Genomic DNA, 115,343 nt, shown 5'->3' with positions numbered 1-115,343 from the left:
TAAATAACTAATCAATGGGAAAATAAACGCAAATATAGGGTGGACTCTAGAAGACAGCGCTTTCAAGTCCCCCTCTACAAACGCGACAGCTGTTACAGCTAGTAGGGGTAATCCGACTCCCGTTACAAGGAATCCTATTGTAGCAATCCAAACATTCTCTCCTGCTTGTTGACCTAAAACTGGCGGGAAAATTAAATTTCCTGCTCCTAAAAATAATGCAAATAGCATTAAACCAATTGCTACCGTATCACCTGGCCTTAAACGTCCCTTCATGCTCTTCATTTGCATAGCACTTTTCCATTGTTTATCTCTATATTTTACAATATGCTATGCATCCTCCTCTCTGCTCAAGATGATAAAATATGCCCCTTACAAAGCAGTGTCTTTCTCCATAATTTCTCCATTCCCCTTATTTTTACTCTAATCATTAATATAATTGTTATTTTTGAATTTTGATTTTTTTGAATTTTTAAATCATTAGAGTGTTATTACGTGGAGTGTAGTTGTCAGACCTCTTTGTTTTTATCACACATATAGTAACATATTTAGTTGCAAAATAAAAACATATTTTCAAATTGATTTTTTTGAAAATCAAAATTATCTACATTTTTTATTCTCTTACACAAATATTGTTATAATCTCACCTATTATCCTATCGTTATTTTCAAATAATTTTATACACGTAACATAACAAAAGCCATCCAAGATAATTAGATGGCTTTTGTATGTTACTCTATCGTTTCAACTTCACGTGGATTTTTCATCTCTTCCACATACACAACTCTAAATCCGTGATCTTCTAAATCTTTCAATAATGTCTCTAATTCACCGTCGTTAAACTCTTCTCCTAATGTAAACATAATTCTACGAACTAATAAGGCATCATTATCAAAAGTCATCAAACTTTGAATACCAGTGTATTTCTTTAAAACTGTCGATAACTTTTGGATTGCGCCATTATAGTCTTGCGTTCCAATCATGACAGAGTATTTACTAGAGTGAACGCCCCATGCATCCTCTAATAACTCAAAAACTTTTTTATGCGTTAAAATTCCAAGGAAAACCCCTTTTTCGTCAACTACTGATAAATATGGCAATTTTTTTATTGTAAAAAATACTTTAAAGAAAGATGAATCTTCTCTCACAAATCCTTCTTTATCGTTTAATAAATGTATTACACTCTCATCAAGCGATCCTTTATATTCTAAAATATCTACTTTATATATATTCCCTAAAAATTTCTCTTTTTTTCATCTAAAACTGGTACACAACGATACCCCGTTTTATTTAAATGCTCTAACGCCTCCCCTATCGTAATCGAACTTGAGCACAGTAAAACTTCCCTTTTTGGCACGTAATTCCCTTTAATCCTCATAAAAAGCCTCCTTATATTAAAATACTTTCTGTGCCATAACTATATTATATTTTCAGAAAAAAATAAATAATTTATTTTATTTTTCTGAAAATTATTCATTTTCTTGTCATAATTTATTCATGAATCCTTCACTTGCACTTTCTTCCGCATCCAAAACCCTCTCTCTGAATTCTGAATCACTTCAACGTATCATTGTACGGACCTAATTGTTTTTTAGAAAAGTAATAATTTGTCTCCTTACTTTTCATTAACATATTTCCTTTTATAATTAAAAAATAGGTAGCTATTAGAAAGTAGATCACCCCAAATAACCAATCCAAATTTGTAGCCAGATTGTGTAAAAGAATATATCTCATATATACATAACCAATTGGAACATGTAGTAATACAACCGCACCTAATCCCGGATTATATATGGTTTTAGCTTTTATATTCGCAAAAATACCATGCCATATGAATTGAAAAAATCCCATTAAAATAGGTGCCAACCCAAGCCATATTATATTTTGAAAGAAAACCGGGAGTAAATAAAAAACATACGCAATCAAAATATTTATTACCATAGCAGATTGCGTATTTAATGGATAGCGATCTGCTATATCACTTTTAAATATAACTACATTAAACAGACCAGCAAAATAACCTGGCCAACGATACTCTTCAAATTGATGCACTAAAATGGCCACAAAACTTAACCATAACAGTACTTTTATTTCACTCATTTCTCCCAAATTCGCGACTAAACAAACAACGACAACAACAGCGACAACTAACCCTATATCACACCAATGCTTTCTAAAGAAACTAGCCACCTCTATCACCCACTATCTCAATTTTTATAAAAATAGCGTTCAAATAGGAAATCAATCTGTTTTTCTACAGATGGTACTTTTATATCTGCCCCTGATTCGAGAATTGGCATCATTAATGTGGGAAGAAAAATGGATCCAAATATTTGTACTGTCATCATCATTAAAATTTCCTGATCCGTTTCATTTGTTATTTCGCTCAAAATATTCTTCACTTTACTAAAACCTAGCCTCTTCAAAAAATCCCCATATTCGTATTGAGATGTAAATACCGTAGTTCCCATTGCAATAATCTTCCTAACTAACTCCGGATATTGCCGAATTACTAGTACATAATCCAATAAAAATATTTTTAATCTTTCTTTTGCTGGCACTGTAATATTATCTAAAATAGAAAAAGTGCCTTGAAAGCTAATTAATAAGACTCTAATCGTCTCACTAATCAACTTTTCTTTTGAACCAAAATGGTAATTTACAAGCGCAATATTTACATCTGACAATGCTGCAATTTTTCTTATCGTTACCCTTTCAAAACCTTCTTTTTTAATTAATTCCAATGTTGTATTTAAAATCTTTTCTTTCGTTGATACGTTTTCATTTCCCTCCAATTTATATCCCCCCTCTAGAATTCATTAGTTAAACAAAGATTTAAACACCGTTTAATTATATGGTATCACTTTCAAATTAAAAAAATCTATTTAATCCTTTCGACACTTCCCTACATTTCTCTTCATTCCATACAAAAAGTGTGAAAACGCAAAACTGTTCACGCTTTTTGTATTTGTACTGTTACATACCCGTTTCTGCTTTATATTCCACACATAAAATAGATTTCTAAAAAGAATTTAAAACTATCCATGTACCGATACGTAAAGAAAAATATATTGTAACTTGCTCCAAAAACGGCTAAAATAAGAATAAGAATTTTCTGAATATTCCAAGAGTAGGTGGTTATATGTCCTTATTACGCTCACATATATACAAATTAATAATTGGTGTTATTGTTATTTTTGCCATAAGTCCAATTCCAGCTCTTTTTATTACACACAATTACTCTTATCAAAATGGCTTTATTAGCATTTTTCAAAACTTCGCACAGCTTTCTTCTTTATCAATTCCAAAGGTTGATTGGATGCATGAATCTATCTTTTTCTCAGCAAACCAAATGGTACATACTTCTAATCATTCAACACCATTATTCCCTTACATATGGGAAATATATTTTATATCGATTGTTCGTTTTACTTTTACCCTTGCGATCGGATTTTTCATAAGTTTGGGTATCGGCCATTTATTTTTCAAATTACCTAACTCCTTTAAAAAGTTTACTACCCTATTGAATTGGATTCCTTACTCTTTTTGCACTGTAGTATTACAATGTTCAGTCTTATTACTACTTCTATACGTCGCACAATTTATAAGCCTTCCTTACTACTCATCTTTTATCATCATATGTAGTACTTCCATGATTATCGTTATGCAAGCAGTAAAAAAATGGCTTCCTTTCTTAAAAAACACAAATGAATATGAAATAAAACATGATTCTTTTCTTGTAGATACATTGTTTTTAGCGCTTACTTCGAATCATAAATCAATTTTAGGTTCCATTATTCTTTCATTCGTTTTTATGGAATGCGTTTTTCATGCAAATGGACTGTTGCAATTTATCGTTCAATTTGGCGGAAATTCACCCATAATTGTTACAATCGGCTTATTACTACTCTATATCCCATATAGCATACTTTCTTTTCTTCAAACACTATGGACCACAAACTACTCCAAGCAACAGTCATACACTTTAACAAGAAGTGTTCCAAAACCTTAATTTGAAATTACCCTCTATAATCTAAAAGTAGGGGGTTATTCCTTTTGTATAGCGGACAAAATAACAGCAAATTCAAAAACTATTACAGAAACATACCAATATTTACCCTTTTCCTTTGACTATTCTTTTCATTTGGATTTATTATAAAAGTATAACATAATTGCAGGAGGTGACATCTTTATTCCAAACCTTGGAATAGAGAACACACTTGGACATATTAAATATTTTTCTCATCTTTGTACTTATTCTTATTTCTGGCTTTTTCGTCGCATCAGAATTCGCTGTTGTAAAAGTACGTAAAAGTCGAATTGACCAACTTGCAAATGAAGGTAATAAACAAGCTTTAGCTGCAAGAAGTGTCCTATCTAATTTAGATGTTTATTTATCAGCTTGTCAACTCGGAATTACGATCACTTCTTTAGGGCTTGGTTGGCTTGGTGAACCGACTGTGGAGCATATACTACGACCGCTCTTTGAAAAAATTAATATTACTGGAACAATGGCTAACACTTTATCTTTTGTTATTGCTTTTAGTGTTATTACATTTTTCCACGTTGTATTAGGTGAGTTAGTTCCAAAGTCTTTCGCAATTCAAAAAGCAGAAGCAATCACACTCAAATTTGCAAGACCGCTTATTTTATTTGATAAAATTATGTATCCATTCATTTGGCTACTAAATAGTGCAGCTATATTTTTCACAAAACTACTCGGATTAGAACCTGCGAAAGAAAATGAACTTGCTCATTCTGAAGAGGAATTGCGACTCATTTTAGGTGAAAGTTTTAAAAGCGGTGAAATAAACCAAACCGAATATAAATATGTAAATAACATTTTTGAATTTGATGATCGAGTTGCGAAAGAAATTATGGTTCCTCGTACCGAAATGATTTGCTTATCTACTGAAAATACGTTAGAAGAAAATATGGATATCGTCGCTACTGAAAAATATACACGCTATCCAATCATTGAAAAAGATAAAGATGATATCATTGGGATGATCAATACGAAAGAAGTATTCCATGATCAAACGAAAGGTATTTATAAACCACTTGAATCTTATATACATCCTGTTCTAACTGTATTTGAAACAGTTCCAATTCGTAAAACGTTAGTCCACCTTCAAAAAAATCGCGTTCAGATGGCAATCGTTATGGATGAATATGGTGGCACTGCCGGACTTTTAACGATGGAAGATATTCTTGAAGAAATCATTGGAGAAATTCAAGATGAATTCGATGCGGATGAACCACCTATGATTGAAAAGCGTACACCTAAGCTTACTGTTGTAGATGGAAAGGTACTTATTTCTGAAGTAAATGATATGTTTGGCCTACATATTGATGATAGTGATTTAGATACAATCGGAGGGTGGATTCTCTCTCAAGCAGTTGATTTAAATATTGAAGCTGGCTATTCCATTGAATACGCTGGTTTTCAATTTAAAGTATTAGAACTTGATGGACATCAAGTCAAAAAAGTTGCTGTACATAAACTAGATATTAAAAAGGAGCTATAAAGTGACTGTTTTACTAACAATTTGTATCATTGCCTGTTTCATTGTTTCATTTCTCGCCTTTATTTATCCAATTATCCCTGGCATACTAGCTGTCTGGGCTGGATATTTGATTTACCATTTCGGTATAAATGGAGGAGAATTAACAACTTCTTTTTGGATTATTCAAGTCATTTTCACTCTTTTCATTTTCGTTGCTGATTTTATTGCAAATGGATATTTCTTAAAAAAATACGGTAGTTCTAAATGGGGCGAACGTGTCGGAATGATTTCTATCATTGTTGGATCGTTTTTCTTCCCACCATTCGGACTTATTATCATACCGTTCTTATCAGTATTTATAACAGAACTAGTGCATAAAAAAGCGCCAAAAGATGCCTTTCTAGTTGGAGTCGCTACTGTAGTTGGTTTTTTAAGCAGTACAGTAGCGAAAGCAATTCTCCAAATCATTATGATTATCATCTTCGTATGTTATATCATCTTTTAACCATCCCGAATTCGGGATGGTTTTTTAATATGCAATACCTACTCGCCTATTTTCATATATGTTTTTCTTACATAGATCCCATGCAAAGTGTGCCGTATCACCCACTGTAATTTTTGATCCACCTTCTGGCAATATATCTTTTTCAGTTCGATATACCTCTGTCGCCTCACCATCTATTAAATGTGTCGGACAAACAACTGTCCAACATAAATTATTACTATTACTTAGTACCTTATATGCAGCCAAATGATCTTCTGCTGCTGTTGTCGTTTTCCTTTTGGATTCCGTTGATTGGAAACGATATAAATTTGGATTTGCTCTTGCTTGTAAAATACCGGCTGTTCCTATTGTAATAATTTTATGAACCCCTGCTTCTTCCATTTGCTTTATAATTTGTGGCATACTCTTCGCTAATGTTCCATTTTGATCCGTTCCAAGTGCACTAATTACTATATTGCTTCCTTCTATCGCTTTCTTTATATCATTTTCATTCAATACATTACCTTCTATCACTCGTAACCTTTCATGATGTATTTCTATTCTATTTAAATCACGTGCTAATGCAGTCACTTCAGCTGAATCCTTTAATGCTAAATTTATTATGTTTGAACCTACTCGCCCTGTTGCTCCCAATATACATACTTTCATTTGTTTTCCCCCCTCTTTCATTCTCTTTCTATTTTTCAATAATCTCTGTTAATTTACAATCAAAAAGCTTCCTCACATATGAGAGGAAGCTTTATTATTACTTTATTTCTTTTCTTTAGAATCAGTAGACTTCTCGGTTCCACTTGTTTCTTTATCCTTTTTGTCCTCTTGTTGTGTTGTTGTGTCGTCTTCTTTCTTCTTGTCCTCACCTTTACTGCAACCTACCATTAATAAAGAACTTGCAAGTGTCATAGCAGTTAATGATTTAACCCATTTGTTCATTTGCGTTTCCTCCTTGTGATAGAATATGTACAACCTCATATTACTCTCTATTTTTAAAGGAGAGATTGAAAAACAGTAAATATACGGTAAATTTTTGTAAATTTTCTGATAACAAAACCTAATTTTAATTTATATATTTCATTTCCAATTGATACACAATAAAACTAGTTTTTTTCTCTCAATGGACGTAAAAAAACTAAGGCGCACACCATTCCGCCTTAGTTTCTCATGCAAACTTTTCATTTTCATATAGATCTGTAATCTTATATTCTTTCTTCATAACATATTGCCACACACTATAAGCATAACGGTTCATTTTCAGGAAACAATTTTCCAAAAATGAGCGAAACTCCGGATTAGCAACTTCCACTGCAACTTGAGCAAACTTTAAAGCTAATCGTTTCAAGTGCGCAATATAACAGGTTGCAATATGAATGTCCCCTGTATATTTACTAACTGTTTCCTTTTCCATTTCATGCAAATCAAACTCCGTTGTTTCACAGGTTATATGCTGCACATTCTCTCCTTCTTGAAAATTTACTTGTTCATTATATGCTTGTAACATATATGGTAAATGGTGCTGTAATAGATTTTTTAATTCTTCGTCTCTAACCTTTCCAGCATACTCTCCAACCTCATATATTAGCATATAACTATATCTCATTAATTCTTTCATACAGTCCATTAAAGCGCCTCCCTTCTCTTTTGTCCATATGCTCTATAAATATGATGCTAAAACATTCGCTATTCTTGCTAAAAACCAATCCCATCTACTAATTTTCTCAAAATCTTCTTCAGAAAATCGTTTTGATTTATGAAAGTCTACCTGTAATCGACTCCATACTTCATCAACAACTGTTTTATCATATATGATACAGTTAGACTCGCAATTTAAATAAAAACTTCTATTATCAAAATTCGCTGTCCCAATATCAACAATTTCTCCATCAATGATTGTTACTTTCCCATGAAAAAATCCATTTCGATATTGATAAATCTCCGCTCCAGCATGTAACATATCTTTCAAATATGGATAGGCAGCTTGTTTTAACATTATGGCATCACTTTTAAATGGCACGAGAATTTTTACGTTAACACCACGATTCAATGCAGCTTTTAACTCTTTCACCATTTCTTTACTTGGTACAAAATATGGTGTAGCGATAATTAAAGACTTTTTAGCCTTCTTTAAAAGTGCCCCATACTTTTTCCATAAGCCTTTTCCATTTGAAAATAAATATTGATATTTCACATTCCCTAATGTAGGTATACTTTCATGTATAGGCATTTTTTCTCCTGTATCTTCTTTCCAATCTTCGGCGAACTTTCTTTCCATATCCGATGCACCATCACCATGGATGCGCACGTGATAATCACGCCATGGCCCAAACTTCGGATCTTGTCCAAGGTACTCCTTTCCGATATTAAAGCCACCAACGTATGATACCTTTCCATCTATCGTAACAATACGTCTATGATTCCGTTGATGCAAAGAATAGAACACATTTTTCAGTTTCAGTTTTTTACTAAATGTAAACTTCACACCGTTTTCCTTTAATCGGCTAATTACCTTTTTCTTCAGCTTATATCCGCCTATCCGATCGACTGACAATTTCACTTCTACTCCGCTAGATGCTTTGTTCTCTAATAACTGTAAAAATTCTTGGCTTATTTCATCTTTTCCTACAATATAAAAATGGATATATATATACTTTTCTGCATCGTTTATATCCTCAAATAATTTTCTATATAACTCTTCACCGTTCGTATATAGTTGAAATTCACCTAATCGATCTTGTCCTAATTCATATTCACTAGCCATTTCCTTCCCCATTTCCACATCGATGTTCATCCAAATGAATACACCTATTAAACAAAGAAATATAGCGAAAAAGTGCCTCATGGATAAATTCCTTTCTCCACTTACTGTTATTTCTATATCTTCCCTTTTTTATTACATTATCATTCAAGAAAATATGTCATTACATGATATATGTCCATATCAAACAATAGCTCATTTGCATATTGTATGTTGTATCTTAAAATAAAAGGAGGAAATAACAATGGGCTTCGCACATGGTAATGGATTTGCGCTATTAGTCGTATTATTTATCCTCTTAATCATCGTCGGTGCTGCTTGCTTCTGCTAAGTAGCTACTGTCATATGATATGTGGATGAAAAAACTATAAAAGCGGACACCTATTTTTAGGTGTCCGCTTTTCATTTTAAAACCATTTCCGCCTGCTATAGTAACTTAAATGGCTAAATATTCATCTCAAAAGGTTAACAATGTGGCTACTTTCTTACTCTCCGCCTTACGTATATGACGCTGTTCTGCACGTAAGACAGCAATACGATGTAATTCTTTCTCTTCTTCTGTTTCAGGAATAACACGCGGTACAGGAATTGGATTATTTTCCTTACTAAGTGCAACAAAAGTAACGAATGACGTTGCTGCTATACGCTTCTCACCTGAAATTAAATCTTCAGCCACTACCTTCACAAATACTTCCATCGAAGTTCTTCCCGTCCAAATTACGAAAGATTCATAACTAACACAATCTGAAGAACGAACAGGATGTAAGAAATCGACCCAATCCATAGATGCTGTGACACATTCCTTTCTTGAATGTCTGGATGCTGAAATAGAAGCAACCATATCCATCTCCGCTAATATCTTTCCACCAAATAGCGTGTTATGATCATTTAAATCCGTTGGGAATACTCGGCTCGTTTTGAACACTCTTGACTCATTAGCAGTTTTTCCTTTTACTTCTGTCATTGTTATCACCCCTTTAATGATTTATCCCTAATATTTCAATACTCACTATACGAAATGAACTACACGTTTAATATTAACAACATTCAGAACTTTTAGTCCACAAAAAAGAACCGATTTTATCAATCGGCTCCTCTAAATACATATTGTTCTTTCGGCTGTTCAACTTTATTCCATTTTGTTACTTCTAATACAGGAATATTCGCATGAAACGGCTGATAAAACTCAGTAGTTATCTCTCCTTCTACTTGAATCCAGTCATCATTATTCCACTCTACACCTTCTGGTTTTTTCACTAACATACCATACACACCAGAATCTGCTACGCAATGTATAATACCGAAACGGAATAAGAAGTATTGTTCTTTTTTAGAAGAATCATCTCTAAAAACAAACCCTTTAAAAGATAATTTTTTCCCAGTAAACTCGCCAGGATAATTATAAATTGTTTCCATACCCTTTAGGAAGTCTTCGTCTTTCAAATTAATATTGTCTTTCGTAACAAACTCTTTCTTCCCTTTTTCCATTACACCGCGGTATCCTTCTTTCCCGTAATAAATGCTCGTATCAGGTCTTAGAAATTGTCTTGTCATAAATGGATCCTTACTTTCTGCTTGTGCAACAGGAAAATGAAATCCTTTTGCCTTAACAATATCTGAATCTAACGTTGCAATCGGGAAAAATAATCCTGAGATAATTGGAAAACAAAACAAGGAGTACGAAAATGCTTTTTTCCACCATGTATTCTCATCTTTTGAATGATCATGCCCGCAATGGCTATGGTCACAACTGCAATCATTTTTTTCTTTTTCCTTTTGGTGCTCTTTTTGGAAAACGACGATAATTTGTACAATCGTTAAGAAACCTAAAATAATTGCTGCTGTTGTTGATAAATAAGCATACTTCATATTGATATACTTCGTAATGTTACCAGAAATATGAAGCTGCGCAATTAATATTGTAAAACCTAATAATATATACGCTCGAAACATAACCTACCACCCCATCGCATAAATGAGTAGTGAGCTTGCATAAACAACGAGTGTAACTGTAACTGTAACGACAATTACAAATTTCGTTTTAAATGTCGCAAGCATCATAAACATATTTTTAATATCCACCATCGGTCCATAAACAAGGAACGCGACAAGTGATGCTGTTGAAAATGTACTTTGGAATGATGAAGCAATAAACGCATCCGCTTCTGAACAAAGTGATAATATATAAGCAAGTCCCATCATAACAGCTGGTGAAGAGAACGGCCCTTGTCCTATAGCAAGAAGTGTTGAAGTTTGTACGAACGTTTGAACTGCAGCTGCAATTAACGCACCTAATACTAAATATTTTCCCATCGAGAAAAATTCTTCAACAGCATGCGTACATACATCCCACATTTTTTTACGTAATGGACGCTTATGATTCACTTCTGGGAAGTGATCATCTCTTAATTGATGTTCTTTAAACATAAATGATAATATAATTCCAACGATAATTGCTACAATAATCGCTACAATAGAACGATACCATACCATGTGCATACTACTTCCAAAGGCAACGTATGTTGCAAATAAAACAACTGGATTAATAATTGGCCCAGTTAACATAAATGCAATCCCCGCATATGGCGGAACCCCTTTTCCGATTAATCGTCTTACAATCGGAACGATTCCACATTCACAACCTGGAAACAACATCCCTAAAAAAGTAGCTACTAAAACAGACAGAAATCGGTTTTTCGGCATCCATTTTGCTACCATATCTTCTGTCACGAACATTTGAATAAATCCTGAAATAAATACACCAATGAGCACGAAAGGAAGTGCTTCGATCAATATGGAGATAAAAATTGTATTCATTTGCAGGAATGCTTTCGGTAATTGAAACAATTCCATGATGTATTTCCTCCAACTTTTCATTAACAATATGTAATTTTAACCCCATTTCATTAATTGGACAAGGTTTATATGGAATACATACCCTTTATATACATTACATTGTACAAGTTATATTCTATTCAAAATTTGAGATTTCATAGCAAAAAAGCTGCTCTAGCGTAGTTATATAACTATGCTAGAGCAGCTTTTTATCGTTAAAAGTAACGTTTCTTCCAAAAAACAAAAGCTAACGTGAAAGATAGTGTTACACATATGATGAGTACAATTACAAAACCGTGGGCTTCCCCTTCAAACGGAACCTTTACGTTCATTCCAAAGAAACTAGAAACCATCGTCGGTAAAGATAAAATGATCGTAATTGACGTTAACAGTTTCATAACACTATTTAAATTATTTGATATAACGGAGCTAAAAGTATTCATCATTCCACTTAAAATGTGACTATATATTTCCGCCATTTCAATAGCCTGTTTATTTTCAATTAATACATCTTCTAATAAATCTTGATCGTCTTCATACATTTTTAAAAATGTACTATTACGCATTAACTTTTGAATTACAATTTTATTAGCCTTTAATGACGTTGTAAAGTATACTAAACTTTTCTCAAGGCCTAATAATGTGAAAATCTCTTTATTTTTCATTGACTGATTTAATTGATGCTCTAAATCAATTGTTTTTCGATTTATTTGCTTTAAGTATCTTAAATAATAAGTAGAAATCGTATATAAGAGCTGAAGTGCAAAGCGCGTCTTCTTAAACGTATAAAATTCTTTAATACGTTGATTAATAAAACGTTCAAAAATTGGATTCTCTTCTAAGCAGATTGTAACAAAACAATCTGGCATCACAATCATACCTATTGGAATCGTGTCATAAATCGAATTTCCTTCTTCGTCATGTCTAACTGTCGGAATATCCACGATAATTAAAGTATTATTGTCTTCCTTTTCAATACGAGAGCGTTCTTCATCATCCAAAGGGTCTTTAATGAAATCTAAGTCTACATTTAAAGTTTGTACTAGATATTGAATTTCTTCTTCTGTTGGATGAAGTACATTAATCCAGCACCCCTTTTGCATTTCCTCAATCTCTTGTAGTTTTCCGTTTCGGTCTGTTAAATATATATTTAACATACTATCACCCCGATTCTTTTTACATGTAGGAATCTACCTCTCTTAAATCACAGTTTTTAAACCGCCATTCTCAGCATATGAAACATACGTTTAAATTTCAATAGAAAAATTATTTTGAAAACGTTTTTATAAGAAAAATATTATAAACATAGAAAAAGACAGAGTGCTCTCTGCCTTAAAAGCTTATGTTGCCTTTATAACATATTTAGAAAGCATCCACAAGTTAAACCCGACTGAAATCGTATAGCCCGCGTATGTTGAAATGATAAAACTTACATAATCGAAATACGGAAGCAATACAATATTTAAAACTATCTTCACAATAATTCCAATCACTAGTCCTAGCACCGTCTTCTGCTGTTGATTGATTCCTTGTAGCATAGCAGCCGTTACTGTAAAAAGAGAAAATAATATGCAAGCAGGAGCATAATACTGTAAAATGATTCTCCCCATCTCTGGATCATTTCCAGCACCGAATAAAAGAGTATATACAGGCTTGGCTAACACCATCATTCCAATTGCCGCCGGTACCGTAATCGCTACTACTAATACATTTGTTCTCGTAAAATGTTTGTACAATAGCTTCGTATTTCCTGCTGTGTAAGCTTTCGTCATCTCTGGTACGAGAGACATACTAAAAGCTGTCGCAACGGATACCGGGATGAGCACAACCATTTGAACAAGACCAATTATCGCATTAATTTTTTCCGCTTCTCCTTGCATATACCCTATTTGTATAAGTAGTTTATTAATTGTAAATGTATCAATCGTCTGATACAACGGAATTGCTAAGCCCACCACAACAAAAGGAATAGAATATGTAAAGAGCTCCTTATACAATGAGAAAAAGGATTTTGTTGTTTGTGGTATACTTGCCATCTCTTTTTTCTTTAAATGCCTTCTCCTTCTTATGTAATATGCACTTAAAACAGTTAATCCACCTACAGCTCCCATAAATGCACCGAACGTTGAAATACCAACCGCTAATGAAACAGACGCTTTTAAAACATATAAAACGACAAAGCTTCCTATCAAAATGGTTAAGACGCGAAAAAATTGCTCCACAACTACGCTTAATGCAGAAGGTCCCATTGACTGAAATCCTTGAAAAAAACCCCTTAACAAGCTCATTACTGGTACAAGTATTAACGCAAAACTTACAATTTGAATATTATTTGTAACCGCTGCTACACTATTCCCCGTTTGATCATTCCCATCGATTACAAGTTTAGCTAAATGTGGAGCTAGCATATATAAAGCAATACACGAAATTACTCCCATTATAAACATAAACACAATTCCACTTTTCAATACTCTCTTAACCGTATGATAGTCATTCAGTTGATCATATTTTGATACCATCTTTGAAACAGCTAGCGGTAATCCCATTGTTGCTATGCTGAGCATGATGGTATAAGGACGATATGCATATGTGTATAGAACGTAACCACTCGTACCGACCATCGCTGTAAATGGTATAACATATATAAACCCTAACATTTTTGATATCATCGTTGCCATCGTTAAAAATATTGTTCCACGTATAAACGGTGACCCTTTCATCACATTCCTCCGCTACGCTTTATTATTATACATTATGGACAACTCTTTTTTTTTAGAACCGAAACAAGTCAACTACCCCCACTGAGATGAAGCGTTTCAGTGGGGGCTTGAGTTAGAACGCTAGGTCTTTTCGTCTATCGATAGACAGTTTGACGCTCTAGCATTCATGCCACCTTACGGTAACACCCCAAGTAAGTTTTTGATTAGTACTGGTAACGAACGATTATTTCCCACTTGCACCACCCTTTCGAAAAAGAGCAACTCTTCCTTGCAGAAGAAGCCACCACTCAGATGAATCCGGCGTGTGCTACAAGCCCCGACAAGTCGAGTACACATGGATGGTTGACACACCCACTAAGCTATGCGCGAAGCAACAGCCTTACGTTTTTGCACTTCTAATAGAATCGGTGTTTTCACTTTGAGATTGTCATCCCATTCTACAACTTTTGATTTTTGCAATGTATTCAATGCACCATTAATATCAGCGTGGATACATATTCCTGCTTTACTTTGGTACAGACCACGAGTGATTCGTTTTCCACTAAAGCGATAATACGTACTATCATCCTTAGACCAAACTGGAACCGGATCTTTATCAAGAAAACTAGCTTTTGAAGTATAGCTTTCTTCTTGTTTTAAAAATCGTATACCTTCTTTTACACATTTATTCTCAATTGCTGCCATCAGTTTATGAAATGGAATTTGAACAAACTTTTGATTATTCTTTTTTCCCATATCAGATTTTTGTTTCCAACCCGTGTTATACCCTACGACAATCGTATCTATATCGAATGCTTTCACTTTTTTGAACAACAAGCCTACCGTTTGTGAAATGTAACCATTGATTTGTCGTTCTCGTTTATGCCAAAGTGCAGCCATTTTATTCGTTACAACACGTTTTGAAAGTCCGTTTTCCACATTTTTCTGTTGGAGATTACGTATCATTTTGTTGAAGTACTGGTTAATGGATTTTAATTTTTTCCCATCAATTAAAAATGCATCACCTGTATTTGTTACGCAACTTAATAACCGATCTACACCTAAATCGCAACTCAAAGCGTTACTCGTAGTCGTGGATGGTTTCTTCATTTGAGAAACATGCATTTCATATGTGTAATGCACCTCAAAGAACCGACCTTTTGGCTTCGGTACAATCTCAATGTAGGAGATTTTTTTATTTCTTAAGTTTTTAGGCATACATATTTTAATGGAACCGAATTTTTTTCTGAATGCAACATTCATTGGGATTTTCCAATACCCGTTATCATCCACTTTTGGAACTTGATAGATTTCAATGATTCGTTTGTCAATTGAACGAGAATAATTTGGAAATTTAGGACGCCCTGTGAACTTCTCAGGATTTCCCCCCCACTGTTCCATTGCTTTAAAAAAGCTTTTTACCTCTGTAAATAAGGCTCTACGAATCGCTTGAACAGAGTTTGATTGCATGCCCCAGTAGTAGTTCCTATCGGTTTGCATGGCAGTATCCACTTCTTTTACAGTAGCCATTTTATTATGGTTCAAATAACTTTGTTTAATCGTGTACAATCCAACATTTCGTAATGCTTTTGAACTATGTGACATGCGTTGTAGTAAGCGAAATTCTTTTGCAGTAAGGCAAGCTCGTCCGATATTTTGTTTCTGCGTGAATCGTTGCATGGTTTCTCTTTTCTTTTGTTTCCGTAATACTTTCACTGCTTTCTTTCTAGCCATTGTTTTCACCACCTTTCTTAGAGAGTTCATTAAACTTATTAATTACTTTTGGTGCAAGTAACCAAATGATGATTATTATCCAATTTCGTTATCTTAAGAGATATTCCCTCCTTATCTAAGGGCAGATTGTATCGTAAGACAAAAAGAAACATAAGAGTTCAGACTACCTTCTGACGGCAATTCATCTCCCCCTGAATTGTTGGGTTTCACCCGTAACACAAATCAGATGGAGCCTTCTTGCCGAAACAAATAAAAAAAGCCAATGAAAAATCATTGACTTTAACGCGCTGCTTTTTTCTTTTTGAAATACTTTAAACCAAAGTATAGAGCAATAAAAAGAACAGCTCCTATAATTATGTAATGTGTGTAATCAGATGCATACTCTTTAATTTGTCGCCAATTCCCACCAAGTTTTTCACCTAAGTATATAAATAGAATTGACCATGGAATGATCGCTACAACCGTATAAAGTGTAAATAGTTTTAATGGCATCTTAGCTAGTCCTGCTGGAATAGAGATCGCATGACGTACTACTGGGATAAAGCGCGCAGAAAATATTACGCCTGCTCCATAACGCTTAAACCAACCTTCCGCTATGTCTAAATGATGTTTATTAATAAGTAGATATTTCCCGTATTTCTCTACAACCGGACGCCCTCCGTAGTATCCAAGCCAGTATAAAAAGATTTGTGCTAAAGTACCACCAATCGTTCCGGCGATAACTGCACCAACAAAACTAATTTTACCATTCGCTACTAAAAAGCCAGCATAGGAAAGTACAATTTCACTTGGGATTACTTCAATCATTAAAGCAAGAGCTACTCCAAAGTAACCTAAGCTTGCAAAAAATTGCAATAACTGATCTATTATGTTTGCTAACATGTTCTTTTTTATCTCCTTTTTTCTTCACATACCATCCCATTATTACATAAAGGCTGCAATCTGCCAATATCTTCATTTTAACAATATGTACAATTCAAACAGGATTAATCTATTAATTTCTCTTTCTGCGGGTCTTTCATGTAGGCAAACATCTCTTTAATTTGTTCTTCTGTATTTCTAGCAATTGATAAATTAGGCAATTCATTTTCACCAAAAAACTCCACCTCTTCTGTTTCAATGCTAGTTTTCTTTTCTCCACCAATAATCTCGCATCCAATGAAAATCTTATATACATGCGTCGCCGATGGAGATGGTTGATGTTTTTCTTTATCAAATATAGCTAGTAACTTAAAATGATCTACCTCATAACCTGTCTCTTCGACAACCTCTTTTGCTGCAACTTCGGTTGGCGTATAACCGACATCAGCCCATCCACCTGGCAATGCCCATTTCCCATCGCTTTTTTCTTTCACAAATAATAACTTTTCATTTTGAAAAACAACCGCTCTTATATCAACTTTAGGTGTTTGATAGCCTGTCTCACTTGCAAATAATTCCTCTACGACTTCCCAATCTGTTTTCGTGTAATGTGACATCATTGAAATAGAAATATCCCGTAATTGCTGGAAACGCTCAATATCATACACATCCTTAGAATACGTTAAACCTGCTTGAGCTATAGATTGTATTTGTTTTACCCAATCAATCCATTTAATCCTCATATATCCGCATCCCCATTCTCTATCAAATATATTACTTCATTTTTATTGATACATCTTTATTATACAAAAAAAGAGATTGATAACGTTTCAATCTCTTTCAAAATTAATCCAATTCATGTAAGTGGTCTTGTATATACTTTCTTCTTTTATTTATATATTCATAAATCATATCAGCCTCTTGATCAAATGTTTCTAGTTTTTCTTTCATATATGGATCTTGTAGTAAATATGGACGAATCAATTCACACAACCCTTCTACTTTTGGCCTCATAAACGAAATTGTAAATTGGTCTTCTAATATTTCTTCTAAAATACTTCGATACTGCTTTCTAAATACAGGTATGTCTAACAATCTTGCACTTAACGTGTTATACCCTTGAATGCGAATATATTCATGATTAAGCGGTCTCCCTTGTACATCTCGCCCCCAAGTCGCATCATAATCCCACGGTATAACTTCAAATAAATTTGTTTCATCGTTATGATATAGTGCATAGTTATGAACAAAACCATCAAAGTTTTGCGTAAAAATAACTCCTGCTAACCATCGTAAATATTTATCTACATGTAGAAACTTCCCAATCTCTTTTTCATAGACTTCCCTCGTCAAAGTATTCGCTTGAAATACAAATTCACTCAGTTGTTCTTCACTATTTTTATTCGAATATTTAAATTCATAACCCGCAAAGAGCTCTGTCTTAACATCTTTATCTCGTTCACTCATTAATGAAAAATTCGCATCATCATCTATCGCATAATAAATAGAACCACTCGGTAATCCTCTATTTTTCAAAAAGTTTTCGTCAACTGATTCTAACTGTAAATACACACCTTGAATTTGACCATTAATTTTTATGAATACATGTTGTGATTTTGGCGAAAGTACACCAATATCATGAAAGAAGTCTAGTGATAATTTATTTCGTATGAGAGACGGATCCATAAACTCAGAATTCAAATGAAACTCTTTCGCACCTTGAAATCTTTTTGGTTTATAAAACATAACATGATAAGATTTTTTCTCAAACTCACGAATATGAGCTCCTCGGTATACGATATCAATGTCATATTTCTTTTTTCCATAAGTTAATTTTGCTGGCACTGGACTATCTGACCAAATGTCTTTTTTCAATTCCACTAAGTACATTGGATGAACAAAAAAATCATATGAAGGCAGCATGTTTTCTCATCCCTTCTCAGTTCTCTTCCTTCAATGTATGCGCCTTGTCTTGTCCATACATCCGCTATCATCTATTTATAGAAAATTACACTCTTGTCTTGTTCAGAAAGACTTCATCTCTCATATCATGTTAAGGAAAAAGAATACCTTTTCAACTTAATACATGATAAGGAGGATTTCTATGAAACGTGATATTAGAAAAGCTGTTGAAGAAATCAAAAGTGCTGGGATGGAGGATTTCTTACACCAAGATCCAAGTACTTTTGAATGCGATGATGATAAATTCTCTCATCATAAATGTACTACAGAATGTAAATGTACTACAGGGCGTAAATGTCCAAGAACAAGATGTACTCGCGTGAAACATTGTACTTTCGTTACAAAATGTACGCATGTAAAAAAATGGACATTTGTTACAAAATGTACTCGTGTACGTGTTCAAAAATGGACGTTCGTTACGAAAGTGACGCGTAGAAAAGAATGCGTTTTAGTTACAAAACGCACTCGCAGAAAACATTGTACTTTCGTCACAAAATGCATACGCTTTGAAAAGAAATTTTTCTGGACAAAACGAAGTTTCTGTAAAAAATGCGAATTCTTCCCTAACAGACACGGTCACTCTTGCGATGATTCATGGGATCATGGTAAAGACTGTCACGATAGCGGACATAAATTCCCATCTTGCAAAAATAAGAAATTCGATCACTTCTGGTATAAAAAACGTAACTGCTAGTTTTTATACCACCCAAAAAAGGCCGTTTTGCGGCCTTTTTTACATTTATTGAAAGTGACTTATATCTGCAAATTGTTTCACTTTACCATTACCCTCTTCAAATTCTATTATGCTCAAACTGGCACTATGCATAAATGGATCATCCCACACATTTTCTATTTCAATTCCCGCAAAATGCCCTACAAGTAATTTTGCTGCTGCCGCATGAGAAACAATCAATATGTTTTCTCCTCTATGTTTTTCTAAAAGAAGCTGCATCCCCTCCATTACTCTTTTATGAACAGCCTCAAAATTTTCTCCTGATGTTGACTGAAAAAGATGTGGCTCATTCCAAAATAGATGTACTTCTTCTGGAAATAGCTTTTCTATATCCGCGATTGTTTGTCCTTCCCATATGCCCATGTTGATTTCATAGAAATGCTCATCCGCTATAATGGGTATATCGCGTTCTCCTTTTATTAACTCTGCCGTATGAAGTGTTCTTTCGCTCGGACTACTATAGATCGCATGAATTGGTAAATATTTCATTCGATTCCCTAATTGTTTCGCCTGAACTATACCATTTTCAGTTAAAGCAGAATTTTTCCGTCCTTGCATTCGCTTCGCTACATTCCACTCTGTTTCACCATGCCTTGTTACATATATAGTTGTTTTCATTTCTTACTCCCCCTCACCATTTCGGTCGTAATTCCCACGGTTCAGCTCTCCCTACAATCCACTCCGCTCGTTTACTTTCAATCCCTTTTATAACTCCATCAGCTATCTCTTCATGAGTAAGCCATCTTCCATATGTATCTTCTAAAATAAAACCTAAAATAATTCTATGATAACTACATCGCGTACTCCCTATTTTTTGTGCAGTCATACGTGATGCTTTACTACCTAAAATATGAAATAAACTATATGTTTTAGACGATAAATCTAGTTCTTTACAAATATTTGATAGTGCATGCTTTGCACTTGAGTGTACCCATGCAACAACTAATGTGATTGGGCCATTTTTCTCAACTGTACTTTTAATAGCTAGCTTTACATCTTCATCATTATGATAATCTAACGAAAGGCATGTAATATTTTCTGGTGTAGAACTCATCCGCTTAACATTTTCTAATTTCACTTCATCTCGCCCGATAATAGAAACATGAAACCCTTGCTCACAAAGCCACATAGAAACTCTCTTTAGCATTCCTGTTCCACCAATTACAAGTGCATGCAAATGCTATCCCTCCCTAATAAAATGTCATATGAGGTTTCTCATCTCTATAATAATTTAAACGATCTTGCAGTGTCCCTGAGTGAAACTCAAATTTATGACCGTCAGGATCAACAAAGTATATAGATTCGCAATCTCTGACATCACGTTCTCTTCCTTTTAAAATATGAACATCATTTTCTTCTAATCGCTGTATTAGATATTCAAAGTCTTCTTGTTCAACAGAAAATGCAATGTGCGTATAAGATTGATGAATCTCATTTCTCGGAATATGTGTCTCTTCATTAAGCGCTATCCATACTCCACATATGTTAAAATACGCCAATTTCCTCCCTTTAACTAATAATTCTCCTTCTAATACTTTTTCATAAAACATAATAGAGTTTTCTAAATTAGATACCGAAAAACAAATATGATTGATTCCCCTTAACAACTATAATTCCTCCTTATACAATAAAAGATGAGCGAACATTCGCTCATCTTTTATTGTACTATTTTTTTGTAATATATGCCCATTTATAACTAAAGTCCCCACCAAACGTATGATTAGCAATACCTTTTACAAATGGCTTCTCTAAATAAGCTGTACTTTGTTGGTACGTAGGAGAAATTGCTGCGTCTTGACCAATTAAGATTTTTTCAGCTTCCGCAAGTGCATTCCAGCGTGCTTTATCATCTTTTAATAGCTCTCCTTTTGATTTCGCTACTAAATCATCATACTTCGGATTAGAATAATCCATTTCATTAAATGAGCTTCCAGTAACAAACATATCAATATAAGTCATTGGATCCGGATAATCAGGGCTCCATGCAGATAATGAGAATTCATATTGGAATTTCTTTTCTAAATCTAGCTTCTGCTTGTATGGTTGCTGTTTCAAATTCACTTTAATACCAGGCAAGTTTTTCTCTAGTTCTTCTTTAATAAAGTCGCCTACTTTTTTACGGCTACCGTTATCATCGTTTAGTAATTCAACCGTAATTGTATCTTGACCAAGCTCTTTCTTCGCTTCTTCCCATAATTTTTTTGCTTTCTCTGCATTATCTTTACTATCACGGAAGTTTTTATTTACAGAGCGGAAGTCTTTTCCATCCGGACCTGTCGTGAATTTTTCAGGTACTAAGAAATATGCTGGCAATGAACCGTCATTTAAAATGACATCAGCAATTCCTTTTTTATCATATGCCAAATCAATTGCTTCACGTACTTTTTGGTTTTTAAATGTTGCATTTTTTTGGTTAAAACGCAAGAAATATATGCGTGGATCTAACTTCGTTTTAAATTCATCTGGTTTATTCTTTTTATATTTATCAACAAATTCAGAAGTTAAAATAACTCGATCTGCTTGATCACTATCATATAAATTTACTCCCGTGCTTGTTTCCTTCACAATACTTACATTAATTTCGTCTAACTTTACAGTATCTTTATCCCAATAATTAGGATTTTTCTTTAACTGATAATTTTGTTCATGTTTCCATTGACTCATTGTAAATGGTCCATTATATAATAATTTATCTGCTTCTAATCCATATTTATCTCCTTGCTCTTTCACATATTTTTCATTTAATGGGAAAAATGTAGGAAATGACGTAAGCTCAAGAAAATAAGGTGCTGGTTGCTCTAATTCTACTACCAACGTTTTATCATCCTTCGCTTTAACCCCCAATTGATCTGATGGTAATTCTCCTTTATTTACTTTCTGTGCATTTTTCACATCAAATAAGATGAATGCATATTCTGCCGCTATTGCTTTATCTAATGTACGTTGCCATGCATATACAAAATCTTGTGCTCGAACTGGATCACCATTTGACCATTTCGCATCACGTAATTCAAATGTATATGTCTTTTTATCTTCACTAATCTTCACATCTTTTGCCATGCCTGGTGTTGGTTTATTATCTTTATCTAGACGATATAAACCTTCCATTGCATTTACAAATACCCGGAAAGATACAGAATCCGTTGATTTAGATGTATCCATTGAAGGAATTTCAGCTGTTTCTAGCAAATTTAAAACTTGTTTATCTGCCATTCCCTTATTCGATTCTTTCTTCGTTGTCGAAGCCTTCTCACCATTCCCACATCCTGCAACCAATACACTCGTCGTTAACGCAAGTGCAGCAATTGTTGTTGTCTTTCTCTTCATTCTTCCTTCCCCCAATCTATATGTATAAGTTGAATCCTATATAATATATTTCATTATACAAAAGATTCTGATTATTTTAAATATTTATTTTAACAAACATAGAAAAAAGCGGTCAGAAATTTCTTTCCAGCCGCTTTTTTGAATAGCATTTACTTGTAATCCATCCTCTATATCAAATGGATTTTGGACCTTAAATATTTCTTCCATCATCTTCAAAAACTCTTCTTCATTTTTAGATTCACCATTAACCGTAAGTGAGTATGGTTCCACTTCACCCAATTTATAATCGACAACAAATTGAATCGCCACTTTTTGCCTTGGCGTTCCGGCGTTATATCCTTGGAATTCTACTAATTCTAACCCTTCCGTTCCACGATAATATATCCAACCTGAATTTTGAAAATAATTTTCGAAAGATTCACCTATTGAAAAGAAAGGATATTCATAAAGCGAGCTGGTACGAACCTTTTGAATAACGTCTCGGTCAGTCGGAAAAAAGAAATGACTAAAAAATATGCTAGCAACTGCTAAAATAGTAACAATTGTCGCTCCCATTTTGCTCGTTCCGCCGCTATCATGGATAAGATAGTTTTCAACTGATTTATCTTTTATTTCTCTTGCTTTTATTCGGTATATACGTCTTTCCGCAAATTGATAGTATAATCCATTTGCAAAAATCCCCATTCCAAACAGAATAAAAATGAGTAATAAAAACGTAAGCGGCACCATATTAATGATTGGCAACGCTACATTAAATCCCATATAATACGAAAATGCATCACACGCTACTAATAACAACATAAATAAAGCAGCTGGTACATAATACTTACGATATCCTAGCCAGCCTATATTGAAAATAGCAGCCCAACCATTCCAGCTCCACCTAGCAATCCGCTTATTCTCAAGCTCCCATTTCCTTTTGTAATACGGATATTGTCTCCCTACATATACTTCTAGTTCTTTATCTATTAACGAGCTACCTTCATCTTGTTCATTATCCAAGTTTCGCTGACAACTTGTACAATTTAACTGTTCCTCCTCGCAAGGTTGCCCACAATTTATACATTTCAAAACAATCCCTCTTCCCATCCATACGTCATTTCAAAATACCTTCGTGTTTTAATAACCACTCTTTCCTCCATAAACCACCAGCATATCCAACAAGCTTTCCACTCTTTCCTATTACACGGTGACATGGAACGATTATTGAAATTGGATTCCGACTATTTGCCCCTCCTATTGCCCGTACAGCTTTTGTATTTCCAACTTTCTCTGCAATATCTAAATATGAAGCACTTACGCCGTACGGAATAGTATAAAGTGCATCCCATACATTTTTTTGAAATGCGGTTCCCTCCGCAGACAGCGGGACCGTAAACTCTTTTCTTTTCCCTTTAAAATATTCATCTAACTCATTTATACATTGTTCTATCATTTCATTTTTATTCTCTTCTTGTCGTTCATCAACAAATATAACAGACGTAATTCCTTCTTGATTTGCTGTAATTTCTAGCAAACCTACTTCGCTTTCATAATAAGCCTGGTACATATGTCATCCTCCAATTCAGTTCATATTAGTCATTGTAACACGAATAAACAAAATTTTTCGTATAAGCGTTTTATTAGGGAAACAAAAAAGAAAATGTTAAAATATAAGAAAATTCAATCAAGGGGGCTATTTGATGAATTCCAAGCTTTTTTCACCTTATACAATTAAGAACGTTACACTAAAAAATCGTATCGTTATGTCGCCTATGTGTATGTATTCATCGGGGAATGAAGATGGCCGCGTTACGAATTTCCATCTCATTCATTATGGAACTCGCGCTGCTGGCCAAGTAGGTTTAGTTATGGTTGAAGCAACTGCGGTTTTAGCTGAAGGACGAATTTCTAACAAAGACTTAGGCATTTGGGATGACAACCTAATTGAAGGCTTACATAAAACGACTACTTTTATACATGATAACGGTGCAAAAGCTGCCATTCAACTCGCTCACGCCGGAAGAAAAGCTGAATTAGATACGAATGCTTTCGCTCCTTCTGCAATTCCTTTTAATGATACGATGAAAATACCCGTAGAAATGAATATACATCAAATCAAAGAGACTATATTAGCTTTTCAGAGGGCCGCGTTACGTTCAAAACAAGCCGGATTTGATGTTATTGAAATACACGGTGCTCACGGTTATCTTATTAATGAATTTCTTTCTCCGCTTTCCAATAAGCGGACTGATGAATATGGTGGTTCACCTGAAAACCGCTATCGTTTCTTACGCGAAATCATTGACTCGATAAATGAAGTTTGGAACGGACCGTTATTTGTCCGTATTTCAGCAAATGATTATCATCCTGACGGGTTAACAGTTCAAGATTATGTTCAGTATACAAAATGGATGAAAGAACAAGGAGTAGATTTAATTGATTGTAGCTCTGGGGCTGTTGTCCCTGCACGCATCGATGTTTATCCTGGGTATCAAGTACAATATGCTAAACATATTAAAGAGCATGCTAACATTGCAACTGGTGCAGTTGGATTGATTACGACTGGATCTCAAGCAGAGCAAATTTTAAATGATAACGAAGCAGATTTAATTTTCATCGGACGTGAGTTACTTCGCAACCCGTACTTCCCGAGAATAGCAGCCAATGAACTTGGCTTTGAATTGCAAGAACCTCACCAATATAAGCGAGCACCAGGAAAAATTCATACGAATAAATAAAACCGAGAAGTCATTCTTCTCGGTTTTATTTATTCTATCGTTGGAATTTCATTTGAATTATAAGTATGGATACCCGATTCTTCGCGCAGCGCGGTTATATACATCCCTTTCGCCACATCTTTAGCTGAAATTGGTTTATACTTTTTGAAAGCCCCTTTAAAGATAAAAGGAATAATACGAGATAACTTTTCAGCCATTCGTTCGCCGAAACGAAATTCTTGTCGATTTCCTACTAATAATGATGGTCTAAAAATGTGAATACCACCGATCACTAACTTTTGCAATTCTTCTTCCATTCTTCCTTTCACTTGTGAATAAAAGAAAAATGATTTAGGATTCGCTCCCATAGAAGACACAACAAGGAAATTTTGTACCCCTTGTTTTTCAGCTAAACAAGCAGCTCGTAACGTATATTCATAATCTACTTTTTTAAAATTTGCTTTTGTTTTTGCTTTTTTTATTGTTGTTCCTAAGCAACTAAAAACATCATCCACAGCAAAGAACTCTTTATATTCCTCTAATACCGAAAAATCAACTTGTTTCTGCTGTAACTTTTCATGTTGCCATTGCATTGGCTCTCTTACAAAAATAGTAACCGAATCATAGTAATCTGATTCAAGTAATAGACGCGTTATCTCTTGTCCAACTAAACCACTTGCACCAAGTATTAACGCTGTTCGCTTATTCATATATGCATATACCTCTTATTTTACTTTTCTCTCCTTCAGTAAAATACAACCTTCAGGAGTTTCCTGCTCTTATTTTACCACAAGTAAAACACTATGCGTACGCATAGTGTTTTACTCACTCTTTTTCTCATCTCTCTCTTGTAATTTCGTTATTGTTGTAGCGTCCCCTAAATTACTTATTAATCTTCTTAAAAAAATTAATACAAAAGATAATGGCAATACTACCGCTAATATTAATAAAATAGCTTCCATTAAGTAACCCAAGCGCTCATCCCCCTCTTTAACCTCCTTTTCAATATATGAAAACAGCGTTGTCACATATGCATGCATTTGCAAAAATAATACACTTATATTTGACAACTTTATAACAAAAACAAATCGGAATGATTATTATTTATTGCAACTTTATTAAAGATGTATTATACTAAGTTCGCAAACTAAAACGTAATTATTCCGTTTTGTATTAAAATGATATTTTTCTTCTATAATTGGGGAAAATATATCCGTAAAAAAGAAAAGAGGAGAACTTCATGCCTAAAAGATTGACTATATTTTCATTCTTACTTATTTTCACCTTAATTTTCGCTGGCTGCTCAAATAAAAAAGAAAGTAATGCCAAGAAAGATGGAAAGCTAACAGTTTATACAACGATTTTCCCACTTGCTGATTTTGCAAAGAAAATCGGTGGCGACTATGTAAATGTTGAAGCAATTTACCCACCTGGTGCAGATTCACATACATTTGAACCAAGTCAAAAACAAACAGTACAAGTTGCAAAAGCTAATTTATTCGTTTATAACGGCGCTGAATTAGAACCATTTGCTGAAAAAATGGAAAAAACATTACAAAAAGAAAATGTTAAAATTGTAAATGCATCTAAAGGTATTGAGCTTCGTGCTTCTACTGAAGAAGAGCATCATGATCATGGAGATGGCCATAAAGAAGATGAACATCATCACGATAAAGACCCGCATGTTTGGTTAGATCCTACTCTAGCAATGAAACAGGCGGAAAAAATTAAAAATGCACTTGTAGAATTACAACCTGAACATAAACAAGAATTCGAAAAAAACTTCGCAGCACTTCAAACTAAATTTACTGATTTAGACGATCAATTTAAGGCAGCTGTAGCGAACGCAAAAACGAAAGAAATTTTAGTTTCTCATGCTGCCTATGGTTACTGGGAACAACGATACGGCCTAAAACAAATTCCTATCGCTGGAATTTCAGCTTCTGATGAACCATCTCAAAAGCAGCTTGCTGACATTACAAAAACAGTAAAAGAACATAGTCTAAAATATATTTTATTCGAAACGTTCTCTACTCCAAAAGTAGCATCCGTAATTCAAAAAGAAACTGGTACAAAAGTTTTACGCTTAAATCACTTAGCTACTATTTCTGAAGATGATGCGAAAAATAATAAAGATTACTTCACTTTAATGGAAGAAAACGTAAACACATTGAAAGAAGCAATAAACTAATCCATTATATTTTCTAGGCAGCTGAATCTGGTATTCAGCTGCCTTTTTATGTATTTATCCTTGACTTGACCAAAATAACAAGTAAAATTATCCATATTAGCTTTAAAGCTATATTAATTTAGAAGGTGAGTTGGAATTATGAATCTTCACATTTGTGAAGTAACAGCAAAAAATTGGCGTTCAGTAGTTGCTTTAAACGTTACAAAAGATCAGCAACAATTTATTGAAAGTAACGCGTTTTCTTTAGCAGAATCATTATATGAAGGAAACGGAACGTCAGTAGGTTTATATGATGGAGAAACACTTGTAGGATACGCAATGTATGGATGGTATTCAGAAAAACATAAAAGCGTATGGCTCGATCGCTTTATGATTGACCAACAATATCAAGGAAAAGGATACGCAAAACGTTTCCTTCGCTTACTCATTCAATTCTTACAAGAAAAATTCGAATGTAAAATAATTTACTTAAGTTTACATCCAGACAACAAACTTGCAATGGGACTATATGAATCATTTGGTTTCCGCTTAAATGGTGATATTGATGATGAAGGTCCAGTTGTAGGTGTTGTAATGGAGTTACTAATAGACGAAAACATAAGCCTGTGAAAGCAGGCTTTTTATTATACATTTATCCCGCTATTTGCGGACAGTAAGACCCTCATCTCAAAATTCAGCGGAAGCAAAGAAGTTAGGCGGGGGGCCCTGTTGCCCGTAAAAGCCCGATTGGTGAGGGCTGATAATCAGTGGGGGATGAACAACCCCCCCCCCCACTGATTAAAGTTTCACTTTATCAATTTTTAGTTTCTTTTCCTTATTTAATTCTGTTTTGCAATCTAATAGAATGCTCATAAAAAATAAGCCTGCAATTTACGCAGACTTATTTCACACACTCCTGAAAATGTTCTTGGAACCACTCTTTATTAATATCTCTTCCGATAAAAACTACTTCACTTACTCGCTCTTCGCCCTCTTGCCACTCTCTATCGTACGAAGCGGCAAATAACGTATGTACACCTTGGAAAACGATACGTTTATCTACTCCGTCTATCGATAAAATTCCTTTGTAACGATATAAATATTCCCCTAGCTCTTGAACGACAGCTGACATCCACTCATTAAGCTTTTGTAAATCTAGCGGACGTTCTTCACGTAATACAAATGATTTCACACCTTCTAAGTGGTTATGTTCTTTATGAGGGTAAATTTGCAACGTATCTTTCGTTTTAAACGTTTGAATTTGTAATAAAGATGGTATATCTACCTCACAGTTAGTCGCCTCGATTAACTTTGCAGTCGGATTAATTCCTTGAATTTCATGCAAGAGATTTTCTTTCTCACTCTCTTCAATTAAGTCTAATTTATTTACTAAAACGACATCAGCAAACGCAATTTGCTCTTTTGCTTCTAATCCTTTTTCAAAATGTTTATGTATATGATAACTATCTACCACCGTTACAACACCATTAATTTGGTATGCAGATTGAATGACTGGATCTAAAAAGAATGTTTGAATAATCGGCCCTGGATTTGCAAGGCCAGTCGTTTCAATTACTAAACCATCAAAATCCATTTTCCCTTCTGCTTTTACGTCCAGTAACTGTTTTAAAGCAACAAGTAAATCTTCACGTACAGTACAACATAGACAACCGTTTGTCATTTCCATAATTTCTTCTTCCACATTCATAATCAACTGATTATCAATGCCAATTTGTCCTATTTCATTTACAATCACCGCTAATTTCTTACCGTGATTTTCTGATAAAATACGATTTAATAAAGTCGTTTTCCCTGATCCAAGAAAACCAGTTAATATTGTTACTGGAATCATTCCTTACATCTCCTTATAGCTATATGTTTCTACATTATAGCATATAGAGAAAATCATTTTTTTAGCAAAACATATTTATTGTATGTACGCCCTCCAAACTATATAATAATACGTAGTAAGAAAGCCTTTTCAAAATAATAATCATTCATCAAGGGGGTACTTATAATGGAACGAGTTCAAATGAATGAAACGCTAGAATTCTCTCGTATTATTCAAGGATTTTGGCGTTTAGCAGAATGGAATATGACGAAACAAGAATTACTTTCTTTCATTGAAGATTGTATGGATATGGGAATTACTACTTTTGATCACGCTGACATTTACGGCGGATATACGTGTGAAGGGTTGTTTGGAGAAGCTTTACAATTAAAGCCTTCCTTACGAGAAAACATGCAAATTATTACAAAGTGTGGAATCGCTCCCCCATCACCAAAATTTCCAGAGCGATATGTTGCTCACTACAATACTAGTGCAGAGCACATTATTCAAAGTGCAGAAGCATCACTAAAAAATTTACATACAGATTATATTGACGTATTACTTATTCATCGTCCCGACCCTTTTATGGATCCAAATGAAGTGGCAAAGGCATTTTCACAATTAAAACAAGACGGAAAAGTTCGTCACTTCGGTGTATCTAACTTCTTACCTTCACAATTTAATATGTTAAGTTCTTACTTAGATTTCCCGCTTATTACGAACCAAATTGAAGTTTCTGCATTGCAGCTTGAGCACTTTCAAAAAGGGACAATTGATTTATGCCAAGAAAAACGAATCAATCCAATGATTTGGTCACCTCTTGCTGGTCGGGAAATCTTTACTGGTCAATCAGAACGCGCCGTACGTGTACGTGAAACTGTGCAAAAAGTTGCTACTGAGCTCGGTGTTACTAGTATCGATACGGTTATGTATGCTTGGTTACTTGCGCATCCAGCTAACATGATACCAATCGTTGGATCTGGTAAATTAGATCGTGTAAAAACGGCCGCTCTTGCTACAAACGTTAACTTAGATCGTCAACAATGGTTTACAATTTTCGAAAGCTCTAATGGACATCCTGTACCATAATACACAAAAAGAAGAGCTGTTTCTTACAGCTCTTCTTTTTTATATGTATTTCTCGTCATTGCAAATACACACATATCCCTTAATCCATTTCCATCTACTGCAACACTCGCACTTTCTAAAATCCCCTCTAATTTAAAGCCCAATTTCTCAGGTATCGCTCTACTCTTTTTATTTAGAGAATCACAACGAATTTCTACACGGTTTGCTTTCAATTCAGAAAAAGCATAATCCGTTATACCTTTCGCAGCCTCTACCATATAGCCTTTTCCGCTAAACCTTGTATCAATCCAATATCCGATTTCAAATTGAGGTATATCCCAATTAATGCGATGTAATCCGGCAGAAGCAATAAATTCACCTGTTTCTTTCGAAAATACTAGTAATCTTAAATCCTCACGTTGCAAAAATTGAATATGCGATTTTCTAATACTCTCTTCTATTTCTTCCTCTGTTTGCTCTTTTTGTGCAAAAGCCATCCAAGGTTTTAGTTCTTGTATTGAAGCTTGAATTGCATCATATACAACTTTACCATCTCCTGGTTTCGACATTCGAATAAAAAGCCTGTCAGTATAAAATTCAGAAGGAAAATCGAATAATAACGGATTCACTGTAAACACTCCCTATAATTCTTTTATATATAATAATATCCATCTCAAGTTATATAGTAAAGAATTTTCTGAATTAAATACATTTTACTCATTCACTTCCATCGCTACACGAATTCCAGATTCAATCGTACCTTGAATCCATCCGTGATATAGCGTTGTATGATCTCCAGCGAAGAATATTCTCCCCTCTGGTTTGACAATCGCTGGTTGTAGCTCAGATTCTTGACCTGCTTGAAAAAGCGCAAATCCTCCAAGCGCATACGGATCCAATGTCCAGCTTTTTGATATTCCAGATATGAACTCATCATACACTTGACCATCTAATATTGTTGCTAAGTTGTGTAAGGCGTAATAAATACGATCGCCTTTTGATAAACCATCCCATAACAATGCATCGTAAGACCATGTATAGCTACCTAACATCATAGCAGGTCCTTTTTCTCCAATTCCATGACTTGGATAATAGGCATAACGAATTGGCAAATCTGTTATAATTCTGCCACCTAATTGCCCTTGTTCTTCCCAAAATCTGCTTTTAAATTGAATTCCTATTTTCGTCGCAGGCATGTAATGCAATTCACGAATTGCTTTCCATTTTTCATGAGATATAGAATCAAACGGATCTACTTCTACAAAACGCATTGTCGAAAACGGGATAGTAACAATAACTAAATCTCCTGTAATACTACTATATTCAAAAGTTTCCTCGTTCCGATAGAAAGCTGTCACACCATTATCGTGTTGATGTAACTTCATTAATTTTTGATTATATATAATATTTTCTTCTAATTGCGGTAAAAATGACTTTGGTAATCTATCATTCCCGCCCATAATTTCACAAAATCCGCTCTCCTCTTGCATAATGTATAGAAATCGTAAAGTCTCTACAAACGACCGTTCTAAAAAACCTTCTAAATCTAATAGAACACCGATCATCTCAATTGTTACTGGCGAAAAGTAAGTATTATACTGATAAGGGTGATACTTTAAAAATTGTCCTGTGGAATATCTCCCAAAATCCTTCACTACAACATCCCAATTTTCCTCTGGATTTCTTTTAATAAAATTTATTATCGGCTGTACTGCTAATAACAATAGTTCTTCAGACGTTTTTCCCACTTCGTTCATTTCCACAGGATACCTTAAAATACTCGGATCCTTTTCATATTGTTTCAACGTCGTTTTCCGTCCATTTACATAGATAATATCCGTCTCATTCCTATTAATAAAAGGGCTCACCTGTAGCCCAAATTTTCTTATATATGCCATCGTTAATCTATGCGTATACGGAATTCTCATTGCTCCAACATCTAAATATAATCCGGTATCTTCCATTCTAACTGTCTCTATACGGCCACCTACCCGGTTGTTTGCTTCAAAAATTTTCACATCATGTCCTGCAGCCTTTAATAAAGATGCTGAAACTAATCCAGCCATACCAGCTCCCACTACAATAATTTGTTTTGGATTTATCGTCTTCTTCAATCCTTTATCTATAACTTTTAACGCTTCATCCATTTCAGTGTTATACATTATATCTTTCTGCACAATTCCACCCCTTATTTCATCAAATGGACGTTAGTGGTTTAGTGCATTTTATTCATAGATCCCCATAAACATAACACCATTGCAATTTGAATATTCACTAAAAATACATAAGAGACAGATTTCATATTTCTTTATGCTTCGTATAATATAGCAACTGCAAAGAAGGAGTGGTTAAAAATGAAACATACTTATGACTACCATGCTACAAAAAAACATTTAGAATTAAAGAAACAAAACTTATGTAAAAAACTTAGCAATATGACACTATCTGAAAAAGAACGTGAACAGCTAAAACGTGAAATTGACAACTATGAATATATTTTAAATCTAGTCGAAATGAATCATTATGAACGCGGATTTTCTCGTTAAAAACGGAAATAAGATTATCCGCTTTTCATTTTGAGCATTTCGCTACGCATTTTTCATAAGTAAATATATAATAGGATGTACATTAAGATTGAGAGGTATATTCTATGATCAAGTTAAGTGTATTAGACCAATCACCTATTTCAGATGGTAGCACAGCAGCCCAAGCTTTTTCACATACAGTTACGCTTGCACAAGAAGTTGAAAAACTCGGATTCACACGTTTTTGGGTATCCGAACATCATAATTCCGTAAGCTTAGCTGGTTCAAGTCCAGAAATACTTATTTCTCATATTGCCACGAAAACGGACCATATTAGAGTAGGTTCAGGTGGTGTTATGTTACCGCATTATAGCCCATATAAAGTTGCTGAGAATTTCCGGGTTTTAGAAGCACTGTATCCAAATCGTATCGATCTCGGTGTTGGTAGAGCCCCTGGTGGTATGCCAATAGCAACTCGCGCACTTCAAGAAGGGAAAATGGTCTCACTTGATCAATATCCAGAACAAATTGCAGACGTTGCAATGTACATACATGATCAAGTACCAGAAAACCATCATTATGCAAACTTAAAAGCCACTCCAGTTATCCCAACATCTCCTGAAATGTGGATGCTCGGTTCTAGTGGAGAGAGCGCTAAAATTGCTGCAAACAACGGAGCTTCTTTCGCATTTGCACAATTTATTAATGGCTTTGGAGGCCCTGAAGTTATGAGGGCTTACCAAGAACAATATCAGCCTTCATTTTTAGGAGATAAACCAAAGTCAATCGTTGCTATTTTTGTTATTTGCGGAGAAACAAATGAAGAAGCAGAAAAAATTGCTTCTAGTTTAGATTTATCAATCTTATTATTAGAGCAAGGAAAACGAACTACTGGTACACCTTCTATTGAAACTGCTCAAAATTATTCATACAGCGCTTATGATTTATTCCGTATAAAAGAAAATCGTCAACGTATGATTGTTGGTGATCCGTCTTCTGTAAAAGAAAAAATAATAAACTTAAGCAAAGCATACAATACTGACGAATTTATGATTGTCACGATTACTCATCAATTCGAACATAAATTAAAGTCTTATCGCTTACTAGCAAATGCTTTTAATTTATAATTCTAAAAAGAGATGCATCACATATGATGCATCTCTTTTTCTTACTACTTATTGTTTTCATTTCCTATATATTCAATAGCTTCTTTTAATAGCTCATCAAAGTTAATAGGATAATTATGATCTAAGTCAGGCACAACTTTATACTTATGTTCTATATTCTTATCTCTTAATAGTTGTACAAATTGCTGCACGGATTCGAAACAATCTTCATCTTGATCCCCGCATACTATATATCCTTTTATCTGTTTATCCTGCAGCACACTCAACAACTCATCCCATTCTTCAATCTTGGGAAGCCAGGGTGCCATAAAAACAAAACCATCTACATCTATATCTTTTTGTAAAATCGTATATAAAGCTACTCTTGCCCCTGTAGAAAAACCACCAATTATTACATTTTCTACTGTATGATTTTCTATAAACTTATTGTAATGCTCTTTTAATTCCCCTTTCCCTCTCTCTAGATCATCCCAAACAAATCCATCTGAAAACTGAATTTGTGAAGACTGTGGTAAAGCTAACGTGTAATCTTGTGTCAAAACTGATTTCCAATATGGCTCTACTATTTGAATATTTTCTTGATCACCATGTAATGTAAGTAGTAGATTTCCCTCTTTCTTGCTGTATATATATTTCACGTCTGGTCTTTCCGTTTTATATGCTAATTCTTCTCTTTCTTTACATAATTGAACCATTGTATGAAATTCTTCAAATTTATGTAGTGATTTTAAATCATCGTCCGAAATTAAATACTCATTTCCATACCAGAATCCCTTTTCTATAATGGCCTCTCTCATTAAATGTAATGCTTCTTTTTCAAGTCCCGATGCACCTGCGAGCGCATACTTAAAATTATATATTTGCGCCTCATTCCCTATTACACCTGTAGCATTTTCCATTATATAATTGTACGCTTCAAAACTTCCTTTATTTGCATAACAACGTAGCGTTTCATTTAATAATTGAATGTAAGTCATACTATTTTTCATGTACCAATTCCCCCGAAACCTTTTATAATATTTTTTTGCGAATCTTTATACCACTTTGTATAACCCACGCTAACAATATCTTATTCTCAGAATGATGCTTAATAGTTACTCTTCCCTGTCCAATGCATTTAGTATAAATAAAAATAGACTGAAAAATCAATATTTTAACAAACAAAAAAAGACAACAATATATGTATTGTTGTTTTCATTACATCTACCCGCTCTTTTGTTTTTTTCTATCTGGTTTACTTGAAACTAAATAATGTTTTTCTGAAATATATAAGTCTCTTTTTAAGCTACGATTTAAGTAAGGTCCTAGTTTCATTCCGCATATGAGGCGATCTTCGCTACCTTCAACAATTGGGAACATTTCTTTTTCTGTTACGTATTGATCTACTGCTTTTTGTACGACATCAATTTCTTTCACTAGGTTTAAATTTTCTGCTGTATGTTCAAATACCTCAAGCGTTTCCTTCGTTATGAGAAAATCATTTGTTGGAAATGCAGGTAAATACGGTTTTAACAAATCATAATTCACTGTATAATCGTCATTTACTAATACTGTATAAACAATATTAGCATTCGTTTCTAAAAACTGAGCCATCGCTTGTTCTAATTCATCTTTCGTAATTTCCCGCTCTTCTTTTCCAGTTCTGAAAAAGCGAAACATCGCATCGCCTCCTTTTTACTATATTATAGCATAAAAGAAAACTGAAAAATCATAAAAAAACCCATTGAAATAATTTTTCAATGGGTTTCTATATATTTATCGTTATTTTAAGAATGCACTTAGCATCCATACATGTTGTTCTAATGTTGTATGAATTGCTAACAACATGTCAGCTGATGTTTCATCGCCAGCTTCGCCCGCAACTTCCATACCTTCTTTTAATTCTTGAATAAGTGCAGAATAATCATTCACTAATGTTTGCACCATTTCTTCTGCAGATTCTTTGCTTGTCCCTTCGCTGACACTAGATGTTGCGAGATATTCTTTCATTGTCGCTAATGGTTTACCTTCTAAAGCTAAAATACGTTCTGCTAACTCATCAATATACGTTCCAGCTTCATTATAAAACTCTTCAAATTTCTCATGTAATGTAAAGAAGTGTGGCCCTGTCACATACCAGTGATAATTATGTAGTTTCACATATAACACATTCCAGTTTGCTACCTGCTTGTTTAATACTTCAACAACATTTGTTTTCGTACTCATACAACCCACTCCTCTTATCATTTTGTAATGTTTATCTTTTAATAACCTAATTACATTTTACCATACATTTCCTTTCCTTTCGAACAATCGGCTTATATGTAACAAAGTTTTAACACCTTTAATACTTCCCTAATATCATTTAATTCATGTATTTTTTCAAACACTTCATACGTCTAATTGTCCAAGCTCATACATATGCATAATAGTACATCAAGCTCATCATAGTAGAAAGAGGGATAACATGGACAATCAACAATGGCAAGTAGCAAAGAAAGTAGCTGCTACTTATATCGGAACTGTCGTTGGAGCTGGATTTGCTACTGGACGAGAAATTGTTGAATTTTTCACAGTGAATGGATTATACGGGACAATTGGCATATGTGTAAGTGGATTTTTTTTTATTTGGCTCGGCACAAAGATGATGTTACTTTCATCGCAAATTGGGGCATTTTCAGCGCAAGAATTTAACAAATATTTATTTGGGGATGTATTTGGGAATGTTGTAAACACATTATTATTACTCGTTTTATTCGGCGTAACGAGCGTTATGTTATCAGGGGCTGGTGCAGTATTTGAAGAGCAACTTCGCTTACCAAGACAACTCGGTATTCTCATTACAGTTATCGCTTGTCTCATTATAAGTAGCCGCGGATTACAAGGTGTTTTTGAAGTAAATACACTTGTCGTACCTATTATGATGATTTTTATTATCGGACTTGCTATTACAACCTTTTTTCACGGTACACCTTCCATTAATAACACTATTCCTGCAGAGAGTTGGAATATGAAATGGATTACTAGCCCTATTACATATGTCGCCTTAAATCTTTCTCTCGCCCAAAGTGTTCTCGTCCCATTAGCCAGTGAAGTTAAGGATCGAAAAGCCATTTTTTGGGGTGGGATTTTAGGGGGTGCTGGACTTTCTTTAATTTTATTATGCAGCCATTTAGCAATCTTATCAGTCGATCAATTTTATCAATATAACATCCCAATGGCTGAAGTCATAAGAAGATTTAATGCAACTTTTCACTTCTTCTTCGTTCTCATTATTTTCGGTGAAGTTTTCACAACTTTAGTTGGTAATGTGTTCGGAATGACAAAACAGATGCAATCTATTACTGGGTGGAAAAATAACAATATTATTTTCTTTATTTTACTAATTAGTTATTGCTTTAGTTACATCGGTTACAGTGACTTACTTCACATTCTATATCCTATCATCGGATGGGTAAGTATTGTTATACTTCCAATCATTGCATTTAAACAACTTCAAAAAACATAAAAAAGCATCCATGTTATTGGATGCTTTTTTATGTTCATTCACAATCATCACATACTTCCCAGTACGGCCCCATTTCTAATGCTAAATACGGCTTTAATTGCAACCGAATCATTCGACTAGGCATGCGCTCTAAAACAAATTGAATACCCTCTTCCTCTTCGTCTAATTCAACTTTTGAAATCGCAATTCTTTGCATAGTCGTAATGGGAATTCCATCTTTATATAAAGTGATTTTCACCTCATCGTATTCATTAAAATACAATTCGACACTCATTTGATTTTTCAGAATTTCATCAACAATTTTATATGTATCATTTTGTTCTTGGATTATATATTTCCATCCGCCTCTATCTTCTTTCGGAGCTGTTTGAAATAATGTCTCCAAATCCTCGTATAGCATAAGATAACCCCTCTCTTACTAAAAACGATGAGTATTTTATATACCCTTTATCTCTATCACTATCCATAGCTATTGTACCATATATCACCGTTCTTACCGTATTCATTTGCTTCATACATACTTATAAAATAACTAATTCTATCTCCATTATTATGTATATTACCTCATTACTCCATACCCTCTTACAAGTTCAAATAACATCAGACTTTAATCAATGCAAATATTGTCTACAGTCTGCTTTTATTAGCTCACAGCATTCACACTTTTACATATAGTAAGACTAACACAAATAAAAAAGGAGAGTGACTTATACCACTCCCCTTAAAAGAACTTCCCTATAGCTGCTAAAACTAATACGATTATTAACATTGCGAATAATAATGAGACAATGAAACTAAAAATAGGTAACGCTTTCTTTTCATTCTTCTTAAATAGTAACTTTAAACTAAGAAAAATATTTACTGGTACAAGTATAAAATAAAAATATTTAACAATTTGCACCGAGCTATTCGAAAGTGTTTTTAATATAAACACTTCAATTAGAAAAACAATAAAAAATGAAATACTTAGCCAAAATGAAACGTAACTAAGCCAAGAATGTCTTTTTGTCCCCCAGTACACTCCCATAATACTCTCCTTTTATTTGTATTCTATAGGTTAACAATTATACACAAAGCTAACAAATACCTCTATTTTTCGACAAATATTATGCAAAATACCATTTTAAACGTCATAAGAGGACTCTACATCCCACATTTAAATTTACATAATAAAACAGACTACCCCAATACATACTGCTATTTTAGGGACAGCCTGTTCTCTGTTAAACTTTAAATCTATCAATTAGTCCTTGTAACTCTTCAGCCATTTGAGATAACGTGCCCGCTGCGGATCCAATTTCCTCCATCGAAGCTAGCTGTTCTTCAGCTGAAGCCGCAACATTTTGTGTGCTTGTTGCATTATTTTGTGCTGTCATTGCAATTTGTCCTACCGAAATAGATACTTCATTTGCCCCTTTTGACATTCCATTAGCCGTTTCAACCATCGTCTTAATTTGATTAGCTATTTCATTTGTAGATTGTAAAATTTCAGCAAAGTTTTGCTTCGTTTCATTTGCGATAACAAGTCCAGATTGAACTTCCTCATTTACATGATTCATAGATTTGACTGTCTTACCCATATCATCTTGTATTTCACATATTAATTTACTAATTTCACTAGAAGATACGCTAGACTGCTCTGCCAATTTACGCACTTCATCTGCAACAATCGCGAAACCTCTTCCATGCTCACCGGCTCTTGCAGCTTCAATCGCCGCATTTAGAGCTAGAAGGTTTGTTTGATCTGCAATATTTTGAATTACTTCTAAAATATCACCAATTTGTTTTGATTTATTATTTAGTAATTGTATAACTGCATCTGATTGTGACACAGATTCTGCAATAGACTGCATCTGGTTTACTGTTCTTCCTACTAGTTTCCCACCATCTTCTGCTTTTTCACGAGTATGTGCAGAAGCCGTATTAATAGATGATGAACTATTTGCTACATGCTGAATTCCTTCCGTTACATCAAACAGTAACATAGCGCCATTTTCTACGCTTGTTGTTTGCGTCGTTGCCCCACTTGATATTTCATCCATTGCGATTGTGATTTGCTCAGTCGCTTCACTTGCTTGCCTTACACTTGCAGTTAGCTCTTCTGATGCCGCTGCAACATGCCCAGCTGAATCGTTAATTCTTCCGATTAACGTCCGTAACGAATTCGTCATCTCATTAAAGCCTTTAGCAAGTTGGCCGATTTCATCATTAGAATGAATTTCAATTGTTTGCGTTAAATCCCCTTCACTTATTTCTTTAGAGGTAACAACTAATCTCTTTAAAGGCTTCGTAATTGAAAGTGTTACAAAATAAATAAGTGCTCCACCTATTACTAATGAGATAAGCATAACAATTAACATATTATAAAATACAGGTTGAGCAGCTTCAATTACTTCACTTGAGTACATAGTCCCACCAATTTTCCAACCTGTTTTTACATTTGTAGCAAATACCATATTCTTTTCACTACCGCCATAAGAATATGAAAAAGCACCGTGATTATCTTCATAAATTTTCTTTGCCCAAGAATCAGCCGCTTTTTCCCCTGACTTTTCTTGTGGATGAGCAATTATTTTTTTCTTTCCATCTAAAATGAAGGCATATCCTTTTTTACCAATATTAATTAACTTTGATGTTTTTAATAAATTATCTAAACTTAAATCTAGCGCAACAACCCCATTTTTATCTTCTGTTTGTTTTGCGATTGTTACGACAATATGTCCATTTCCTTTTGCCTTATATGGCTCAGTAACAACAATACCACCTTGTTTTGCAACTGCATCTTTATACCAAGAACGCTCTGTTGGATCATAGTCTGCTGCCATTTGTATATTTGGTTCTTGTACAAATTTTTTATCATTTCCGGCAACATATACTTGTTCAATATCTTTATTTAAATTTATATATTGAGATAACATTTTTCTTAATTCATCCTGATTATCTCCTTGATACATATTCCCCTGAATCACCCGTGCAAAATTATTCACATCATTAAATTTCGCATCAATCATTTGATTGATTAAATTATCCAGTATTTTTATATTATCGTTAGCACTACTCTTAATTTGTGATTCAAAATTCTTTTTGGCTGTTTGATAAGACATGCCTCCGATAATAGACACAGCCGCAATTAAAATTACAAAGAATGAAATTAATAGCTTTTTTGCTACTTTCATATCACGAAACAAATTTAATAGTTTACCCATTATGAACCTCCTAATTTTCAAATTTAAAAGTTAAATTGAGTTAATTATGAATATTTCCCAATCCCTAATTATTATTTTCATAACCTATTATGATGAATACTTTGTAAAGTTTAAACAATTAATTTCCCTTTGTCTATATATATAAATAATATTATTATAAAATTTACAAATAGAAAAAACCAAAGGGGCACCCTTTGGTTTTTACATTTTTTTATGTTGTTTAGAAAGCTTTTTCCACTTATCACGCTCTGCTCTGGCAAGGATTGCATCTTGTTTCCTCATAAAATACGCTAATTCTCTTTGTAATTTTTTATAGCTTTTCAAACGATCTATAGTAATAAGTCCGTTATCAATTGCACTATACACCGCGCATCCTGGTTCATTCTCATGCTTACAATCACGGAAACGGCATGTTGTCGCAAGTTCTTCAATATCAGAGAATGTTGTTTGAATCGCTTCGCTTCCTTCCCAAAGTTGCAATTCCCTCATGCCAGGCGTATCAATCACGAGAGCGCCACTAGGCAATTGGAATAACTCTCGATGCGTTGTCGTATGCCTCCCCCTACTATCCTCTTCACGTATATCTCCCGTTTTTGCTACATCAATTCCTATTAGCGCATTTAACAAAGTTGACTTTCCTACCCCTGATGACCCAACTAAAGCAATTGTTTTCCCTGAAGAAACAAATTGCTGCAACGATTCAATACCTGTATGCTCTAAACTATCAACAACGAAAATAGGAACACCAATTGCTATAGCTTCCGTTTCTACAATTTTCTGTTCCACATCATTACATATACTACTCTTTGTTAAAACAATAACTGGCATAGCGCCGCTTTCATACGCTAATAATAAATAACGCTCCATCCTTCTAACATTAAAATCATGATTAAGTGCGTTCACTAAAAATAGATAATCTACATTTGCTGCTATTACTTGTTCTTCCGTTCGAGTACCAGCCTCTTGTCTAGAAAAAGAGCTTCTTCTCGGAAAAATACGATGAATGATAGCTTTCTTTTCATTCTCTATTTTTTTTATATACACCCAATCACCAACTGCTGGATAATCGCCTTTCGTTACTGCTTCATGCCGAAACTTCCCAGACAGTTCTGCCATATATTCACCATCGTTACAAATAATGCGATATATATGCTTATGCTCAAGTAAAATACGACCTACTTCAAATTTCTCTACAGCTTGTTCCTCAAAAAAAGAATCCCAGCCATACGATTCTAAAATATTTTGATTCAAATTGATATCCTCCCTAGTTTAATCTAAGTGGAAGGATAGTGCGCTCACTTATATCGTTTCGCCCTTTCCATCCACCTTTGTATTTGGTTTATTATTCATATAAGTTATTTTCGCCATAATACATCACCCCGTTCTTATTTTAATTACTCTCATTATATGGAATTCTCCTATAAAAATCCACATTATTTAACATAATTTTCAAATAACTTGTTTTTAAGCATTCTAATTTGTCCTCGGTGACTAATTTCATCTTCTAGCACATGAAACCAAAGATAGTGCTGGTTATATGCTACATCGTTAGGCCACTTTCTTTCTGACATGAGCCACTCATCACCTTGTTCACTTAAATACTTCAGAGATTCTTCTCGAACACTTTGTAGAAGTTGTACATAATACTGTATTTCATGACCACGGATCGCTCTACCCCCTTCCCCTAAATACAGTGCATCTTCCCATATTTCTAATTCTTCTTTTGTAAAGTCACGATCTTGAAATGAAATAAGCTGATGAACTTTTTCAATAGCTGCTATATGTTTTAATAAGGCACCAATTGAATTTCCGCTACTCTGCATAATTAAATCTAATTGCTCAACTGATAAATTTCTTACTTCGCCTAATGTTACAGCTCTCGTATGCTCAAGCATGCTTACTAATTCCCCTATTTTTTTTGTATAACCATCTACACTTCTTATTCGATAATCTATATTCATATCACGCACCCCTTTCTGCATTCATATTATTGTAAAAATGATTCATATAATAGACTAAAATCTATCGAAATTTTCTGTTATAATTAAATTGAATACAAAATATACCCAAACAAACTTTCTCAATATGCTTATATGAAATATTAAAAGGAATCAATATAAAATAATCGAATCTTATTCACTAAAAGGAGTGGATTCGATGGAAATGTATCAATGGCTAACCGCTGTTCTCGTTGGTGGCATTACTGGCTTCGTTTCCCATCTAATCAATAACCAAGGTAAGTTATTGCTTCCACGCCGTTTGAAAACATTTTTTCATTTTGGATTTTTAACTGATATTTTTACCGGGGGCCTAGCCGCACTTCTCGGACTCGTTTTATTCGATGTCACCGCAATAAAAGAAATTATAAAAGTATCCATTGTAACTGCTATTTCCGGTCAAACTTTCTTACTACATCAAGCTCTTGGTGGCGAACAGGCTAAAAATACGCAAATTGGGAAAGCTGATGAGAAGATTCAAGAAATTGACAAATTATTGCGACGTTAGTGTATACTTTCTTTTAAAATTATTGTTATAATGAGAAATAAATATTTTCTATTGCGTCGTTTGTCAGGAGAAAGGGTGTTTCGTATGACAAAAAAGAAAATAGAAGATTTCTTAACAAACTCCGAAAAAGAGGAACTGCTAGAAAACTATAAATGTTTACGAGAAGCCCGCACAAAAAGCGAAGCTAACTATTTTGGTGAAGCAGTAAACCATCTATTAAATAAAGCAAAACAACGAATTATTAAAGATGCAGGTATACATGATGAAAATGCTGCAACTGTTCAATCAAAGAGAAAAGCACTGTTTTAGCTACATTAGCTAAAACAGTGCTTTTTATTACAATATTTTTCACATTACTTTCACATCTATTTCACAAATATAAGTACTTCTATATGTTAAACTAGGTATATCCTTTTCCGAGGAGCTATATGCCGATATATAAATCCCTATAACCATAGGGATTTTTTATTTTTCCATAATTTTATTACAATTCCTTTTCAATAATATAGCTGAACAAAGAATTATTAAAGATGCAGGTATACATAATGAAAATGCTGCAACTATGCAATCAAAAAGAAAAGTACCTTTTAGACTTAACCAAAAAAAGTACTTTTTGATTTACTAAAACTTTATGATGCAATTCCTTTTTCATTATCTTTACTAATGTTTTCACTGTTTCTAAACAGAAATAAAGCTACAACATATAATAACGCAGTAAAGCTACCTACTAGTATAAAATTGTGAGATGTTGCAAATAACATTCCTGCTATTGCCGCACCAATCATTTGGCCAATGTACATCGCGGCATTTGCAAGAGCAGCACCTGTTCCTCTTGCTATAGTAGACATGTTTTGTAAGTGTCCCATCATTAATACAAACAAAATTCCTGTCACAAAAAATAAAACAAAGAAAATAATTCAACAAATATAATACTCTTTAAATAAGGGAGTATTACATATAACACTGCTGTAAATACAATTCCACCATAGAAAGAAAAATTGTAACCAATTTTATTTACGAGTCTAGGGCCAAAAATATTACCAGCTAAATTTCCTAATCCTAGTACAAGCATAGCCGTACCTACTTCATGAACCTGTAACCCAAATTGAACGGAAAGCCATACACCAAAGAATGAAAATGCAGCAAAATTTCCGGTTTGAAAAACAAAGTAGGCAAAATAGGAAAGTGAAACCTTTGAATCTGTAAGTAATTGTTTATAACGCTTTAAGATAGATTTTTTATTTCCACTTATATAAACCGGTTGTATTTCTGGTAATACAACATAAATAAGAATGACAAGTAGTGCTGATAATATACCAATGAAGTAGAATGGCATCGTATAATGTATCGTTGCTAAATAAGCTCCCATTGGCAGCCCTAAAATTTGAGAGATTGATAACCCTGCTGTTGCAACCCCAATTGCTTTCACAATTTGCTTTTTCTCTATAAGGAGCGGAATGGATGCCCACACTTGTGGAGATACAAAAGCTGCACTTACACCTGCTAAAAATCTAAATGTTAGCATCCATAAAAAACTCGGTGCAATTCCACACAAAAACGTACTTATTGCAAAAAAACTCATACCTAGTACCATCACTTTTTTTCTGTTTAATCCATCTGATATAGGACCAGCGATAAGCGCAAATCCAGCATACCCTAAAGCATACGAACTTACCATCCATCCTGACAACTCAGTTGAAACATGATACACCTGTTGTAATGTCGGCAACAGTGGTGAAATTAAGAAAGTATCTGTACCGATCATAAACATTATCGTGAAAAATACAGCTAGTACTCTGTTCATTTAGACCTTCTCCTTATATAAACAGAGGGTACTATCCCTCTGTTTCACTAATCTTCTAAAATAGATTGGATTTCTTTCATGACTCTTTTATTCAATGAAACGTCTACCACTTTCACACTTTCTCTTATTTGCTCTGCCCGCTTTCCACCAGGTATAACTGTATCAATTCCTTCTTTATTTAATAACCATGCTAACGCTAAATGAGACACTTCAATATCATTTTCTTTAGCTATCCCTTTTAACTTTTCCACTTTCTTAAAATTACTCTTATATGTATTTTCTTCAAATAGATTTACATTTTGGCGCCAATCGACTTCGTTCAATTTAAAATCTTCTCTATATTTTCCACCTAATATTCCAAAAGCAAGAGGCCCATATGGAATAAATGAAATACCCGCTTCTATACAATACGGCAACAGTTCTTCCTCAGCCGTACGTTCTAACATATTGTACGGAGATTGTACAACATCTATATGACCATGTTGGTTCGCTTCTTTTAATTGTTCTATGTTTACGTTCGATATTCCAATTGAACGAATTTTCCCTTCTTCTTTTAAACGAGTAAGCTCTCCGATTGAATCTATGTAACTTGTTTCAGGATTTGTAAAATGTAAATAATATAAATCAATATAGTCAGTCTGTAACCTTCTTAAGCTATTCTCCACAGCATTTCTTAAATAACTTGGTTCATTGTTAATATAAGTTTCTCCATTTAATAACGGTTGAATTCCACCTTTTGTAGCAAGTATAAGCTTATGGCGTTTTCCCTTTAATACTTCTCCTACCAATTCCTCAGATCTACCGACACCATATGAATCTGCTGTATCAAAAAATGTAATCCCTTGCTGAATAGCTTCTTCTACTAATTGCTTTCCTTCTTCTTCATTCACATCAGCATATAAATTATGTCCCCCTACTGCATTTGTACCTAAACCCAACTTTGAAATATTTAATCCTGCCTTTTGCAATTTTGTATACTTCATTTTTTCTCCCTCTATATTTCTATTGTTCGAATATATTCGAACAATAGAAATATACCACTTTATATGTTATAGTGCAAATATCTCAACTTATACAAGCAGGTGAAATATGCGTACACTCTATCATCCAAATCGAGAAGAAATTCAATTTTCTTCTGTCTTATATGCACTTAGCGATCAAATTCGTTTACAAATTGTAAATATGTTACTAGAGAAAAACGAACAATCTTGTGGCGCTTTAAACATTCCTATTGCGAAATCAACTTTATCTCACCATTTCAAAGTTTTACGTGAGTCAGGTGTTATGTACACGCGCCTTGAAGGAACACAACGTTTCATTTCAATTCGTGAAGAAGATTTAAATGCTAGATTCCCAGGTTTGTTACAAGTTGTATTACATGCGACAAAGCCATATTAAAAAACATCTCATATGAATATGAGATGTTTTTTAATATGGCTATTCTTTTAATAAATCTATTAATCCATTTCCTTCAGATGTACGTTCGTACCCTAAAGGTACAGTTCTTTTAATGAGTTGTGCATATATTTCCGGCTCCGATAACTTTCGACCGTATTCTTTCTCACACTGTTTAATGAGCAAGGCGAGCGCTCCAGCAACGTGCGGCGTCGCCATGGAAGTTCCACTTAACACAGCATATTTTCCATCTGGATACGTAGATAATATTTCATCACCTGGCGCTACTAGATCAATTTCTTGATTTGAATTACTAAAACATGTAATCTTCCGCTCTAAATTAACAGCACCAACTTCAATTACCTCAGAATAAGCACCTGGGAAATCTAATTCCTCTGTTTCATCATCGCAATCTCCATTATTTCCAGCAGCACATACAACGAGAACATCCTGATTTACCGCATTTTGAATTGCTTCATGTAATTCTGGAACATCTTGCGGACCACCAAGTGACATTGAAATAATTCTCACTTTCTCTTGATTCGGCCCTCTCCAATTTACAGCATAATGAATTGCCTCAATAATTTGCTCATAACTTCCAGAACCATCTCCCGCTAAAACTTTTAATACTAACATTTTAGCAAGTGGTGCAACTCCTAATACACCGACACCATTTTCAGTCGCGGCAATCGTCCCCGCTACATGAGTACCATGTCCGTTATTATCAAGATACACATTTGGATCAGCTTCATAATCTTTTGTGAAATTTCTTCCGCCGATAATACGATCCTTTAAATCTATATGATTGGTATCACACCCTGTATCTAATACGGCAACGACTACATCTTGCCCCTTCACACTCTTTTCCCATACTTGTGGAGCGTGAATCAGTTGTACACCTGGTGGAATTTCATTTACTTGTTCTACCACCTTATTTACGGTAAACGGAATCAATTGTATACCTTTTTGTTTATTCACTGTACTACTCATCGTAATCCCTCCTGAAAATGTATTATTTTCATTTCAGACCACTTTTGAATACGTGTAAATGTAATATTCGTTTTATTCTTTTTGTTTTCCTTCTTTTCAAATATTTCTCAACATCATTAACTAACTCTATACTACTTTTTTATTTCCCCTATGATTTGTAGGAAGTAACAGCCCGTGTCGTTCAACTAATAACCAAAATAAGAGGACCAATTAATGGTCCTCTTACAGTCTTTTAAAAGAATGATATGTAATTTGAAAAATAATATAAATTAAGACTAAACCTCACTCTTGTTTAAAAACTTTTCTATTTCTTTTACTAAATATTCCGCTCCCTCTATCCCAACAGTAATATTTCCATTTGCTAATGATATGTTCTGTTCTGAAACATCACCTGTGATTTGGCAAGCATTGTAAGGTTGATATTTTTGTAAAATGATTTTATCTGCTTCTACAAAAATTTCAAGCGGTGATTTGATTTGTATTCCCAATACATCGCGTAATTCTTTCGGGATAACAATTCGTCCTAATTCGTCTACTTTTCGAATAACTCCTGTTGCTTTCATATTTCTCCCCCCTTACTCTCTATTAATTTTTCCACCTCGCTTTTTCCATTTTATCACTTTTTGACAATACTTGCCTCTTTTTAGAAAATTTTGTACTCGAGTTAAAAAAACACATTTAATGCATACGTAATCTCTCTTTCAATTGTTTTACATAACGAGATCTTATAAGTAAGAAGTATACAACTTGGATACCTATGAAAATACTTAATACAACTGTATTTTCTTTAAACAATGAGTACTCAAACATTTGCCCTAACGCCGTTAGGGCTACTGCCCCATGTAATGTTGCAACACCAATTGGAACGAAGAATAAAAGCGCCAATCGAATTGTAACTACCTTCGATAATTCCCCACTCGTCAATCCAACTTTTCGAATCATTTCGAACAAGCGAACATCATCCTCCAAATCGGAGAATAAACGGAAGTAAAGGAAACTTCCTGCGCAAACGAAAAATACTATACCAATAAAGAAACCTACAAATAAAATCGGTCCTGCAATTTGTAAACTTTGGTTTTGCTCGTACTCTTCCGCACTAAACGTTGAGTGTTCTTGATACGGTTTAATTTGATGCGTAAGCTCTTTACCAATTTCAATCTCATCTTTCGTTCTTTCAGTTTTATACATATAATCTTTTGTCTCTATAAATCCATCTTGTAATGAATCATATTGATTATTAGAGATTACATAAACATTTCCTCTTAATATTTTCCCCAATGAAGATGAAGTAACTTTTTTCACCTTTAAATTTTCATTCATATTGGGTAAAGTAATTTCTTTTCTTTCTTTCATCGCTGGCCCTGGTATATTAGCTGACAAAAATACAACCTCTTTATTTGCTACAGTATTAAATGGTTCTCCTGTTAACTTTGCATATTCCTTATAGTCTGATTCTTTTATAAAAGTGGCGCTTCTTAACGACTGTTCCTCCGTTTTCTTTGTCGAAATATTAGTTTTTGAAGCTGCTATATTATGTTTCTTTAATCCTTTGTCAATCATTTGTATATGTTGTGATTCGTTACTATTCCCTTGCTTAGAATGGTAATGAAACGCAATTGGTCTCTCCATTATCCCTTTCGTCATGGATGCGAAGCCAACTAATGTCCCTATTGCTGAAAATGCTACAGTAGAAATAATGGTTACAATAAAGAACATTCTTGCGTTATCTCTCATGCGATACGCTAAATCTGATAACGTAATAATATTAGTCTGTGTCCAATAGAAACGTTTACTTTTTTTACATAATCGAATAATAAAGACACTCAGCTGCTTGTACAACAAATACGTCCCAATAGTAACTACCGTTGTAACAGGAATCATCATAATAAATACCATTGCGCCATGCGATAGAAGAGCTCCTATATAGCCAACACTAAGCAATACTACTGCTAATATTGAAGAAATGATTGATGCTTTCGGTTCCGGTTTTGCCTCTGCTGATCCTCTAAACAACTTCATAATTTTATTTTTACGGATCATTCCTGCACTAAACAATGATATGATCATAAATAATATAAAAAACATAATACTCGTTACAACAATTGCTTTCATCGGTATGTAATAGGATAAGGAGATATCTAGTTTTAATATCATCGGGGCAACAAATAGTAATACCCCTGAAAATAACATACCTGAAAGAATACCAAAAATAATTGCCCCTATTCCAATCATAATATTTTCAAAAAAGATAAGACGCTTTAATTGATATTTCGTCATACCTAGCATCATTAAAATTCCTAGCTCACGCTTTCTCGTTTTTAAAAACATTCCCATCGAATATAAAATAAAGAAGAATGTAAATAAGTAAATAATAGACTGTGCAAAAGACATACTTACGAATACGTACTGACCTAATTCTCCTGCACTTAATGCTGGATGAAACGCAAAAAATGAATACACAAAAAAGGCCATAATTGCAAATGCACTACTTAAAAAATAGGCTGAGTATGTCCGTCTATTTCGCGTTACATTCCGATATGCGAGTTCTCTAATGTTCATATTACTTCTCCGCCCTTCTTTCTACTAACTATGTTTTTATATTAGTAAAGTGCGGAAATACCTTCCATCGATTCAAATGACAAAAACCTTACAGTTTTGAAAGGTTTAAAAAAATTGATTATACGTAGTACTTTATTTATAATGACTACATTCATATTCATACACACATCCTATTGTATATTCGTTAGTTTTGCGAAATAATAAAGGATAGAAGTATGTACCAATATAATACATAAATTTTTTTACCGCTTTAATATGAATAGGAGGAAAATATAATGACATTACAAGAACAGATTATGAAAGCATTACATGTTCAGCCTGTAATTGATCCGAAAGTTGAAATTCGTAAACGAGTTGATTTCTTAAAAGATTATGTAAAAAAAACAGGTGCAAAAGGATTTGTACTTGGGATTAGTGGCGGCCAAGACTCTACATTAGCAGGACGCTTAGCACAGCTTGCAGTTGAAGAAATTCGTAACGAAGGTGGTAACGCAACGTTTATCGCTGTACGTCTTCCTTACAAAGTACAAAAGGATGAAGATGACGCACAATTAGCGTTACAATTTATTCAAGCTGATCAATCAACTGCATTTGATATCGCTTCAACCGTTGATGCTTTTTCAAATCAATACGAGAACTTATTAGGTGAATCATTAACCGATTTCAATAAAGGTAACGTAAAAGCTCGTATCCGTATGGTTACACAATATGCAATTGGTGGACAAAAAGGGCTACTTGTTATCGGAACAGATCACGCTGCAGAAGCTGTAACAGGGTTCTTTACAAAATTCGGAGATGGTGGTGCAGATTTATTACCATTAACTGGATTAACGAAGCGCCAAGGACGTGCATTATTACAAGAGTTAGGTGCAGACGAGCGACTGTACTTAAAAATGCCAACAGCTGATTTATTAGATGAAAAACCAGGTCAAGCTGATGAAACAGAGTTAGGTATTACTTATGATCAATTAGATGATTATTTAGAAGGTAAAGCAGTTCCAGCTGACGTTGCAGAGAAAATTGAAAAACGTTACACAGTAAGTGAGCATAAAAGACAAGTACCAGCGTCAATGTTTGATGATTGGTGGAAATAGAACATAAAAAAGAAGCTAATCTTTTAGCTTCTTTTTTATATGTTAGCGATATCCCCCTACTCTTTTCTCCAATAAATCTTGCAAGCAATCTTCATGTTGTTTACAAAATAACGGTGGCATGTCGTCTAACGGGAAAAACTTCAAATCTAACGTTTCATCACCATCTACTTTTTTGTCGCCTCCAACTATTGAGCATGAAAAACACATCACAATTGACTGTGCCTTATCTCCATTTGGATATGATTGAAAATATTTTGTATACACTCCAATAAGCTCATTTATTTCTACATCATACCCGGTTTCTTCTTTTATTTCTCGAATCGCAGTTTCCGCAGCCGATTCTCCTATCTCCATTGCGCCACCTGGAAATCCCCAAGCGTTAAAGTCTCCTCTTTTTTGCAATAATACTTCTCCCTCTTTATTAAATACACAACCACCGGCAAAATTTAAGAAAACATAATCATGCCCTACTTTTTCACGTAATTCTTTTATATAATTGGCCATTCTCTTTCCCCTTTTCATACTTCTTCTATCGCTATTTCTTATCTTTTTCAAGCAACTCAATAATTCGATCTAGCTTCTGGTTCATATTAATTACATAGTGTTTCTTTGCAGCGCTGCTTTGTAATACTCTTCTAATAAACAAAGTAAATGATATGAAAAACAAAACGATACGTCCGATTACTAAACAAGTATATATCAATGTAAATATATTACTTTCGAACAAATTCATTCAGCATTCACATCTTCTCCTTTTTATTTTATCACATAATTCCCAATTTTTTAAAATAATCAACAAATATAAAAAGAGCATCTTTTATAGATGCTCTTTCTCATTACTTAATACGTAAATGTAATTGTCGCTAATGAATAACCGGCCATTGCACTATATGGTGCTACTTGATAAGACACACGCTTTGCACCTTTTGGCCAATTTATTTCATTTAATACTTTCTTTATATCTTGCATCGTTCCATCCATGGACTGCTTATATCGTACTTCTACTTTTTCTGGTTTGGCTGCAAACTGTTGCTGTAACTTTTTCTTAAATTCATTATAATTTTCTGCTCCGTATTCTGCAGATAAGTATTGTAAATTTGTTTCTTTTAACATTTGCTCATATACGACAGTTTTTGAGCTACCAGCTTTTATTTTATTTGTTAATTCACCAAAATAACTTGTAGTTGCTGCTGGATATTTACTACGATCCCAGTCGTGATCTTTACTTAACTGTTCGTCAGACATGTTAAAATATGAGTAAGTTACACGCCCTGCTTTATCTGGTACTGGATCATCAAATGTAGTATCTAGGTGATACCATTTGTTTTCAATGTTCACTAAATTCCACGCGTGAGCTTGTCCGTTTCCTGTGCCTGTTACAATATGATTTTGAATACCTGCCTCTTTTAACAACTCATACGTTAATAATGTATATCCTTGGCAAACGGCAGAACGATTCGCTAATGCTTCATATGCCGTATACGCTTGATAAGACGTATCATAAGACACATGCTTAACAACGTAATCGTGAATAGCTTTTACTTTCTCATGCTCATCCATCCCTGGTTTTACAATTGATCCAACAATTGCTTTCGCCTGAGCTTTTACATATTGAGTTTGTTCTTTTGATTCACGGTATTTTACTTGCAGTGTAAACGTATAGTCCCCTGGCATTCCTTTAATAGAATATCTAGTAGACGCTACATTATATTTTACATACTCATCAGCATCTACAATTTTATTAAACTCACCATACAATTGATCCATAATATTTCTAGCATTTCTATCTTTTGTTTTATATGTGATCGTAATATTTTCTTCTCGATTATCAATCTGTTTTTTTAATTCTTTTCTAAAATCATCTAATAACTTTACATCTGATTGTGCTGTCACTGTAGTCGGATTTGTAGCTGCATAAGATACAGATGACGCTTGTAAGCCTCCCATTACTATAGTTGAACAAAGTGCGGCAGCTGTCACATACTTACTTGTCTTTCCCATCTTGTCACTCCTTATATTCTATAACTATACGAAAAAGTATCGTATAGTTTCAGAGTATACAATACTTTTTCGTATAGGTCATATGAGATTATGCATATTAACTAATTCACATAAAAAGGTTGTTCTTTTTAAAAGAACAACCTTTTTTCATTAGCAAGTTTGTAATACGCAGCATGTATTTTCAAAACGTCGATTTTTCAAATCTTCATTACTAATGCAGAAATATAGCATTCCTAGTTCTCCCCAAACCATATTACAATTTTTATGATCTGAATCAATTTGGAATAAAAGGGTCATTTGCTGCGGGTCTACTCCCATATATTCTCCTGTCTCATATAACACTTCTTCTTGTACAGAGAATGGCTCACCAAACATTTGATGGTTATCGTAGTTATCCGGAATTAGCTCTTCAAGTAATTGCAAGAAACGATCTGAATCAGCCTCATCTTCAATGAAAAGTTCTGGTAATTTGTATGTCAGTTCAAAAGTAATTGCACACTGGTTATATTTCGCTTGTATTTCATTTTCTCTTCGTAATTGCTCTACAGGAATATCATAATAAAGTACATGCCCAGCTTCTGTTAGGTTCACATTTTCTTCAAAATAATTTTCAATGCAAAAGAAATACAGCATCCCCGTTTTAGGAAGATTGTGATCCATACCAACATTTTGTAAATCACTTAAGTTAAATTGTGCGATAAATTGTAGTGGATTTCCTTTATGCTTTGGATATTCAAATGAAGCTGGTAAATCAGGAAATCCCCCCATTTTCGAACTACCTATCGCAACAGTTTCCTGCTGCTTTGGCACAACTTTTATACAAGGAAATATAGTATTAATAAGTTCCTCTTTCAAGTGTGTTAGTTCATATTTATCAATTAATACTTCAATTTTTTTATTCATAAATTCTCCTTACATTTACATACTTATTTATATCATAGTACAAAGATTATACTTCATTCTTTACAAAATCAACAAGCCTCCAAAAAACGGGCTTATCCTTCGTACGCGAACAAGTTTAAAAAAGCATACTATACATTGTTCCTACAAACACGATAGTTCATTATTTCTTCCAGTACATTTTCCCTCGTTCATTTTTATTTTTAATTTAAGGAGGAATTCCACATGGGTTACGGATATAGTTGCGGCGGTTATGGTTACGGCGGTAGTTGTGGTGGATGTGGTTATGGAGGTTTCGCTTTATTAATCGTTTTATTTATCCTTCTAATTATCATCGGAGCTAGCTGTTGGGGCGGCTTTGTAGGCTGCTAGTAAACTTAAAAACTATTGTAAAAAAGCACGTACAATACGTGCTTTTTTTCCATTTCCAAATCTTTTATTCGAAAGGAAGTATGTTTAATGAAAATTGATGGTGTTTTTGAAGGAGGCGGTGTGCGCGGTATTGCGCATGTTGGGGCAATTTGCGCGTTAGCCGAAAAAGGTTATGAATGGGAACGTGTAGCTGGTACATCGGCTGGTTCGATTATTGCAGCGCTCCTAGCGGCGGGATATTCTTGTTCAGAGTTAAAAACGATTATAACTGATATTGATTATAATAAATTTATGAAAAGAACTTTTATTGATAGAATTCCTTTTATCGGTAAGGGACTAAGTGCATGGACTACTCTAGGTATATACTCTAATGTATTTATAGAAGAATGGATTGAAGAATTACTTCGAAAAAAAGGTGTTCATTTATTTACTGATTTACCAGATCTAAACAAACTCAAAATCATCGCCTCTGATATCAGCAATGGTAAAATGGTTGTCTTTCCTGACGACTTACCAAACTACGGATTTTTAAATTATCGCTTCTCTATCGCTAAAGCGGTAAGAATGAGTAGTACAATCCCCTTCTTCTTTGAACCCGTAAAATGGAGAACTCCAAAATGGAAGCAGCCTTGTTATATGGTTGATGGAGGAATTCTAAGTAATTATCCAATTTGGATCTTCGATTCACCTATCACTCCTCGCTGGCCGACTTTCGGATTTCATTTTGTAAAAGATGAGATTCAAGCTGACCCTGCTCACTATAACGACCCTATTTCCATGTTCAAAGGACTCTTTAAAACAATGATGCAAGCTCATGATTTACGTCATTTAGATAATGAATCAAAAGCAAGAACCATTACAATTCCAACAGGAACGATTACAAGTACTAATTTTGAACTGACAAGGGAAGAAAAAGAATGGCTTTACAATTCTGGTTATAACTCTGCTAATAAATTTTTACAAGCTTGGAACTTTAGGCAATATATTGATGAATATAGAAAAGGGAATCAAGACCGAAAGACAAATCGATTTTTCCGTCAACTTGACTCATAATATTATTACTTTGCATATAAATACGAGAACGTTTAACAACTTAATAGTAAATAAGCCTAGTAATTTCTTATATTACTAGGCTTATTTACTTCCTATATAATCTCGTACATTGTTTAAGGATACGTTAACCCTTCGGCTTCTTCTGCAGTAATAACTATGTAACGATTTCCCGTTCTTAATCCTAACAGTTCTGCTTTTTCAATCGCCTCTTGCTTCGTCTCCGCATAAGCAGCTAAGTATTTATGTCCACCAATCATTTGGCAAATTACATATTGTTTCATGACTTTCTCCTCTTACTTTTTCATTAGTTGTGCAAGTTTTTTTATACCTATTTCAATTTCTTCTAACGTTGCATATGAATATGATAGGCGCAAAAATTGATTTGCACTTCTATCATACAAAGTACCTGGGTTTAATAAAACCTTTTCTTGCAGAGCTTTATCAAATAAACTACGATGTGAAATGGGTACTTTTATATATACCCATATATAAAACCCACCTGTTGGTTCATGCCAAGTTGCTATTTCACGAAGATATTTATCTAACATTAGTAACATAAAATCTCTTCGTTTTTTCAATTCACTTCTTACAAATCGCAAATGCTCATCATATAGACCATTTGTAAACCACTCTGCTGCAATTTGCTGGGATATAGAGCTTGAACCATAATCTGTTTGCATTTTTATGTCTGACAATCTTTGAATTACTGGCTCAGGTCCAACAATCCATCCAATTCTTAAACCTGGACTAATTACTTTGGACATGCTTCCAATATGTAATACGATTCCATTTTTATCATAGGCTTTTAAAGGTTTTGAACAAGGTGCATCAAACCATAAGTCTTGATACACTGCGTCCTCTATAATAGGTAATCCAATTTCATTACATACTTCCATTATTTCTTTTCGCCTCTTAGTATCCATACTAAAATTCGTCGGATTATGAAAAGACGGAATTGTATATAAAATAGAGGCATTAAATTGCTTCTTATATTTCTCAATATATGATGGATGTAAGCCACTCTCATCCATTGGGATTCCAATTAAACGTATTCCTACTGATTGAAAAACATTAAGTGAATATAAATAGGATGGTTTCTCTAATAAGATTGATGCCCCTTTCGAAAGAAGCCCCATAGAAATAAGTTGCAGCGCTTGAATTGCTCCCGAAACAATTAATATAGAGTCAGGAGATACATATACACCATGCCCCTTTAAGTATTCGGAAATCTTTTCCCTTAAATAAAGATTTCCTTTCGGCTCTTCATACCCAAGCGTCACATTTGACTTTAAAAGCTTATTCATAATTTCTTTCATCTTTTTCTCAGGTAAGAGACTCGGCGCGAGCTCACCTGTTCCTAACCGAATTACATGTGGATAAAATTCAGCTTGATTAATCTCTTGAATAGCTGGGAGATTCGGATAATGAAGTCCTGTTTCTACATAAGACTGCCAATTAGGCGGGGGTGCGTAAGTTGAAGCATTCTCATTATTATTTACAACAATTGTTCCTTTCCTGCCATTCCCTTCAATGTATCCCTTTGCAACTAGTTCATCGAAAGCCATTACAATTGTGCTTCGATTCACACCAAATGTATGTGCCAAATCTCTTTGTGAAGGTAATTTCGTTCCAACGGTCCATTCTCCATTAACGATCCTTTCTTTTATATACGTTTCTATTTGTTTATACAGCGGAGTCGCTAGAGACATATTCGGTTTCCAAACGAATCTTTCCATCATATCACCTTATATTCTTTTTGGTTGGTAACCTCCCCAACCATATGGATGGATACAAATTTTCATTTCTTCTATACAATATACACTATCATAATGAATTAAAATAGGAGGTAATATAATGAGTGAAGCAATTGTTCATGGTATCATTCTTGCATTTGGACTTATCATTCCATTAGGTGTACAAAATGTTTTTGTCTTTAACCAAGGTGCGAGCCAACCAAACATTTGGAGGGCCGCCCCTGTAGTATTAACTGCCTCTATATGTGATACGTTACTCATATTGGTTGCGGTGCAAGGTGTCTCCCTTGTACTCCTTACTTTTTCTTGGCTAACTAACTCGTTATATATAATTGGATTTTTCTTTCTCCTATACATGGGCTTTGTTATTTGGAGAAGTAAGCCTTCCAATGATATAAAACAAGAAAAAAGTATGCCCTTAAAAAAGCAAATCCTTTTCGCAGCATCAGTTTCATTATTAAATCCACATGCAATTTTAGACACAATCGGTGTAATTGGAACAAATTCTATTCAATACATAGGAAGTGAAAAATGGGCTTTCACACTTGCAACTATTATCGTTTCTTGGATTTGGTTTATAAGCTTAGCTTTAGCGGGGAAATTTCTAAAAAGACTAGACTCAACCGGAAAGGCAATCTTATTATTAAATAAATTTTCTGGTCTCATCATATGGGGTGTCGCGCTTTATATGTTAAAACAAGTTATTTATTCTTAATGGACGTAAGAGAATTGCATGTTACTGAAAACATCATGCAATTCTCTTATAAATTATGAAGTAGGTTCCGGTTTCTGTTTTACCGTCTTTTCATCTTTTGCTGGTTTAATCCAAATGATTGCTATAACAGCACCAATGGCAGCAAAAATACTTGTCAAATAAAACACTTCATGGTCCGCCCCTTTCATGAAAAAAGAATATAAAGGTGGTCCAGCTGCTACACCGATAAATCGCATTGAACTATAAAATGACGTAACCGTTCCCCTTTGCTCCTTTTCAATTCCTTGTGTAATGAGGGCATCTAAACATGGGAGTGCCATACCAATTCCTATCCCCATAATAACAAGACAAAGAAGTAGTAAATAAATCCCTTTTATAAATAAAGGAATGATGACTGATGCAGCTGCCATTAAAAAACCAATATAAATACACTTCTTCATAACATTTTGATTATCTCCAATTTTTTTGCCGGCCATATATGAACTAAGTGACAGTACAAGTAACGGGATAGCAAGCACACACCCTTTCCATATACCATGAATGTCATACTTTGATTCCAGTATAGTCGACAAATAAAAGAGAATTCCGAATAAAATAAGCATAATAATTGCACCTAATGCAAAAATGGCAATTAACCATCTTCCCTTTTCTCGAAACGTAGAGATAATAGATTGAATAAACTCTTTTAGTGGTGGTACTTCCCCTTCTTGTTTTTTTGCCTTTACTAATACCAGCAATAAAACAATTGATACGACACATAAAACTGGAATCGCCCAAAATGGTAAGAACCATACAATGGCAGCAAGAGCAGATCCTAAAATAGGGCTCAGCACTTTTCCAAATGTATTGGATGTCTCAATGATTCCCAAACCTGTACTAACTTGTTTTTCATCTTTGTATAAATCACCAACACACGGTATAACAACCGGCATTGCACCAGCAGCACCAATACCTTGAATCGCTCTACCGATTAGTATCCAAATGTAGGGATTATCAACTTTCCAAGATACCCAACCAGTTATCGCTCCTCCTATAGCCGCAATCAGCAAACTCGGAACCATTACCATCTTTCGTCCCCATCTATCTGATAAATAACCAGCAATCGGTATAAGTAAAATGGCTACGATAGAGTAAATTGTAATAATCATGGATACTTGAAACGATGAAATATGTAATTTCTTTTCAATTGTCGGCAAGATTGGAATAAGCATTGAATTCCCTAATGTCATGACAAGTGGAACTGATGCAAGCGCAATTAAACAACAGTTTTCTTTTTTTAACATGTTGATTTCGGAACCTTTCATCATATATTTCTTACCATATAATAGCCCTGCTGGAACATAATTTTCATTCCACCAGGGCTATTACATCTTTAATACTTCCCATTCACAACAAAAGAAATTGGGTAAAATATAGTATTACTTCTATTCTTTGAATTCTGTTCGCTATATATCCATACCAATTAATTGAAAAAAAAGAAAGGAAGAATCCTTCCTTTCTCCTATAACCTTCTACATTTAGCGAGTATATCCGCCACCAAGCTGTTGTTCTGCCATCGCTACTAGGCGTTTTGTGATTTCACCGCCTACAGAACCGTTTGCACGTGAAGAAGTATCAGCTCCCAGTTGTACACCGAACTCTTGTGCAATTTCATACTTCATTTGATCTAAAGCTGCTTGTGCTCCATGTGATGCTAATTGATTAGAATTACGATTTCTAGCCATTACCAATCACCTCCTTATTTATATATAAATTGTGTAAAATTCAAATTAAAATACATGGAAATTTTTGGTTATTATTTCACGATAAAAAAAGAGCCTCTAAACGAGACTCTCACATCATTTCACATTACGAAGTTACTACTTCTAAATTTCTATTTATTAATACTTTTATTTCTTCTTTTAATATCTCTTTTGAGTTATGTCCAAACCATTCTAAGGAAGCAAAAAGATTCGTATCCCTCACTTCCTGAATAATCTCATCATAATTTACAATACCTTCAAATAACGGAACCATACCAATACGACTTCCTGCTGCAGCATATACATTATTAGGTTCAAACACATGCAAATAATTCGCTGAAGATATATTCTTAAAATGGTAATGTAATGTCCACGGCTTTAATCGATGGAAACTGTCTATTGGATCTGCGCCAGACTCCCATATATGAAGAAAATCAAGATTTATTTTTAAATTCGGATGATTTACTTCTTCTAATAGTTCTATAGTAGCAGGCAGTGTGTCCGTTAGTGTATTGGGATGTGTTTCTAACAGCACATACATATTGTGCTGAGCAAACACATCACAAATCTTATGTATTCGCTTCACATACTCTTTTCTCTCTTGTTCCGAGAAGTCCTCGCTCCCTTTTTGCCCAGCAAACGTGCGAATTTTATTCGTATTAAACCAATTAGCTAGTACTACAAGTTGTTCACTTTTCTCTATCGTTTTTTCAAAATCTGCTGATAATGATATATCTAAGTAATCACTTATCATCGTAATTTCTAAGTTTTTATCCTTTAGAAAATTCAATTCTCGTTCTGTCGTTTCACGTTCTTGCATGTACAAATTTTGTGCATGCGTCCCCCATAATTCAATTCCTTCAAAACCGTTTTCATATGCAAATTGAACAATATCAGTAAATGAAATTAATTGATGACGAAATGAAATGGTACATAGCGAATATTTCATAGCATTAAACTCCCCTATCTTAAATTCAGTTAGCTTATTAAAGAGTTACGACAGACTGATTTGTTTTCATACCTTTCCATGATAGAAACTGTCTCTCTAATTCCTTCTTAATTTGCAGTTCAATTGCATTCATTTCATCCAGTTTTTCAATAATCGATACTAGCATACCTTTATTATTCGTCATTGCCATTTTAATTGCACGATACTGTACATTTGTAAATCCTTGTACGATATCCTCTACCCGATCACACCAATAATCAAATTCTCGCTCTGAATATTGCAACGTTTCACGGAAGTATGCAAAGGCATGCTCATAACTATATTTACGAATTGCAAGTACTGGTATTTGTTTTACTGCTGCTACAAGTCCAGAAAGCGAATAACCTTCTTCTTCATTTGCCATTTTTATAATTAAATTTTTCAATTCCATAGTCAGTTCATTGTCATTTCTTTTGAAAGTTTCTATGAAATAACTCGCTACCATTTCTTCTGATGGCTCCTGAATTTCTTCTACATCAATGAAATACCCTCCACCAAATGGGTTATCTTGAACAGAGTGAAGCACTTTTTCTCTTTCCATATTCCCTTCCCAGCGAAAATCAGGATCTAGCATGAACCATTCTTCATCTTTCTCTGTCTTCGATATCATTAAATAATGCGGAAACGGTTTTTGATGAAATTTATTTTCCCTCTCTGGCAATAGAGACATATCAACCATTACAATGACATAGCGATTTTCTGGCTTGTTTTCTACTAATTGTAAAAACGTTTCTACATTGCTATCTTTACCTTTTGCATGATCATACCATTCGTTCACTTTCATACCGTACAATTTTTCATACCATAATAAATAATTATCATGGTTAATATTTTCGGAGTGATACGAGATAATGCCGCCTTCTGTTATATCAAAATCTCCGTCCCATAATCCAAAATAAAATGGACGGAAATCAATGTCGCTACGCCTTTTTATAATTTCACAAAAACAACTCACTAAACAGTGAACTTTAATTGAAGTCATATTCTCATCCACTTTCCTAAAGGTTAATTATTCACATTTACTACTTATACCGGCTGTAACTCCTCCATAAAATCAAGCAAAGATCCTACAGTAAGAAATGCTTTTGGGTCTACCTCATCCTCTGGAACGCATAGCTTTACATCCATTTCTATGTAGACTATGAGTTGTAACATCATTACCGAATCTATATATAAATCTTGGTTTAAACGCATCGTTTCTTCTAAATGCGTTACATTTTTTAGCTCCATTTTTTCTGTCATAATTTTCAACACTTCATTTTTTAATGTTTCACGTCTCATGTTGTAACCTCTCCCATCTCTAGTAATTTTCTACTTACTTTTCCAGTTTTATTTTTCGGAATTTCAGTTACACTTTCAATCTCATGCGGAACTTTATAAGATGGTAAATGCTGCATACACCATTCTCTTATTCGCACTGGATCAACATGAGAGATTACTTTCGCTTTAACAACTTCGCCCATCACAGGATGTTTTCCCCGATATACAATTGCCTCTTGAACGCCTTCTAGTCGAAGCATTGTTTCTTCTACCTCTATCGGAAAGACTTTTAATCCTGAAACGTTAATCACATCATCCATGCGCCCCATAAAATGAAGACCATGCTCAGATTTATACCCCAAATCTTTCGTGAAAATTTCCTTATCTTTCATTTTCACTACGATTTCTTCGGGCATATTTTCATCTGAACCTATACTTATACTCGCATGAGGTAGTGGATTACCTAAATCTAAATGGCTTTTCATATCATGACATATACTAATACAACCTGCTTCAGAACAACCGTATTGCTGCATCATATATGTTGTCATTTCTTTTAGTTTATAAAATAATGCTTCTGGTAAAGGTGCTCCGGATGTCATAATTTTATGAAACTGAAACGTTCCTTGCGGGAAACTCCCCATAATATGTAACATAAGCGGTACTGCATAAATGATATGTTTTTCTGTATTGCGAACTATATTTAATGCGAATTTAGGGTTTTTATTCGTAATGATGATAGGTTTGCTTCCTCGCGTAATTGCAGATAACGTACCACATATTAGTCCGTATGAATGTGAAACAGGAGCCATAACGATCGGCACTTCATCTACTTCACAGTTTAAAGCTTCATTATAAGCGTTAATTTCCGTATCAACTTCTGTCCATGCTCTACGAATCAATTTCGGTTCCCCTGTAGTTCCAGAACTATATTGCAATAAAGAAGGCTCTTCTAGTAAAAAGTTCCCTACTTCTAATTTTGTAAAATCGCCATATTCTCCATATAAAATCCCTACACAATTTGCACGCTTTGCCATTTCAATAGCTGTTTCTTTTGGCGTATCTTCATGTATAAGTAATACTGATGATTTCTTTTCTTTTAAGAAAAACACAAGCGTAATAATATCGAATGGATCTTTCAGACAAAGTGCAAATCTATTTCCTTCTGCTTCTTGAAATTGTTCCATTTCCGCATAATCTTGTAATCTCAATTCAAAATCACTTTTGCTATACTCTTGTTTATTAACGATTAGCATAATTTCCCCCTGTAACAAATGATTTTTGTTTCATAAGTTGTCTTACTCTATACAATGGATTTGGAACTTCATGAACAAGCGATTCCACATCCATATATAATCGACGTTTCGTTAATTGTTCAGCATAGAATGTAGGTGCATATAATTGAATATTTTCAAATCTATCTTTCAAATGTGGATATATTCTTAAATGATTCTCAATTTCTTCAACAACCATCATCCAAAAATGTTCTTCTTTCAATCCATATTCATCCGCAAGTACAAATGCTAATTCTCCTAAATTAAACAGAAAAAGTGCATCTAACACCATCTCTTGCAAACATTCGATGCGATCCATTTCAAAGAAATCATTCATTTTTCCATTCGCATATGTTTTATGCATTTTAGTAAAGTCGGGACATTTGTCAACTTCTTTCAAGTATGGACGATAAAACTCAAGCCCTTCATGAAAATCCTTTAACGCAATACGAACAGGCACTCCTTCTTTATGGACTAGAATCATATTTTGTCCATGTGATTCCAGTGCAATGCCATGCTCTACAACAAGATGTATAACTGGTATTATCGCTTTTTGAATAAGTAATTGTAGCCAATCCTTCATTCCATATTTGTTCAACCATGCATCAATAATTGGTGTACCATCTTTCTCTTTAGCGTATAAACCATTAAAAGGAATTGCGTCCTCTTGTGCATCTAAATACTTGTGAACGCTTTCGCGCCAAATACATCCTAATGAACCATATATAGCTTTCTTATTCGTGTCATACGTTACACTGGAAAACTCCTTTAACAAGATTAAACGTGCTTCATCGCTTAAATAGGCGTCATTACTTACAACATCACTTAACCAATTTGATATTGCTGGTGCACTCACAACAGAATACGGTTTCAACGTACGGAGTGTTGAAGTGTTGAGTAAATTCATCGATAATTTAACGTACGGTTTCTTTGGACTCGTAATATTTCTTACCGTTCTCATTGACTGTTGCGCGCAATACTCATCCTCTGATGTTCCTAAATAAATAATAAATTTACCCTGTATATGATCCGCATAATTTGAAATGATGAAATTCTCCCACTGCCAAGGATGAACAGGTATAAACACGTACTGTTTTGGATTACATCCCCGATTACGAATTCGCTCCATAAACTCTTCTAATTTACGCTCACCAATCTCCTCTATTAAAATTTCGTCATAAATTACTTCATTCTCATACCCTACACTGGAGTATTTTTTATGCGCTGCAATCCATATGAGTTTTATTGGCTGCATAAATTCATATCCATATTGAAAATTGTCACGATATTGAAATCCAATACGAGCTTTATAACTAGGGTGATATGGATGGCCGTCTATTAAATGGCTTTCAAACTCATCGTAAGATTTTTGAGTGTATTCTTTCTTATTATTTCTTTCATATTGTGCAATCGTGTCTTTAAATATTGTTTGTTCTAATTCGTGCATAAAAGAATCTAATTTAGCTTGTTCTACACTAGCAACCCGAAAAACTTCTTCTAGAAATTGCGAGACAGATTGTATTTCTTGCTGTTCATCTTGGCCTCTTACTATTAATGAGTCTAAAGAAATACGTCCAAATGTCATCCGTTCCCTGCCATAGCATTTGTACGTGACACTTTTGTCTTCTTCATCAAGTCCTTGTATTATAAAAAGAATTTGTTCTTCTTTTTCTATGCGAACCGGTGTAATAATCCCCTCATAAATTAACGATTCTACTAATTGACGTAGCACTCTTCTTCGTACTGAAATGTAATCTTCTGATTCGAGTGCCTTCAATACTTTCGTATGATACATGTCCAATCTCATAAAACCCTCCACCTTATGACAAAATACCATTATTTGTATTACGTGAAATTTTAACGCTATTTATGAACGAACAGCCACTTCTCTAACGAGTGGATTATGTACTTGCACATAAATTGCTTGCTCTAATGGATTACTTAACTCATCGACATCGAAAAATCTCGTTAGTAAATTTGCTTTACATGCTAACTTATCTTCGTCCAACAATTCTCTTAAAAATGTTGAAGGTTCCCGGTTATATGGAAGGTATGATTCAAGTACAGACCTTAATTCCGAGAGAAGAATTTCCTCCTTAATTAATCCTGCTGTGCCAAAACCATTAATAAGGCCAAACATATGATTGAAAATTAAGTAGTAACGAAATCTCTCATCCACAATATAGTCGTCATATAAATTTCCAGTACGTTCTCCAATACCAGCTAATTCATTATTAAGCATCTCTTTCATTGAATTACAGAAATAAAACCCTTGATTATCACGGAAATAATATTTGACCGGATAACCATCCTTTAGCTGAACAACGCTATTTTGCTGATGAGCTTCTAATGCAACACCATACTGTAAATACATCCATACCATTGGCTTTAAAGAAATATTCATATATCGTCTAAACCACTCTAAGCTTACTTCTTCACAGCTTTTACTTTCTAAATCTGCTAGGCGATGAATAATATTCGATAACCGCGTACGCTCCCCAGGTATAGCGTCTTGAACTAGCCCAGCAATTAATGTTGCGTCGTTTGCATGTTCACTATAAAAAGGGTTCTCGCGAATAATCACTTCAAATCCAGATTCTTGTGTTCCATAATTTAATGTAATATAGGCTGGATCACAAATAAAATCAAAGCCTGGAAATCTTTCTCGTACTTCACCAATAGCCGTATTTAACATTTCCTTCCCTTCAAGACCACTCTCAAGTTCTTTCAGTTTATTAATACGCATTGAATTCGTTACTTTCACCGGAAATGAAAACTTAAGCATATACTTCGAATCGGGATGATATAGCGTCCTTAGTGATGATGTTGCCATATAATACTTACCTACAGGACCAATATACTCAAGCAATTCTTGAACTATCCAATCTTGTACGTAAGCTTGATGCAAGAGCCATTCTGCCTGAAGCGGATGAATTGGAATTAATGCATATTGATCTTCCTTACAGTACTTCGCTATAAATTCCTTACTAACCATCTCATCATTACTTAATTCTTCTTTTATAATCGTTGTTGTAGAATCTGATAATAATGATTTTTCATTTACTATACTTTTATGTGCCCGAAAATAATGAAGCTGACATTCTCCTTTTAATTCTGGAGAATACATTGCACTTTTCCAATCCAATATCCCTTGTCTACTCTTTGGTGTAGGATGAGTTAAATGCCCAAATAATAAAGACTGCTCCGCTTCTATAAAAGTTGTATGGAAACCGTATAATGCGGATGTATCTTCTATTCTCTCTCTTGTAAATTCCTCAATATTTTGACAACTACGAATGACTCGAAGCATGAGTTCCGCAGGATTCGTCCCTTCTCCGTAGTTGATAGACATCTCTTTTATTAAAAATGTAATAACTGTAACGTAATCTGCTTTAATAACAGAATTACTATCTCCAATTTGATAATAAAATTGTTCTCCAAACAAATGGCGATCTGTTGATGATTTATATATAACTTCTCCATACAAAGTAACGTTCTGTGCCGATAGCCGACAACATAAATATGTAGGGACTGTATCTCTATTCAACGTATTACTGAAGATACTCTTCATTCTTTCATCCTCTGTAATCCATTCTCCACTCCCTGTTTCTCTTAAATAACAGTTTAAAAAGCTTTGTAATGTTGCATGTTCTGCGATTTGTTTCGCATGCTGCATACTGGTCCTGCTACTAAAAATATAGATAAATGTACATTCTTAGAGTATTCCTGCTTCTACGTGTCCTGTCTCGCCAATCACTCGCTACTACAGTTTGCTGTAACACTCCACAGGCGTAAATTCCGATGTAGCCCACCGTACATATATACAATCTATTTACGTTAGTATTATATATTCTTTTGCTTGTAAAAGGTTGATTGACGCGTTCAAATCTCTATCCATTACATTTCCACAGTCACATTCATATACTCGGTTGGATAGCTTTAAGTCTACTTTCTTTTGACCACAACATGAACATAACTTTGAAGATGGATAGAACCTGTCTACTTGACGTAGTTCAATTCCATATTCCTCACATTTCGTCAATAACCATGTTTTAAATGTATAAAAGCACTGCTTAGCAACTGCTTTAGATAGATGTTTATTCTTCATCATACCTTTCACATTCAAATCTTCTACTGTAATAAACGTTGGCTTGGTTTTCACCACACCATTTACAACAGACTTTACATACGCTAATCGAATGTTTGCTAGCTTGGCATGTAGTTTTTGCACCCTAAGAATGTTTTTATCTATATTCGCTCTTTTATTAGTAACAGAGTGTTCACCTCTCTTTTTTAGATTTTCAAATTTACGTGATAAAGAGCGTTGTTCACGTTTTAACCGCTTTTCTATCTTTTTTACTTTTCCTGTTTTGTTTATATTTTTGTGAATTTTCCCATCGCTACGTACAGCGAAATCTTTCACGCCTAAATCAATGCCTACACCTGTTGAATGGAGTGTTGGCTTCGCTTTTGTTTCTTCCAATTCACAAAGCACAGATACAAAATATTTTCCTGCTCTTTTAGCTATCGTTCCGCTTTTTACAACCGCATCTTTTGAAATATATCCATACTCTTTTAATCTCATCCATCCAATCGTAGGGATTTTTACTCTATGTCTTTCAACTATCCAATCTGTTTTGTTGTTTTTAGGAAAATAATATTTTACATCTTCATTTTTCTTTTTCTTGTAGCGTGGAAACTTAGATAAACCTTTAAAAAATTGCTTAAAAGCTTTATCTCCGTTCATAATCGCTTGTTTTACAGCTTTACTTGATACTTCTTTTATCCACTGGTCACATTCTTTTGTATGAATGTTATTTAGCCATTTAGAAAATTCATAGCCACTAAGAGATTTCCCCTCGGATTCATATATCTCTTTGTTTTTCGAAAGATATAGATTGTAAACATACCTGCACACTCCAATCGTTTGATGGATCTTGATTATTTGTTCATTTGTCGGCTTAATCTCTATTAGATATGCTTTTTTCATAGATCTTCATCCTCCGACATTCTCTTTTTGTATTTCCTCAATCTGTATATCCTACAACTAAATATGTGAATAACAGATATCAAATACTAAGCAAACTCTTCTTGTGGAGACAACCTTTCATTAGTAACAATGATAACTTTGACTCCCAACTTATGAAGAAATCCATCAAACCAATCATAATCAAAACGGAAAAACCTATCTTTGTGTGCGATGGTGATGGTTGAAACATTTCTCTCCATGCAGTCATCGAGCTTATATTTTTCATTACGCATATCCACGTTTACTTATGTTTTCACTTACTGTTAGTTCCTCCTCTTTATATTAAAGCTATCGAAATTTTATATAATAAACGATAATTGAATGTCGTTATCAATTACGATTCTAATTGATAATGATATTCAATTCAAGAGTATATTTCAGAATTTTTTATCAAATAAAATTTTTCTTTTTTTCTTTCTTTTCTTTAATCTAGTTAAAAGTACACTAGAAAAATTCTTGTTTTCAAACTAATTACCTACTATTTTTTATTAATCCATTTTTTGATGGATTAATAAAAAGGTACACCAAATGAGGTATACCTTTCTCTACGATATGTTTACATAATATTATTATTTTCATCAATCTATATAGCTGTTTGTTTTTGTAACAATTTCAAATCTCTCCAACAATACGCTGTTTCTTCTACCTTTACTCTCTCTAAAAATTTCGTATCAATTTTTTCAGGGTTAAATTTTTCATAAAACTTTTTTGAAGGATTATTCGTAACGACCCAAACTAAAAGAGATTGCATATCATTCTTTACACATTCTGATAGTAACGCTTGAAATAACTTTTGGCCTATTTTCAATCCTTGATACTGTTGTAAAAGATAGATTGCATATAATTCCCCATCACAATTATATGAACCACTTCTTTCAACTCCCCCATCAATGAATCCGACTATCGTTCCATTTAACGTCTCTGCTACAAATCTAAACTGATGATTATCTTCTTTTTGAAAAATATCCTCCCATTGTTTTTCTCGTTTCTCATATGCTATATTATCTAAAATTTCGTCAGCAAATATCCCTTTATACGTTGTTTTCCAACTATCAACATGCACCTTTGCTATACCTGGTATATCATCCTTTATTGCTCTTCTAATATGTATTCCCATCATTTCTCCTCCTTTTTATTCATCATTATATCAATTTCATTTCTTAAAAATCCAAATAAAAAAGAGTGAATTCACTTCACTCTTTTTTATCACAATTATCTACTTTCCACTTCAACTGAAACTACTCGATCAATCTCTTTCAGGGAACTATATAACTCTGTTGTATATAAATCTTCTGGAGCTAAAATAACCATCTCCAGTTGCTGAAATGCTCCACTATCTATATCTTTAATTTTCACGCGTTTCACATGCATGCCTAAATTTTTAATTTGCTTAAATATACCATCTAACTCATGATGCTCTTTAACAGTAATTTTTATAGATAAATCCTTTTGTCTTAATGAATACGGTCCTGCAATTTTCACAAGTTGCGGAAGTACATTAATCGCTAAAATAATTAAAACCATAGCAACTGTCGCTTGTAAATAAAATCCCGCACCAATTGCGATTCCTAAAGCTGAAGCAGCCCACACCATAGAAGCTGTTGTTAATCCAGAAATAACGTCATTACTTCTTCGTAAAATGACACCTGCGCCAAGAAAACCAATTCCACTAACAATTTGAGCGGCCAGTCGCATCGGATCCATATTTGTATGTCCAGGAACAGAATATACATGCACAGATTCAATTGAAACCATCGTAATTAAACAACTTGCTACAGAAATAACCATACTTGTTTTCACACCAAGTGGTTTATTCTTTAGCTGCCTATCTATCCCGATGAATAATCCTAAAAATAGTGCTAAACCTAATTTGAGTAAAAATTCATATGACATATTTCCATTCTCCTTACTTTACAATGTTTCCCTTAGAATAACTCACTATAACTCTTTTATGATATCAATTCCAGTCTTTTCTATTCATTTAACGTAAAAAACCGAAAAAACATTTATAACGATGTTTCTCCGGCTTTTTATTACACTTTAGATTCTTCTTTATTTCTGATCTTTAATCTTAATTTCTGCATCTTTGTAGAATGCTAATTTACTGTCATTATACTCTTTTGTAAATTTGTTAAACTGCTCTTTCGATTTTTGTGCTTCCACATTTAATTCATTAACAGTTTTAACTTTTTCACCGATTTCTTTTAATTTCGTTTCTTTTACTTTTAATTTTTCATACAGTTCTTTTTCAGTCGCTAACACTTTCGTGTAATTTTCATTCATCTTTTTGAATGCATCATAACGATTTTTATACGACTCTTCTACTGCTTTTGCTTGTTTTTGTAACTTCTTATCTTCAATCTTCTCTATATTACTTTGAACAGATTTCGTTTCCTTCTGTGCTTTTTCTAGCATTTCTTTTTCACTTTTCAATACTTTTTCACGGTCATCTACATTTGCAGTAGCTTGCTCTATTTTCTTCACAACTGCTTCATTATGATCTTTACCTTCTTGCAAAATTTGAGCATATAATTCTTGACCTTGTTTCTCTAACTGCTCTAATTTTTTTGCTTCATCCACTAAAGATTTTTCTTGTGTTGCTGCTGTTTCAAAAGCTGTATATAGATTTTCTTCTGGCTTTTCACCGAAACAACCTGTTAAAAGTCCTACTGATAATGCTCCAACTACTGCTACTTTTCCATACTTCAACGTTCATTCCTCCATTACATACGGTTATCATGCCAGAGGTTCACTGGGAAGTGACTCTCTTCATGATAAGCTTCAAACTCATAACCCTTTTCTTTTAGCCCCTTTAAAATTGCTGGCACAGCAGCAACTGATTGCGGGTGAATATCATGCATTAAAATTACTTCTTGTGGTTTTGTTGCGTTTGTTAAGACATTTTGAGCAATTTGTGCTGCAGCTGCATCAACTGGAATTTTATTGTATTTCCAATCTGATGAATCAATTGTCCAATCCCATACTTTAAGTCCGGCTTCTACCACTTTATTTCGAAGACCTTCATTCAATCCAGGCATCGAACCATATGGAGGACGTGTTAATTTAGGTGATTTCCCAATAATATTAGCGATTAAACCTTGATCTTCTTTCATCTCATTTACATACTCGCCATTTTTATATAACTTTGCGAAATTATGTGTCATACTATGCATGCCTACATAATGACCCTCAGCATTTTCACGTTTCACTAAATCAGGAAATTGTTTTACATTCGCTCCAATTAAAAAGAACGTCGCCTTCGCATCATGTTGTTTTAGCGTATTTAATAATTCAGCCGTATATTTCCCTGGCCCATCGTCAAATGTAAGATAAGCAACTTTTCTTTCTTTTCCATTAAAACGACTTGGTGCCGTTTTATTCATTTCAACTTTCGGCTGTTCACTTGCAAGCTGCACTACGTTTTCTTGTTTCGCAACAGCTTTTGCTGGTGAAGTAATTGATTGGAACATGTAATACCCAATAGCTACTGCGGCAATCGCTATTAAAACGACTACTATTTGTTTAATTTTTAAAGCTTTTTCCATTCTATCGAATTCCTCTCCCTATTAATCTTATATATAAATCGCCCAATATAATTATACATCTATTTATTTTTATTTCACCATGTAAACAGATTTTTTTGTATTATAATGGGAGTTTTATCAAAAGTATTGTTCCATGTGCTTATAAGACTTAACGTATCTCCATGAAGATCCATCATTTTTTGACGATAGCTAAACCAATACTTTCACCTATTGCATGATTATTAATCTGGCAAAATAGCTGGTCAATATATGATAAATGATCTTTCGCAATTACTATCTCTTCGTCTTTCACCTTAATCGCTTCAATGTGTATGAATATGTAATTGCATTTTGAACAGTCTTTCTTTAACCTGTTTCAATTCCCACCAATTCAATTGTTCTATAAATAGTGATAAATTGAATTTCCTTCCCTTCAACTTTAGGAGCTAATTTCCAAATAGTCCCCTCTAGTATATCGTATAATTACACCTTTTGTTTATATAAATTAAAATGATTTTAGTATAATTTTTCCGCAACAAAAAACCGTTATTAAAAAGTTGCTAATCCACTTCAAAAAAAGATTGGCAAAAGCCAATCTTTTTTTATTATTCGTTTCGAACTGGTTTTGGCGTTACACCTAAATGATCATTTAATTTTTTTGAAATATCTTTTACATTTTTTTCATTTGGAATGTAATAATAAATACCACCGATACGTTTATCTGTACCTTCTATTTGCATTTTTTCCATTTCCAAATTAGTTCCTGCCATATTTTTTGTAATGGCAAGCATATCGTCAAATGTTAAGTTCGTTTTCATGTTTTTATCAACCGCATCTAGTAAAGAGCCCATTTTGCTAATTGATTGAACAGACATCGCTTTTTTGGCAATTGCTTCTATTACAAGTTGCTGTCTCTGTCCACGCATTGCGTCACTATCAATTTTACGCGTTCTTGCAAGTGCAAGTGCTTGTTCTCCATTTAAATGTTGATAACCTTTTTCTAAATGGATCATACCAGCTTGGTCTTTACTATCTTGTTCAGTGAAAGTAACTGGTACATCAATATCAATACCACCAATTGAATCGACAATTTGTACGAATGATTCAAAGTTAAACTTCACATAATAATCAACAGGGACATTTAAAAATCTTTCCACCGTATCGCGTGTGCTTTCTACGCCACCAAATACGTGAGCATGAGTAATTTTATCTAATTTTTTTCTAGTTGGAATATAAACACGTGAATCACGTGGAATACTTACTAGCTTAACAGACTTATCATCTTTATTAATTGTTGCTAATAAAAGTGCATCTGTTCGAACTGCTTCGCCATATTGGCTTTTTCTCATTTCACTTCCATCTACACCCATGATTAATATTGAAATATTATCCTTTAAAGGTTCAACTTCTTTATCACGCTTTGATGACTTATCAATTTTTGCATACGCATCATTTACAACAGCTTTTGCTTTATTATATATAAACGAACCATATCCTACTCCTCCAAAAATAAGTAGGAAAAATGGAATTAATATGAACCATTTTATTGACTTTCTTTTAGAACGCTTTTTATTACTTCTCGTATTTTGTTCTAATTCAGAGCTCATACCCATTCGCCTCTCTTTCTCTTTACCAAGTATAATGTAAGTCTATTTATCTTCATATTGAATTTCCTTTCACTAACCTTACAATTTTGTAAGGTTACTACTTAAATCCAATATGTATTCCATTTCACATTATACTCTCGTACTTATTTTTGGCAAGTCACTATTTACCAATTTCAAAAATTTAGCACTTCGCAACATACGGATTTACAAATTTATTAACTCTTTCATTTTAAATTAGAATGTCTTTTTCCTAACAAACGATATGAATAAAGAATCCAGCTAATTATAAAACCTCTATGAATACAGTATATTTAACTTTATTATTTCTCAAACGGCGTATACACACTTTTCTTCCCCTGATTATCAATGTAAGCCGACTTTGCTTTTATTTTCGTTTTTTCTACTTCCATGTCTTCATTTGAGAAGTTCACAATGATTTTAATATCTTGTCCATAAGAAACAGATTGTACTAGCTTATCTTCTGACAAATACGCAAAATTCGTCATCTCTTCTTTTACTGCTTTTTCATGAACTTCATTCCAAACTTTTAGATGCTCTGTAATTTCTTTTTTATGCTTATTCCACTCTACTTCATCTAAATGGTACAACGGAGGAACATTATACAATAATTCAGACAGCATTCGATTTCCAACTTCATCTTTTACCTTTAAACTTCCCCATTCCCAATGATGCGTTGTAATAACGGAATCATTGTATACTAATTTATATAATGGTACCGAATATACTGGGTTTAAATATACTTGTTTATATTCTTCTTTCAATGGTACTTGTTTTGCATATTTTTCGGGAACGTTTTGATTTGGTGACCAATATCCACCGACATAATACGGACTTGTTTTATTTTTCCGCATATCTTCATCGTCCCATTTAATAACAGGTGTTTCAATTCCGTGTGCAAATGCAATCGTACTACTAGCAAAATCATTTCCACCTTCAGAACCAACGACCATACCCTTTTCTTGTGCAATGTAGTCCATTCGTTTTAAACGTGCTTTTAAATCTTGCTCTTGTGTCGTTATATGTTTCGCTGAATAGTCATCGTAAATTTCACCTGTCGCATCACAATCAATAAACCATGAATTATATTTAGGACCATTTTGTAATATATCATTCATGCGTCCCTTTACACTAGGTAGCGATAAAGTCGGGTTTAACTTGCGACCTCTGCCTAAAAAGCCTTGCACCTTTTCTCCGTTTTTCTTCGTTACAGTAGCCTCTTCGTATAATGATGGGTCATTAAAGGATGCTGTGTTCCAATTTTTATCACTTTTTTCGTGAATGGAATGATATGAATCATACGGACCAACTAAATACCCCATTTCCTTAGCTTTTGTCACGAAATTAGGTTGCATAAATCCTTGTTCCCAGTTCGGAAGACCAATCCACGCTTTTTCTATTCCTGCCTCTTTCATTTCCTTTAGTATGTCCGTTCCATCTGCATTACCCCATTTACTTACCTCTTCAACCGCATCACCAAGTAGCGACTTTAATAAATGCTTATTTAAGCTATACAATTCTGTATTCGTTAAGTGACCTACACCTTTCTTTAATAGCACACTAGCTTCCTGATCAACGTTTTGAAAAATATCCTCTTTATAAAATTCCTTCATAGATAATACTTCGTTTATATAACGTAAAATAACATTTTTTTGATACTTATCAATGAAATCTTGTTTACTTACTTGATCTAATACATTCAGTTCCCCAGGCTCTGAACTATTCTTTTGAATAAGTTCTTTTATATGGCTAAACAGCGGGCTATTTATTTGCTCTCTTAGTTTTGGCCAATTTATATTACTTTCTGATAAACCATTTTGATTCCAAAAATAAAAATGCGCCGCTCCATATAACTTTTCGATTTCTTTATTTTTTCTAGCCTTTTCTTGTAATGTTTTAAATTCACCTTTTCGAACAATATCATCCTTATACAGTTTAGCAATGCTTACCGCATCATTATTTGTCACATATAATTGAAATCCATATGTTTTATTTTTATTTATGCTCGGAAATTCATGTGTAAAATCAAATCCTATTTTCGGATCCGAATGAAATTTCAATTCATTATTAAACATATTGTTTGCAATATATACAATTGAATATTTCGAACCATTTAATGCGAAAAACTTCATAGAAAATGATTCAGCAAATGAATATGCATCATCCTTTAAAAACTTCTTCCAATTCTCATCATTGCTCGGAATTTGCTTACCCTCCCATAACGGAAGTGTATAATTTTCAGCTTCTACTTTCGGCCATGTAAAGCTTTCTGCACCAGTCGATTCCACTTCAATGTTTAAGTGGTCTTTTTTCTTTTCTAATTTTATTTTTACTTTTTGATCTGGATATTCCCACGATGTACGATCCTTTTCTTTTTTTACATTCGATACCTTCATTTTCGGTAGGGGTTGTGATGCCTGTTCCTTTACACCCTCATGTTCTACAGTTAATGTGAATGTTTCTGGATTTACATCATAAGTAAAATCTTTATACGTCGCTTTCTTTATTTTAGACTCTTGTACAGCATTACTACCTTTTACGTCACAACCGACTAAAGTCGAAAATGACATAGTTGTAAGAAGACATATTGCTATCATTTTTTTCATCTTCTGCACCTCCACCAATGAATATACAGGTGGTTTGTTACAGGAATGTGGCAAAAAATAATAGAGCTAGCATTTTGCTAGCTCTATTTGGAGTATTAAATGGTGATATGAACAACTATAACTCGCTTAGAAGATATGTAATACAGTAACTACGTTTTTTCTCAACAATTATGAAACTAAGCAAATCAAAATTTTAACAAGCATTCTTCAACTGAAAAAATAAGTGTATACAATGTATCCTAAAAGTAGTACTAAAATGATTATTCCTGTACCTTTCCAATTCATACCGCCTGCTATATCAACTGGACTACCTGTTTCCGCTCTATTGAGTCCGTCATGTAAAGAACCCGTAGGATTACTTTTTAATTCACTTTGTCTCATACGCTCTCTTTTTTCTTCTGGTGACTCTTTATTCATTTAATCACCTCCAAAATGAATGCACTCTTTACTTACATTATTCAAAATCAACATTTGTTTTATATTTTTTTCCGAAAAAACCTAATTTAAAATAGGTTTGCAACGTAAAGAAAGCTAGCCATGCCAGCTTTCTTTACGTTCCAATATGCTCTTCCTTATTTACAATAATACCTTTATGGTCGATTTCAAGCTCACATACTTTCATATCTGTAAATACTCTCGCTAATTGCTCAGCGACTTCTTGACGTTTCTCATATGGCGTTAATATAAAAATAGATGGTCCCGCACCGCTAAGTGCTGTGCCGTACGCACCAAATTCTTTTGCGCATTTACGAATAGATGGTAATAACGGTACGAGTTCTAAACGATATGGCTCGTGAAAATGGTCTCTCTCCATCATTTCACCTACAACTTCCCACCGCTTTTGACATAATGCAGCTACTAATACGTTACTTATCGCACTAGCTTTAACTGCCTCATGAAACGGAAACATCTTTGGTAATACAGATCGACTTTCATCTGTATTTAATTCTTCATTCGGAATGAGAGAAATTACACCTAATTCCTTGCTCTCAATTCTTACGACGGAAACATCCTTTCCATCAAGTGCTCCAATTACAGTTCCACCTAGTATAGAAGCAGCAACATTATCAGGATGTCCTTCAAAATTTGTAGCAATTTGAACTTTTTGATCAGCAGTTAAGTTCAAATTGCCTAGTTGATTCGCAAGCTCTATCCCAGCTACAATCGCTGATGCACTACTTCCTAGCCCTCTTGTTAATGGGATATTACTAGTAACTTCTATTATATGGGGTGATATAGAAGGACATACTTTACATGCCGTGCTAACGATTAAATTTTTATCGTCTGTCGGAATTGATTCTTCAAAGGAATGGATTACTTGCCATTTATCAGCTTTTTCTTTAACCACCACATCTAAATACAATGACAAAGCTATTCCAACTGAATCAAATCCAGGACCAACATTCGCCGTACTAGCAGGGACACGAACGCTAAATGGTATCACGACATAATCACCCCTTTAATATGCTCTTTAATTTGTTCTATATCATTTGAAACATTTGCAATATCTAATGTATTAGAAGAAATTGCGATATCAGGATCTTTCAAGCCATTTCCAGTTAAAACCGCAACAACCGTTTCTCCTTTTTTGATTTTTCCAGATTGAACATGTTTAATTACGCCAGCTAATGAAGCATTTGATCCCGGTTCAGCGAAAACTCCTTCAGTTTTTGCCAATAACCTATACGCATGTAATATTTCTTCATCTGATACCATATCTATTTCACCGTGAGACTGCTCAGCAGCCTCTACTGCGTATGACCAACTTGCCGGGTTACCGATACGAATCGCAGTTGCAATTGTTTCAGGTTCTTCAATTACATGCCCTTTTACAATTGCAGCTGCTCCTTCTGCTTCAAAACCATGAATTCTTGGCTTCTTATAACCTTTTTCTTTCTCATATTCACAGAAACCTTTCCAATATGCTGTAATATTTCCTGCGTTCCCAACAGGGATAGCTAGAACATCTGGTGCATTTTGCAATTGGTCACAAATTTCAAATGCTGCCGTTTTTTGCCCTTCAATTCGATAAGGATTTACTGAGTTTACTAACGTAATCGGCTCTTCTGCAGCAATATTTCTTACAGCCTTAAGTGCATCATCGAAATTCCCTTCTATTGAAATAATTTCAGCTCCATAGGCAACTGCTTGCGCTAATTTTCCATGTGCAATCTTTCCTTCTGGTATTACGATAATACATTTCATCCCAAGACGTGCCGCATATGCTGCAGCTGATGCTGATGTATTACCTGTTGATGCACAAATGATTGCTTCTGAACCTTCTTCTTTCGCCTTAGCAACTGCCATGACCATACCACGATCTTTAAAAGAACCTGTCGGATTCGCTCCTTCGTACTTACCATATAGCTGAATCCCTAATTGTTTTGATATATTTAATAACGGAATAAGTGGTGTGTTTCCTTCCATTAAGCTGACATCAGGTGTATTTTCATTCACTGGTAAATAAGAAGCATACTGTTTTAATAGTCCTTTATACATATTGTTTTTCCTCCTCAATAATGTAGTAACTGTTTATTTCACTTGCGACAGCTTCTATCGCTTCTAAAACTCGTTCGAATTGATACTTGGAAGTTCGATGTGTAACAACAACGACTTCTGCCAGTTCACGGTTTAAAGGTAATTGAATAACCTCTTTTAAACTTACAGAATAATTAACGAAACATTCTGTTATTTCCCGCAACATCCCAGGCTCATCTCGTAATGAAATGCGTAAGAAATATTTCGAAACTACTTCTTCATCACCTTGTAATTCATAAGGAACTGGTTCTTTTAACGCACTTTTATTTTTCGGAACTTGATTCATATTTTTAACGATTGAAATAATATCACTTACTACAGCAGAACCAGTCGGTAACTTTCCAGCTCCGGGTCCATAAAACATTACTTCTCCTACCGCTTGGCCATGGACATACACCGCATTAAATTCATTATTCACATTTGATAATGGATGCTGGCTCGGTAAAAGCGTCGGTTCTACACTTAAATGAATGGCTGGTCCTTGTTTTTCAGCCTTACCAATTAACTTCATAGTAAATCCTAACTTTTCAGCCATTTGTAAATCTTCTTTTTCGACCTTTCGAATCCCTCTTACTTGCACATCATCTAATGAAACATTCATCGAAAAACCTAAGTTTGCAAGAATTGCTACCTTTCTCGCCGCATCTAGTCCATCTACATCTGCTGTCGGATCCGATTCTGCAAAGCCTAATTTTTGTGCTTCCTGTAAAGCCTCTTCATAAGACCATCCATTTTGACTCATTTTTGTTAACATATAATTTGTTGTACCATTTACAATTCCCATTATTTTTTCAATTTGATCTGATGCTAGCCCATCAGTTAGTCCTCTTAACACTGGAATACCGCCCGCTACACTCGCTTCGTAACATAAATCACAATCATTATCGTTCGCCAGTTGAAGAAGCTCTGCACCATATACAGCCATTAAATCTTTATTTGCTGTTACGACATGTTTTTTATTTCGTAAAGCCTTAACAATATGCTGTTTTGCTTCTTCAATTCCTCCCATTACCTCTACTACAATATCAATATTTGAATCATTTAGAACTTCATCTGCATGACTTGTTACTGCAATTCCGTCAATACAAACATCGCGTTCTTTTTCCAAATCACGTACAACGACTGTTTTCACTTTCACTTCGTATCCTGTATCAAGAGCGATTTTTTTATAATGTTCTTTCAAAATATGGACAACACCACTTCCGACCGTACCTAAACCTAATACCCCAACATTTATAACGTTATTCATCTTCTAATCTCCTCCTAAAAGTTTAATTGTTACACCTATAAATCACCTTACTCTGCTTTTTTGTCATGCAGGTGGTGGTTATTTCCGTACTTTTAAATCGTTTCATATTACCGCACCTCCCTTCAAAGTAATAAAAAAACACACTCATCCCTAGGAAAGGGACGAATGTGTTTTCGTGGTTCCACCCTTGTTCCAATCTAGACAGACGTATCTCCTTCTAGATTGCTCAAGTTCAGATAACGGCTGATACCGTCAATAATTACTAGATTACTCGTTCACTATTGAAGTTCAAAGGTGGTAAAATCATTTCTCGTGTTAGGAAGCTCACACCCTTGGCTTCCCTCTCTGTAAACCGTAAAAATGATTTCTTGTCCTTATCGTTACTTTTTCGTTCATGTTTATTTGTTAACTCATTATACTCGCATAAAAAACAAAATCAATAATATTTTTTAATTATTTTAAATTTTCAATCTCTAAGGTCGTAAAAAAACACACTCATCCCTAGGAAAGGGACGAATGTGTTTTCGTGGTTCCACCCTTGTTCCAATCTAGACAGACGTATCTCCTTCTAGATTGCTCAAGTTCAGATAACGGCTGATACCGTCAATAATTACTAGATTACTCGTTCACTATTGAAGTTCAAAGGTGGTAAAATCATTTCTCGTGTTAGGAAGCTCACACCCTTGACTTCCCTCTCTGTAAACCGTAAAAATGATTTCGTGTCCTTATCATTACTTTTTCGTTCATGTCTATTTGTTAACTTATTATAATTATCAACTTTTGAAAAAGCAAGCCTATTTTTACTAACTATTTTCAAGAATTTTTTTATTATATTTTACAATAGCATTATGCAACTGCCACTCAATTTACCTATTTTGTTATTTCTCCAGTTAATAAATCAACGGTTCATATATAAAGTGAAACTTTAATCAGTGGGGATTTTGTTCATCCCCACTGATTATTAGTTGAGCCAATCGGGCTTTTACGAGCAGTTAATCCCCACCTAACTTCTTTGCTTTCGCTGAATTTTGAGGTGGGGGTCTTACTGCCCGTTAATGCGGGATAAATTCCCCATTCTAAACCCCGTACATATCCGCTCTACAAAACTATATCAATAAAATTTTTAATACAATCTTTTTGTATAACTTTCTTCTAAAGAACGTGCAACATCTTCTTCTGAAGTATTCACTTTCGCATGCTCCAGCAACATTTTTGCTGCTGAAGGTAACTCTTTTTTATTTAACCAAGATTCTGATTCCCACATCTTAGAACGAATAAACGCTTTTGCACAATGAATGTAACACTCTTCTATTTCAACAACAATTCCAAGTAACGGATTGCGTCCATTCGCCTGCATTTCTTTCAAAATTTCTTCGTCGTTTGTAATATACGCTCGGCCATTTATTCTGAGTGTCTCCCCAAGACCTGGAATAAAAAAGATTAGTCCTACACGTGGATTTGAAATAATATTCAAAATGGAGTCTATACGACGATTTCCTGGTCTTTCTGGAATGATAATTTTATTATTATTGAGTACGTATACAAATCCAGGTGCGTCTCCTCTCGGCGAGGCGTCACACTCCCCCAACTTATTTGCAGTAGATAATACTAGAAAAGGAGATTTAGAAAGGAAATCTACACAATGGTGGTCTAATGATGAAATAACTTTTTTCAATGCTCGCTCACTTGGTTTCCCCAATATTTTCCGTAACTCTTCCTCTGTTGAAATAATCGATTTTATTTCCATACGCTCTATCTCCACTTATAATCGCCCCTTTTTCTTTATTTTCCCAAAATTCAATACGAATATTGTATAATAAAATTTGCAGAAAGGGGAATTAAAATGACAGAGTGGTTAACAATATTTGATTCTGAAAGAAATACACTTGGGAAGAAATTACGCGATGAAGTGCATCGTGACGGTGATTGGCACGAAACATTTCATTGTTGGTTTGTAGAAAAAGATGCTAAAGATATATTCTTATATTTCCAATTACGCTCTAAAAATAAAAAAGAAGCTCCATGTATATGGGATATTACTTCAGCTGGACATATTATGCATGATGAAGATGTACAAATTGGTGGTCTTCGTGAAATCGAAGAAGAATTGGGGCTTTCCTTTCAAACTACTGATTTAGTATACAAAGGAATCTTTAAAATAGATTATGAAATTTCAAATCTTACTGATCGTGAATTTTGTCATATGTATTTTCACAATGTCATCAATCCACTTCCATTCGCACCAGGTGAAGAAGTAGACGATGTGATGAAAGTACATGCAACTTCTTTTCTACAACTATTAAATGGTGAGATTTCATCTTTTACAGCTATTTCTGTTTTAAACAATAAACCAATTACAATAACATTTGAAGATATTTATCCGTATGATCTTGCATACTATGAATTTGTTATAGAGAAAGGAAAAGAATTATTAAAAAATAATAGTTTATAAATAAAATAGGACTCTTAGCATAATATTGCGTAGAGTCCTATTTTTTATTATTGTTCAAGTATCTTTAATTTATTCTCTACTTGTATAAATAAACGAATAATTAATAACAGCATAACCACCATAATCGCTATTATTGTATGTGGATATCTAAACAGTATACTAATAACACTTCCAATTAACATCATGATGAATCCGTTTTGCTTCATCACTTCTGCACTATACCTGTTACCCGCATCCCATAATTCCTTATTTTTCATAGATCGTTTCGTACGATAACCATATGCCGCATTAATATCGTTCGGTGGATTTTTTTGAAGAATAATTGCCGCAAGTATAAAAATAATACCAATCAATATGCTTATTCCTATGTTTACTAGTGCATCAATCAATTATATCCCCCCTAACTTACACTTTCATTATACGACATAACCCTTATTTCTCCAATTTATAACACATTCACTTTCTTTCTTTTGATGTCTGGAACATACTTGGAAGTGTTACAAAATGTGCCCCTTTCGTTTTTAACTGCGGAATGATTTTGTCTAGTGCATCTACAGATCCTTGTAAATGCCCACCTGGTGTTGAATGTTGGAGGATGACACTTCCAGGAAATGAATTCCCTAACACATTATTTGTAATCGTATCAGCACTCACACCTTTCCAATCAACCGTATCAACACTCCACTGTACAATCATAAAATTTTGCTCTGTCGCCCATTTTAATTGATCTTCAAGTATTTCACCGTATGGCGGACGTATAAACTTCGGTGCATAACCAGCTAAACGATTTAATATTTCTTCCGTTTTTATAATTTGATTACGGTACTCATCCTCATTTACTTTCGCCAAATTCGGATGACTATACGTATGATTACCAATTACATGCCCTTCATTTGCAATACGCTTTACTACGTTCGGAAATTTTTCTGCGTTTTCACCAAGTAAGAAAAAAGTAGCTTTTACATTATGTTGTTTTAACTTATCTAATATTTTTGGCGTGAATTCTGAATCTGGTCCATCATCAAATGTAAGAGCTACTTCCGCTTTATTATACGGTCCTGAAAATGCGTACGCATATTTTTCAACCCATGAAAATGGTGTCCACGATCCACGATTATCTGCTTTCATTTGTACTTCATAGCTTTGAGGGATATATGCGTATGGCAATGCGCTTATATATTCTCCATAATAAAGTGAGTTATATGGCATATAAGCATACGAAACATCTCGTTCTAGTCCCCATTGAAATGGAACGAACATTTCTGACGAATAAAAATAATACATGATAAAAAACCTCCCTAAATTTTCATATGTGATTCATCAGCACTTTGTTAGAGAAATCGTTATTCATGTACAAAAATAAGACTGTCCATAATTAGGACAGTCTTACCACTATGCAATATTAATAAATCGATGTACTATCTTTCGGCAAAGCTTTCACATGCTTTAAATAGCTCGTCACTTTTTCATCATCACCTTGCGGATATTGATATCCATATGTTTTAGCAATTTCATTCGCCACTGCCCTAAATAAATCACCCATGACAAAAAATGACTCCCAAACATTTTCATAGTCGGCATTTGAAAATGTTTGTTTAAATTGCTCCCACATATCTTCTTCAACATATTGCTCGAAATGTTTTCCAAACTTCCCTGCATTAACTGTAAAGTCTGTTTTCATACCAATATGCCATTCTAGCATTATGATTAACATATCTCGCACTGGTCCTTCAAGCATTCCTTTCACATAAGAAAGTTCCTCTCTCCATAATCCTTTTGCCACATTTGTACTACACCACCAAAACTCATTACAGCAATCTAAAAACTCTTTTTCTGTAGGTTTTTTTATTAAGTAATCCTTATCGCTTGCTGGCGGGAATTCTTCCAGACAATTATCTTTATCAAGAAGCAGTTTACTTAAACTATCTTGTCCAACGAACTTTTTTATTAACTCAACTGGAACTAGCGTTAAATCAATCCGATTCCCATCCATGAACTGCATTAAATACGGAAACTTCCCATCTTCATCTGGTTGAACTAACGACATTTCTTCTGGCATTTGTACTATCATTATTTCTCCAAATCTATGAACCCAATTATGATTAGACATAAAAGATTGTATATCATTTACAACATACATAATATCATAGTCTTGAAAACAATCTTTTTTCACATTTGGATTTACACGCGATCCATTCATGATAACTGCTCGAATTCTTCCATCCTCTTTTGCTGTATTTATAATTACGTCTAACATTTCTTTTTCAGTTCTCATCTACTTATAAGCCTCCAATTTTTTAATATATAATATAATGCTATGTATACTGGAGGTCCACGAGCTAATCTCGTTATACACGATACATGTTATAGTTTTTGAAACTTCTTTTTCATCCCTTTTTCCTCCTTACATCACTCTTTTACAACTGCCATCACAAACCCATCGTATCCCTTACTTCCTACAGTTTGAAGCGCTGTGGCACTAACACGTGGCTCAGCAGCTATTAATTCATAGAAACGGCGTATTCCTTGTACACGAGGATCGCTACTAGTATTGTCAATAACTTCTCCTTCACGTACTACGTTATCTCCAATAATTACAGTACCCGGGCGTGATAGTTTCAGTGCCCATTCAAAATAAGCAGGATTATTTTGTTTATCAGCATCTATGAAAATAAAATCAAAAGGTTCATACTTCTCATTTTTTATTTGTTGTAAAGAATCTAACGCTAATCCTGTTCGTATTTCAATTTTATCATTCAAATTAGCACGTTCAATATTGCTACGTGCAATTTCTGCATGTTTTTCATTTGCTTCCAATGTAACAACTTGACCTCCAGATGGTAAGCCCCTTGCAATCCATATCGTGCTATATCCGCCTAGAGTGCCAATTTCCAAAATGTTTCGAGCTCCTTGAATTTGTACTAATAGTTGCAAAAACTTCCCTTGCGTTGGCGATACGTCATGTGCCGGTAAATTAGCTGCAGCATTCGCTTGAAGGACCCTTTCTAATGTAGAATCTTTCGGTATTAATACATCACTCACATATTGATCAACAGCCGTCCATTTCTCAATTGTACTCATGTAAATACCACCCCTTTCAATTTCCCAATGCTTTCTTCCATTCACTTTTAATTATACCGAAAATTCTGTCTCGAATACAAAAAATAAAGAAGGGACATCTACCCCTTACAGAATAGATATCCCTTCTTTTAAATATAAATTTAATTCCTATGGATTAGTAGACCAAAGCCCAGCAGATTTAATAAATGTACGTTTATTTAATTTCAGCTGCGCTACGATAAATTCTGCAATATCTTCTGCTTGCATTACTTTATCTGGGTTTCCATCAGTTAACCCTAAATCTACAGCCATATCAGTTGCTACTGTACTTGGAGTTAAAGCTGTTACACGAATGTTATGTTTGCGAACTTCCATCGCTAACGATTCTGTTAAGCCAAGGACACCAAATTTAGAAGCACTATATGCACTTGTTACAGGTGCACCTTTTTGTCCTGCTGTAGATGAAATGTTAATGATATCACCAGATTGTTGTTCAATCATGCTCGGTAAAGCTGCACGAGTTGCATAGTATACACCCATTAAGTTTACTTGAATGATTTTTTCCCAATCAGCAACGTCTAGTTCTAAAAACTTACCGAATTTAGAAATACCAGCGTTATTAATTAAAATATCGATAGATCCTAAACCATTTTTTAACGTTTCAATCGCAGTTGTTACTTCTTCGTATGATGAAACATCAGCAGTTGCAATAACAGCTTTTACACCTTCTGCTTCTACTTCTTTCGCTACAGCTTTTAAGTTTTCTTCTGAACGAGCTAATAAGCCTACATTTACGCCTTCTTTCGCTAATGCGATTGCTACAGCGCGACCAATTCCTCTACCCGCTCCTGTAATTAAAGCATTTTTACCTTGTAATAATTCTGCCAAGTATAACACTCCTTAATCATCTCAGTTATGTATTATATTAAAATTGTATCTATGTTTATGTAAAAAGGCAATGATGCACTTTCATGTGCGTAGGTTACTTGTAGGTAACTATAGAAAGTTTTTATTTATAAGTTTCATGTTTTTACCATTATTATTCATGTAAAATAAAAACAAATCCAGCATAGGAGAGTGTATGTGTATGAAAAGAAAAAAATGGGTCTTGTTACTAACTGCAGTTGGACTATTTATCATATTGTTTACACTGTACTTTATATTTGGTAATCCACTAAATTATAAAGTAATAGAAAAAGATACTAGCGATTATCTCCATATTAAAAAAGGTTATAAGCAAGAAGAAATACAAAACATAACCGGAAAATATACTCCCCTTTATAATATTGGCTATTATGCAACAGTAGTATATAAAGACGAACCATATTTTACATACTCTTATACATACGATGATAATAAAAAAATAATACAAGACAACGGTATTTTAGGAAGACACACTGAGTCATTTGAACATCTTAATTTAAACTGGTCGTTGTTTGACCAGTTAGTAGATGGTATTCATACAAACTTGCAAGGAAGAGGTTTTAGAGAAAAGAAAGATTATTCTATACGACACGTTCAATTCATTGATATAGATGGCGATAAAAACGGTGCGGAAGCATACGTTGACTTTAAGAAAGATAAAGAATCCGATTACTCATATCGTATGAATAGCGAAGGAAAAGCTTATCAATATAATTGCAGTAACGGTAAATGCATTTTTAAAGAGAAATAGTGTTAGAAGGCTCTCCTTCTAACACTATTTCTCTTCATGATTCGGCATACGCACAATAAATTCAGTACCTTTTCCTTCCTCACTCTCAACTTTTATTTCCCCATGATGAAGATCGAGTACTTTTTTTACAATAGCTAAACCTAAGCCACTTCCTCCATAGGCACGATTTCGTGAAGAATCCGCTTTATAAAAACGCTCAAAAATATGTTGTTTCTGTTCTTCAGATATACCAATTCCTGAATCACGGATACGCACTTCCACTACTGTTTCATGTTCCTTTAACTGAATAATAATCGTACCACCGCTTGGAGTAAATTTAATACTATTATGAATTAAATTAATCCACACTTGACTCATACTTTCTTGGTCAGCAATAACATGTACTTTTTCTAAATCTAGTTCTAACTCAATTTCTTTTTCAGCCCAGAGTGGTTCACTATTTAACACAATTTGCTTTAACTGCTGATCTAATCGATAACTCACTCTTTCTGGTATATACTCTTCTGATTCTAAAAGAGTTAACTTCAATAAGTTTTGACTTAGTTTAGATAATCTCGTTGTTTCAGTTTCAATAATGGTAAGATAATGCTTTCTTTTTTCCTCAGAAAGATTATCGTCTTGTAGTGCTCTAGCAAATCCTTTTATAGAAGTTAATGGTGACTGTATTTCATGAGAAACATTCGATACAAATTCTTGTCTCATTTTCTCCATCGTATTCAGTTCATCTGTCATATCATTTATACTTTTTACGAGCACGCCAATTTCTCCATCATACTTTTCTTCATTTCGTATTTTTACGGAGAAATCTCCTTTTGCAATTTTTTGTATTGGTTCAATAATAGTCCAAATCATTGCCTCTCGTTTTGGCCTCATTAATATTCCAATTAATGTCCAAATAAGAATAATAAATACAAAACCGACCATATCACTAATTAGAAAGGCAACAAACGGCGATACGTTTACGTCAAAAGCATTCAATATACTAGTTGCTACATAAAATGCGATAGACCAAATGATAGTAAGAAAAGAAAAGAGCGCTAATACCGCTCCAAATACTTTCAGCATCTTCAACTTACTCATCCGTTTTCTTTTTCTCATTTACTTACCTCTAAGCGATACCCTAATCCTCTTATTGTTTTAATACTAAATTTCGACTGCTCTTCTTGAAACTTCTCACGTAACCGATTAATATGAACGTCTAGTGTACGTTCATTCCCTTCAAAATCATATCCCCATATTTCTTCAATTAATTGCTCTCTCGAACAAGTTCTTCCCGATTTAGACCCTAAAGTAAAGAGCAGCTCAAATTCTTTTAACGGTAACGTAACCGTTTGTTCTCCAGATATAACTTCGAATGTTTTACGATTTAATAATACATTTCCAACTTGAATCGATTGTGAAACTGTAATTTGGTAACGTTTCAATAATGCCTTTACTCTCACTACTAGTTCTATAGGGTCAAATGGCTTTACAAGATAATCATCTGTCCCAAGGTGAAATCCTTTTACTTTTTGTGATGTTTCCCCTTTGGCAGTTAGCATCAGAACCGGGATATCATAGTATTTTCTTAATTCAAAACATACATCAAATCCATCCATATTTGGCATCATGATATCAAGAATAACCATATCGACTTTTACGTCATCCATTTTCTGAAGTGCATCTACTCCATCTATTGCCTCATATGTTTGAAAACCTTCTCGTTCTAAAAATACAGAAACGAGTTCTCTAATGTGTGGATCGTCGTCTACTATTAAAATTTTAGGTATCAAAGGAACCATTTCCTTTCTACTTAGCATCTAATATATTTTATAATGCACCCTCTTTAATTTTCAATTGTTGCGTTGCAAACTCACGATACATATCATGCGTCTGTAATAATTCATCATGCGTACCACTACCTGTAAGATTCCCTTTTTCAATAAAGACAATTTTATCTGCATCTACAACAGTAGAAAGTCTATGCGCAATCACTAACGTTGTTCTGCCTTTCATTAAGTTATTTAACGCTTTTTGAACGACAGACTCAGATTTACTATCTAAGCTTGAAGTCGCCTCATCTAGCATAAGAATTTGCGGATTTCGAAGTAACGCTCGGGCAATGGCAATTCGCTGTCTTTGTCCCCCAGAAAGCTTCACACCGCGTTCTCCAACTTCTGTTGCATAACCGTTTGGTAAGTCATGAATAAATGCATCAACATATGCCATTGATGCTACTTTTTCAATTTCTTCATCCGTTACTTCGCCCTCAACACCGTAACAAATATTATCACGAATCGTTCCATCGATTAACGGACTATCTTGTGATACGTAACCGATTTGACGTCGCCATGACTGTAATGAATAACTCGTAATTGATTCTTTTCCTAATTTAATAGCACCACTAGTTGGCTCATAAAAACGTTCCAGTAATGAGAATAACGTTGTTTTCCCACTACCACTTGGTCCTACAATCGCTGTCACTTTTCCAGATTCAATTGTGAAATCAATATTTTTCAAAACTTGCTCTTCTTCGTTATACTCAAAATGTACATTTTCAAGAACGATCGGCTGCTTAGCATTTGTCACTTTCACACCAGTTTCATGATCTTCTACTTCATATTCTAAAATCATACTAATTCTTTCCGTTGCACCAATTGCCTTTTGGAATTGTGTAAAGAACATAGATAATTGACTCATCGGCATTATAATTTGAACTAAATACAAAATAAACGCTACAAGTTCACCAGTTGTTAATGCACCGCTAGAAACTCGCATCCCGCCATACCCTACGATAATAACAAGTAGTGCCATTAAAACAAACGACATAACTGGCGAAATTAATGCTTGCACTTTTCCTTCTTTCAAACCAAATTGTAATAACTTTTGTATACCTGTATTACCCGTTTCATATTCTCTTTTTTCTGTATTTGAAGATTTCACTAAACGAATTTCTGATAACACTTGCGTTAACACACTTGTAAAAGATGCTGTTTCATCTTGAAGTGCTTTTGAAATCTTATACATTTTTCGCCCCAGTGGAACTAAAATTAATACAGACAACGGAATAACCGTTAAAAGTAACGCAGTCATTTTCCAATCTAAAACAAATAATACAATTAACGATCCAACAATTGAAATACCACCTGTTAATAAGTTTGACAAATGCTCAGAAATTAACGTTTTCACAACACCTGTATCATTCGTCATACGGCTAATCGTATCACCTGTTCTATTTTGATCGTAATAAGATACCGGCAAAATAAGTACCTTTTTCCACAAACGTTCTCTTAGTCCCGCTACAATCTTCTGACCGATGTAATTTAGTAAATATATAGATAACCCTGCCGCAATAGTTTGCATTACAAAGAAAGCAACTAACCCAACAATTTGTCCTGTACTAATTGAAGAAAGCGAAAAATTATCTACTAATCCTTTTGTTAGCATGGGAATAAATAAACTCGCTCCCGTAGAAAGCAAACTCATTAATAATGCAAAAACTAAAATTCCTTTCGGAGGATTTGTATCTTGAATAAGGCGTAAAAACTGCCTCCAACTCCCTTTTTCTTCATTTCATTTCTAACTTCCATTCCTGTTCATCTCCTCGTGTTAAACAAAACTGTTCTTTCTAAAATTAGAATACGATACAAATGTAAACTGAATGTAAACACACTTTTTCTATTTTTACAAAATATACATAAAAACTCATCTTTACAACAGATATAAATATCTGATATTATTACCTGGTACTTAATATTATTCTATGTAAATTATAGATAAATAATTTACAACACGATATAAATCTCCAGTTAGTGAAAGGAGTATCCTTTTTGCAAACAAATATACATTCTGAAAAGGAAACAATTATTTTTATTCATGGATTAGTTGGCAATCGTCGTGCCTTCAAAAAGGAACAAAAACGATTTTCTGCCTCCTACAACATTATAACTTATGACCTATTAGGTCACGGTGATGATAAAGGAGAAGCAATCGACTTTTCATTACAGCGCCTCGTAGATCAATTATTAAACTTATATGAACAAGAAGGTATTAAAAAAGCTCATATTTGTGCGCTAAGTTACGGCTGTTACATCTCTACAATTTTTGCACAAATGCATCCAGAAAAAGTATTAAGTATTTGTCATATTGGAGGACATTACAATAACCCTTCTCGCTTATATAACGTATTCCAAAATTTTTGGGAGAAGCGAGGAGATGAATACTCTAAATGGCTCTCTCAATACGCAAATACTATTTTTCCAAGTGGTATACTAAAAGCAAATCCGTTCGCAGTCATTTCAAGAAATATTTACTACCGTTTCGGATTACAATTACATTCATCCATAATTGCCCAGTCATTACGACATCGGTTAGAATTCGATTTAAAATCTAAATTAAAATCACTTCCTCACCCTATACTATGGGTAATGGGAGAGCATGATCATCTCTATAAATCTTGTCTATTTGATTTGAAATCTATTTTGCCTAACGTTCTATATAAGGAAATACCTTTAGCAGGACATGCAGCTAACTTATTTCGTCCTAACTATTTCCATGACTTATATGATCGATTTTTAAATGGAAATTTAAAATAAAAACTACTAAACTTTCAATTCATTCAACTATAAAAAGGCTTCCCAAGTTTCCTTGGAAAGCCTTTTCTCTATACGAAAAGTATATAAAACTACTTTCTTAGTATGCTTTTGTGTAACCTAATAGGTGCTTGCTCCAGTAAGAGTTACTTACAGAACTAATACGTACACCAGTTGCATCTGTTTCTGCACTAATGAACTGACCGTTTCCTAAGTAAACACCCATGTGAGAAGGACCTGATTTATAAGTATTTTGGAAGTATACTAAATCACCTGGTTGTGGATTGCTAGTTTTTGTTTTAGAGCTCCAGTATCCAGCAACTGTTTGACGAGCGCCTTTATGACCAGTTTGATTTAATACGTAGTGAATGAATCCACTGCAGTCAAAACCAGCAGGTGTTGTACCAGCAGTTCTGTATGGTGAACCATTTAAAGATCTAGCGAATCCAGCGATTGAAGATGTATCTCCACCTGTTGTTGGTTTTTGTACGTCTTTACCTGGTTGTTGAACGTTATTTGTAACGTTATTGTTATTGTTATTTGTAACGTTATTTACTCCGCCTTTTACAAACTTAACGAAGTCTGCACTTACGTAACCTGTGCGGCCGTTATGGTTAATTTTGTACCAACCATTTTCAGCACCAGTAACGTTTAGTACTTTACCATTTGTTACTCCACCGATTACAGCGTTGTATGTAGCTGGGCCTGTACGTACTTTTAAAGCACCAGTGTTAACAACATAAGAACCACCAGTTTGAACTGTTGTAGTATTGTTGTTTGTAGTTGGTTGTTGTGTTTCGTTAGATACAGCGGAACCACCTTTTGTTACGAAGTCTTTGCTTACGTATCCAGTTCCACCATTGAAGTTGATTTTAAACCAATCTTGTACTTCACCTACAACTTGTACTGTTTTACCTTTATTTACAGAACCTAATACTGTATGAGATGTACTTGGGCCTGTACGTACGTTAAGTGAAGAAACGTTTACTGTGTAAGTGCCTGTTCCTTGTTGAACAGTCGTTCCTGTTTTGCCACCAGTCGTTACGAAGTCACCACTTACATAACCTGTTTGACCATTTACGTTTACTTTGAACCAACCATTTTCTTGTCCAACTACTTGTAGCACTTGGCCTGATTTTACTTTAGAAATAACGTTATGTCCTGTACCAGCACCTGAACGAACATTTAATACATCAGCAGTTACTGTGTATTTTAATTCAGAAGTTGTTTCTACAGTTTTTGTTTCAGTTACAGTCGTTTGAGTTTGAGTTTGTCCATTAATTTCTTTTAGCGCTTCATTTGAAACTTGTGCATGAGCAGAATCCATTCCTGGAACTGCAACGCCAGCTACAGAAGCTGCTGCTAAACCTGCAATTACTTTTTTCATAAGTTGTCTTTACTTCCTTTCCCTACTATCCTCTTAAAAAAACTTAAAACTTTAATACTTTACAATATTATCAAAGTAAAATATTCATCCAGTTCCATTTTTTAGCAAGAGTTTTATTTTTCACACAGAGTTCATTTTAAATGAACAAAGTGAAATCCGTGTGAACTTCATGTGAACTTTATCATTAAATATAGTGTTTTTGCAATGGTTTTTTCAAATTTCTTATATATCGCATGAAAATTCGACATTTCATTTAATATTTTAATATAAAATATCCCTTTTCTATCTATTACAAAAAATTCTATTAACCTAATACAAACTACATTATGTATTTCCTTATAAAGCTCCTTACATGAAGTATACTTTCATCATGACAAAAATCACTCTATTTATCAATAGTATAATATTTTTAGAAAACTAATTTTCTATACTATCTACAATTTTGAAATAATTTGACGAATTGTAAGATTTATTTTATAAAAACCATTTCTCCTTTAAAGAAAACACACACTATACCAATTGTTCTCTTTTTCTGATTATAGAATTTATAGGATAACCATAGTATTATATACATATCCTAATAAAAAGAGGAGGCATATTTGCGAGACATATAATAGATGATCCTATACAAAAAAATATAGAGCTGTACTATGCTTTTATTCAATTCGTTTCAATGATAACATTACAAAAAGTATCAAGCTGTTGAAACACGTAAAGATGAATTGAAAAATCAGATAAAAAATGAAGGACAAAAAAACCCTTATTACTTATAAAAAAAGGTGAACAGGTTATATTCCTGTTCACCTTTTATCAAATTATTTATAAATTTTCACACGGTTTTCTAACGGTTGGAATTCTTTTTCACCAGCATGTACTACCGGTTTACCAAATGGCATTTGCGCAGTGAGTTTCCAATTCCCTGGAACATCCCACTCTTTTCTCACTTCTTCATCAATTAGCGGATTGTAATGCTGTAACGTAGCACCAAACCCTTCAATTTCTAAAGCTGTCCAAATTGCAAATTGTAACATTCCTGATGATTGCTGAGACCAAGTTGGAAAATTATCTTTATATAATGCAAAGTTTGCTTGAAGGCCTTCCACTACTTCACTGTCTTCAAAATATAAAACCGTTCCATAACCACTTTTAAATGCATTCATTTTTTCTTCAGTAGGTGCAAAGTTATTTTCAGGTACAATTTTTCTTAACGTTTCTTTCGTAATATCCCATAATTTATCATGTTGTTCTCCTAATAAAACAACAACACGAGCACTTTGAGAATTAAAAGCTGAAGGTGTATGTTTTACAGCATGATAAATCACTTCTTGAATTTTCTCATCAGAAACTACTTGCTCTTTACTAATTGCATAAATAGATCTTCTGTCTTCAATTGCTGAGTAAAAATCTTTTGCCATCATAATTCCCTCCAATTTTCAATTGAGGCTATTTCATATGTATATATCATATTACGCCCCTCAAACTTATTATTAATAAGTTCATAACTTTATAATATCACAGCAACAAATAAAGTGAAACTTTAATCAGCGGGGCTTTTGCGGGATAAACTCAAATGATAACACTTGTATTTAGACTCTTTTTCCTTTTTAAAATGAAAATAAAAAAGACTGTTTGTTGTTATCTAAAATTAGTAACAACAAACAGCCTTACTTATGTAGCGATCTAGATTGGTATTTTACTTACTTAATTAACTAATCCAAATGCATACGACATTAACTTATTCGTCTCTGTAAAACGTTTTGTTTTACTTGATGTCCCCATGACCACTGTAATAATTCGATTATCACCTTGCTTTGCAGTCCCAGTAAAACAGTATCCTGCGCTATCTGTAAATCCTGTTTTTAATCCGTCCATTCCTTCTATATATGAACTTTTATTATTTTTGTTTAACATGTCGTTTGTGCTTATAACATTAATATTATTAAATGCTAACTGACTTTGACGTAAGTGAGTCACTTCTAATATTTCCGGATAATCTTTTATAAGATGGTACGCCAATTGTGCTACATCAGCAGCCGTCATTTTTGTTTCACTTCCATCCGGCTCTTGTAATCCAGAAGCATTTGCAAATTTAGCATGTTCCGACATTTTTAACTGTTTCGCTTTTGCATTCATAAGCTGAACGAAATCTTTCTCCGTTTTTGCCATATGTTCTGCTAAAGCTACAGCTGAATTATTAGCTGATTCAATCATTAATGCATGGTATAAATCATTAACAGTTAATGTGTCATTAACTTGTACTGGGATTCTTGCTCCCTCTGTCTGTGCCGCCTTCACACTCATTTTCACTGGATCTTCCCAGCGAACTTTCCCATTATGTATACTCTCTAATAGAAGATACGCCGTCATCATCTTAGACATACTAGCTGGTGCAAAAGCTTCATTTTCATTATATTGATAAATAATATCTCCATCACTCGCATCGATAATCATAGCTGCTTTTGCATCAATTTTTGGTGGAATATACTTTGGCGGGACTGCTTTTTCAGTAAATCCTGCTTTAGGTAATTCTGCCACTTGCAGGGGTTGTCCCTCTACATTTGTGGCACTCTTTTGAGTACCTTGGAATAAGAACCAACATATCCCTAAAACAATGACTAATAGGACAGTCATCCTTCCCCATTTTAACCGATTCATTTCAAAACTCCTTTAGCAAACCTTTTATACACTCACATTTAACCTTAACAACAATTCCTTTATAGAGTCAAGGCAAAAAGTATATTTATTCATATACAGCAATTATTATTTCAATTTGTTTATGTTAAACTTAAAATGCTGAAATATAAGAATATTCAATGACAAAGTTCGTAAATAAACTATTTAATAGAAGGGATTCATACAAATGCTACTTCCAAAATCATTAAAATACAGCGACACAATTGGGATCTACTCCCCTTCTTCACCAATAACCTACAATTCTCCAAAAAGATTTGAACGAGCAAAATCTTACTTACAACAGAAAGGGTTTCATATATTAGAAGGTTCATTAACAGGTCGATATGATTTTTATCGTTCTGGTAGTATACAAGAGCGCGCTGAGGAACTAAATGCCTTGATAAGAAATCCTAATATTTCTTGTATTATGTCAACAATTGGTGGGATGAATTCAAATTCACTATTACCTTATATTGATTATGATGCTTTTCTAAAGAACCCTAAAATAATGATTGGGTATTCAGATGCAACTGCTTTATTACTAGGAATTTACGCCAAAACAGGAATCCCTACATTTTATGGACCAGCTCTCGTCCCTTCCTTTGGCGAATTTGAACCTTTTGTTGATTGCACATACAAATATTTTGCTGAAACTTTACTACATGATCAATCTCTTCCTTATCATATAAAACAACCGTTATTTTGGTCAGATGAATTTATTAATTGGGAAGAAAAGACGAAGGAGAAAGAATTTCGTCCAAACAATTGGATTTCAGTAATTGATGGAAAAGCTACTGGGCGTATTATTGGCGGGAATTTAAACACGATACAAGGAATTTTTGGTAGCCCCTATATGCCACATATTCAAGAAGGCGACATTCTCTTTATTGAGGACAGTTCAAAAGATGCAGCTACTATTGAAAGAAGCTTTTCATTACTTAAAATTAACGGTGTATTCGATAAAATTTCAGGTATCATTCTTGGAAAACACGAGCAATTTGATGATTGTGGTACCAATCGAAAACCTTTTGAAATACTGTTAGAAGTGCTTCAAAATCAAAGAATTCCTTTTCTAGCTGACTTCGATTGTTGTCATACACATCCAATGATTACTATACCTATCGGTGTTCAAGTAGAGTTGGATGCAACAAATAAAACGATACATATTGTAGAACCTTGGAAAAAATGAATGCATGGCTTCTATTGTTTTACGATAAAAGCCATGATACTATATACTTTGGAATGTGAAAGATTAAACAAAATACGTTCCAATATCTATCATTAGAAAAATTAGGTATAAATATATATTTATATGCAAAAGAGAGTGAATAAATGAAACCAACTATTAAAAATTATGTATTTTTACATGTAGCTTTTTTGATATATTCTATCATTATGGTTTACATGAAATGGGCAGCTCAATTTCCAATTGCTTCAATCTCATTTTTTATTGCTTATTTCGGACTAGTTGTACTTTTATTCGGATATGCAATTTTATGGCAACAAGTAATTAAACATTTCGAAATTTCAAAAGCATATTCACATCGCGGGATTATTATACTATGGTCAATGCTTTGGTCAGTATTTCTATTTGGAGATACGATTCAGTGGAATCATTTACTTGGTGCAGCTATTATTATCATCGGAATTGTGGTGGTGACAAAAGATGAATAGTTATATGTTATTATTTATTTCCGGGATAATTTTAGCTAATTACTCACAAATATTATTAAAAAAAGCTACTTTACAACAATACGATTCTAGAATAAAAGAATATATGAATCCTTATGTTATTATCGGCTACTCTTTATTTGTACTTAACGCTGGATTAAATGTAATTGCCATGAAGGGCATGGAATTAAAACAAGCATCAGCATTAGAATCCTTAAGTTATATCATCATATTAATTTTCGGTTGGTATTTCCTAGGGGAAAAAATAACGAAACGTAAACTCATCGGTAACATGATTATTATCGTTGGTGTAATCGTTTATTGTATCCAATAGTAAAAAGCTCCGTTTATCACAAACGGAGCTTTTTACTATTGACCTAAATTTTGCACCTTATCTTTCAAATCTCGAACTTGATCTACCGTCTGCATAAGCTCAGAGTTTTTAAATTGCTCTACATCCACTTTGCCTTCTTCTATCTTTGTCTTCGCCGTATCAATTAACGTATTTAACTTTTCGTTATATCCGACGATTTGTTGATGAAGATCCTTTGCTACATCAGGTGGCGTTAATTCATTGAATGCGGGTATATCTTGTTTAATTTCACTAAGCTTCGTTTCTAATTCTTTTCGAGCCTCGCTATCATTAACGGCCTTTTCTGCTAATGCTGGTGCATCATTTGCAAATGCACTTATTTCATTTACATAGTCTGTCGCCTTTTGAGCATAATCTATGGAGTTCTTTCCTTCTTCCACTATTGAACATCCCATTAAACCAATTGAAACTATAAATACTAATACAATTGATTTTGTTTTCATTTTAGACCCCCTTCGTCCTTATAATTGTCTGTAATTTTCTCTATACATAACTTCTAGCTAAATTGTTTATAACCTTTTTCAAATAGCTATTTACCCTCTTACATGCCCTATTATCGTTACAACATCTATTTCTATATGTACGCTTATAATATCTTCAATTATATCCATATACCCTTGTCCTATAGCTGTTCCATAGTGTAATGTAAGCCCCTTCTTTTCATACACTGACTTTGGCACTGAAAAAATAAATCTCCTCAAGTTTCTTTCATCAGCTGGTTCCATAATTAAAACAATCCCATCCTCATCAAACATATACGCTCGCCCTCCAACTTTACATTCACTATGGCTCAGTATTGCCTTGGTCAGCAAAATTTAAAACATAATAAGTTAAGATACACTCTGCTCTATCATAAAGTGAAACTTTAATTAGCCCTCACAAGTCGACTCTTTATCGGCAAATAGCGGGATAAAAATAAAAAGCATTCATTCTTTTTTATTAAGAATGAATGCTTTTTAAAAAATCAATTTCCAACTCTAGCATCTTTTTTTGACGAGGTTTTACTTTCCTTACGGGAACTCCAGCGTAAATATACCAATCATCTAAACTCTCTTTTACCATACTCATCGCGCCGACTGCCGTACCTTCTCCTACAGTTACATTTGGAAAAATAATAGAATTAGCACCAATAATCACATGTTTTTTAAAAATAACTTTTCCTACTTTCACATTCCTATATTGATTCGGGACGGTTGGCCCCATTAATGTATTTCCACTGAAATCATCAAGTACTGCATATACGATTGTTTTAGCTGAAATGTTTGCAAAGTCATGCATTTCAATCCCAATTTCCCCTCCATATAACGCTGTATACGCCGAGATGTGCGAATAACTTCCAATTGTGATTTTGCCACTTAAAATGCAAAAGTCATCAATTCTTACATTATTGCCAACTGATATAGCACCCGGATTATATATACTTGCTTTTTTACTAACCAATACATTTTTCCCAACAGATAAAAATCCAATTTTCTTTAGTTCTTCTTGACTATAAAAACTATTCATCTACCAACACCACCTTCTGCTCTAAACAGATTACAATTTGCTCTACTAGTTCTTTCGTCATTCCTTCCCATAAAGGTAAACTTACAATTCGTTTTGCTATTTTATTCGTTTTTGTTAAATCTGTAGACTTATATTTTCTAAAAAGAACTTGTTGGTGGCAAGATGGTGAAAAGTATAATCTAGCTTCTATTTTCTGTTTTTTCAGTTCTTCTATTACTTGTATGTTGTGAACTTCTTCTGGACAAATGATAGGCATAAATTGATGAATAACCGCTTCTGTCTTTTGGACTTCCCACCCTTTTTTCATTAACCCAGTACTTTGCAATAACTGTTTATACCATTCAGAAATACGGGTGCGTTCTTTTAATTTTTGATCCCATCTTTTTATAGTCGCTATCCCAATAGCTGCTGCGTATTCAGACATTTTACAATTAAACCCCATCATCGTGCATTCACGATTTTTATCAAATCCGAAATTCCCCATTCTTTTAATACGTTGTATATCTTCTTCGTTTTTACTATATATGAGCCCTCCTTCACCAATTCCGAAAGGCTTTGTTGCATGAAAGCTATATACGATCATTCCACTAAAATCCTGACCGTAATGCATACCACTATTCATTAATCCAAATCCCGGTGCCGCATCTACGACAACCGGAACCCCGATTTTCTCTAATTCTTCATATTCTTCTAAGTCCATCCATGATCCAAAAGTTGCGTACGGGACAACAATCGCAACCTCTTCTTTTAATTCTTCTATCTTATCCAAAAGTACGGTTTTATCCATATACCAATCATCGATTGAAATATCAATAAAATAAGGTTCCAATCCACACCAAATAGCCGCTAAGACAGTCGCAGGGAATGTAAAACTAGGCATAAGAGCATACTTTCCCTTTCTTCTTTTCTTTAGTTGAATAGCCGCCATTAACCCTAACGTTGCATTTGCTACTGTTGTAACAGCTCCCCTGTTTTGAAAAAATGCCGACATAATTGTTTCCTCAAAACGTTGATTTATAGGTCCATAATTCGTATATATGTGAGATGTATCAATTTCCTTCAATTCGTCCAAATACTCAATTACAGGTACAGTTGAAGCACGTAAAAAAGGAATATTCTCCATATCTATCTATTCCTTTCTATCATTTTCGGACAATATAGAGCATATCTGTTTCAGATAATCCAAATTTCCTAGCACTTTTCATTCCTTGTTTTTCCGCTATGTTATATAATTCCACCTTAAATCCTGCATTCATTAATCGTTGAATAAATCCCGATTGATTATAAATTCTCACATGATCTTCTTGACCAAAAGCTAATTTCCTCAATTGTGGTGTTACAATTAATTCATTCTCTACAATAAAATCTACATTCATTACGATTGGTACTTGAATAATTCCCCATCCATTTGGCTTTAACACTCTATATAACTCTCGCATTGCTTTGTCATCATCAGGAACGTGTTCTAACACATGGCTACATAATATTACATCAAAAGTATTACTATCATATGTAATCCTTGTAACATCAATTTCCTTCATTAATGGATCCTTTGGTTCTAAGTCACCACATACATACGTAATATTTTTATACTCGTTAAACCAATCTCTTAACTTCGCTTCAGGTGCAATATGAAGCATAGTATAGTTTCTATTTAACAAGTCTGTTTCCGTTTCAATGTATGTACGATACAATCTTTCACGATCCATCGAATTACAAACTGGACATATCCCTGTATCTTTATTCCACATCTCAAATTTATATTTCGGAAAATCATAATGTGCTGGCCAAGGTGAAAATTTTTCAAATTGTTGATTGCAATATTGACAATAACAAAATTCTTTCTCAAACATGTGAGCAACTAATTTGTGTAACCCTTTTTTTATCTTTTCATTATAAATTTGATCTATTTCGCCGTTTCTTACTGCATCCTTAACTATAAATCCCGCATTTTCTAAACAATAAGATAAACTCTCTTTATACTCACTTTCAGAACTTAAAAATCCACTATTATATGCATCTATAATTAATTCAATCCACTCTTCAATTGTCATTAACATAAAATGCATTTGTTTTTGATTTTGTCCACTATGTTGTCTAAAATAACTAAGAGGTTCTTGTATATATACTACTTTTCCTTTTCTCATCATATCTATCCAAGTTACAATATCATTAATAGCAGAATAAGCCTTTCCTTTAAAATACCCAAACTTACCTTCAAACAAATCCCGATTAAACAAAACAGTTGTCGGCTCACCAACTATATTTTTTAAGTTTTTCAACATATAATTCCCTAATTCTTTTCCTTCAAAAAGTGTTGTTTCTTTCGCGATTTTCATATTCAATGTTGACGGTGGTAATATCTCTCCATTCTCATCAATCAGTTCACGATATGACGTCACAAATGAAATGTTTTCTAATGCCAAAAAGTATTTCATCATTCTCTCGATCTTTTCATGATGAAATAAGTCATCATCTAATAAAAAATTTATATAATCCCCATTCGCAAGTTCTATACACTTATTAAAGTTTTCGGCAACTAATGGCGTTTCATTTTTAACATATGTAATACACTCATATTCACGTAAGTACGGTTGAATCATAACATTGACTTCATTATTTGTACTGTCGTCAGAAATAATAATTTCTATATTTTCATATGTTTGATTCAGAGCACTGTTGAGCGCTAATTCCAAGTAATAAGGTCTATTGTATGCAGGAATAAGTATACTTACTTTCGGTAAAGAAGAATTATTATTTATATGCTGTTTTTTCTTTTCTATATTTATTTTCTTTCCTCTAATTTTTTGGTAATAGTCTAATGTATATAATATCGATGATGGAACTATCCTTCTTGCATAATCTAGAAAATTAGTTATCGCTTTGTCTAAATCTTTTTCGTTGGATAAGAAACCATATTTTTCTCCCGCTATAATACTGTGTGAAAAATCTTCTAACCCATCCATCATTTTATTAGATTCATTTAACTGTTGATCTGGATGTAATCGAAAGTAACTAAGTGTCTCTGCTATATATACTGCTTTTCCTTTACTTAATAAAGATAACCATGAAGCTATATCTACGTTACATAAATACCGCCTCTTATCAAAAATCCCAAACGGTTCTTGTAAATCATTTTTACGAAATAAAACTGTTGTTGGTTCTCCAATATAATTTTTTTGATCCACAATTACCTTATTTCCTAATTCTATTCCCTCTATAATCGTATCCTCTTCAAATAAACGGACAGTTGAATAAATATGTCGTAGTTCTTTCCCTTTATCATCAATTACTTGACGATGAGATGTTACTAGCTTAATTTCATTATCTAGATCATTGAAAAAATACTTCATCATCTTTTCAATTTTATTCACATGAAATATATCATCATCCATTAAAAAATTTATATACTCACCGTTCGCTTCATGAAATAACATTAGCGCATTTTCAAATTGTCCGAGAGTTGATCTGTTTTTTATATAAATAATATTTAAATGATCACATAAATATTTTTGTAACACCTTTTCTGTTTCGTCATTCGTGCTGTCATCTCCAACTATAATTTCTATATTAGGGTACGTTTGTTCTAACACACTACATAACGCCTTTTCAAAGTAGCGAGGACGATTATACGTAGGAATTAACACACTTACCAACGGAAGTTGCTCTACGACCTCTTCAATTCTTTCAATACGAGTTCTCATTTTAACTCTCTCACCTCTTCGCATATTATTTATATACGCGACACAAAAATCACATTACTTTAACTGTATGGAGCCTATATACTTTTATGCAAACATGAAACAAAATATCATACTTTTCGTTCCTGAATAAACATATTTAATAACGCGGACATTTTATTTGCACCTTTTTTATTCATATGATCACTATCATAAAAATCATCCTCACAAAATAATGGCGAATCAAATAGATCTATGATTTGAAAAGAATATTGAGTTTGAAACTCATTTATAACTTTATAAAAATCTTCTTTTAATTTCTTACTACTACAATTGAAATAATGTGAAGTAACAGGGAATACAACAATTAATGGCTTTATATCGTTTTTTAATAGTAATTCTAAATATTTCTTAAAAATCATTTTATTTTCAACTAAAGTATGAGGATACGCCAATTTAGCGTGTGAAGCTGCTCTTATTTTCCCGTGTTCTTCAAAAGGAATGTAAAGAGGAGTAGTATTCCATTCAGCATTTATCCAAGGCAGTACCAATGATTCATCTTTTAGTTCATCTAATAAAATATATTCAAAATGCAAATTAAAAATAGAAAGAAGTGGTTTCGGAGTATTTAGATGTGAGAATCCATCAGTGGGTAGAGAAGAATGAACTACAGTATGATGACCATCTTGAAACAATGGATAATATACTTTGTGAATTCTATATGATTCAGATGATAACGACATATCAAAGAAAAACGAGAAATAGGCTATTCCTATTAAACAATATTGAAATGAATGAGTGTTTGATAGAAGTTGTGACGCTATTAAATAATCATAGTATAGATCTTGCGATGGAAGTGTTAATTTTATTGACTTTTTTGAGAGGAGCTCCGTACTTATGCCACAATGCGGATAAGACAAACCGGTAGCAAACAATTCATACGTCGGATCACTCTTTGCTTTTTTCATAGAAATGTATAAAGACATAAGCTCTGGATTTATTTGATAGATAGAAATTAATTTATCCTTCCATTCATACATGTATTTTGTTAAATTAATAATTTTTGAACTTTGCACGCCCCTATTTATCAAGTCATTTGTAAGTTTTTCTGCGTCCACTCTCCAAATGACTATATATTGAAAAGAATTTTCTATTCGAACAACATCTGAAACGTCTACAACATGAACTATTGTTTTACATTTATTTTTGTCTAATGTATTTCGAATCCTCTCCCCGGATAATTCATCACTTAAAACAATGATTTTATACTGCTCCTTCATGTGCATCCCCTCCATTATATGTATAATATGAAATTCATTTTTAATTCGTAACAATCATATACACCTGCAATCTAACAAAAAAATAGCTCCACCATTAGGCGTAGCTATTTTTACAATTATTGCTTATTCAAATCATATTCCTTTATCTAACTCATAAAGTTTACGATACTTTTCATTTTCTTTCAAAAGTTGTTTATGACTACCTTGCATGACAATTTGGCCACGATCAAGGAATATAACTTCGTCTACATGTTCTATTCCTACAAGATGGTGCGTAATCCAAATAACCGTCTTTTCTTCCGTTGCAGAAAACATTGTTTCAATTAAAGACAATTCTGTTTTCGGATCTAAACCGATAGTCGGTTCATCAAGTACAATGATGGGTGTTTCTTGCATAAGAGTTCTAGCAAAAGCAACCCTTTGTCTTTCACCACCAGAAAACCGCTTTCCCATTTCATGCATTTTTGTTTGTAATCCGTCTGGAAGAGAAGTAACATGTGAAGCTAGTTGTGCTTTCTCTAAAGCTTTCCATATCTCTTCATCCGTCGCCTCTGGTTTGCCAATTCGTACATTATTTCCAATTGTCGTATCAAACAAATGGGGCTTTTGATTTAATACAGAAATATATTTAGATAAAAGATTCGTATGAGCTCGTTCACCATTCAATACAACTTGGCCGTTTACTGGGCTTAACGCCCCTGTTAACAATTTTAGTAAAGTAGATTTCCCTGTCCCACTTCTGCCTAAAATAGCAATTTTCTTCCCTGCTTTTATTTGTAATGATACGTCTTTTAATACAATCTCATTACTATCTGGATAACTATACGATACGTGATTCAGTTCAATATCTACATGTCTTGGTTCAACGTAATCATTATCTCCATACAAATCCATTTTATCATGTAAAACACTATCACTTTCTACGCCATTAAGACGATGGGTAGATTCTACGTACGACGGGATTCGATCGATGGCATCTGCAATAGGAATAAGCGCATTCGTTACAGATAAAGTCATTAATACGAAAGCTGCGATAACTGTAGGAGCAATTTGCTCACTTGCCGCTTCATTTCCAGTCCATATAATCATCGAAATAACTACAATACCTACTACTAATTGAATGATACTGTCCCGAATATGATACCAGCGTTTCACTCTCTTTTCGATTTTTAACAACTGATCATTTTGTTTTACATACTCATTAATAAATTCACCTTTACGACCACTTGCCTGCCAATCAGATAATCCAAAAACAGCATCCGTCAGTTGTTGATACAAACGGCTTCTGCCTTGCTTTAAAGTAACATGGTGTTTCTTCATCAAAAGTAATGATACAAATGGAAGAAGAAACACGATAATAGCTAACATACAACCTACAATAAGTGCAAACACAAGGTCAAATGCACCGATAACAAGTACGAAGATACTATAAACAACTAGCGCTAATATACTAGGAAATATTGTACGTAAATATAGGTTTTGCAAATGCTCTATATCTTCGGATAACACTCCTAACATATCACCCGTTTGAAATCGAGAACGGAAAAATAACGCCTGTGGTTCTACTATTCTATATAGCTTCGTTCTCATTTTTTCTAATATACGTAGTACGACATCATGTCCGACTAAGCGCTCTATATAATGAAACACAGCTTGCCCTATACTAAACGCTCTTGTTGCAACAATAGGAACATATACAGCCATTACATTTTCTGGTCTAAGGGCAGATTTTGAGATTAAATAACCTGAAATAAAAAGTAACATCGCTCCTGAACTAACTCCAAGAAGACCAAGGAAAATAGTTAAAGTCATTCTACCTTTATTTTGTTTTATATAAGGTTTAACCCAGTTACTCATTTCTCTCCCCTCTCTTCCCTATGAAAATGTAATGTCTCACTCTCTAAAAGTTCTTCATACGTCCCACTTTCTATCATTTCCCCTTTATTTAAAATAAGGATATGGTCCATTTGTTTCATCCAATGTAGACGGTGAGTTGCTAAAAATACTAACTTTCCATTAAATAGACGTAACATCGCTTGCTTTATTTCAAATTCGGTTTCAATATCAAGATGTGCCGTAGGCTCATCTAATAAAATGATTGGTTTTTTACTTAAAAGTGCACGCGCCATAGCAACACGCTGTTCTTGTCCGCCACTTAGCATACGTCCACCTTCTCCAATTCTTTCGTGCATCCCATTTGGAAGTGATGTAACGAGTGAACGAAGGCCGACTTCATTAATAACTCTTTCAACTTCTTCATCTGTTGCTTTTGTTTCATAAAAACGAATGTTATCCTTTAATGAAAGCGGAAAAATATAAGGTTGCTGCGGAATGTAAGCAATATTTTTTTGCCAATCTTCACGAGTAGATCCATCAACTTCTAGACCATTTACTAACATCTTTCCACTCGAAGGAGATAAAAACCCGGCTAATACGTCGATTAACGTCGATTTCCCCGCACCACTTTCACCAATAACACCAATAGCACCGTTACCTTCCCAAGTAAAATTAATTCCTTCTAATATAGCCTTTTCAGATTCAGTATTATTAACTTTGATATCTTGTAATTTCAAGCTACTAGAGGCATTCCATACTATATCTTCATTTAAATCTTTCTTTTCTATTCCTTTTTGTTGTTGCAAAATCTCTTCTATTTGCTCCATCGCAATTTGTCCATCTAATGTCGCATGATAATTTGCTCCCACTTGTTTAATCGGCAGAAAATATTCCGGAGCTAAAATCAAAATTGTAAGGGCTGGTAATAGTATAATCGTTCCATCTATTAAGCGTATCCCTAATCCAACTGCCACAAACGCGATTGATAAACTCGTAAAGAAATCTAATGCAAAAGAAGAAAGAAAAGCAACTCGCAAAGTACGCATCGTTGCTTTTCTATATCTTTTACTTACTTTTTCAATCTTTCCTTCGTGCTGTTCACTTTTCCCTAAATACTTTAATGTTTCTAAACCTTTTAACGTATCTACAAAATGGTTCGAAAGTACACGATATATCTCATACTGACTATCTGCCATTTTTTGCGCTGCTAATCCGAGAAGAATCATAAATATGATCACGATAGGAATTGTTACAACTAAAATGATTCCAGACTCAATATCTAGCGTAAAAACATATAGTACAATTAGACCTGGAACGATACTACTTCTAATCATTTTAGGAATCGTTAATTCAATATATGTTTTAAATTTCTCAATCCCCTCAATTGATAAGGTAACCAGATGACCCGTTCCAACCGTTTGAACATATCTTGGACCTAATGTGAAATATGCCTCTATCAATTGTTTTCTTAGTAACGACCCTGTTTTTTCGGCAAAACGTTCCACTAATATTTGTGATGTTCGAACTACTATGTTACGCGCTGCAAACGCGATACCAAAATAAACAATTTCACTTAATATTGTTTGTACTGTCTCTCCATGAAATAAAAACGTAATGGCTCGTGCTAAAAAGATTGTTTGCGCAATAATACTAAAAGCTTCTAAAATACTAATAATCGTTAACGCTACATATAAAATACGGCTACCGGGATAAGACGGAAGTCCTCTTTTTCTTTTCATTAGTACTCCAAATCGTTGTCTGACTTAACAGGTTGTCTAAATACATAATAACTCCATATTTGACTTCCGATAACGAAAGGCAAAATAGCAATCGCAAAGTAAGTCATAAGTTTTAATGCATAAGCTCCTGATGCTGCGTTGTAAATTGTCAAATCATTCATTGCTCCTAAAGAGCTAATCATAACACGTGGGAACATACCGATAAATACACTCGCACTTAGTAAAATGATTGTTAAACTCGTCATAAAGAAAGCCCAACCATCTCTTCTTCTTTTATTTAATAACGTGGACACTAATAGTGCTACAAAAGCTCCGATTGGTACCATAATCCATTCTGTTCCATGAGCAGTGAAAATGTCGGTTTTCCATAACCCCACACCAGCAAAAACAAGAAGTGTAATTAATGAAAATGGTGCAATTTTTATTGCAGCAATTCGTGCACGTTCTCTCAATTTACCAGTTGTACGTATCGTAAGAAATTGTAATCCGTGAACAATACATAGTAGGAGAAACATTACTCCCCCAAGTAACGCAAATGGATGAAGTAATTGCAGGAATCCACCAACAACATTTTTGCTCTCATCAATAGGTACACCTACCATAAAGTTTGCAATCGCAACTCCCCAAAGGATAGGAGGTAACATACTTCCAATAAACATCCCCCAATCCCACGCACTCTTCCATTTATGATTATCTATTTTCGCACGAAATTTAAAGGAAACACCTCTTAAAATTAAAGCAAGAAGCATAAATACAAACGGAATATAAAAACCACTAAATAAAGTTGCATACCAGTGCGGAAATGCCGCAAACATGGCTCCACCAGCACAAACAAGCCATACTTCATTCGCGTGCCAGAACGGTCCTATTGTATTTAAGTAAACTCGTTTTTCAAAATCATTCTTTCCTAAAAACCTCGAAACCATTCCTACCCCAAAGTCGAAACCTTCCAGTACGAAGAATCCAACAAATAAGATTGCAATAACTAAAAACCATAACTCATTAAGAGATAACATACTCTTCCTCCTTATCAAATGGATCATGGCTTTGATAATCCTTTTTCGTTTTCTTATTTGTGTGGCCCTTAATGGTACGAACAAATAAGTACACACAAATTCCACCCATAATTAAATACATTGATGTGAATGAAATAAGTGAGAATAATACTTCACCGAATGTTACATTTGGTGATACAGCATCTTCTGTTTTCATTACACCAAATACAACCCAAGGTTGACGACCCATTTCAGTCATAATCCATCCTACTGTATTACCGATGAATGGAAGAGAAATTGCATACACCATTAATTTTAAATACCACGTTTTTTCAGCTAAACGATCTTTTCTTGATAAGAACCATCCGTAAGCTCCTAGAAGAAGCATGAATGTTCCACTCATTACCATCGCTCTAAAACTCCAAAACATTGTATGCACTGGAGGAATATAATCCCCAGGTCCATATTTTTCTTCATATTGTTTTTGAATTTGATTCATCCCTTCAACTTGACCGCTAAACTTATCATACGATAATAGACTTAGCATATAAGGGATTTGAATTTCAAACGAATTTTCTTTCTTCTCTGTATCAATTTTCGAAAATACTGTAAATGGCGCTGGATCCTCACTTGTATTCCATAGTGCTTCAGCTGCCGCCATCTTCATTGGATGTGTCTTAATTAATTGTTGCGCTTGTGCATGACCGAAGAATAATACAAGCGCCGTTGTAATTGTTCCAACAATGATAGAAATGCGGAAAGATTTTTTAAATACTACAGTTTCTTGTCCTTTTGTAATTTTCCATGCACTTACACCCGCAATAAAGAATGCACCTGTTGCAATTGCTGCTGTAATTGTATGCGGGAATTGTACCCATAGTTGTGGGTTTTGAATAATGGCTAAGAAATCATTCATTTGTGCACGACCATCAGCTGCCATTTCATACCCGACAGGTGACTGCATAAATGCACTTGCAGTTAAAATCCAAAATGCTGATAACATCGTTCCAATTGAAAGGAGCCAAATACACATTAAGTGAATTCGCTTCGGTAATTTATCCTCACCGAATACCCATAAACCTAGGAATGTAGACTCAATGAAAAATGCCAGTAATCCTTCAATTGCAAGCGAGGGACCAAATACATCACCTACAAAACGTGAATACGTTGACCAATTCATACCAAACTGAAATTCTTGTAAAATACCTGTTACTACACCTACTGCAAAGTTAATAAGGAATAATTGCGTCCAAAACTTTGCCATCTTCTTATATACTTCTTGTCCTTTTACCACATACAACGTTTGCATTATCGCAATAATAAAAGCTAAACCAATTGACAGCGGAACAAAAAAGTAATGGAAAATCGTTGTTGATGCGAACTGTATTCGTGCCAATTCGAGCGTTTCCATACTAAAATCACTTCCTTCATAGTTTTTATAATAAAAGTTAATTGAGCAATCTTATCAAACTCAATTATTAAGAAATACGAAAAGACAAAAACATTTTGTATGTATTGTCGAAAAATATGAAGTTTCAGTTTTTCAAACTATTGCAATGCTAATTTTTACCTTTTCACTATTTCTGTAGTGTTTTATTCGTTAATCGAATTGTATAATATACCTACATAGTAAATTCAGGTTATTTTTGACGTATTATTGACATCATTTTGTCTGAAATATGTCTTTTGTCATTTTTTTGAATCAGATTTTCCTCATTAGTAAAATGTGTTTTTTCAATATACGGCTTACTTTTATATCTATAAAACAATCGTGTTTTTCTTCATACACTTGACTTTTAACCGAAAAAATGTCCTCGCATCCACCCTCGATAAATGCTTGTTTTTTGTCAAGAGAAAAATGTATTTCCAAAATTCAAACTCGAAATAATGTTATTCAAAAATAGAAAATAACTTCCCTCTTCCTCGATTAAAAGTTCATTTTTTTGTCATTTTTCCATAACAAATAAAAAACTGAGAGTCAATTAGACTCCCAGTTTTTTTATTTATTTTGCTGTATGTTTTCTAACGGCTGGTAAAATTTCAGTAGCAATTAATTCAATATTTTTCTCAATTTTATCAAATGGTACACCGCCAAAATCAATTTGTGCCATAAAGCGTTGTTGGCCAAACAATTCATATTGGTAAAGCATTTTCTCAATGATTTGTTGTGGGCTACCAACCATTAAAGCATCACGGCAATCTATTGCATTTGTAAATTGCTGTTTCGGATACCCACCACCGCGCAGTGTAAGCATACCAGCATTAATGTGAGGGTAATATTCACTAAGTGCATCTTGTGAATTTTTTGCCGTATAAAATAAACTCGTTGTCGCAACTGGTAAACTAGCTGGATCAAATCCACTTTGCTGAGCAGCCTCGCGATAAGCATCTACTGACACTTTAAAGTTAATTGCTGGGCCACCAAGTGTTGTTATCATCATTGGCACACCTGCACGTCCTGCTTTAATTGCACTAGCTGGCGGTCCACCAACCGCACGCCAAATTGGCAGGTTATTATTTTTAGCTCTAGGGATAACTGAAGCATACTCAAGTGGTGCTCTGAACTGCCCATTCCATGTTACATGTTCCTCTTTATTAATTTTTAATAAAAGATCCATCTTCTCTTCAAATAACTCTTCATAATCATTTACATCGTAACCAAGTAAACTATATCCTCCAATACGAGATCCACGACCAGCTACGATTTCAGCACGACCATTAGAAATCAAGTCAATGGTAGCGAAATCCTCATATACTCGAACTGGGTCAGATGTACTTAATATCGTTGCGGAACTTGCAATTTTTATATTTTTCGTAACTTGCGCGACCGCACCTAAAATAACTGTATGAGCTTGCGTTGTAAAATGCGTTTGATGACTTTCGCCTACAGCAAACACATCAAGCCCTGCCTCATCTGCTAACTTAGCTGTTTCAATTAGTTCGTTAATTCTTTTCTCTGGCGTAATTTTCTCCCCATTATGTGGATTTAAAACATGATCGCCAATTGAATATAACCCAAACTCAATTCCTTTTCTTGTATCTATACGGTATTTTTCCATAGTTACTCTCCCCTTTAATAAAGTAGTATTAGTTTTTCTTCTAAAAACGTTGGTAAGTCAAGCATATCTTCGTATTACCTATCTCTTCAATTGACTAGTCAATTGATAATGTAAAAAAAATTACTCTTGCGGTAATTCTTTTTTTTCACTATGTTTATGAACTTTCGTCATCAGCTCGTATAATATTTTCTGCTCTTCTTCATTTAATACATCATCAAAAAACGAAGATTGAAATGCAAGTTGCTCTGGCAAGGCTCTCTCTAAAGCTGCTTCTCCTTGCTCTGTAAGACTAATTGTTTTCGTTTTCCAATCTTGTTTTCGTACAATATATCCTTCTTTTTCAAGACGAGTTAACATTCGAGAAATGCCACCTTGTGTAACAGTTACCTTTTCAGCTAACTCCATTTGTGTTAGTGGTTGATACGTACGTATTTGCAAAAGCACATCAAATTGAGCTGTCGTTAAATCAAAACGTTTTAAAAACTCATTTGACATTTGATTACTTTGATTCGTAAATCGTATTAAACGTAACCATATTAATGATCCTATCGTATTATCACGCATGTTTCATCACTTCCTAGCGTTCATCTTACTATCACTTTACTACGCAAGTGATAAAAAAGCAAGAGAAAATGTAATAAATATAGCGATAGAGTATTGCATAAATAATGATAAGTAAGAATTCATATAAACATGAATTCTTACTTATCATTATTCTTAACTTTTCATTTCATTCATTACTATATTTAAAGCTGCCATAGCTTTTGGCCAACCAACGTAAAAAGCCATATGTGTTATTAATGCAACCAATTCATTCTCCATAACCCCATTTTGTTTAGCTAGCTTCAGATGAAATGGTAATTGTTCTGTATTACCGAGACTGATTAGTGCTGACACAGTACACAAACTTCTTTCTCTTAATGTTAAAGTGGCATCCCGCCACACTTCCTCAAACAATATCTTTTCACTATAATGAGCAAATGCAGGTGCCATTTCTCTCATTTTCTTTTTAATATGTACTTCAATAAGTTCATTTTTCATTTTTTTCTTCCTTTATTTTCACCATTTGTGCTATTCCTTGACCAAATGACCAGTTTTCAGCAGCTGTCTCATTTAGTGTAATAAAAATATCCGCAGTTTTAACGTCGGAATATTCCGTAATTTTCAAGGATACCGATTGATACAAATCTTTTTTCTGTTGCACCGTTCTTCCCGGTCCACATGTAATAGAAACATAAATCATATTCTCTGTTCTCTTTTCTCCTCTTTCTAATAAATAATATGGATTATATAAAAAGTGATTTTGTTGATAAGGTAAAAACATTTGAAAAAAATCATTTTTAGGGATGTTAAAATGTTCAATTAATGACAGATGAATACATTCACCTATCTTTTTCAACTCTTCTATATTTAATATATTTTCATGATAATAAACGTTCACAAAAGGCATACATTTTCATTCCTTTTTCTTAATTTAACTTCAACAAGTTTTCATCGTGAAATGTGCAAAATCTCATATACTGTAACACCTTTATTTGCTACCATTTCAGGCTTCTCTTCATAAAACTCAAACCCACTGTATCCCCATTTATCCGGATTATAAACGATTACATTCCCTAAACACTTTTCATTGTTTTGTACATTTTCATTTATCGTGTTTAATTTAGTCCCAATCAACGTTTTACTTTGAGAAATACTTCTTGCATATTCAACAACATATCTACTTTTCTTAAATCCATCACTTAGATTAACAACTAACGGAACACCTATATGTATTTGTTGCCAACCAAACGATTGTAAAATATTATCGTAATACCCTTCAAAGATAAATTTATTCATCCCTTCATGACCATTCCAAATATATAAAGGTGCATAGCAGTTATAAAAATTCCCGTCTTTCTCCGTTTCCGTAATTAAATAAGCTTTAAAATTTAGTTCTTGGAAACCATCAGTTTTATAGCCATTATCCTTTACCCTTTTCTTAATAATCTCCATGTCATAATCCTTTGGAAGAATGACCTTATATTGCATTCCAATCATGTTTATCACTCGCTTTCAATCTTATATACATTATGATAAATCGATAAGTGGCTAACGTAAAATAGGTATAAATTATGTTTGATATCATTTATAATGATAGTGCATAAGGGGCTGAGATACATGGAAATAAATGATCTTATTATATTCAAAACTGTAGCCAGTGAGGGTTCTATTAGTAAAGCTGCTAAAGAGTTAGGATATGTTCAACCGAACGTAACTGAGCGAATCAAAAAATTAGAACAAGAATTAGAAACGCCTTTACTACATAGAGATAACAAAGGTGTTTCCTTGTTACCTGCTGGTGACATTTTATTAGATTACACGAATAAAATATTAACTCTATTAGAAGAAGTAAAAAATGAAATTAAAACGAGTGGTTCTTCTTATATAATAGCGACGTCACAATCTATTTTGACAAATTATTTAAGTAAGCGTATTAAAGTAAATTTCAGAAATTATCAAATATATGTAGAAAGTAGTAGTCATTTGCAAAAATTACTTCAGCAACAAAAAGTTGATATGGTCATAACTTATGAGGATTATCCTGACGCATCGTTTAAAAAAGTGTTCACAACCTCAATTTCTGTAGGCTTATTAAAAGCGAAAGAAAAATGTACCATTGATTATTCAAAAGAAATTTTCTTCGTTAGCAATGACAAGAAGTGCCCTTTTAGGAATAAGACAATACAATTCCTAAAAGAAAATAATTTATCTCAGCGCCAACTTCAACAATTAGATTCTTATTCGCTTATGGAAGAGTTTATTCATGACGGAAAAGGGATAGCCTTTTTGCCGATTAAAAATGATAAATTGGTACCAATTGAAGATGTTCCAGTTGAGAAATTAGCTGTTCATTTTTTTACAAATCAAAACTCTTTCAAACAAATCCCTGATGAACTATTTGGTTAATAAAAATCCCTCCTTTATGAATCTAAAAGAGGGATTTTCATATTCTATACAATTGATTTTTCACACGTTTTGCTCCACTTCTGCACTTTTCTCCTTCTTATTCCGTTTCATATTCTTCAGTCCCTTAACCGTGCCAACTAATCCTTTCGGGAAAACTAGCAATACGATAATGTACAATAAACCAAGAATAATCGTCCATCGTTCAAAGATCGGATACTCTGTAGCTAGTTCTGATAAATAATATTTTAGTGATTCAATAATGCCAGATCCAGCAATAGCTCCAATTAAAGTTCCGACTCCTCCAATCATTGTCATCAATAGTGCATTTAGTGTCATTTCAATTGAAAATACAGTCGTATTGACAAAACGTAATGTAATAACAAATAAACCACCGCTAATTGCAGCTACTATTCCTGCGACTACACTTGCGATTATTTT

At 33.9% G+C, this 115,343-nt stretch carries 117 protein-coding genes, 5 pseudogenes and 2 other annotated features (2 of these 124 cut by a window edge); of the genes and pseudogenes, 27 read left to right on the top strand and 95 right to left on the bottom strand.

Features of this window, described 5'->3' with window-relative positions:
* The 4 genes and pseudogenes from brnQ4 to JFU02_RS29695 all read right to left on the bottom strand — a co-directional run.
* Positions 1 to 273: the 5' end (the start) of a branched-chain amino acid transport system II carrier protein BrnQ4 gene (gene brnQ4, locus JFU02_RS29710; protein WP_412472302.1), read on the bottom strand. Its footprint begins 1,065 nt before the window's first position; only the first 273 of its 1,338 coding nucleotides appear in the window; the start codon lies at positions 271 to 273; its stop codon lies beyond the left edge, outside the window.
* A 455-nt stretch (positions 274 to 728) separates the two neighbouring features.
* A pseudogene (gene cbpA, locus JFU02_RS29705) lies at positions 729 to 1,375 on the bottom strand (cyclic di-AMP binding protein CbpA).
* A 176-nt stretch (positions 1,376 to 1,551) separates the two neighbouring features.
* The gene (locus JFU02_RS29700; RefSeq protein ID WP_061667480.1) at positions 1,552 to 2,196 is read right to left on the bottom strand and encodes an HXXEE domain-containing protein; all 645 of its coding nucleotides are present in this window, start codon (positions 2,194 to 2,196) and stop codon (positions 1,552 to 1,554) included.
* 8 nt (positions 2,197 to 2,204) lie between these two features.
* Entirely contained in the window at positions 2,205 to 2,792 is a 588-nt protein-coding gene (locus tag JFU02_RS29695) for a TetR/AcrR family transcriptional regulator (RefSeq protein ID WP_000398853.1), read from the bottom strand.
* Between the two features lie 347 nt (positions 2,793 to 3,139).
* Here JFU02_RS29695 and JFU02_RS29690 point away from each other — a divergent pair, with 347 nt between their 5' ends.
* The 3 genes from JFU02_RS29690 to JFU02_RS29680 all read left to right on the top strand — a co-directional run bounded on the left by JFU02_RS29690 (position 3,140) and on the right by JFU02_RS29680 (position 6,009).
* The gene (locus tag JFU02_RS29690) at positions 3,140 to 4,009 is read left to right on the top strand and encodes a hypothetical protein (RefSeq protein WP_061667479.1); all 870 of its coding nucleotides are present in this window, start codon (positions 3,140 to 3,142) and stop codon (positions 4,007 to 4,009) included.
* 208 nt (positions 4,010 to 4,217) lie between these two features.
* Complete coding sequence (locus JFU02_RS29685; RefSeq protein ID WP_000353734.1) at positions 4,218 to 5,525, top strand: hemolysin family protein; 1,308 nt, start codon at positions 4,218 to 4,220, stop codon at positions 5,523 to 5,525.
* Between the two features lies 1 nt (position 5,526).
* Complete coding sequence (locus JFU02_RS29680; protein WP_000217335.1) at positions 5,527 to 6,009, top strand: DUF456 domain-containing protein; 483 nt, start codon at positions 5,527 to 5,529, stop codon at positions 6,007 to 6,009.
* Positions 6,010 to 6,033: 24 nt separating this feature from the next.
* On the opposite strand, the gene JFU02_RS29675 is transcribed toward JFU02_RS29680, so the two are convergent.
* The 4 genes from JFU02_RS29675 to cls form a co-directional block, all read right to left on the bottom strand.
* On the bottom strand, positions 6,034 to 6,657 hold the full coding sequence (locus tag JFU02_RS29675) for an NAD(P)-dependent oxidoreductase (RefSeq protein WP_000861640.1): 624 nt from the start codon (positions 6,655 to 6,657) through the stop codon (positions 6,034 to 6,036).
* A gap of 102 nt (positions 6,658 to 6,759) precedes the next feature.
* Complete coding sequence (locus JFU02_RS29670) at positions 6,760 to 6,939, bottom strand: hypothetical protein (RefSeq protein WP_001045970.1); 180 nt, start codon at positions 6,937 to 6,939, stop codon at positions 6,760 to 6,762.
* Between the two features lie 226 nt (positions 6,940 to 7,165).
* Positions 7,166 to 7,624, bottom strand: a complete 459-nt coding sequence (locus tag JFU02_RS29665) for a spore coat protein (RefSeq protein ID WP_000340539.1) — start codon at positions 7,622 to 7,624, stop codon at positions 7,166 to 7,168.
* A 33-nt stretch (positions 7,625 to 7,657) separates the two neighbouring features.
* On the bottom strand, positions 7,658 to 8,842 hold the full coding sequence (cls, locus tag JFU02_RS29660) for a cardiolipin synthase (RefSeq protein WP_141528109.1): 1,185 nt from the start codon (positions 8,840 to 8,842) through the stop codon (positions 7,658 to 7,660).
* Between the two features lie 160 nt (positions 8,843 to 9,002).
* On the opposite strand from cls, the gene JFU02_RS29655 reads away from it, so the two are divergent.
* Entirely contained in the window at positions 9,003 to 9,089 is an 87-nt protein-coding gene (locus JFU02_RS29655) for a YjcZ family sporulation protein (RefSeq protein ID WP_000505094.1), read from the top strand.
* A 126-nt stretch (positions 9,090 to 9,215) separates the two neighbouring features.
* Here the strand turns inward: JFU02_RS29655 and JFU02_RS29650 are convergent, their stop codons facing one another.
* The 9 genes from JFU02_RS29650 to cotH all read right to left on the bottom strand — a co-directional run bounded on the left by JFU02_RS29650 (position 9,216) and on the right by cotH (position 18,810).
* A complete protein-coding gene (locus JFU02_RS29650; protein WP_000141163.1) occupies positions 9,216 to 9,722 on the bottom strand; it encodes an acyl-CoA thioesterase in 507 nt (168 codons plus the stop codon).
* Positions 9,723 to 9,841: 119 nt separating this feature from the next.
* Positions 9,842 to 10,711, bottom strand: a complete 870-nt coding sequence (locus JFU02_RS29645; RefSeq protein WP_000488059.1) for a TIGR03943 family putative permease subunit — start codon at positions 10,709 to 10,711, stop codon at positions 9,842 to 9,844.
* A 3-nt stretch (positions 10,712 to 10,714) separates the two neighbouring features.
* Complete coding sequence (locus tag JFU02_RS29640) at positions 10,715 to 11,611, bottom strand: permease (RefSeq protein ID WP_061667476.1); 897 nt, start codon at positions 11,609 to 11,611, stop codon at positions 10,715 to 10,717.
* 197 nt (positions 11,612 to 11,808) lie between these two features.
* A complete protein-coding gene (locus JFU02_RS29635; protein WP_000932389.1) occupies positions 11,809 to 12,750 on the bottom strand; it encodes a magnesium transporter CorA family protein in 942 nt (313 codons plus the stop codon).
* Positions 12,751 to 12,933: 183 nt separating this feature from the next.
* Positions 12,934 to 14,313, bottom strand: a complete 1,380-nt coding sequence (locus JFU02_RS29630) for a putative polysaccharide biosynthesis protein (protein ID WP_000678848.1) — start codon at positions 14,311 to 14,313, stop codon at positions 12,934 to 12,936.
* Between the two features lie 354 nt (positions 14,314 to 14,667).
* Positions 14,668 to 16,026 carry an RNA-guided endonuclease TnpB family protein gene (locus tag JFU02_RS29625; protein ID WP_201072026.1) on the bottom strand — a complete coding sequence of 453 codons (1,359 nt, stop codon included), beginning with the start codon at positions 16,024 to 16,026 and terminating at the stop codon, positions 14,668 to 14,670.
* A 279-nt stretch (positions 16,027 to 16,305) separates the two neighbouring features.
* Positions 16,306 to 16,908, bottom strand: a complete 603-nt coding sequence (gene uptA / locus JFU02_RS29620; RefSeq protein WP_000880691.1) for an undecaprenyl phosphate transporter UptA — start codon at positions 16,906 to 16,908, stop codon at positions 16,306 to 16,308.
* Positions 16,909 to 17,012: 104 nt separating this feature from the next.
* The gene (locus JFU02_RS29615; protein WP_001220924.1) at positions 17,013 to 17,630 is read right to left on the bottom strand and encodes an NUDIX hydrolase N-terminal domain-containing protein; all 618 of its coding nucleotides are present in this window, start codon (positions 17,628 to 17,630) and stop codon (positions 17,013 to 17,015) included.
* Between the two features lie 103 nt (positions 17,631 to 17,733).
* The gene (gene cotH / locus JFU02_RS29610; RefSeq protein ID WP_000938006.1) at positions 17,734 to 18,810 is read right to left on the bottom strand and encodes a spore coat protein CotH; all 1,077 of its coding nucleotides are present in this window, start codon (positions 18,808 to 18,810) and stop codon (positions 17,734 to 17,736) included.
* Between the two features lie 181 nt (positions 18,811 to 18,991).
* Between cotH and exsB the strand changes: the two genes are divergently transcribed.
* Positions 18,992 to 19,543, top strand: coding sequence for an exosporium protein ExsB (exsB, locus tag JFU02_RS29605; protein ID WP_000817490.1), 552 nt, complete (start codon positions 18,992 to 18,994; stop codon positions 19,541 to 19,543).
* Between the two features lie 45 nt (positions 19,544 to 19,588).
* Here exsB and JFU02_RS29600 read toward each other — a convergent pair whose 3' ends face one another.
* The 6 genes from JFU02_RS29600 to JFU02_RS29575 all read right to left on the bottom strand — a co-directional run bounded on the left by JFU02_RS29600 (position 19,589) and on the right by JFU02_RS29575 (position 24,458).
* Positions 19,589 to 20,200, bottom strand: a complete 612-nt coding sequence (locus JFU02_RS29600) for a phosphoserine phosphatase 1 (protein ID WP_000858836.1) — start codon at positions 20,198 to 20,200, stop codon at positions 19,589 to 19,591.
* A gap of 13 nt (positions 20,201 to 20,213) precedes the next feature.
* On the bottom strand, positions 20,214 to 20,759 hold the full coding sequence (locus JFU02_RS29595) for a short-chain dehydrogenase (RefSeq protein ID WP_000543155.1): 546 nt from the start codon (positions 20,757 to 20,759) through the stop codon (positions 20,214 to 20,216).
* A 13-nt stretch (positions 20,760 to 20,772) separates the two neighbouring features.
* Positions 20,773 to 21,189 carry a FosBx1 family fosfomycin resistance bacillithiol transferase gene (gene fosB / locus JFU02_RS29590; RefSeq protein ID WP_000943764.1) on the bottom strand — a complete coding sequence of 139 codons (417 nt, stop codon included), beginning with the start codon at positions 21,187 to 21,189 and terminating at the stop codon, positions 20,773 to 20,775.
* 58 nt (positions 21,190 to 21,247) lie between these two features.
* On the bottom strand, positions 21,248 to 22,909 hold the full coding sequence (locus JFU02_RS29585) for a peptide ABC transporter substrate-binding protein (RefSeq protein WP_061667472.1): 1,662 nt from the start codon (positions 22,907 to 22,909) through the stop codon (positions 21,248 to 21,250).
* 84 nt (positions 22,910 to 22,993) lie between these two features.
* Positions 22,994 to 23,998 (bottom strand): DUF2628 domain-containing protein, encoded by a 1,005-nt coding sequence (locus JFU02_RS29580; RefSeq protein ID WP_080546805.1) that lies wholly within the window; start codon positions 23,996 to 23,998, stop codon positions 22,994 to 22,996.
* Between the two features lie 7 nt (positions 23,999 to 24,005).
* Entirely contained in the window at positions 24,006 to 24,458 is a 453-nt protein-coding gene (locus JFU02_RS29575) for a methylated-DNA--[protein]-cysteine S-methyltransferase (protein ID WP_000283913.1), read from the bottom strand.
* Positions 24,459 to 24,591: 133 nt separating this feature from the next.
* Here JFU02_RS29575 and namA point away from each other — a divergent pair, with 133 nt between their 5' ends.
* Positions 24,592 to 25,629, top strand: a complete 1,038-nt coding sequence (gene namA, locus JFU02_RS29570; protein ID WP_098301073.1) for an NADPH dehydrogenase NamA — start codon at positions 24,592 to 24,594, stop codon at positions 25,627 to 25,629.
* Positions 25,630 to 25,658: 29 nt separating this feature from the next.
* On the opposite strand, the gene JFU02_RS29565 is transcribed toward namA, so the two are convergent.
* On the bottom strand, positions 25,659 to 26,318 hold the full coding sequence (locus JFU02_RS29565; RefSeq protein ID WP_001042739.1) for an oxidoreductase: 660 nt from the start codon (positions 26,316 to 26,318) through the stop codon (positions 25,659 to 25,661).
* A gap of 111 nt (positions 26,319 to 26,429) precedes the next feature.
* A complete protein-coding gene (locus JFU02_RS29560; protein ID WP_201072023.1) occupies positions 26,430 to 26,582 on the bottom strand; it encodes a hypothetical protein in 153 nt (50 codons plus the stop codon).
* A gap of 266 nt (positions 26,583 to 26,848) precedes the next feature.
* Here JFU02_RS29560 and JFU02_RS29555 point away from each other — a divergent pair, with 266 nt between their 5' ends.
* Both JFU02_RS29555 and JFU02_RS29550 read left to right on the top strand, forming a co-directional pair.
* Positions 26,849 to 27,799: a metal ABC transporter substrate-binding protein gene (locus JFU02_RS29555; protein ID WP_001126156.1), complete on the top strand. Its 951-nt coding sequence runs from the start codon at positions 26,849 to 26,851 to the stop codon at positions 27,797 to 27,799.
* 138 nt (positions 27,800 to 27,937) lie between these two features.
* Positions 27,938 to 28,408, top strand: coding sequence for a GNAT family N-acetyltransferase (locus JFU02_RS29550; RefSeq protein ID WP_001048683.1), 471 nt, complete (start codon positions 27,938 to 27,940; stop codon positions 28,406 to 28,408).
* A gap of 271 nt (positions 28,409 to 28,679) precedes the next feature.
* Here JFU02_RS29550 and JFU02_RS29545 read toward each other — a convergent pair whose 3' ends face one another.
* The gene (locus JFU02_RS29545; protein WP_000613427.1) at positions 28,680 to 29,630 is read right to left on the bottom strand and encodes a CobW family GTP-binding protein; all 951 of its coding nucleotides are present in this window, start codon (positions 29,628 to 29,630) and stop codon (positions 28,680 to 28,682) included.
* A 165-nt stretch (positions 29,631 to 29,795) separates the two neighbouring features.
* On the opposite strand from JFU02_RS29545, the gene JFU02_RS29540 reads away from it, so the two are divergent.
* Positions 29,796 to 30,698, top strand: a complete 903-nt coding sequence (locus JFU02_RS29540) for an aldo/keto reductase (RefSeq protein ID WP_201072020.1) — start codon at positions 29,796 to 29,798, stop codon at positions 30,696 to 30,698.
* A 23-nt stretch (positions 30,699 to 30,721) separates the two neighbouring features.
* On the opposite strand, the gene JFU02_RS29535 is transcribed toward JFU02_RS29540, so the two are convergent.
* Together JFU02_RS29535 and JFU02_RS29530 are read right to left on the bottom strand one after the other, a co-directional pair.
* Complete coding sequence (locus JFU02_RS29535) at positions 30,722 to 31,306, bottom strand: GNAT family N-acetyltransferase (RefSeq protein ID WP_001068753.1); 585 nt, start codon at positions 31,304 to 31,306, stop codon at positions 30,722 to 30,724.
* Positions 31,307 to 31,390: 84 nt separating this feature from the next.
* A complete protein-coding gene (locus JFU02_RS29530) occupies positions 31,391 to 32,854 on the bottom strand; it encodes an FAD-dependent oxidoreductase (protein WP_201072017.1) in 1,464 nt (487 codons plus the stop codon).
* A gap of 177 nt (positions 32,855 to 33,031) precedes the next feature.
* On the opposite strand from JFU02_RS29530, the gene JFU02_RS29525 reads away from it, so the two are divergent.
* Both JFU02_RS29525 and JFU02_RS29520 read left to right on the top strand, forming a co-directional pair.
* Complete coding sequence (locus tag JFU02_RS29525) at positions 33,032 to 33,223, top strand: DUF3896 domain-containing protein (RefSeq protein ID WP_000683368.1); 192 nt, start codon at positions 33,032 to 33,034, stop codon at positions 33,221 to 33,223.
* Positions 33,224 to 33,327: 104 nt separating this feature from the next.
* Positions 33,328 to 34,329, top strand: a complete 1,002-nt coding sequence (locus JFU02_RS29520) for an LLM class flavin-dependent oxidoreductase (RefSeq protein WP_000594050.1) — start codon at positions 33,328 to 33,330, stop codon at positions 34,327 to 34,329.
* A 44-nt stretch (positions 34,330 to 34,373) separates the two neighbouring features.
* Here JFU02_RS29520 and JFU02_RS29515 read toward each other — a convergent pair whose 3' ends face one another.
* From JFU02_RS29515 to JFU02_RS29505, 3 genes are all read right to left on the bottom strand, one after another.
* Positions 34,374 to 35,318 (bottom strand): alpha/beta hydrolase, encoded by a 945-nt coding sequence (locus JFU02_RS29515; RefSeq protein WP_000798309.1) that lies wholly within the window; start codon positions 35,316 to 35,318, stop codon positions 34,374 to 34,376.
* Between the two features lie 214 nt (positions 35,319 to 35,532).
* The gene (locus JFU02_RS29510; protein ID WP_000488205.1) at positions 35,533 to 35,988 is read right to left on the bottom strand and encodes a DUF3939 domain-containing protein; all 456 of its coding nucleotides are present in this window, start codon (positions 35,986 to 35,988) and stop codon (positions 35,533 to 35,535) included.
* A 102-nt stretch (positions 35,989 to 36,090) separates the two neighbouring features.
* Positions 36,091 to 36,534 carry a Dps family protein gene (locus JFU02_RS29505; RefSeq protein WP_000105199.1) on the bottom strand — a complete coding sequence of 148 codons (444 nt, stop codon included), beginning with the start codon at positions 36,532 to 36,534 and terminating at the stop codon, positions 36,091 to 36,093.
* 241 nt (positions 36,535 to 36,775) lie between these two features.
* Here JFU02_RS29505 and JFU02_RS29500 point away from each other — a divergent pair, with 241 nt between their 5' ends.
* On the top strand, positions 36,776 to 37,816 hold the full coding sequence (locus JFU02_RS29500) for a YkvI family membrane protein (protein ID WP_000370209.1): 1,041 nt from the start codon (positions 36,776 to 36,778) through the stop codon (positions 37,814 to 37,816).
* Between the two features lie 34 nt (positions 37,817 to 37,850).
* On the opposite strand, the gene JFU02_RS29495 is transcribed toward JFU02_RS29500, so the two are convergent.
* The 6 genes and pseudogenes from JFU02_RS29495 to JFU02_RS29475 form a co-directional block, all read right to left on the bottom strand.
* On the bottom strand, positions 37,851 to 38,216 hold the full coding sequence (locus JFU02_RS29495) for a DUF3979 family protein (protein ID WP_000965065.1): 366 nt from the start codon (positions 38,214 to 38,216) through the stop codon (positions 37,851 to 37,853).
* Between the two features lie 321 nt (positions 38,217 to 38,537).
* On the bottom strand, positions 38,538 to 38,843 hold the full coding sequence (locus JFU02_RS29490) for a hypothetical protein (RefSeq protein WP_061667468.1): 306 nt from the start codon (positions 38,841 to 38,843) through the stop codon (positions 38,538 to 38,540).
* A gap of 196 nt (positions 38,844 to 39,039) precedes the next feature.
* Positions 39,040 to 39,858: a methyl-accepting chemotaxis protein gene (locus tag JFU02_RS32845; RefSeq protein ID WP_406741423.1), complete on the bottom strand. Its 819-nt coding sequence runs from the start codon at positions 39,856 to 39,858 to the stop codon at positions 39,040 to 39,042.
* A 123-nt stretch (positions 39,859 to 39,981) separates the two neighbouring features.
* Positions 39,982 to 40,920: pseudogene (locus JFU02_RS32840) on the bottom strand (HAMP domain-containing protein); the annotation flags it as partial.
* 303 nt (positions 40,921 to 41,223) lie between these two features.
* Positions 41,224 to 42,273 carry a ribosome small subunit-dependent GTPase A gene (rsgA, locus tag JFU02_RS29480; protein WP_061667467.1) on the bottom strand — a complete coding sequence of 350 codons (1,050 nt, stop codon included), beginning with the start codon at positions 42,271 to 42,273 and terminating at the stop codon, positions 41,224 to 41,226.
* 182 nt (positions 42,274 to 42,455) lie between these two features.
* On the bottom strand, positions 42,456 to 42,983 hold the full coding sequence (locus tag JFU02_RS29475) for a DinB family protein (protein ID WP_001018104.1): 528 nt from the start codon (positions 42,981 to 42,983) through the stop codon (positions 42,456 to 42,458).
* A gap of 196 nt (positions 42,984 to 43,179) precedes the next feature.
* Here JFU02_RS29475 and JFU02_RS29470 point away from each other — a divergent pair, with 196 nt between their 5' ends.
* Positions 43,180 to 43,527, top strand: a complete 348-nt coding sequence (locus JFU02_RS29470) for a DUF4257 domain-containing protein (RefSeq protein ID WP_098838643.1) — start codon at positions 43,180 to 43,182, stop codon at positions 43,525 to 43,527.
* Between the two features lie 84 nt (positions 43,528 to 43,611).
* On the top strand, positions 43,612 to 43,836 hold the full coding sequence (locus tag JFU02_RS29465) for a hypothetical protein (protein ID WP_000162602.1): 225 nt from the start codon (positions 43,612 to 43,614) through the stop codon (positions 43,834 to 43,836).
* Positions 43,837 to 44,156: 320 nt separating this feature from the next.
* On the opposite strand, the pseudogene JFU02_RS29460 reads toward JFU02_RS29465, so the two are convergent.
* Positions 44,157 to 45,331, bottom strand: a pseudogene (locus tag JFU02_RS29460) (MFS transporter).
* Between the two features lie 47 nt (positions 45,332 to 45,378).
* Positions 45,379 to 46,314, bottom strand: coding sequence for an aldo/keto reductase (locus tag JFU02_RS29455; protein ID WP_000877947.1), 936 nt, complete (start codon positions 46,312 to 46,314; stop codon positions 45,379 to 45,381).
* 106 nt (positions 46,315 to 46,420) lie between these two features.
* On the opposite strand from JFU02_RS29455, the gene JFU02_RS29450 reads away from it, so the two are divergent.
* On the top strand, positions 46,421 to 46,729 hold the full coding sequence (locus JFU02_RS29450) for an ArsR/SmtB family transcription factor (protein WP_061667464.1): 309 nt from the start codon (positions 46,421 to 46,423) through the stop codon (positions 46,727 to 46,729).
* Between the two features lie 39 nt (positions 46,730 to 46,768).
* Here JFU02_RS29450 and JFU02_RS29445 read toward each other — a convergent pair whose 3' ends face one another.
* The 3 genes from JFU02_RS29445 to JFU02_RS29435 all read right to left on the bottom strand — a co-directional run bounded on the left by JFU02_RS29445 (position 46,769) and on the right by JFU02_RS29435 (position 50,275).
* Entirely contained in the window at positions 46,769 to 47,716 is a 948-nt protein-coding gene (locus JFU02_RS29445) for a serine protease (RefSeq protein ID WP_000099758.1), read from the bottom strand.
* 275 nt (positions 47,717 to 47,991) lie between these two features.
* Positions 47,992 to 48,279, bottom strand: a complete 288-nt coding sequence (locus tag JFU02_RS29440) for an AbrB/MazE/SpoVT family DNA-binding domain-containing protein (protein ID WP_000648324.1) — start codon at positions 48,277 to 48,279, stop codon at positions 47,992 to 47,994.
* A gap of 115 nt (positions 48,280 to 48,394) precedes the next feature.
* Positions 48,395 to 50,275 (bottom strand): ABC transporter permease, encoded by a 1,881-nt coding sequence (locus JFU02_RS29435; RefSeq protein WP_001026003.1) that lies wholly within the window; start codon positions 50,273 to 50,275, stop codon positions 48,395 to 48,397.
* Between the two features lie 275 nt (positions 50,276 to 50,550).
* Here JFU02_RS29435 and nadE point away from each other — a divergent pair, with 275 nt between their 5' ends.
* Positions 50,551 to 51,369 carry an ammonia-dependent NAD(+) synthetase gene (gene nadE, locus JFU02_RS29430; RefSeq protein WP_000174897.1) on the top strand — a complete coding sequence of 273 codons (819 nt, stop codon included), beginning with the start codon at positions 50,551 to 50,553 and terminating at the stop codon, positions 51,367 to 51,369.
* 42 nt (positions 51,370 to 51,411) lie between these two features.
* On the opposite strand, the gene JFU02_RS29425 is transcribed toward nadE, so the two are convergent.
* The 4 genes from JFU02_RS29425 to JFU02_RS29410 all read right to left on the bottom strand — a co-directional run bounded on the left by JFU02_RS29425 (position 51,412) and on the right by JFU02_RS29410 (position 54,273).
* Positions 51,412 to 51,873 carry an NUDIX hydrolase gene (locus tag JFU02_RS29425; RefSeq protein WP_151618350.1) on the bottom strand — a complete coding sequence of 154 codons (462 nt, stop codon included), beginning with the start codon at positions 51,871 to 51,873 and terminating at the stop codon, positions 51,412 to 51,414.
* Between the two features lie 31 nt (positions 51,874 to 51,904).
* Positions 51,905 to 52,102 carry a DUF4083 domain-containing protein gene (locus JFU02_RS29420; protein WP_001048108.1) on the bottom strand — a complete coding sequence of 66 codons (198 nt, stop codon included), beginning with the start codon at positions 52,100 to 52,102 and terminating at the stop codon, positions 51,905 to 51,907.
* Positions 52,103 to 52,209: 107 nt separating this feature from the next.
* Positions 52,210 to 53,370 (bottom strand): transglutaminase domain-containing protein, encoded by a 1,161-nt coding sequence (locus JFU02_RS29415; protein WP_000520850.1) that lies wholly within the window; start codon positions 53,368 to 53,370, stop codon positions 52,210 to 52,212.
* Positions 53,371 to 53,520: 150 nt separating this feature from the next.
* Entirely contained in the window at positions 53,521 to 54,273 is a 753-nt protein-coding gene (locus JFU02_RS29410) for a YwqG family protein (protein ID WP_001034831.1), read from the bottom strand.
* A gap of 222 nt (positions 54,274 to 54,495) precedes the next feature.
* Between JFU02_RS29410 and JFU02_RS29405 the strand changes: the two genes are divergently transcribed.
* Together JFU02_RS29405 and JFU02_RS29400 are read left to right on the top strand one after the other, a co-directional pair.
* Positions 54,496 to 54,642, top strand: coding sequence for a YjcZ family sporulation protein (locus tag JFU02_RS29405; protein ID WP_000540425.1), 147 nt, complete (start codon positions 54,496 to 54,498; stop codon positions 54,640 to 54,642).
* Positions 54,643 to 54,729: 87 nt separating this feature from the next.
* The gene (locus JFU02_RS29400; RefSeq protein WP_061667459.1) at positions 54,730 to 55,695 is read left to right on the top strand and encodes a patatin-like phospholipase family protein; all 966 of its coding nucleotides are present in this window, start codon (positions 54,730 to 54,732) and stop codon (positions 55,693 to 55,695) included.
* 113 nt (positions 55,696 to 55,808) lie between these two features.
* On the opposite strand, the gene JFU02_RS29395 is transcribed toward JFU02_RS29400, so the two are convergent.
* Together JFU02_RS29395 and JFU02_RS29390 are read right to left on the bottom strand one after the other, a co-directional pair.
* Complete coding sequence (locus JFU02_RS29395) at positions 55,809 to 55,976, bottom strand: DUF3933 family protein (protein ID WP_000816388.1); 168 nt, start codon at positions 55,974 to 55,976, stop codon at positions 55,809 to 55,811.
* A 12-nt stretch (positions 55,977 to 55,988) separates the two neighbouring features.
* Positions 55,989 to 57,431, bottom strand: coding sequence for an aminotransferase-like domain-containing protein (locus tag JFU02_RS29390; RefSeq protein ID WP_086790645.1), 1,443 nt, complete (start codon positions 57,429 to 57,431; stop codon positions 55,989 to 55,991).
* A gap of 118 nt (positions 57,432 to 57,549) precedes the next feature.
* Here JFU02_RS29390 and JFU02_RS29385 point away from each other — a divergent pair, with 118 nt between their 5' ends.
* Positions 57,550 to 58,164: a LysE/ArgO family amino acid transporter gene (locus JFU02_RS29385; RefSeq protein ID WP_001287338.1), complete on the top strand. Its 615-nt coding sequence runs from the start codon at positions 57,550 to 57,552 to the stop codon at positions 58,162 to 58,164.
* Between the two features lie 53 nt (positions 58,165 to 58,217).
* Here the strand turns inward: JFU02_RS29385 and bcbE are convergent, their stop codons facing one another.
* From bcbE to JFU02_RS29285, 20 genes are all read right to left on the bottom strand, one after another.
* Positions 58,218 to 59,447, bottom strand: a complete 1,230-nt coding sequence (gene bcbE / locus JFU02_RS29380; protein ID WP_042973252.1) for a bacillibactin exporter BcbE — start codon at positions 59,445 to 59,447, stop codon at positions 58,218 to 58,220.
* Between the two features lie 234 nt (positions 59,448 to 59,681).
* A complete protein-coding gene (locus tag JFU02_RS29375; protein WP_000113545.1) occupies positions 59,682 to 59,888 on the bottom strand; it encodes an alpha/beta-type small acid-soluble spore protein in 207 nt (68 codons plus the stop codon).
* 124 nt (positions 59,889 to 60,012) lie between these two features.
* Positions 60,013 to 60,855, bottom strand: a complete 843-nt coding sequence (locus tag JFU02_RS29370) for a sugar phosphate isomerase/epimerase family protein (protein ID WP_000877679.1) — start codon at positions 60,853 to 60,855, stop codon at positions 60,013 to 60,015.
* A 37-nt stretch (positions 60,856 to 60,892) separates the two neighbouring features.
* On the bottom strand, positions 60,893 to 61,876 hold the full coding sequence (gene asbE / locus JFU02_RS29365; RefSeq protein WP_141529813.1) for a petrobactin biosynthesis protein AsbE: 984 nt from the start codon (positions 61,874 to 61,876) through the stop codon (positions 60,893 to 60,895).
* Between the two features lie 44 nt (positions 61,877 to 61,920).
* A complete protein-coding gene (gene asbD, locus JFU02_RS29360; protein WP_001250756.1) occupies positions 61,921 to 62,175 on the bottom strand; it encodes a petrobactin biosynthesis protein AsbD in 255 nt (84 codons plus the stop codon).
* The gene (locus tag JFU02_RS29355; protein WP_000909563.1) at positions 62,172 to 63,410 is read right to left on the bottom strand and encodes an AMP-binding protein; all 1,239 of its coding nucleotides are present in this window, start codon (positions 63,408 to 63,410) and stop codon (positions 62,172 to 62,174) included. The genes asbD and JFU02_RS29355 overlap by 4 nt, the downstream gene beginning before the upstream one ends.
* Positions 63,397 to 65,235: an IucA/IucC family protein gene (locus tag JFU02_RS29350; RefSeq protein WP_141528654.1), complete on the bottom strand. Its 1,839-nt coding sequence runs from the start codon at positions 65,233 to 65,235 to the stop codon at positions 63,397 to 63,399. Before JFU02_RS29350 ends, JFU02_RS29355 begins: the two co-directional genes overlap by 14 nt.
* 60 nt (positions 65,236 to 65,295) lie before the next feature.
* Positions 65,296 to 67,104 carry an IucA/IucC family protein gene (locus tag JFU02_RS29345; RefSeq protein ID WP_061667454.1) on the bottom strand — a complete coding sequence of 603 codons (1,809 nt, stop codon included), beginning with the start codon at positions 67,102 to 67,104 and terminating at the stop codon, positions 65,296 to 65,298.
* A 156-nt stretch (positions 67,105 to 67,260) separates the two neighbouring features.
* Positions 67,261 to 68,418, bottom strand: a complete 1,158-nt coding sequence (locus JFU02_RS29340; protein ID WP_061667453.1) for an RNA-guided endonuclease InsQ/TnpB family protein — start codon at positions 68,416 to 68,418, stop codon at positions 67,261 to 67,263.
* Positions 68,419 to 69,040: 622 nt separating this feature from the next.
* Positions 69,041 to 69,574: a GNAT family N-acetyltransferase gene (locus JFU02_RS29335; protein WP_000511202.1), complete on the bottom strand. Its 534-nt coding sequence runs from the start codon at positions 69,572 to 69,574 to the stop codon at positions 69,041 to 69,043.
* A gap of 95 nt (positions 69,575 to 69,669) precedes the next feature.
* The gene (locus tag JFU02_RS29330) at positions 69,670 to 70,350 is read right to left on the bottom strand and encodes an MgtC/SapB family protein (protein ID WP_000119510.1); all 681 of its coding nucleotides are present in this window, start codon (positions 70,348 to 70,350) and stop codon (positions 69,670 to 69,672) included.
* A 159-nt stretch (positions 70,351 to 70,509) separates the two neighbouring features.
* Positions 70,510 to 71,166, bottom strand: a complete 657-nt coding sequence (locus JFU02_RS29325; protein WP_000873563.1) for a YkyA family protein — start codon at positions 71,164 to 71,166, stop codon at positions 70,510 to 70,512.
* 14 nt (positions 71,167 to 71,180) lie between these two features.
* Complete coding sequence (locus tag JFU02_RS29320; RefSeq protein ID WP_000409487.1) at positions 71,181 to 72,002, bottom strand: peptidoglycan-N-acetylglucosamine deacetylase; 822 nt, start codon at positions 72,000 to 72,002, stop codon at positions 71,181 to 71,183.
* A 584-nt stretch (positions 72,003 to 72,586) separates the two neighbouring features.
* Entirely contained in the window at positions 72,587 to 73,588 is a 1,002-nt protein-coding gene (locus JFU02_RS29315) for an LCP family protein (protein ID WP_042973251.1), read from the bottom strand.
* Between the two features lie 320 nt (positions 73,589 to 73,908).
* Entirely contained in the window at positions 73,909 to 76,212 is a 2,304-nt protein-coding gene (locus JFU02_RS29310; RefSeq protein ID WP_201072014.1) for a glycoside hydrolase, read from the bottom strand.
* Positions 76,213 to 76,419: 207 nt separating this feature from the next.
* Entirely contained in the window at positions 76,420 to 76,629 is a 210-nt protein-coding gene (locus JFU02_RS29305) for a DUF6366 family protein (RefSeq protein ID WP_001031479.1), read from the bottom strand.
* 133 nt (positions 76,630 to 76,762) lie between these two features.
* Complete coding sequence (thrB, locus tag JFU02_RS29300) at positions 76,763 to 77,656, bottom strand: homoserine kinase (protein ID WP_000612101.1); 894 nt, start codon at positions 77,654 to 77,656, stop codon at positions 76,763 to 76,765.
* The gene (gene thrC / locus JFU02_RS29295; protein WP_000276436.1) at positions 77,653 to 78,711 is read right to left on the bottom strand and encodes a threonine synthase; all 1,059 of its coding nucleotides are present in this window, start codon (positions 78,709 to 78,711) and stop codon (positions 77,653 to 77,655) included. Before thrC ends, thrB begins: the two co-directional genes overlap by 4 nt.
* Positions 78,704 to 79,999: a homoserine dehydrogenase gene (locus tag JFU02_RS29290; RefSeq protein WP_098285891.1), complete on the bottom strand. Its 1,296-nt coding sequence runs from the start codon at positions 79,997 to 79,999 to the stop codon at positions 78,704 to 78,706. The genes thrC and JFU02_RS29290 overlap by 8 nt, the downstream gene beginning before the upstream one ends.
* Positions 80,000 to 80,153: 154 nt before the next feature.
* Positions 80,154 to 80,389: a binding site (T-box leader), on the bottom strand.
* Positions 80,390 to 80,504: 115 nt separating this feature from the next.
* Positions 80,505 to 80,740 (bottom strand) — a binding site (T-box leader).
* Between the two features lie 382 nt (positions 80,741 to 81,122).
* Positions 81,123 to 81,761, bottom strand: a complete 639-nt coding sequence (locus JFU02_RS29285) for a pyridoxamine 5'-phosphate oxidase family protein (protein WP_000402133.1) — start codon at positions 81,759 to 81,761, stop codon at positions 81,123 to 81,125.
* An 81-nt stretch (positions 81,762 to 81,842) separates the two neighbouring features.
* Between JFU02_RS29285 and JFU02_RS29280 the strand changes: the two genes are divergently transcribed.
* The gene (locus tag JFU02_RS29280) at positions 81,843 to 82,451 is read left to right on the top strand and encodes an NUDIX hydrolase (RefSeq protein WP_000141377.1); all 609 of its coding nucleotides are present in this window, start codon (positions 81,843 to 81,845) and stop codon (positions 82,449 to 82,451) included.
* 47 nt (positions 82,452 to 82,498) lie between these two features.
* Here JFU02_RS29280 and JFU02_RS29275 read toward each other — a convergent pair whose 3' ends face one another.
* From JFU02_RS29275 to JFU02_RS29255, 5 genes are all read right to left on the bottom strand, one after another.
* Positions 82,499 to 82,840 (bottom strand): SdpI family protein, encoded by a 342-nt coding sequence (locus tag JFU02_RS29275; RefSeq protein WP_086407340.1) that lies wholly within the window; start codon positions 82,838 to 82,840, stop codon positions 82,499 to 82,501.
* Between the two features lie 67 nt (positions 82,841 to 82,907).
* Positions 82,908 to 83,735 (bottom strand): peptidoglycan-N-acetylglucosamine deacetylase, encoded by an 828-nt coding sequence (locus JFU02_RS29270; RefSeq protein WP_061667448.1) that lies wholly within the window; start codon positions 83,733 to 83,735, stop codon positions 82,908 to 82,910.
* A gap of 118 nt (positions 83,736 to 83,853) precedes the next feature.
* A complete protein-coding gene (locus JFU02_RS29265; protein ID WP_086407339.1) occupies positions 83,854 to 84,726 on the bottom strand; it encodes an aminoglycoside 6-adenylyltransferase in 873 nt (290 codons plus the stop codon).
* A 134-nt stretch (positions 84,727 to 84,860) separates the two neighbouring features.
* Positions 84,861 to 85,532 (bottom strand): O-methyltransferase, encoded by a 672-nt coding sequence (locus JFU02_RS29260; RefSeq protein WP_098285419.1) that lies wholly within the window; start codon positions 85,530 to 85,532, stop codon positions 84,861 to 84,863.
* Positions 85,533 to 85,679: 147 nt separating this feature from the next.
* The gene (locus JFU02_RS29255) at positions 85,680 to 86,399 is read right to left on the bottom strand and encodes a 3-ketoacyl-ACP reductase (RefSeq protein WP_000818985.1); all 720 of its coding nucleotides are present in this window, start codon (positions 86,397 to 86,399) and stop codon (positions 85,680 to 85,682) included.
* Between the two features lie 199 nt (positions 86,400 to 86,598).
* On the opposite strand from JFU02_RS29255, the gene JFU02_RS29250 reads away from it, so the two are divergent.
* Positions 86,599 to 87,186: a DUF3139 domain-containing protein gene (locus JFU02_RS29250; protein ID WP_140337978.1), complete on the top strand. Its 588-nt coding sequence runs from the start codon at positions 86,599 to 86,601 to the stop codon at positions 87,184 to 87,186.
* A gap of 24 nt (positions 87,187 to 87,210) precedes the next feature.
* On the opposite strand, the gene hitS is transcribed toward JFU02_RS29250, so the two are convergent.
* The 3 genes and pseudogenes from hitS to JFU02_RS29235 all read right to left on the bottom strand — a co-directional run bounded on the left by hitS (position 87,211) and on the right by JFU02_RS29235 (position 90,755).
* On the bottom strand, positions 87,211 to 88,284 hold the full coding sequence (hitS, locus tag JFU02_RS29245; protein ID WP_001231617.1) for an envelope stress sensor histidine kinase HitS: 1,074 nt from the start codon (positions 88,282 to 88,284) through the stop codon (positions 87,211 to 87,213).
* Positions 88,281 to 88,958 carry an envelope stress response regulator transcription factor HitR gene (hitR, locus tag JFU02_RS29240; RefSeq protein WP_000612412.1) on the bottom strand — a complete coding sequence of 226 codons (678 nt, stop codon included), beginning with the start codon at positions 88,956 to 88,958 and terminating at the stop codon, positions 88,281 to 88,283. Before hitR ends, hitS begins: the two co-directional genes overlap by 4 nt.
* Before the next feature lie 37 nt (positions 88,959 to 88,995).
* Positions 88,996 to 90,755 (bottom strand): annotated as a pseudogene (locus tag JFU02_RS29235) (ABC transporter ATP-binding protein).
* A gap of 240 nt (positions 90,756 to 90,995) precedes the next feature.
* Here JFU02_RS29235 and JFU02_RS29230 point away from each other — a divergent pair.
* Positions 90,996 to 91,760: an alpha/beta fold hydrolase gene (locus JFU02_RS29230; protein ID WP_001194307.1), complete on the top strand. Its 765-nt coding sequence runs from the start codon at positions 90,996 to 90,998 to the stop codon at positions 91,758 to 91,760.
* A 97-nt stretch (positions 91,761 to 91,857) separates the two neighbouring features.
* Here JFU02_RS29230 and entFM read toward each other — a convergent pair whose 3' ends face one another.
* Positions 91,858 to 93,144 carry an enterotoxin EntFM gene (gene entFM, locus JFU02_RS29225; protein ID WP_071730992.1) on the bottom strand — a complete coding sequence of 429 codons (1,287 nt, stop codon included), beginning with the start codon at positions 93,142 to 93,144 and terminating at the stop codon, positions 91,858 to 91,860.
* Between the two features lie 595 nt (positions 93,145 to 93,739).
* Between entFM and JFU02_RS29220 the strand changes: the two are divergent.
* Positions 93,740 to 93,917 (top strand): annotated as a pseudogene (locus tag JFU02_RS29220) (DNA mismatch repair protein MutT).
* 42 nt (positions 93,918 to 93,959) lie between these two features.
* On the opposite strand, the gene JFU02_RS29215 reads toward JFU02_RS29220, so the two are convergent.
* Complete coding sequence (locus JFU02_RS29215; protein WP_103945424.1) at positions 93,960 to 94,562, bottom strand: nitroreductase family protein; 603 nt, start codon at positions 94,560 to 94,562, stop codon at positions 93,960 to 93,962.
* Between the two features lie 283 nt (positions 94,563 to 94,845).
* A complete protein-coding gene (locus JFU02_RS29210) occupies positions 94,846 to 95,799 on the bottom strand; it encodes a D-alanyl-D-alanine carboxypeptidase family protein (RefSeq protein WP_061667445.1) in 954 nt (317 codons plus the stop codon).
* Between the two features lie 205 nt (positions 95,800 to 96,004).
* Between JFU02_RS29210 and JFU02_RS29205 the strand changes: the two genes are divergently transcribed.
* From JFU02_RS29205 to JFU02_RS29195, 3 genes are all read left to right on the top strand, one after another.
* Entirely contained in the window at positions 96,005 to 97,006 is a 1,002-nt protein-coding gene (locus JFU02_RS29205) for a S66 family peptidase (protein ID WP_098013438.1), read from the top strand.
* Between the two features lie 143 nt (positions 97,007 to 97,149).
* Positions 97,150 to 97,491 carry an EamA family transporter gene (locus JFU02_RS29200; protein WP_000805127.1) on the top strand — a complete coding sequence of 114 codons (342 nt, stop codon included), beginning with the start codon at positions 97,150 to 97,152 and terminating at the stop codon, positions 97,489 to 97,491.
* Positions 97,484 to 97,822: an EamA family transporter gene (locus JFU02_RS29195; RefSeq protein ID WP_061667443.1), complete on the top strand. Its 339-nt coding sequence runs from the start codon at positions 97,484 to 97,486 to the stop codon at positions 97,820 to 97,822. Before JFU02_RS29200 ends, JFU02_RS29195 begins: the two co-directional genes overlap by 8 nt.
* Positions 97,823 to 97,857: 35 nt before the next feature.
* Here the strand turns inward: JFU02_RS29195 and JFU02_RS29190 are convergent, their stop codons facing one another.
* The 15 genes from JFU02_RS29190 to JFU02_RS29120 form a co-directional block, all read right to left on the bottom strand.
* Entirely contained in the window at positions 97,858 to 98,304 is a 447-nt protein-coding gene (locus JFU02_RS29190) for a DUF6376 family protein (RefSeq protein ID WP_098022546.1), read from the bottom strand.
* A gap of 90 nt (positions 98,305 to 98,394) precedes the next feature.
* Positions 98,395 to 98,616 carry a hypothetical protein gene (locus tag JFU02_RS29185; RefSeq protein ID WP_000459099.1) on the bottom strand — a complete coding sequence of 74 codons (222 nt, stop codon included), beginning with the start codon at positions 98,614 to 98,616 and terminating at the stop codon, positions 98,395 to 98,397.
* A gap of 184 nt (positions 98,617 to 98,800) precedes the next feature.
* Positions 98,801 to 99,367 carry an acyltransferase gene (locus JFU02_RS29180; RefSeq protein ID WP_029442030.1) on the bottom strand — a complete coding sequence of 189 codons (567 nt, stop codon included), beginning with the start codon at positions 99,365 to 99,367 and terminating at the stop codon, positions 98,801 to 98,803.
* The gene (locus JFU02_RS29175; protein ID WP_029442029.1) at positions 99,360 to 100,490 is read right to left on the bottom strand and encodes a DegT/DnrJ/EryC1/StrS aminotransferase family protein; all 1,131 of its coding nucleotides are present in this window, start codon (positions 100,488 to 100,490) and stop codon (positions 99,360 to 99,362) included. Before JFU02_RS29175 ends, JFU02_RS29180 begins: the two co-directional genes overlap by 8 nt.
* A 19-nt stretch (positions 100,491 to 100,509) precedes the next feature.
* Positions 100,510 to 103,071: a glycosyltransferase gene (locus JFU02_RS29170; RefSeq protein WP_201072012.1), complete on the bottom strand. Its 2,562-nt coding sequence runs from the start codon at positions 103,069 to 103,071 to the stop codon at positions 100,510 to 100,512.
* Positions 103,072 to 103,178: 107 nt separating this feature from the next.
* Positions 103,179 to 104,327, bottom strand: a complete 1,149-nt coding sequence (locus tag JFU02_RS29165; protein WP_201072009.1) for a hypothetical protein — start codon at positions 104,325 to 104,327, stop codon at positions 103,179 to 103,181.
* Positions 104,328 to 104,459: 132 nt separating this feature from the next.
* The gene (cydC, locus tag JFU02_RS29160; protein ID WP_016082016.1) at positions 104,460 to 106,184 is read right to left on the bottom strand and encodes a thiol reductant ABC exporter subunit CydC; all 1,725 of its coding nucleotides are present in this window, start codon (positions 106,182 to 106,184) and stop codon (positions 104,460 to 104,462) included.
* Positions 106,181 to 107,902, bottom strand: coding sequence for a thiol reductant ABC exporter subunit CydD (cydD, locus tag JFU02_RS29155; protein ID WP_043935023.1), 1,722 nt, complete (start codon positions 107,900 to 107,902; stop codon positions 106,181 to 106,183). Before cydD ends, cydC begins: the two co-directional genes overlap by 4 nt.
* A complete protein-coding gene (gene cydB / locus JFU02_RS29150; RefSeq protein ID WP_000950083.1) occupies positions 107,902 to 108,918 on the bottom strand; it encodes a cytochrome d ubiquinol oxidase subunit II in 1,017 nt (338 codons plus the stop codon). Before cydB ends, cydD begins: the two co-directional genes overlap by 1 nt.
* Positions 108,905 to 110,308 (bottom strand): cytochrome ubiquinol oxidase subunit I, encoded by a 1,404-nt coding sequence (gene cydA, locus JFU02_RS29145; protein WP_000448870.1) that lies wholly within the window; start codon positions 110,306 to 110,308, stop codon positions 108,905 to 108,907. The genes cydB and cydA overlap by 14 nt, the downstream gene beginning before the upstream one ends.
* 592 nt (positions 110,309 to 110,900) lie before the next feature.
* Entirely contained in the window at positions 110,901 to 111,956 is a 1,056-nt protein-coding gene (locus JFU02_RS29140) for an LLM class flavin-dependent oxidoreductase (RefSeq protein WP_098838342.1), read from the bottom strand.
* A 120-nt stretch (positions 111,957 to 112,076) separates the two neighbouring features.
* On the bottom strand, positions 112,077 to 112,520 hold the full coding sequence (locus tag JFU02_RS29135; RefSeq protein WP_001205523.1) for a MarR family winged helix-turn-helix transcriptional regulator: 444 nt from the start codon (positions 112,518 to 112,520) through the stop codon (positions 112,077 to 112,079).
* A gap of 153 nt (positions 112,521 to 112,673) precedes the next feature.
* Positions 112,674 to 112,997: a carboxymuconolactone decarboxylase family protein gene (locus JFU02_RS29130; protein ID WP_098838341.1), complete on the bottom strand. Its 324-nt coding sequence runs from the start codon at positions 112,995 to 112,997 to the stop codon at positions 112,674 to 112,676.
* The gene (locus JFU02_RS29125) at positions 112,987 to 113,406 is read right to left on the bottom strand and encodes a tautomerase family protein (protein WP_001117251.1); all 420 of its coding nucleotides are present in this window, start codon (positions 113,404 to 113,406) and stop codon (positions 112,987 to 112,989) included. Before JFU02_RS29125 ends, JFU02_RS29130 begins: the two co-directional genes overlap by 11 nt.
* Before the next feature lie 41 nt (positions 113,407 to 113,447).
* Entirely contained in the window at positions 113,448 to 113,996 is a 549-nt protein-coding gene (locus JFU02_RS29120; RefSeq protein ID WP_061667434.1) for a DUF4865 family protein, read from the bottom strand.
* Positions 113,997 to 114,116: 120 nt separating this feature from the next.
* Here JFU02_RS29120 and JFU02_RS29115 point away from each other — a divergent pair, with 120 nt between their 5' ends.
* Complete coding sequence (locus JFU02_RS29115; protein WP_061667433.1) at positions 114,117 to 114,905, top strand: LysR family transcriptional regulator; 789 nt, start codon at positions 114,117 to 114,119, stop codon at positions 114,903 to 114,905.
* A 60-nt stretch (positions 114,906 to 114,965) separates the two neighbouring features.
* Here JFU02_RS29115 and JFU02_RS29110 read toward each other — a convergent pair whose 3' ends face one another.
* Positions 114,966 to 115,343: the 3' portion of a branched-chain amino acid ABC transporter permease gene (locus JFU02_RS29110; RefSeq protein WP_141551084.1), read on the bottom strand. Its footprint extends 576 nt past the window's final position; 378 of the gene's 954 nt are visible here — the last part of the coding sequence; the start codon falls outside the window, past its right edge; its stop codon occupies positions 114,966 to 114,968.

Source organism: Bacillus sp. TH13 (assembly GCF_016651175.1).
GTDB lineage: Bacteria > Bacillota > Bacilli > Bacillales > Bacillaceae_G > Bacillus_A > Bacillus_A thuringiensis_S.
Note: the sequence above shows the minus strand (reverse complement) of the source record. Positions and strands in the feature narration are given on the sequence as shown.

Coding starts and splice junctions, on each gene's coding strand:
- JFU02_RS29690 (WP_061667479.1), top strand. CDS start 3,140: ATGTCCTTATTACGCTCACATATATACAAATTAATAATTGGTGTTATT.
- JFU02_RS29675 (WP_000861640.1), bottom strand. CDS start 6,657: ATGAAAGTATGTATATTGGGAGCAACAGGGCGAGTAGGTTCAAACATA.
- JFU02_RS29670 (WP_001045970.1), bottom strand. CDS start 6,939: ATGAACAAATGGGTTAAATCATTAACTGCTATGACACTTGCAAGTTCT.
- JFU02_RS29665 (WP_000340539.1), bottom strand. CDS start 7,624: ATGGACTGTATGAAAGAATTAATGAGATATAGTTATATGCTAATATAT.
- cls (WP_141528109.1), bottom strand. CDS start 8,842: ATGAGGCACTTTTTCGCTATATTTCTTTGTTTAATAGGTGTATTCATT.
- JFU02_RS29655 (WP_000505094.1), top strand. CDS start 9,003: ATGGGCTTCGCACATGGTAATGGATTTGCGCTATTAGTCGTATTATTT.
- JFU02_RS29650 (WP_000141163.1), bottom strand. CDS start 9,722: ATGACAGAAGTAAAAGGAAAAACTGCTAATGAGTCAAGAGTGTTCAAA.
- JFU02_RS29645 (WP_000488059.1), bottom strand. CDS start 10,711: ATGTTTCGAGCGTATATATTATTAGGTTTTACAATATTAATTGCGCAG.
- JFU02_RS29640 (WP_061667476.1), bottom strand. CDS start 11,611: ATGGAATTGTTTCAATTACCGAAAGCATTCCTGCAAATGAATACAATT.
- JFU02_RS29635 (WP_000932389.1), bottom strand. CDS start 12,750: ATGTTAAATATATATTTAACAGACCGAAACGGAAAACTACAAGAGATT.
- JFU02_RS29630 (WP_000678848.1), bottom strand. CDS start 14,313: ATGAAAGGGTCACCGTTTATACGTGGAACAATATTTTTAACGATGGCA.
- JFU02_RS29625 (WP_201072026.1), bottom strand. CDS start 16,026: ATGGCTAGAAAGAAAGCAGTGAAAGTATTACGGAAACAAAAGAAAAGA.
- uptA (WP_000880691.1), bottom strand. CDS start 16,908: ATGTTAGCAAACATAATAGATCAGTTATTGCAATTTTTTGCAAGCTTA.
- JFU02_RS29615 (WP_001220924.1), bottom strand. CDS start 17,630: ATGAGGATTAAATGGATTGATTGGGTAAAACAAATACAATCTATAGCT.
- cotH (WP_000938006.1), bottom strand. CDS start 18,810: ATGCTGCCTTCATATGATTTTTTTGTTCATCCAATGTACTTAGTGGAA.
- exsB (WP_000817490.1), top strand. CDS start 18,992: ATGAAACGTGATATTAGAAAAGCTGTTGAAGAAATCAAAAGTGCTGGG.
- JFU02_RS29600 (WP_000858836.1), bottom strand. CDS start 20,200: ATGAAAACAACTATATATGTAACAAGGCATGGTGAAACAGAGTGGAAT.
- JFU02_RS29585 (WP_061667472.1), bottom strand. CDS start 22,909: ATGAAGAGAAAGACAACAACAATTGCTGCACTTGCGTTAACGACGAGT.
- JFU02_RS29580 (WP_080546805.1), bottom strand. CDS start 23,998: ATGGGAAGAGGGATTGTTTTGAAATGTATAAATTGTGGGCAACCTTGC.
- JFU02_RS29575 (WP_000283913.1), bottom strand. CDS start 24,458: ATGTACCAGGCTTATTATGAAAGCGAAGTAGGTTTGCTAGAAATTACA.
- namA (WP_098301073.1), top strand. CDS start 24,592: ATGAATTCCAAGCTTTTTTCACCTTATACAATTAAGAACGTTACACTA.
- JFU02_RS29565 (WP_001042739.1), bottom strand. CDS start 26,318: ATGAATAAGCGAACAGCGTTAATACTTGGTGCAAGTGGTTTAGTTGGA.
- JFU02_RS29555 (WP_001126156.1), top strand. CDS start 26,849: ATGCCTAAAAGATTGACTATATTTTCATTCTTACTTATTTTCACCTTA.
- JFU02_RS29550 (WP_001048683.1), top strand. CDS start 27,938: ATGAATCTTCACATTTGTGAAGTAACAGCAAAAAATTGGCGTTCAGTA.
- JFU02_RS29545 (WP_000613427.1), bottom strand. CDS start 29,630: ATGATTCCAGTAACAATATTAACTGGTTTTCTTGGATCAGGGAAAACG.
- JFU02_RS29540 (WP_201072020.1), top strand. CDS start 29,796: ATGGAACGAGTTCAAATGAATGAAACGCTAGAATTCTCTCGTATTATT.
- JFU02_RS29525 (WP_000683368.1), top strand. CDS start 33,032: ATGAAACATACTTATGACTACCATGCTACAAAAAAACATTTAGAATTA.
- JFU02_RS29520 (WP_000594050.1), top strand. CDS start 33,328: ATGATCAAGTTAAGTGTATTAGACCAATCACCTATTTCAGATGGTAGC.
- JFU02_RS29515 (WP_000798309.1), bottom strand. CDS start 35,318: ATGAAAAATAGTATGACTTACATTCAATTATTAAATGAAACGCTACGT.
- JFU02_RS29510 (WP_000488205.1), bottom strand. CDS start 35,988: ATGTTTCGCTTTTTCAGAACTGGAAAAGAAGAGCGGGAAATTACGAAA.
- JFU02_RS29505 (WP_000105199.1), bottom strand. CDS start 36,534: ATGAGTACGAAAACAAATGTTGTTGAAGTATTAAACAAGCAGGTAGCA.
- JFU02_RS29500 (WP_000370209.1), top strand. CDS start 36,776: ATGGACAATCAACAATGGCAAGTAGCAAAGAAAGTAGCTGCTACTTAT.
- JFU02_RS29495 (WP_000965065.1), bottom strand. CDS start 38,216: ATGCTATACGAGGATTTGGAGACATTATTTCAAACAGCTCCGAAAGAA.
- JFU02_RS29490 (WP_061667468.1), bottom strand. CDS start 38,843: ATGGGAGTGTACTGGGGGACAAAAAGACATTCTTGGCTTAGTTACGTT.
- JFU02_RS32845 (WP_406741423.1), bottom strand. CDS start 39,858: ATGGATGAAATATCAAGTGGGGCAACGACGCAAACAACAAGCGTAGAA.
- JFU02_RS29475 (WP_001018104.1), bottom strand. CDS start 42,983: ATGAATATAGATTATCGAATAAGAAGTGTAGATGGTTATACAAAAAAA.
- JFU02_RS29470 (WP_098838643.1), top strand. CDS start 43,180: ATGGAAATGTATCAATGGCTAACCGCTGTTCTCGTTGGTGGCATTACT.
- JFU02_RS29465 (WP_000162602.1), top strand. CDS start 43,612: ATGACAAAAAAGAAAATAGAAGATTTCTTAACAAACTCCGAAAAAGAG.
- JFU02_RS29455 (WP_000877947.1), bottom strand. CDS start 46,314: ATGAAGTATACAAAATTGCAAAAGGCAGGATTAAATATTTCAAAGTTG.
- JFU02_RS29450 (WP_061667464.1), top strand. CDS start 46,421: ATGCGTACACTCTATCATCCAAATCGAGAAGAAATTCAATTTTCTTCT.
- JFU02_RS29445 (WP_000099758.1), bottom strand. CDS start 47,716: ATGAGTAGTACAGTGAATAAACAAAAAGGTATACAATTGATTCCGTTT.
- JFU02_RS29440 (WP_000648324.1), bottom strand. CDS start 48,279: ATGAAAGCAACAGGAGTTATTCGAAAAGTAGACGAATTAGGACGAATT.
- JFU02_RS29435 (WP_001026003.1), bottom strand. CDS start 50,275: ATGAACATTAGAGAACTCGCATATCGGAATGTAACGCGAAATAGACGG.
- nadE (WP_000174897.1), top strand. CDS start 50,551: ATGACATTACAAGAACAGATTATGAAAGCATTACATGTTCAGCCTGTA.
- JFU02_RS29425 (WP_151618350.1), bottom strand. CDS start 51,873: ATGGCCAATTATATAAAAGAATTACGTGAAAAAGTAGGGCATGATTAT.
- JFU02_RS29420 (WP_001048108.1), bottom strand. CDS start 52,102: ATGAATTTGTTCGAAAGTAATATATTTACATTGATATATACTTGTTTA.
- JFU02_RS29415 (WP_000520850.1), bottom strand. CDS start 53,370: ATGGGAAAGACAAGTAAGTATGTGACAGCTGCCGCACTTTGTTCAACT.
- JFU02_RS29410 (WP_001034831.1), bottom strand. CDS start 54,273: ATGAATAAAAAAATTGAAGTATTAATTGATAAATATGAACTAACACAC.
- JFU02_RS29405 (WP_000540425.1), top strand. CDS start 54,496: ATGGGTTACGGATATAGTTGCGGCGGTTATGGTTACGGCGGTAGTTGT.
- JFU02_RS29400 (WP_061667459.1), top strand. CDS start 54,730: ATGAAAATTGATGGTGTTTTTGAAGGAGGCGGTGTGCGCGGTATTGCG.
- JFU02_RS29395 (WP_000816388.1), bottom strand. CDS start 55,976: ATGAAACAATATGTAATTTGCCAAATGATTGGTGGACATAAATACTTA.
- JFU02_RS29390 (WP_086790645.1), bottom strand. CDS start 57,431: ATGGAAAGATTCGTTTGGAAACCGAATATGTCTCTAGCGACTCCGCTG.
- JFU02_RS29385 (WP_001287338.1), top strand. CDS start 57,550: ATGAGTGAAGCAATTGTTCATGGTATCATTCTTGCATTTGGACTTATC.
- bcbE (WP_042973252.1), bottom strand. CDS start 59,447: ATGTTAAAAAAAGAAAACTGTTGTTTAATTGCGCTTGCATCAGTTCCA.
- JFU02_RS29375 (WP_000113545.1), bottom strand. CDS start 59,888: ATGGCTAGAAATCGTAATTCTAATCAATTAGCATCACATGGAGCACAA.
- JFU02_RS29370 (WP_000877679.1), bottom strand. CDS start 60,855: ATGAAATATTCGCTATGTACCATTTCATTTCGTCATCAATTAATTTCA.
- asbE (WP_141529813.1), bottom strand. CDS start 61,876: ATGACTTCAATTAAAGTTCACTGTTTAGTGAGTTGTTTTTGTGAAATT.
- asbD (WP_001250756.1), bottom strand. CDS start 62,175: ATGAGACGTGAAACATTAAAAAATGAAGTGTTGAAAATTATGACAGAA.
- JFU02_RS29355 (WP_000909563.1), bottom strand. CDS start 63,410: ATGCTAATCGTTAATAAACAAGAGTATAGCAAAAGTGATTTTGAATTG.
- JFU02_RS29350 (WP_141528654.1), bottom strand. CDS start 65,235: ATGAGATTGGACATGTATCATACGAAAGTATTGAAGGCACTCGAATCA.
- JFU02_RS29345 (WP_061667454.1), bottom strand. CDS start 67,104: ATGCAGCATGCGAAACAAATCGCAGAACATGCAACATTACAAAGCTTT.
- JFU02_RS29340 (WP_061667453.1), bottom strand. CDS start 68,418: ATGAAAAAAGCATATCTAATAGAGATTAAGCCGACAAATGAACAAATA.
- JFU02_RS29335 (WP_000511202.1), bottom strand. CDS start 69,574: ATGGGAATACATATTAGAAGAGCAATAAAGGATGATATACCAGGTATA.
- JFU02_RS29330 (WP_000119510.1), bottom strand. CDS start 70,350: ATGTCATATGAATTTTTACTCAAATTAGGTTTAGCACTATTTTTAGGA.
- JFU02_RS29320 (WP_000409487.1), bottom strand. CDS start 72,002: ATGGAAAAAGCTTTAAAAATTAAACAAATAGTAGTCGTTTTAATAGCG.
- JFU02_RS29315 (WP_042973251.1), bottom strand. CDS start 73,588: ATGAGCTCTGAATTAGAACAAAATACGAGAAGTAATAAAAAGCGTTCT.
- JFU02_RS29310 (WP_201072014.1), bottom strand. CDS start 76,212: ATGAAAAAAATGATAGCAATATGTCTTCTTACAACTATGTCATTTTCG.
- JFU02_RS29305 (WP_001031479.1), bottom strand. CDS start 76,629: ATGAATAAAGAGTCACCAGAAGAAAAAAGAGAGCGTATGAGACAAAGT.
- thrC (WP_000276436.1), bottom strand. CDS start 78,711: ATGTATAAAGGACTATTAAAACAGTATGCTTCTTATTTACCAGTGAAT.
- JFU02_RS29290 (WP_098285891.1), bottom strand. CDS start 79,999: ATGAATAACGTTATAAATGTTGGGGTATTAGGTTTAGGTACGGTCGGA.
- JFU02_RS29280 (WP_000141377.1), top strand. CDS start 81,843: ATGACAGAGTGGTTAACAATATTTGATTCTGAAAGAAATACACTTGGG.
- JFU02_RS29270 (WP_061667448.1), bottom strand. CDS start 83,735: ATGTATTATTTTTATTCGTCAGAAATGTTCGTTCCATTTCAATGGGGA.
- JFU02_RS29265 (WP_086407339.1), bottom strand. CDS start 84,726: ATGAGAACTGAAAAAGAAATGTTAGACGTAATTATAAATACAGCAAAA.
- JFU02_RS29260 (WP_098285419.1), bottom strand. CDS start 85,532: ATGAGTACAATTGAGAAATGGACGGCTGTTGATCAATATGTGAGTGAT.
- JFU02_RS29250 (WP_140337978.1), top strand. CDS start 86,599: ATGAAAAGAAAAAAATGGGTCTTGTTACTAACTGCAGTTGGACTATTT.
- hitS (WP_001231617.1), bottom strand. CDS start 88,284: ATGAGAAAAAGAAAACGGATGAGTAAGTTGAAGATGCTGAAAGTATTT.
- entFM (WP_071730992.1), bottom strand. CDS start 93,144: ATGAAAAAAGTAATTGCAGGTTTAGCAGCAGCTTCTGTAGCTGGCGTT.
- JFU02_RS29215 (WP_103945424.1), bottom strand. CDS start 94,562: ATGATGGCAAAAGATTTTTACTCAGCAATTGAAGACAGAAGATCTATT.
- JFU02_RS29210 (WP_061667445.1), bottom strand. CDS start 95,799: ATGAATCGGTTAAAATGGGGAAGGATGACTGTCCTATTAGTCATTGTT.
- JFU02_RS29205 (WP_098013438.1), top strand. CDS start 96,005: ATGCTACTTCCAAAATCATTAAAATACAGCGACACAATTGGGATCTAC.
- JFU02_RS29200 (WP_000805127.1), top strand. CDS start 97,150: ATGAAACCAACTATTAAAAATTATGTATTTTTACATGTAGCTTTTTTG.
- JFU02_RS29195 (WP_061667443.1), top strand. CDS start 97,484: ATGAATAGTTATATGTTATTATTTATTTCCGGGATAATTTTAGCTAAT.
- JFU02_RS29190 (WP_098022546.1), bottom strand. CDS start 98,304: ATGAAAACAAAATCAATTGTATTAGTATTTATAGTTTCAATTGGTTTA.
- JFU02_RS29185 (WP_000459099.1), bottom strand. CDS start 98,616: ATGTTTGATGAGGATGGGATTGTTTTAATTATGGAACCAGCTGATGAA.
- JFU02_RS29180 (WP_029442030.1), bottom strand. CDS start 99,367: ATGAATAGTTTTTATAGTCAAGAAGAACTAAAGAAAATTGGATTTTTA.
- JFU02_RS29175 (WP_029442029.1), bottom strand. CDS start 100,490: ATGGAGAATATTCCTTTTTTACGTGCTTCAACTGTACCTGTAATTGAG.
- JFU02_RS29170 (WP_201072012.1), bottom strand. CDS start 103,071: ATGAGAACTCGTATTGAAAGAATTGAAGAGGTCGTAGAGCAACTTCCG.
- JFU02_RS29165 (WP_201072009.1), bottom strand. CDS start 104,327: ATGAAGGAGCAGTATAAAATCATTGTTTTAAGTGATGAATTATCCGGG.
- cydC (WP_016082016.1), bottom strand. CDS start 106,184: ATGAGTAACTGGGTTAAACCTTATATAAAACAAAATAAAGGTAGAATG.
- cydD (WP_043935023.1), bottom strand. CDS start 107,902: ATGAAAAGAAAAAGAGGACTTCCGTCTTATCCCGGTAGCCGTATTTTA.
- cydB (WP_000950083.1), bottom strand. CDS start 108,918: ATGTTATCTCTTAATGAGTTATGGTTTTTAGTTATTGCAATCTTATTT.
- cydA (WP_000448870.1), bottom strand. CDS start 110,308: ATGGAAACGCTCGAATTGGCACGAATACAGTTCGCATCAACAACGATT.
- JFU02_RS29140 (WP_098838342.1), bottom strand. CDS start 111,956: ATGGAAAAATACCGTATAGATACAAGAAAAGGAATTGAGTTTGGGTTA.
- JFU02_RS29135 (WP_001205523.1), bottom strand. CDS start 112,520: ATGCGTGATAATACGATAGGATCATTAATATGGTTACGTTTAATACGA.
- JFU02_RS29130 (WP_098838341.1), bottom strand. CDS start 112,997: ATGAAAAATGAACTTATTGAAGTACATATTAAAAAGAAAATGAGAGAA.
- JFU02_RS29125 (WP_001117251.1), bottom strand. CDS start 113,406: ATGCCTTTTGTGAACGTTTATTATCATGAAAATATATTAAATATAGAA.
- JFU02_RS29120 (WP_061667434.1), bottom strand. CDS start 113,996: ATGATTGGAATGCAATATAAGGTCATTCTTCCAAAGGATTATGACATG.
- JFU02_RS29115 (WP_061667433.1), top strand. CDS start 114,117: ATGGAAATAAATGATCTTATTATATTCAAAACTGTAGCCAGTGAGGGT.